Consider the following 115343-nt stretch of genomic DNA (forward strand, 5'->3'; position numbering starts at 1 on the left):
TAGTTTTCATAATCTATTTCTTCGTTTTCAATATCGCTCCATTCGATAGAATATTGCTCTGTATCGAAGATCTGGTCGGCGTTGTGATTTGGTGTTTCCATATCTTGTGTTTTAATTATTGGTTAAAATTTGAACATATTTCCAGCTGCTCAACATTTCTCAATGCTGAATTTCAAAAGTCTTTTTTAAAATTTTTAATTGATTTTTGTGTTTTTGTTATACTTCAAATGTAGAAGCGGAAGACGTCAAAACGTGACGTGTTTAAATCTTTTTTAAAATATAATTTAATTAGCTTATATTGGCTATTTATAAGCATAAAAGCTTATATTTTATTTTTAATTAATTTCTGAACAATCTGATTTAAAACTTCCTTATTGTCATCAATGTAACTCAGTCCGGCTTGTATCAGGTTTTCTATATTTGATCTTCTTACATTATCCATTCCTGGTGAGGCGTTCTTCAACGAAGGGTTTAGTCTGTAATAATTTTTCTGATTTCTCTGCCCTAAAGTCTGGAACATCTGACACAATTGGTAATCAACAGTTTCAGCATTTGCAGACATCAAAATGTCAATAATAGGATTTACCCAACCTATTTTCCCTGCCTTTTCAAGCTTTTTAAAAGAATAAGGTCTGGATTCAATTCCCGTTCCTATAGAAACGATGATCATGTCGTTTACATTCGGATAATTAGCTTTTTGATGATTTTTTAGGATTTCTGCAAAAGGTGTTTTTCTGGCTTCAGCGTAAGCGCAAAGTGCGGGATTATTGGCATACATACCGCCGTCAATCAAACTGAAAACTTGCCCGTACATCGATTTGATCTGAACCGGGCTAAAATAAGTAGGCGCGGCTGAGGTAGCTCTGCAAATGTCTTTTACATAAAAATTATCAATACTCAGACTCGCCTTATACGAGTTGAAAAGTTTGGCTCTTCGGTTTTCAATATCATAGCTGGTTATTAAACAAGGTTTTATTAATTCTTTAAGTTCAAGCTGCCCAAAAAAGTCGTTCAGGTTTTTTTCAAGTGCTTCCCGGGAAATTCTTTCATTAAGCAATCCAAACGGATTAATCAATTTCTCCCAAAAAGATACCTGGAATATGTCGCCACCTTTTTCAGCATATAATTCTAATCCTTTCTGAATAGAATATTTTGCTTTCCGGTGTTCATCGGGACATAGAATAATGGAAGCGATCAATGCGCCTGTGCTGCTTCCTGCTACAAGATCAAAATAATCCCCAAGCTTAGCTGTCGGTTTATCATAATATTGTAGTTGCTCTTCTATGTAGCGTAAAATAATGCAAGTAATAATACCTCTTATTCCGCCCCCGTCCAAAGAAAGAATGGTTGTCTTTTTCATTGCTTTTCGGTGTTATCTTGTAAAGCAAATGTAGGGCGGGGAAGCGACAGAAGTTGACGTGTTTGGATTTTAATAAGAAAGAAATTATACAATAATATACCCACTTTTATCCCTTTCCATCTTGGCAAGGGTTCTCCAGCTGGTTTTTACAATTTCTTTTTTTCCAGGAATACTTTTCTTTTCAAAATGCGGAAGATCTTTGAAAGTTTTCCAGTTTCCACCCCAGTTCCAGCCGTGTTTTGCAAAGATTTTTACGCATTCGTACCAGTCTGCAACTTGGTCATTATCCCAATCTTTTGCGGTGTCCCAACTCGCTATTTTCCCATCTATAATTAAACAAATATCTACCGCAAGGCCATAATTGTGAATGCTTTGTCCGGCTTTAGCGTTGGTTACTTTTTTCCCGGCTGTTATTCTTCCGATCGCATACAGTTTTTCCTGTTCTTCAAAACTTCTCAGCCCTTGCGTAATTCTTACTTTGGCTCTTCCGCTGAGAGCTTCATCACATTCTTTAATGATCTGCTTCACTTCGTCTCTTACCAAAGGATGCAGTTTTTCGATTCTTTGTAAAGTCACTTTATCCATAACCATAATTTTTGTTGTTAAAAAGCAAATGTAGACACAGGATACGACAAAACTTGGCGTGTTTTAATTTTAATATACACTTGATAATCAAATATTTAAATATTATGTTAAAGTTTAAATGAAACACAATATTTATATTTTAAAGTTATAATTTTGTATGTCAATATTCATTCCATGTATGCTTTAGTAGATTGCAATAATTTTTTTGTTTCTTGTGAAAGAACTTTGGATCCTTCACTTGAAAACAAACCCGTTGTGGTGCTTTCCAACAACGATGGCTGCGTTGTATCCCGAAGCAAAGAAGCCCAGGATTTAGGCATTCCGATGGCAGCGCCGGCATTCAAATACAAAGAGCTTTTTAAACAACATGATGTGAAGAGTTTTTCTGCAAAGTTTGAGCTTTATAATGCTAAAAGTCAGCAGGTTATTAATGTTGCTAAATCTTTTGTAACGAAATCTGATTATGAAGTTTACAGTATTGACGAGCTTTTTCTGGATTTAAAAGGTTTTAAATATGTCAACATTCACGATTACTGCTTAGAAATTCGAAATGAAATTCAGAAAGAAACGAAAATCCCTGTAAGCATAGGAATTGCAGCAACAAAAACTTTATGTAAAGTTGCCAACAGGATTGTAAAAAAATATCCCGAAAAGTTTAATGGAGTTTACATTTTAGATACTCCGGAAAAAATCGAAAAAGCATTAAAATGGCTTGAAATAGGCGACGTTTGGGGAATAGGCCGAAGATTACGTATGAAAATGAATGACGCCGGAGTTTATAAGGCTTGGGATTTGCTTCAAAAACCTGAAATGTGGGTTCGCAAAATCATGGGAATTCATGGCGTCAGAATGATTAATGAATTAAAAGGAATACGTCAGCTCGAGCTCGATTCACCGTCTCCGAAAAAATCTATCGCTGTGACCAGAAGTTTTATGGAAATGCTTGCTAAAAAAGAAGACGTGCGCGAGCGTGTTGAGACTTTCGGGATGTATTGTTCGGAAAGATTGCGAAAGCAGAATACCTGTTGCAAAATGGTAACAGTATTCGTTCAGACCAACCGTTTTCGAAAAGATTTACCGGAATATTGCAATGCCGCCACACGAGTTTTGCCAAATCCTACCAATTCTTCAATAATTATAGGAAGAGTGGTGCATGAGCTTTTCGAAACTATTTTTAAAGAAGGATTTCATTATAAAAAAGCGGGCGTTATCGTGAATGATTTTGTTCCTGAAAACGAAAGGTTAATTAATTTGTTTGAAGAAGATGCCCAAAATCAGCATTTGCCGGTCATGAAAGCGATGGATGCGATGAATAAAAAGTACGGGAAAGATAAAGTACGCCTCGGAAGCATGAGCGGAAAAAATACTTTCGGCCGCACGCAAATGTCTCCGGAATATGAAGCTTTTTTGAAAAATAATACGCTCACTGAAGCAAATTTTAGGTTCCACTAAATTTTTCGGTTAAAAGTTTAACTCAAAACTTATAACTCATAGCTCATAATTCATAACTTTAAATCACTTTTTCTCATATTTCCAGTTTCTTCCTTTTCCTTCGGAGATCCATTCCAGCGCTTGTTCTATTCTTTTATTTCTGGTGGTTTCTGTTTTGGCGTCGGTGATCCAATTGACATATTCTTTTCTGAATGAAGGAGACGCTTTTTCGAAAATTTCCAGTGTTTTTTTATTTTCGCTTAACGCTTTTTGGAAATAATCCGGAATTGCAGTTTCTGTTTTCGTTGGTGCAGCTCTTTTCATCGTAACACCCATGTCGGTAAGCTCAATCGCTTCCAGAATTATTTTTTTCAGTTGAGGTTTTGATGGCAGATCCTCCATTTTTGTGATCTTTCCCAGACTAAACATATTGGTTTTTTCTGCATCAGTTTCCAGGTTTTTGATCGTCTGCATATCATCGTGAAGCCAGAAACCCATGCTGCAATATTGCTTAAAGGCAACCATCGAACAGAGGATTTTACCTTTGTACATGAAAGTCGGAAATTTCCATTTATGGCTTCTTCCGCTTCGGAGCAACATTCGTGCACCGTTTCGCGGATGTGGTTTAGAATTGGTTTTGCAAAATCAGCCGATTTCTCAATATATTCATCAACTTTCGGATTGTACTTTTCCATATTTATTGAAAGAATTTTACGGTTTCGTTTACAATAAATTTTACCTGATCGGGTCTTCCGCGGTCGGTTTTTGGTAGGTTATTATAACTTCCGGTTCTCACGATTACCATTTCATATTCCGGAATCATAATTATATATTGCCCTTGAAGTCCTAAAAAATAATAATGTTTAATAGGATTGTCATTATTGATCCAAAAGCCCATGCCGTAGATTTCTTCAGATTTTTGGGTTGCGGTTTTCATTTGTTCAATAAAAGCTGAATTTAAAACCTGCTTTTCATTCACTTTTCCGCCGTCTAAAAACAATTGTCCCAATTTTGCAAAATCTCTTGAGTTGGAGTGGATGCAGCAATACGTTTTTTCCATTCCGTTTTCATCGACGCTCCATTCTGCATTTTGTTCCATTCCTAAAGGAATCCAAAATTTCTCTGATAAATAGCTTGATAAAGATTGATTTAATACTTTTCTTAACGCAAAACCTAATAATTGTGTTGATCCGCTTTGGTATTCGAATCTTTTTCCGGGCTGCTCTTTAAATCTCCTGGAAAAGGTAGCTTTCATCAGGCTTCGTCCGTAATATGCTTTAGCATTAGGCAAAAACGGATTTTTATAATTTTCGTCCCAATCCAGTCCGGATTCCATTTGAGCGAGCTGCTTCAGCGTAAGATCTTTCCCGAAAGGTTTGATTTTAAATTCTTCAAAAAGATCAGAAAATTTTGTGTCAATACTTTTTATTTTTTTTTCTTCCAAAGCTTTTCCTAAAAGCATTACCGTAACCGCCTTTGCCATTGAAAAAGAATTGGTTTTTGAAAGCGCAGTATAGCCGTTCCAATATTGCTCATGCAATAATTTTCCGTTTTTTATGACCAAAAAAGAGGCGGTATTTGAATTTTGAAGATCACCGGATATTTCTGTTGGCAATTCTTTTTTATTAAATTCAGGATCTTTTTCCCATGCTTTCGGTGAGGTTGTATGAATGATATTGCTTAGAAAAAACTTGCCATCGTCGATATTGGCGCTCATTTTTCCCCGCAAATAGGTTTTAGAAATTCCGCTGAATAAATACGCATATCCGAAAAGATAAAATAAAGCCGCCGCAGCAACAATAAAAGCAATGAAATATAATAGAATTGTCATACAAAAATGATCTTAAACAAATTTAGAATAATTTTGAAAAGAAAATTATAAATGTACTGTCAAATGAATTATTTTTGTTTTTATTGATGAAAATATGATTAGAATTTATATCATTTTATTATTGGCTTTGTTTTCTACAAATAATTTTGCGCAGGTTTACAAGTCTGTTGACACAGCAGATTATCTGAAAAGGAAAGAATTTTTAAAGAAATTTTCAGCGAGTAATGAGTTTTTAATTAAAGATCTTAAAGCTAAATATTCAGGTAAGACGGGCAACGAATTATCTAAAATTTATAAGGAATTCGGCAAAGATTTTGAAAAGCAGGTTGAGAACAAAGATTTTATTTTCACTTCAATATTTGACGAAAAGGCAAATAGCCTGATCGAAAGCTTACGGAAAAACAATTCGCAAATACCGAAAAACCTCAAAATACTGGTTGCGAGAGACAATACTCCCAATGCTTTTTGCCTTGCAGACGGAACTTTCGTAATCAATATGGGACTTTTTAACTGGCTGGATAATGATGATCAAATCGCGGCTATTATTTCGCATGAGTTGGGACACAATATAGAACAGCATTCTCTGAAAACTTTTCTTGATATCATTCAGCAAAATCAACTGGATAAAATTACGGTACAAAATATAAAATCTTCTGCGGAAAACAAAAATAAGAAAGCATTCGATATTCTTAAAAACAGAGTTTATAAAAAAGGCGCTGAAAGAAGGAATAATGAAATGCAGGCCGATTCTTTAGGATATATAATTTTTAAAAATTCTGATTTTAAAAAAGCTGAATATGTCAACGCATTGCAAAAGCTGAAAGATTTTGACACAATCTCGCCCAGAAAACTGAAGATGGAAACATATAAAAAATATTTTGATCTTCCGAAACAGGCTTTTAAGGAAAAATGGATGAAGAAGGAAGACTTTTCGCTGTACAATTACAATCATTATAAAGAAAAGCTGAACAAAGATTCTTTGTCTTCTCATCCGGAAATGGCTCTTCGGATAGAAAAGCTGAAGAACACGTTTCCTGAATTAAAAACAGATCTGCAGCCTCAAAAACCTACAGAAAATTTTCGTTTAATAGAAAAAACAGCAAGAATGGAAATTCTTCCCAATTTTTATCATTCTGAAGATTACGGATTGGGTATTTATGCTTCATTGCAGTTTTTGCAGGATAATGAAGAAGAGCAGTATTATAGAAAATGGCTCGGAAAATGTTTTGCCAAAATATATGAAGCAAGGAAAAACTATAATTTAAACCGATATCTGGATCGGGTAGAGCCCAAAGATCAAAGTGAAAGTTACCAGCAATTTCTCAGTTTTATGTGGAATTTGAGCTTAGAAGAAATTAAAAATATTGCAGAATATTATAATACCAAAGAATCCTGATGCGAATCAGGATTCTTTTTTTAGTAGTTAAGTCTTTCGAGACGTATTTTATTAAACTTTTCTTTTTTATTGTATTCCTGTAAAAGAATATATCCTTCTTTCCCGACGTACGGGATCACGGCGTAAGAATCTTTCTCCGAAATAGGAACGGTTTCCTGCTTGAAATTTCCGTTGATAAGCGTGTTTATAAATAGTTTCCAGCTTTTCTGTTTCGTTTCTTTATCTTTTTGATAATCTCTGAAAAAGAAGACAACATCATTGCCGTCATTGAGATATTGAGAAAACAAATAATCGCTTGTAGACAAAGATTTTTCCTTGTCAAAGATTTTTGCACCTTTTACTTTAAAATCTTTATCGGTAAATACATAAACTAAATCTGTCGTTTTGCCGGCGCCTGTGTTAAAATCTAACTTATATTTTTCCAGAAGAATTCCTACGCTGCCGTCTTTCAGGAAAAAAACGTCGCGCGGCTGAAGATGATAACTCTTTTCAACATATCCTAATTTGTCTATTTTTGGAATGTATGATGATAAGTCCGGTGCGTAATTTATCTTTTTTGTATCGATCTCAAATGTATTTTTATCAACAATTAGTCTCGCAAAACCTACGCCCAATTTGTTTTCGTAATTACGACCGAGAATTACTATTTTGTCGTCAAAAGTTTTATCATTATCCAAGTTTCTTGTGACAGAAGAAAAACTTGTAATATTATCCAAAGTATCGTCAGAAAGTCCAGTAATGGCTTTTGCAGCAATTTCTTTTCCTGTTTGCATATCTAAAACAAGAAGGCTGAATGATTTTGTGTCCGAATTTTTTTTCTCAAGAATAAAATAAATATATTTTTCATTTTTGTCTATAAGATTGATTTTTTCGCTGTTTTTCTTGTCGCCGCTTGTGTTGTATTTGTATCTCCAGATTTCGTTTTTATTGTCATCAAATTTAATCAGAGCGTTGTTGCTTACATATTTTCCATAATCGTTGAATTCAAGAGCGAGAAATCCGCCTTCTTTGATTTCAAAAACGGTAGAATAATAGTTGTAGCCTTTTTCTTTCTTTTCTTCTTTGTTTTCTTTTCTGGCTTCTTTCCAGTTTTTAGGCTGATTAATATCTTTAAAAACGCCGTTATCATAATCATAATAAGCTTTCCGCTGAATTGTATTTGTTGCCAGATCAATTTCCATGGAACGCGGTGTGAAAAGCTCTTTCATTTTCACCGTAGAATAATCTAAAGAACTTGGACGCAAAATGACTTTTTTTCGAAAATCTATATAACCCAGATATCCTCCGGCCGTGACATCGCCTTCAAACTCTTTGTTCGCGATAGGGTTGAGGTTTTTATCTAAAATCACATATTCGAATTTTTTTGAATGATCCCCAGATTTCCCATAAGAATATAAAGAAACATATCCGTAAAGATTATCATTGTCATCAAACAAAGCATTCATTCCCAAATGCTCGCCGGAAGCCAATGAAGCCAAATCCTGAGTTTGAGAATAATATAAAGCTTGTGCTAAACCAAAAGCTATTAATAAGATTTTTTTCATGATTAAATTTTCCCAAAAATAGAAAAAATTTTATCTGATTTTTATAAAAATAAAAAAAGCCCTGAAAATTTCTCAAGGCTTTGTGATTATATTTTAGAAAGTAAATTTCTGAAGTTTGTTTTCTCGTCGATGATTCGTCTCAATTCGGAAACGGGAACTCTTTCCTGCTGCATCGTGTCTCTGTCTCTTATCGTCACTGTATGGTCTGTAAGAGAATCGTGATCGATTGTGATACAATAAGGCGTTCCGATCGCGTCTTGTCTTCTGTAGCGTTTTCCGATCGCGTCTTTTTCTTCATAGAATAAGTTGAAATCATATTTCAGATCATTGAAGATATTTTCTGCATATTCCGCTAAGCCGTCTTTTTTCATTAAAGGAAGAATAGCCGCTTTAATTGGCGCTAAAGCTGGAGGCAACGACAAAACTGTTCTTTCCGAACCGTCTTCCAACGTTTCGTCTCTTAAACAATGAGCAAAAATTGAAAGGAATAATCTGTCTAAACCAACCGAAGTTTCCACCACATAAGGAACATAATTTTCATTTCTTTCCGGATCGAAAAACTGAAGTTTTCTTCCCGAGAATTCTTCATGCGCTTTCAAATCGAAATCTGTTCTTGAGTGAATACCTTCCAGTTCTTTAAATCCAAATGGGAAATTAAACTCAATATCCGCTGCAGCATTCGCATAATGCGCCAACTTCTCATGGTCATGAAATCTGTAATTTTCATTACCTAAACCAAGAGCCAAATGCCAGTTCAGACGTTTTTGTTTCCATTGTTCATAGAATTCCAGCTCAGTTCCCGGAGCAACAAAAAATTGCATTTCCATCTGTTCAAATTCGCGCATTCTGAAAATAAACTGTCTCGCAACGATTTCATTTCTAAAAGCTTTTCCGATTTGAGCAATACCAAAAGGAAGTCTGTGGCGTGAAGTTTTTTGTACGTTTAAGAAATTCACAAAAATTCCCTGCGCAGTTTCGGGTCTTAAATAAAGATCCATCGCAGAATCTGCAGAAGCACCCAATTTAGTTCCAAACATTAAGTTGAATTGTCTTACTTCAGTCCAGTTTCTGGAACCTGTGTCGGGATCGGCAATTTCCAATTCTTCAATTAAGGATTTTACATCAGCAAGGTCTTCATTTTCCAGAGATTTTGCTAATCTTGTCAGAATGGTTTCTCTTTTTGCGCGATATTCCAAGATTTTTGGATTTGTAGCTTCAAATTGAGCTTTATCAAAAGAATCACCGAATCTTTTTGCTGCTTTTTCGATTTCCTTATTTTCTTTATCTTCGATTTTGGCGCAGTAATCTTCAACTAAAACGTCTGCTCTGAAACGTTTTTTAGAATCTTTATTGTCAATCAAAGGATCGTTGAATGCGTCAACGTGGCCCGAAGCTTTCCAAGTAGTAGGATGCATAAGGATCGCCGAATCAATACCTACAATATTTTCGTTCAGCTGTACCATTGCTTTCCACCAATATTGTTTGATATTATTTTTCAGTTCTGCACCATTTTGTCCATAATCATAAACAGCGGATAAACCGTCGTAGATCTCACTTGAAGGGAAAATAAAACCATATTCCTTAGCGTGAGAAATCACTTTCTTGAAAACATCTTCTTGCTTTGCCATAATTCTTTTTACGTCTGAAGTGCAAAAATAATGTTTTTTATCTGAAAATATTAATATCGATACGAACCCACATTGGATATAGTCATTAAAAAGTATCCTCCCAAACCGACAATCAATAAAATGGAGGCAACAATCAATAATAATATTCTTACTGTCCGGTGTTTTTTAGGATCTGTAGCGGCCAAAGTAAGCGCGCCGGCAATGATGGAAATAATGATCAATGATTTGAAAAAGCTAAAATAGTCTGTCATAATTTTTAAACTTTCCTGTTTTACGAATGTAGAAAATTTTATTACTATTTAGGACTATTTTTTTTAGGAGCCGAGAACCTGCTTTCCGCTGTATCTTTTGCTCCACTTCGTTCCGCAAAAGGATGTCGCTGCAATCAGGGCTATAATATACTTTGAGTCTAAAATAATCCCAATAGTTTTTTCCAATAAAAAAAGTTCCAAAAATCCCTTATCTTTGTACACCAAAAACAAGGCATGTACAAATCGCTGATTCGCCCGATTCTTTTTAAATTTGATCCTGAAGATGTGCATCATTTTACTTTTTCGATGCTTAAAAATTTCGGATTTATTACCAGATTATTTTTCCCGAAACCTATTGAAGACAAACGTTTGGAAAGAGAAGTTTTCGGACTGAAATTTAAAAATCCGGTTGGTTTGGCGGCAGGTTTTGATAAAAATGCTGTTTTGTTCAACGAATTAGGTGATTTAGGATTCGGATTTGTAGAAATAGGAACTGTTACTCCAAAGGCACAAGCCGGGAATCCTAAAAAACGACTGTTTCGTCTTATAGAAGATGGTGGAATTATCAACCGAATGGGCTTCAATAATGAAGGTTTGGAAGCTGCCATCGAAAAGTTGAAAAGCAACAAAGGCAAAATCATCATCGGCGGAAACATCGGAAAAAACACCAATACAACGCCTGAAAATTACACGCAAGATTATTTAGACTGCTTTGAAGGTCTGCATCCGTATGTAGATTATTTTGTGCTGAATGTAAGCTGCCCGAATGTCGGAAGCCACGCCAAACTGGAAGATGTTGATTACCTGCGAGAATTGATTACCGAAGTAAAGAAAATCAATCAAACAAAATCAACTCAAAAACCAATTCTTTTAAAAATCGCTCCGGATTTAAATAATCAGCAACTTGATGAAATTATCGAACTGATTGCAGAAACAAAAATCGATGGAATTGTCGTTTCAAATACATCCGTAAACAGAGAAGGATTAAAAACATCTCCTGAAGGTTTAGCACAAATTGGAAACGGCGGATTAAGCGGAAAACCGATCCGAGAAAGAAGTACCGCAATGATAAAATATCTTTCCGAAAAAAGCAACAGAGCTTTCCCGATTATCGGTGTCGGAGGAATTCATTCTGCAAAAGATGCGATTGAAAAACTGGATGCCGGTGCAAGTTTGATTCAGCTGTACACTGGATTTATCTATGAAGGCCCACAATTGATTAATGATATCAATAAAGAAATTTTAACGAGAGCAAGCAGAATTGCAAAGTAATTATTTTGACTTCAAAACCGTAGCATTTTTGGTGTCAACTGTTAAAATATAAGCGGGAATTGTCTTTGTTTTTTCTATCTTAAATTTCAAAATATCAGGATTTTTTGTTGTTATTTTTTTTGTTTCATAAATGTTTTCAAGGCAACTTTCCGTGAGAAATTCTTCATATTTTTTATAGTTCCATGTGCTTGTGAAATATAAAACACGATACCCTTTTTCACCATCGCTTGCGCCACACATTCCGCAGGCGTTAAAGTTTGAAGTACGTTCAAAATATAATAAAATTCTGTTTCCCGATTGATCAGATTTGTAAGAAACCAATTCGTTTCCGCCATGTTTATCAATAAAATCAAAGGTGTTGATTTTTTTATTATTTGGAAGGATTAAGTAATTGTTGAAACGATAAATCATATTGTTTTTAGTGAACAATTTCGCATCATGAATTTTATTGCCTAAATAAAAGTTACCTGCGATTTCTTGGCCGGAATTACCGTTTTTAAATTCAATAATTTCTTTAGGTTTCAATGTTTTTGCAATGCTGTCTGTTTTTTCAATTTTTTGTGGTGAAGTGATTTTTGCCTGGAGAATTTTAAAGTTTTGTTTTTGCTTTTTCCCGAAATTATAGAGATACAGATTCCCGTGATCATAAATTCCCGACAAGGCGATTTTCTTTTGATATTTGTCGTAATAATACCAGCCTTCCACAAAATGCTGATATTGGCTGCAGTCTACAATTCCTTTGTAATTCAGCTGCATTGTAACCGGCATTCCTGCAATTTCTCCTTTGAAGATTTGTGAAGAATCAGTCACGCTTTTCAGATCAATTTTTTGACAGAAAGTAAGGATGAAATTAAATAAAATAAGGAAAGTTAAAAGTTTTTTCATGGTTTGGATTTAGTTTTATTTTTCTATCAAAGGAAAAAATGCGAAACCGTATAAATAATCAAACCGACCAATCCACCAACCAAAGTTCCGTTTACGCGAATAAACTGAAGATCTTTTCCTACTTCCAATTCAAGCTTTTCGCTCAATTCTTTTCCTTGCCAGTTTCCGACGGTTGAGCTGATGAGGTTTCCGAATTGATGCGTGTTTTTCAGAATATATTTGTAAGCCGTCACACGAACCCAATGATCGATTTTGTTCTGAAGACTTTCGTCGGTTTTCAGGTTTTGAGAGAATTCATTCAGATTTTTGGACAAATAATTCTTTAGCGAAGACTTTTCATCCTGCAATTCTTTCATCAATGTTTTTTTGATAGAAATCCAAATGTCATTAGAATATTCATTTAATTTGTCGTTTTTCAGGAGATTGTTTTTGATGTCTTTAAATTCATTTTCCCACTTCGGATCTTCTTTTAAATCAGAAGAAAATTCATAGATTTTTTTTGTGATCAAATCCCGGATTTCGTGTTCCGGATTTTCTTCCACTTCCTTAAAAAAATCTGAAAGTCCGCTGGAGATTTTCTCGGCGATTTTATTATCAACAAAAGAAGGAATAAAAGAATAGCTTCCTTTTTTCACGCGCTCCTGAATCATTTCATCGTTTTCAATGATATATTCTTTGATCTGTTTTGAAAGATTGGTGACAATTCTTTGATGGTCATTTTTATCTAAAAGGTAATTGATTCCGTTTCCTATAATCGCGTTGAGTTTTATATTATCGGTCATTTCCGACACTTTTTTGCTGATAAAATGACTTACTTCAGAATCATCAAGTTTATTAAGAATATCTAAAACAATATCCGAAAGATTTTTAATTAAAATTTCTTGATTTTTCTCTTTTGCGAGCCATTCTCCGACAAAGCTTGATACTTTTAATTTTTGAATATAAGGCCGGATATTTTGTGGCGAAAGAAAATTTGATACAACAAAACTTCCCAGATTGTCTCCCAATCTTTCTTTGCTGTTTTCGATAAGATTTGTGTGCGGAATTGGCAATCCCATCGGATGACGGAAAAGTGCCGTCACCGCAAACCAATCGGCCAAAGCGCCAACCATCGCCGCCTCGGAAAATGCCCGCACGTATCCGATCCAATGTGAGTCATTTGTCTTCTGGAAAATTGTCATTATAATAAAAACGATTGCCATCAAGACAAACAATCCTGTGGCAAAAGCTTTATATTTTCTTAGCTGTTTTCTTTTAGCTTCATCATTCATATCATCAAAAATTAACGGTGAAACTGATATTTTTAAAAAATATTACATCAAAAAACAATCCACACTTTCTCAAAAATAGCATATAAAAAATAAATGCTGAATATTTCAGCATTTATATAAAGTTACAGAATAAGTCTTACGCCTCCTAAATCTTCAACTCTGTGGCTGAATCGATCTCCAGGCGAAGAAATAAACATAAAATTCTTCGGGATATTCCAACGATTGCTAAGTTCATCTACTTTCTGTGGTGTGAATTGCCCTTGCTCGATAATATATTCCATGTCAACTTCAGGATATGCTCTGTCCAACGCATCAAAATCTGAAAGGAACTGGTCTGTAGGTTTTTGATATTCTTCCAAAACAGATACTATTTTTATTCTGTTGGTCACTTCGTTTTCATGAAGATACATCATCACTTTATTTAATGTAGAAATATCATCTCCTTTAGAGAAAAATACAAACTGCTGTTCGGTAAGTCTTTTGATAGAACTGCTGAGAGATCTTTCGCTTTTAATGATATGTTTTCTGTAGGTTCGATTGGTAGATTTAAGAGTTTTTACGATAAAAAACATAATATCTTTACGTGCAAGCATTGCAGAAACGATCAATACCGAAGGAAGGAAATAAGTAAGAAAAGTTAGCAAATACTCCGGTTTTGTTTTTATATTTCCGTAGATCGCGATTATAACAGCAATTAAGGCTATTAATACCGAAATTGGAGATGCATATTCCGGTCTCGGAAGCCTTGCCCGACGAATTTTCAGTAATATGTTTCCAATTGCAAAAAAAGCCATTACGGTAAGAAATGATAAGGCATAAACACCTGCCAAAGGACCAATTTCTCCTTTTGTAACGAAAAGTACCGATACACAAAGTAAAAAGAATAATATTAAAATCCTGTACGTGCTTCCTTTTTTGTTTTCTTTTAAAAAATAATTGGGAAGAATTCTATCAAGCGTCATTCTTTTAATTAAACCATTTACACCAACGAAAGAAGTAAGAACGGCTCCACTCAAAACCAGAACGGCATTTATCGAAATAATCGTGGCGAGTGTTTTTCCGCCTGTAAGTTCGGCCATGTGTGAAAGGAAAGAATTTTTATATTCATTCACTTCAGAAAGCGGCATGATTCCTATTGCTAAAATAGCCATCAAAGGATTGAGAACCGAAACGGCAATCCACATATTTTTTAAAGTTTTCGGGAAAACTCCTGCTTTTTGTTCTTCCACAAAGTTAGCAGAGCTTTCAAAACCTGAAATTCCGAGCATTGCAGCGCTAAATCCTAATATTAAAGCTTTAAAAATTCCTCCTGATTCTAAAGGTGAATGCCAGTTTTCAATAAAAAAACTTATGCCGTGCTGAAATATAAAAATGCTGCAGAATATAACCAGAACCAACATACAGGTTATGTGTAATATAAAGATAATTAAGGCCACAATTGCGCTTTCCGAAATCCCCTGAATAGTAAGAAATAAGAACAAAAGCAAGAGTCCAAATGTCGCAATTATCACATTAAAGCTCGGGAAAATATGATGTAAATAATGCATTCCTTCGGATGCTGAAATCACTGCGGTCGCCATATAAGATAATATGGTAAGCGTGGCGGCAATAGCGGCGTTATTTTTTGAAGATGAGTTGAGTAATACGTTGTAAGCTCCTCCATTTAAGGGAAGCGCGCCTACAACTTCACTGTAAATTTTCCGGAACAGAAAAAGAGTTCCTGCGACCATAAGCAGAGAAATCCAGGCATATTGCCCGGCAACACCAATCGTAAGAGCAGATACATATAAAACAGATGAAGTAATATCATTTCCGCAAATAGCCGTAGCGTACCATTCGCCAAGTTTTTTTTGAGACATCAGATGTGTTTTTAATTATTGTTTCAATTTCAGGTTACTAAAATATAGTATATTATACATAAAAATGGTATAAAACCGACTTGTTTTTCATATCGAATATTGATTTTTGATAGATTTTTTCTAAAATAGGTTGCCGAATTGATGTTAAAAAGTCCTAAATTGAGTTAAAGTTTCTAGATTTAACTGTTTGATAATTATGTTTTTATAATTTTGCACCACTAAAGTGAATAACAAAAATATTTAATGAAAGGATTATATAGCTTATTAGGTGTTGCATATATTATCACTACTTCATTTTACCTTTCTCCGGAAAAATTAAATGTAAAAAATGATAATATCAACACAAAAAAAATAGAAACTGTAGTTGAAACAAAATCTGTAAATAACGAAAAAAATGTAAGTTCTTCCGAAGAATTATATAACTCAATCTTATTTGAAGCAGATCATAAAATTAATTTTGATGCTTTTTCAGCAGCTTTATTAGGATTTGAAAATTTAAAAAAAGCAGGAATGCTTGACCAGGATGCGCATTTATTGACAATATGCGATTTTTCTATGTCTTCGAACAGCAAAAGACTTTGGGTAATTGATCTGAATGATAAAAAAGTATTATTCAATTCATTGGTTGCCCACGGAAAAAATACGGGAGAAGAATTTGCGACAAATTTTTCGAATACAGAAAGCTCACTTCAAAGCAGTATAGGATTTTATATTACAGACGCAACATACAATGGAGACAACGGATATTCGTTGAAACTGCTGGGAATGGATAAAGGATATAATGATGCAGCATACAAAAGAGCGGTGGTGATGCACGGAGCAGATTATGTAAGTGAAGAGTTTGCGGCAATGCACAAAAGAATTGGAAGAAGTTGGGGTTGCCCCGCTGTACCAAGAGATTTGACGCAGCCAATCATTAATACAATAAAAGGAAGAAATTGCCTTTTCATTTATTATCCTGATCAAAATTATCTTTCATCTTCGGAATGGTTGAAAGCATAAACAACATAACATTTTAATAAAAAAGCAGTCAAAATTTGACTGCTTTTTTATTAAAATTCTTGATTGAGCTTATGATATATTTTCCATTGAAAAAGTAAATATTACGATGTAAACTTTTTAAAGATCAAAGTAGCATTATGGCCTCCAAATCCAAAAGCGTTGCTTAATGCAAAGTTTATGTTCTTTTCTTTGGCTTCTCCAAAAACGATATTTACGTCTTTTGAAATATTTTCATCAATCTTATGAAGATTAATAGTTGGAGGAATGATTCCATTTTCAATAGCCTTTATCGAAAGAATGGCTTCCACGGCTCCGGCAGCACCTAATAAATGTCCGGTCATTGATTTTGTCGCGCTTATATCAAGATTTTTACTGCCTTTAAACAATTTATTAATTCCTTTTAATTCAACCAAATCACCTAATGGAGTAGAAGTAGCATGCGGATTTAAATAATCAATATCTTCAACATTCACTGCTGCTTCATCAAGCGCCAGCTGCATTGCTTTGATTGCACCGACGCCGTCAGGATGAGGTGCGGTCATGTGATAAGCATCGGCTGTCATTGCAGCCCCCACCAATTCTGCGTAGATTTTTGCGCCACGAGCTTTTGCGTGCTCATATTCTTCCAAAATCAATGCTCCAGCGCCTTCACCCATTACAAAACCATCACGTTCTGCATCATAAGGTCGACTGGCTGTTGAAAAGTCATCATTTCTGGTCGACATGGCTTTCATGATAGAAAAGCCGCCAACTGAGGCCGGAGTGATTGCCGCTTCAGAACCACCACTGACAATTATTTTAGCTTTCCCCAAACGAATATAATTAAAAGCATCCATGATTGCTGTATTTCCGGTGGCGCAGGCAGATACGGTTGTGTAATTGATTCCCTGCAGTCCAAATTTCATTGAAATCATTCCTGACGCCATATTTGCTATAAATTTAGGAACGAAAAAAGGATTAAAGCGCGGCGTTCCGTCTCCTTTTGTGAATTCCATGACTTCACTTTCGAAAGTCCACATTCCGCCTTGCCCGGTTCCCCAGATTACACCTACATCGAAAGGATCCATATTTTCAATTTCAAATCCTGAATCCAGAATGGCTTCCGCTGAAGAGTATAATGCGTATTGTGTAAAAAGATCGCTTCTTTTGATTTCGTTGTGCGTTAAATGAACTTTTGCATCAAAATCTTTCACTTCACATGCAAAATGAACTTTGTGTTTTTCTGTATTGAAATGCGTGATTAAACAAGATCCGCTTTTTCCGTTGATACTGTTTTGCCAAAAATCTCCGACATTATTTCCCAAAGGCGTTACGGCACCCAATCCTGTAATGACAACTCTTTTCATATGTAGATTCTATTGTTTTAAAGATCATATGTTATCGCCGGAATTTTAATTTTATTCTAAATCCAAAGCGATTTCATATTTAATTATTGATTTTAAATAAATTGGATGTGCCTCTTGCGATCAGGCGTGTTTTATCGGCATTCCAGATTTCGCATTGAGCATTTACAAATTGCTTTCCTCTTTTAATTATTTTGGTTTCGGCTACAATATCATCATTTTCTTTTGCTGTTGAAAAATAATCGATCACATTACTGATGGTTGTAATGAATGATTTTTCGTTCAAAGAAAACATAGTTGCGCCGATAATATCATCCATAATTGCTGCAGTTACGCCGCCATGAAGGTTTCCCATGGGATTCAGCCATTCTGGTCTTACCGTATATTTAAATTCTATCTTTCCTTCTTCTGCCGAAATTACAACAGGATTGAGCCAGCGCATAAAAGGTGATGGCGATTCTGAAAACTCTTTTCCGATAAAAGTTTTCAGCTTTTCTAATTTATCCATAATTTTTTATGATTGAATTATTTTTATTTCTTTATCAATAATATATAAAACTCTGTCCAATGCAAGGTTTAGAAAGTTTTCGTTGCCTGTTGTTTTAGAAAGCAGGATTCCGCCTTCGATCTGCATGATAAACAGCGATGCGTATTCTTCGGAATTTATTTCAAAATTAAATTCTCCATTTTTTTGTCCCAGCTTAATAGTATCTGAAATTTTCGAGATCCATTCTTCGAAAGATATTTTCACCTGATTTTTGAGATTTGGAAAGGTGTCGTCAGATTCCGTAGCTGCATTCATCAGCGGACAGCCACCGTTTGAGAACACGAAATTCCAGTTTTTACGGTAAAAAGCCACGAATGCATGCAATTTGTCAAGCGAAGAAGGAAACTCATCACCAAAAGATTTTGACAGATTTCTTTTCAACAACCCCGAATTGTATTTATAAACTTCCAAAGCCACTTCATCTTTATTTTCAAAGTTGCCATAAATGCTTCCTTTCGTGAGGCCTGTAGCTTTTGTGATGTCGGAAAGCGACGTAGTTGTGTAACCTTTGGTGTTAAACAAAGTTGCCGATTTCTCAATAATGTACTGTTTTGTCTTTTCTGCTTTAGACATCATCATGCAAATATACAAAAATATACCAATCGGTATATTTTAAGATAAAATAAATCTGAATCGCTTAGCAATTCAGATTAAGATTTAATTATATTTAAGCTAAAGTAGCATTCAAAGTAATTTCAAAGTTGAAAGCTGCACTTACGGGACAACCTTCTTCGGCGATTTTAGCATATTTCTGAAACTCTTCCTCGGAAATTCCGGGAATTTTTGCTGTTAAAGTCAATTCAGATTTTGTAATTTTTCCAACGCTAGGATCTAAAGTGATTACAGATTTTGTAGTCAATTCTTCCGGTGTAAAGCCGGCTTGAGAAAGCTCTGCGCTCAATTTCATGGTAAAACAGCCTGCATGAGCTGCTGCCAATAATTCTTCAGGGTTTGTTCCTACACCTTCTTCAAAACGGCTGCTGAAAGAATATTGAGTTTGGTTTAAGGTTGTGCTTTGTGTTGTTAAATGTCCTTTTCCTTCTTTTACGGTACCGTTCCAAACGGCTGTTGCGTTACGCTTCATAATTAATAATTTTGTTATGTTAAATTGAATATAAAAATACAAAAAAGCATGATCTCATTACTATTAAATAATTGGAATCATGCTTAATTTTAATTATAAATGTTTAATAAAATTTTTTAAAAGCTTACATCCAAACCTACATAAAAATTGGCTTTCATGATTGGTGCGTAAACCATGCCGCCATCAAAATAATTACCGAATGGATTTTTAAAATCGATGATTGCATTTTTCTGATAATAAGAAGTCAGATTTTCACCGCCAAAATAGGCTCTGATTTTTTGGTTAAAGTTTCTTGAAATCTGTGCATTCAAAACTGCATACGATTCCGAATAAGCAGGAATCTGAAATTCCGCAGGATTGCTTGTCGTATTCGGAAGCCTTTGTTTTCCGACAACATTCAACGTCGTATCAAAACTCCAGAATCCGCCTTTATTATTTTTGTTTGTTGCATAGGCTAAATTCACAAAACCTCTGTGTTTTGCCATAAATGGAATTTCTCTTCTTCCATCAATGTAATCGGCCTGAACATCGTAATATTTGTAAGCCAGCCTCACATCAAAATTCTTAAAAGGTGTAAAATCCCATTGGGTCTGAAAACTATTTGCAAAAGATTTTCCGTTCAGATTATAAAAAGTTAATTGTTGAGGCGACCGGTCTAGATCTACCAAAACCTGATCCTGGAAGTCTGTTCTGAAAAAATCTGCCACAATTGTAGATTTTTTTCCAAAGATTCTGAATTCCTGCTGTAAACTCGCGCCGTAATTCCATGCAATTTCAGGTTTTAAGCCATAAATATTTCCGCCATTCTGCAAAACTTGGATTTTACGATTTGAGGCAAAATACTGTTGGTTTTCTGCAAAAACATTAGCCGTTCTGAAACCTCTTCCAGCAGAAAGCCTTAAGATTGTTTGCGGCGTAAAATCATATTTAAAATTCAATCTGGGCGTGAATTGAGTTCCTGCCAAATTGTGAAAATCTGCTCTTGCTCCTGCAACTAAAGTATATTTTAAACCTGTTAAAGTATATTCAGCAAAAATACCGGGAACGATTTCATTTCTTTTGAAGTTATCAGTTAAATAATCTTCTTCATAACCGTCATACATGAAGCTTGCTCCGGTTTTATATTTATGATTGGTGTTTCCGATGATGCTTTCAAAAATTAAATTTGAATAATAAGTGTGCTGTTTTCCTGAATAATTCCGAAGGCCAAAAAAGCTGTCTTGCTGATGATAAACATACTGATTCATCCAGCCTAAACTTTGATAAGGTTTTCCTTTGAAAACATATCCTGTTTTGTTCCAAGCCTGAAATCTCGAAATATCAATTCCAACTCCATAAGCCGATTGCTCATCCTGGTCAATTCGTTTGTTAAAAGCAGTTTGTCCGGCAATTCTTTCATCTTTTACAAAATTAATTCCGAAATGCGAACCAAACCCAGTTTTTTCCAAATCATTGAAATTCAGCAAATAAGCAGCGTTAATTTGTGTTCCTTTTGGTCTGTCAAGAAAGCCGTCGTCATTCATGTCGGTATCCCCAAAAGTTCCGTTTCCATGAAGCAAAAATGTCTGAGTCCAGTGATCGTTGATAGGCTCGACGTGAGTGATGTTGGCTTCCGCACGCCCATTAAAATCTGAAAATAAATTCAAAGAAGTTTCCGATTTTTCAGATTGCTTAATCAATTCTGTATTGATTTGGCCTGTAATGCTTTCGTAGCCGTTTGTAACGGTGCTTCCGCCTTTTGTAAGCTGAATACTTTCGATCCATCTTCCCGGAATAAAATTTAGACCGTAAGCTGATGCCAAACCTCGAATTTCAGGCAAAAGCTCTTTCGTTAAGCTTGTATATTTTTGATCCAAACCCAACATTTTCAGTTGCTTGGTTCCCGTAACTGCGTTATTGAAAGACACATCTACCGTTGCGTTGGTCTCAAAACTTTCAGATAAATTACAGCATGCGGCCTTCAGCAATTCCTTCTTATCAATATTAAAAACCAGTCCGGCTTCTTTTTTATTAATGGAAGTTGCGGCTTTTGAAGCAGACAATTTTACTTCTGCTATTTCCGTTTCCTGATTACTTTTTGTTTGCTCAGAATCTGAATGATTATTGTGATCTTCTGATTTGTTGTGTGTTTCAACTTCCTCAAAATGTACTTTTGGATTTTTCGCGCCCATCGGAATATCTCTGTCGTAAAGGCAACATTCTGGAAGATTTTTATAAACCGAATCTGAAGATTTATACATTTCGTTGTCGTGACCAACTTCAGCAATTTTTTTAAGAATTTTATCTGCCGAAGTTTTAGAATGGTCAAAATCTAAAGAAACAGTTTGTTTTTCTGCTTCCCAGTTTGCCGAATTGGCTCCGGCATCTTTCGCTGCTTTTTCAATTCTTGCTTTACACGAACCGCAGTTTCCTTTGACGAAAAATTCGTTGTCGTTTTTGGATTGGTCATGATTTTCTGTCACAGAAGCGGTTTTCGGAGCATCTCTTTCATAATGACAGCATCCCGGAAGACTTTCGTAGGTATTATCAGAAGAACGGAATTTTTCGTTGTCATGTCCAGCTTCGGCAACTTTCTTTAAAATTTCTTCAGGAGAAATATTTTCTTTCGTTTCTAATGTAAGTGTTTGATTATCGATAGAATATCTTGCAGCGGACGCACCGGCATTTAATGCAGTTGTTTCGATTCTTTCCTTACACATTTCGCAGTTTCCCTTTACCTGGAACTGACTTTTATCGAGATTTTGAGCAAATATAAATGGTGTAAATAACAGGAATAAGCCAAGAAATATCTTGGTGATATATAATTTCATTTTGTTTAAAATTTAGATTAATTAAAAAAGATTCATTGTAATTAATGAATGATCAGAACATAATTAACCCAGTTTCGGCGGCTGCCAAATATCTTCTAAACTATCCGAAATATAAGGATCGGAATATTGAAAAAGTACGTTTTTATCAGTTTGAAATAACGATAACTCAACAAAAATTGCTTTACCGGAAAGATTTTCAACAAATGTATAGCAAGCCATGCAAGAAGAACAGCAATCATCATTGCAAGAAGATTTTTCATCTTTCTCATTGTGACTGTTATGATCTTTATCACAGCAACTGTCTGATTTAAAATCCATTTTACAGCAATTTTGCTGTGAAATTTGGGCATAGAAATTATCTTTAGGAACAAGAAAAATTCCTAGACAAAAGATAATTAATAAAACCTGCAGTTGCTTCACGCTGCAAATTTACAAAAATAAATTAAAGTGGGTCACCTACTTTTTTAGCGCAATCATGCCAAGGCTCACCATGTGCAGGGTTGTTTTTTGGTTTTGGACCTGTATTGTTGGCAACAACAGGTTGCGGAGCCGGAGTGGTCGGAACGGTTTGAGTTTGTATATTCTGCGTTGGAGCTGGTTGTGGCGCAGGCTTGCTGCTCAAAGGCTGCCCAACGGCAATGTCGCATCTATGTCCGGGCTCACCGTGTGGCGGATTCATGCCTGGTGCAGTTTTCACTTGTTTCCCTTTGTTGTCAACCATTACTTTTCCGGGGCTTACAGCATTCGGATCTATTTGGATGGTATTATTCCCATCAACCGTAATGTTTTGTGTATTGGGAGCCTGCGCAGGAGCAGTAGAGTTATTTAACGGTTGCCCGACAGGAATATCACATCGGTGACCCGGTTGTCCGTGTGCAGGATTCATTCCGTGTGCTGTTGCAGCAACTGGTGAATTATTGGGTGTGGCTGTCTGGATTCCAGCTTGATTCAATAATGACGGTTGCGGCGTATTGTTAATTGCGGCAGCTGGCTGTTGAGCGTCTGCTTCCTCTTTTATGTAAGTTGGCTTTTCGTCTTTTTTACAGGCAACAGTTAAAATTCCTGCTGTAATTATTCCTAAAAATATATTTTTCATATCAAAAACTAATCGTAAGAAACAAAATTAGCAAAACATTTTGAAATGCTTTGCTAATTTATATATTATGTTAAATATTTTATTGTTCTTTTAGTTTTTAACCAAAAGTCTGAAACCTTCACCATGAACGTTGATGATTTCTAAACCTTCGTCATCTTTCAAGAGTTTTCTCAGTTTAGCAATATACACATCCATACTTCTTGCGGTGAAATAGTTCTCCTTTTTCCAGATTTTTCTTAAGGCAAGGTCTCTTGGCATAAAGTCGTTTCTGTGAAGGCAAAGAAGCTTTAAAAGTTCGTTTTCTTTCGGTGAAAGCTTGTACTCGTTATCACCAACTCTTAATTGTCTCAGCATAGAATCAAAGAAAATATTGCTGATTTTGAACTGCTCCTGCTCCTCGTTTTCCAAAGTAGAACTTCTTTGAAGAATAGCTTTTATTTTATACAAAAGTAGTTCGGTGTCGAATGGCTTCGTGATATAATCGTCGGCTCCCAACTGGTATCCTTTCAAAATATCTTCTCTCATATTTCTTGCGGTAAGGAATATGATCGGCGTATTTTTATCAATTTTTTTCACGTCTTCGGCTAATGAAAAACCATCTTTTTTAGGCATCATTACGTCGAAAATACAGATGTCGAATTCGTTTTCTGTAAATTCTTTAAGACCCTGTTCGCCATCTGTAGCAAGCGTTACTTCGAAATTGTTTATGCTTAAATAATCCTTCAATACCGCTCCGAAACTCTGGTCGTCTTCTACTAATAATATTCTGTTACTCATAATTTTAATGATTAATAATTAAAAATAAATTTAATTGTACTTGTTTATAATATTTTGCTTTTAGTTTTAAATAATTATACCATCGGAAGTTTGATAATAAATGTGCTTCCTTTTTCTTTTTGTGAATCTACAATTACCTGGCCTTTATGGAGTTCGATAATTTTCTTCACATACGAAAGTCCTAATCCCTGACCTTTTACATTGTGAATATTTCCTGTTTCTTCTCTGAAGAATTTTTCAAAAATCTTGATTTTATTTTCGGTTTCCATTCCCATTCCTTTATCTGAAATTTCAATGACGTACCAATTGCCTTCGTTTTTGGTTTTTACTTTGATTTCAGGAGCTTCGGGAGAATATTTGTTGGCATTATCCAAAAGGTTCACAAGCATATTTGATATATGAAATTCATCAATTTTGAATGTGTATTTATCTGCGGTGAATTCTTGAGTAAGCGACCCGTTTCTCTGCGTAACTATAAGTCCAAATGATTCGGTTGTCCGTTTTATCAATTCTCTTACGTTGGTTTCTCTTAAGAATAATTTCACTTCATTTCTTTCGAGTTTTGACATATTTAGAACGTTTTCCACCTGTTTTTTCATTCTCAGATTTTCCTGTTTGATAAGACCCGAATAATATCTTACTTTTTCAGGATTTGTAGCAATTTTATCATTTGCCAAAGAATCTGTTGCAACGGAAATAGTTGCCAAAGGAGTTTTAAACTCGTGCGACATATTGTTGATAAAGTCTGTTTTTATTTCCGCAATTTTTTTCTGCCTCATCATATAATTAATGGAAATAATATAAATTCCCAAGATCGTAAGCAACGAAAGAAATGTTCCCAAAAGCATCGGCCAGTTATTCATCGCCAAAGAATATTCTTTTTTAGGAAAAACCAAGGCCAAAGTGTATAAAGTGCGATCTTTTGTGTCTGTAAACAGCGGATAAGTATACATATTGTTGTCTTTCTTATCCTGAAAAACTTTATTGACTATTTTGGTTAGCTTATTATTTTTATCAGTAACACCAAATCCGAAATTTGCGGTAATTCCCTTCATTTTCAGTTCTTTTGTAATGACGGAATCCAATATTTTTTGGTTTACTCTTTCGCCGATCGGAAGATTATTGCCATTTACTTTTACAAACTCTTTCATTCCCCAGTCACCGGTTTGAATGTCCTGATTGATTTCATTTGTAAGCTGCTCTCTTTGTGTTGTATCTCTTTTTAATTTATAAATAGCTTCATCAGTATATAAAGTGGTCAAGCTCAAAGAATCGCCTCTTTTTGTAGGAAGCTGCTTTTGGTCAATAAGGTTTTTAGCATAAATAATCTGTCTTTGAGTTCCGGAATCTTCTACCTGCTGAATGGTTGTCAAAGAAGGCTGCTTGCTGTTTGCAAGGATATTGTTCCTGAAATTTTCATAGTTTTCGTTCAGAAGTTTGTCAACTTCGATTTCAGAAACGGTTTTTGAGGTATTTTCGAGAGCGGTATATACTTTGCTGGAAAAATCCTGTTCCAAGGCGCCATAATATCCCTTGAGCCAGTAAAACTGCAACGTAACAAAGACAATCAATGAAATTGTCATAAAAACTGATATTATTGGGATGAATTTGTTATTCATTGCATATTATGATTTGTAATTACAAATGTTAAAATTAAATATTTCACGACGATATAAACAAAAAACGCGCCGAAAAATTGTGTTGGTTTTCTTAAAAACGTGTTTTTTAACATTTTTTTATAAATTCATCATTTCTTGTCTTATGAAAAGTATTGTTATCTAAGGATTTTCTAATTTTAAATAAAAATTTAATATGGAATCAAAAATTGTTTTTAATAAAGATTTTGACTCAAAAAGCATTTATGTTATGAAAATATATGATGTTGAAGTTTCAAAAGTATGGGATTATTTTACCAAATCTGAACTTATCGATCAATGGTGGGCACCAAAACCCTGGAAATGTGAAACTGTAAAAATGGATTTCGAAGAAAACGGAATCTGGCATTACGCAATGATTGGCCCGGAAGGAGAAAAAGTGTATTCTTTGGTTAAATATGGCGAAATTACCGAGCACAGAAGTTTCGACGGACTTGATGCTTTCTGCGACGAAAATCAAAAAATTGATGAAAATTTTCCGCAGACAAAATGGCTGATCGGCTTTACCGGCGTTGAAGAAGGAACGAAAGTTTCGTTTAATCTGCATTTTGAGTCGGAAGAAGACATGAAAAAACAGCTCGAAATGGGCTTTGAAGAAGGTTTTAAAACAGGCCTTAATCAATTGGAAGAGATTTTGAAAAATCAGTAATTCTTAAATTTTTTAAACCATTAAGATTATTATTAAGTTGTTGAGAATATTAAGTTTGCTTTGCGCATTAAGCTAAATCTGTGTGTTTTCATCTTAATTAAACTTAATTCCTAAATCAAATCTTAATGGTTTAAAAATAATTATATAAGGTTTTCCTCCTGAAAATAATGAACAATTGCTTTTTTCATCAGAAGCTGCTGCTCGTTTGGTTTCAGTTCGGGAAGCTTTTCTGTTTCCTCAAAATGCGGATATCCGTCTTTGTCGTAATGCGAAAATTTGAAATATCCGAAAGGTTCCAATAAACGGCAAACGGCAATATGCAAAATATTGAGCTTGTCGTCTTTGGTGTATTTCTGTTGGCCGCTTCCAAGTTCCTGAACGCCTATTAAAAATAAAATAGTATCTATTTGCGGATGTTTTTCTGTGTCAAAATTTATTACAAAAAATTCTTCAACCTTTGCCCATAATTCTGATTCTGTCATGTCAAAATGATTTTGTAGGATTATATTTTGTTTTCAAGCTTTAGTAAAAAAGCGTATTCCAATGCGTCTTCTTTCAAAGATTCAAACCTTCCGCTTGCTCCGCCGTGGCCTGCGCTCATGTCGGTTTTAAATAACAAAAGATTATTATCTGTTTTCAATTCTCTCAATTTTGCAGTCCATTTTGCAGGCTCCCAATACTGAACCTGAGAATCGTGAAAGCCGGTTGTAATCAACATATGCGGATATTCTTTTGCTTCTACATTATCGTAAGGCGAATATTCCTTCATATAATAATAATATTCTTCGTCACTTGGATTTCCCCATTCATCGTATTCCCCCGTCGTTAAAGGGATCGTGTCGTCCAACATTGTTGTCACAACATCTACAAAAGGCACCTGTGCTACAATTCCGTTGAAAAGATGCGGTTCGTAATTTACAACGGCTCCCACCAAAAGGCCGCCTGCGCTTCCGCCCATTGCGTACAAATGTTTTGAAGACGTGTAATTTTCTTTAATTAAATGTTTTCCGGCATCAATAAAGTCAAAAAAAGTATTTTTCTTAAATAGCATTTTTCCTTCTTCATACCATTCTCTGCCCAAATATTCTCCGCCCCGGATGTGAGCAATTGCATAAATAAAATTGCGGTCCAAAAGTGACAGCCTTACATTGGAAAAACTTGCATCAACGGTGTGCCCATAACTTCCGTAGCCATATAAAAGAAGAGGAGTATCTGCAGATTTTTTGGTGTCTTTATGATAAACCAGAGAAATAGGAATTTTTGCGACTCCGTCTCTTGATTCTGCCCAAATTCTTTCGGAAATATAATTTTCAGGTAAAAATTTCCCACCCAAAACTTCCTGCTGTTTCAGTAGTTTGGTGGTTTTATCTTTCATGTTATATTCGTAAGTTGAGCTTGGCTGCGTCAAAGAAGTATAACCAAAACGCAATATTTCGGTGTCAAATTCTAAATTGATGCTGATGTACGTCGTATATGTGGGATCTGAAAATATTAAATAATAAGAGTCCTGTGTTTTTTCTTCAATGATTTTGATCTGCAAAAGGCCCTTTTCTCTTTCTTCGAGAACAAGATAATCTTTAAATATTTCAAAACCTTCCAATAAAACCTCGTCACGATGCGGAATGACGTCTACCCAAAATTCCATACCGCAATTGTCGATTTTTGTTTTTACAATTTTGAAATTGGTAGCATCGTCGATATTGGTAATGATATAAAACTCGTCACCGTAATGTTCTACAGAATATTCCAGATCGTCAATTCTCGGTTGTATCACTTTTAGTTCTGCAAAAACATTATCCGAAGGCAAAAAATGGTGCTCGTCAGAGATTGTGCTTGAACTTGCAATGAAGATATATTCTAAAGATTTGGTCTTGAAAACATTCACATCAAAAGTTTCATCTTTCTCATGAAAAACCAAAACATCTTCTGAAGTATTTGTTCCCAAACGGTGCCTGAAAACTTTATAAGCACGAAGGCTTTCATCTTTTGTGACATAAAAAACATGTTCATTGTCATTTGCCCAAACGGCTTTTCCGGTTGTGTTTTCTATTGTATCGGGAAGAGTTTCGCCGGTTTTCAGGTTTTTAAAATTTAAAGTATAAATTCTTCTTCCTACATTATCAGATGAGAAAGAAGCCAATTCATTATTCGGGCTTACCGCAACATTGGCAACTTCAAAAAACTCTTCGCCTTCCGCAAGGATATTGACATCTAAAATGATCTCTTCAGGATTTTCTAAAGTTTGATATCTTCTGCAAAAAATAGGATATTCTTTTCCTTCTTCATAGCGCACGATATACCAATACTTATTGAAAAAATACGGCAGCGACTCGTCGTCTTTTTTGTATCTCGCTTTCATCTCTTCGTAAAGCTCTTCCTGAAAAGCTTCGGTATCTTTCATCATTTCATCAGCATACGCATTCTCTTCTTCAAGATATTGTAAAACTTCAGGATTTTCTCTTTCCTTCATCCAGAAATAAGGATCGGTCCTTTTATCCCCGTGAGTTTCTATTGTGTATTCTATTTTTTTTGCCTGTGGAGCTTTCATTTACTATAATTCTTATTCAAATCTAATTAAAAAAAAGCCATCTTTCCTTTTTGAAAAGACGGCTGTTATTTATTTATTGTTAAAACTATTTGTGAAGCGTTTTAACGTATTTTTCAAGTGCCATCGTCATCGACGGAGTTTCTTTTGTAGGAGCCATCAGATCTACTCTTAGACCCGCCTCTTCGGCTGCTGCTAAAGTGGTATTTCCAAAAACACCTATTTTTGTTTCATCCTGCGCAAAATCTGGGAAGTTTTGCTGCAAAGATTTGATTCCTTGTGGACTGAAAAAGATCAGCATATCGTAATCTTTAATTTTAATATCCGTTAAATCGCTGCAAACCGTTCTATACATTATTGCTCTGGTCCAGTCTATGTTGGCAGAATCCAAAGTTTTAGTAATATCCGGGCTTAATACATCGGATGAAGGCAATAGATATTTTTCAGAAGGAAATTTTTTGAATAACGGCAAAAGATCCGCAAATATTTTTTCTCCGAAGCTGATTTTTCTTTTTCTGTAAACAATATGCTTTTGAAGATAATTGGCAATCGCTTCAGACTGACAGATATATCTCATCGTATCCGGTACAGAAAATCTAAGCTCTTCTGCAAGCCTGAAATAGTGATCAATAGCATTTTTACTGGTAAAAACGATACCTGTATATTGTGTCAAATCTATTTTTTGTGTTCTTAGTTCTTTATTGTCTACCCCTTCAACGTGGATAAAAGGACGGAAATCAATCTTTATTTTTTCCTTCTTTGCAATGTCCAGGTATGGAGAAGACTCACTAGGCGCTGGTTGAGAAACCAATATAGACTTTATTCTCATCATGTACTTTTATTAAATAAATAATAACTTCCAAAGCATTAGTAAAGGTGCTATTTGGAGGGTGCAAATATACAAAAATTTATAATACCATTTTTGTGGTAATATATTGTTTCTGTGAAATAAATAGAAAAAAACCTTAAAAATAAATACGAATACAAAAAAATATAAATAGTATAAAAATGCATTATTTCTGTCAATAGGGAAATAATAGTGGGTAACACACAGGATTATTACTAAAACCGACAAAATAAAGTAGAATTTGGTGGAGGTAAAGTAGAAAATATTCCATTTTTTCCCGTCTCCGATGCTATTGTAAAATAAATAACCTAAAGCTGTCCGCAGAAAATAAAATAATGAAATTATGATTAGACAATATCCAAATTTGTTGAGCTGGTAACCAAAAAGCTGCAATTTGGCAACATATTCAGGAACGATAGGAATGTATTGTGAAACCAATACAGCCAGGCTCAATGTCGTTACACAAGACGTAATGATCCAGCTTGGAAGGTTGTTGCTCGAGTCAAAATATTTCTGTAGCAGAAAATCTCTCAGATTGGCCTCTCTTTCTATAATATTCATCATAAAAATATATAGGAAAAGACAGCCTATAAGCGTGAAGACTACCCAATCATTATTTTCAGGTATTCTTACTTGGTTGGTAAAGTTTTGTGATAACGGCAAAAGAATATTTTTTGCAAAATTATAGATTATTTTGTATAAAATAAAAAGCTTAATAAACTATCTTTGCAAATTGAAAATGAAAAAGCTCGTCATCATCCCAACATATAATGAAAAGGAAAATATTGAAAAGATAATTTCTGCAGTTTTTGCGTTAGAAAATGATTTTCATATTTTGGTGGTAGACGATTCTTCGCCCGATAAAACGGCAGATATCGTTAAAGATTTGCAGAAAAAATATCCCAATACGCTTCACTTGTCGATAAGGCAGATCAAAAACGGTTTGGGAAAGGCTTATATTCATGGTTTTAATTTGGCTTTGCAAAACAATTATGATTATATCTTTGAAATGGATGCCGATTTCTCACACAATCCCAACGATTTGCCTAAGCTTTTTGAGGCTTGTTTAAATGCAGATATGGCGGTTGGCTCGCGTTATTCAAAAGGAGTGAATGTTGTCAATTGGCCGATGGGAAGAGTTTTATTGTCATATTTTGCTTCCAGGTATGTGAGAATTATTTTAGGATTGCCTATTCATGATACGACGGCGGGTTTCGTCTGTTTTTCAAGAAAGGTTTTGGAAGAAATCGGTCTGGAAAATGTAAAACTGAAAGGCTACGGTTTTCAGATTGAAATGAAATTCAGGGCATTCAAGAAAGGCTTTAAAATTGTAGAAGTTCCTATTATTTTTACCAACAGAATTTTAGGTGAAAGTAAAATGAACGGCGGAATTATTCATGAAGCCGTGCTTGGTGTTTTAAATTTAAAATGGAAATCAATAATCAATAAATTATGAAATCGCCATTAATAATTATTTCTAAAAACAAAAAATCCGTAAAGAAGGTGATTCCATATAACCTTAAAAACATAAATATCTACATATGAAAAAGCTGATTTGCCTTTTTATGTTTTTATTTTTGGTTTCCTGCAGTGAATATATCAGCAAGCCAAAAAATATCGTAGATAAAAGTACAATGTCGGAGATTCTTGCAGATCTTGCGGTTAACGATCAGATTACTTTTACATTTCAAAATAAAAACCTAGAAAGCGGAACAAGATATATCCTTAAAAACCATAATGTGAAAGCTGATGATTTTGTAGAAAGCTATAAATATTATGTGGTAAAGGGAAAGATGAGCAAAATTGTAGAGGAAGCACAGGAAATCCTCCTGAAAAAAGATCCTAAAGCAGAAGGTTTTGTGAAAAGCAAAATGGAAAAGAATAAAAATCTTCCAACATTAGTCAGATAATATGCAGCAATTTTTTAATATAGAAAAAACTTCACAGGGAAAAGCAAGAGCAGGAGAGTTGACGACCGATCATGGCGTTGTAAAAACTCCGATCTTTATGCCTGTAGGAACTGTTGCGAGCGTAAAAACAGTTCACCAAAGAGAATTAAAAGATGATATCAAAGCCCAGATTATTTTGGGGAATACTTATCACTTGTATCTTCGCCCAGGAATGGAGGTGATGCAGGAAGCCGGAGGTTTGCACAAATTTATGAATTGGGATCTTCCGATTCTTACAGATTCAGGCGGATTTCAGGTTTTTTCACTTTCGGGAACCAGAAAAATGTCTGAAGAAGGCGTGAAATTCAAATCTCATATTGACGGAAGTGTTCATTTATTCACTCCGGAAAAATCTATGGAAATCCAAAGACAGATCGGGGCGGATATTTTTATGGCTTTTGACGAATGTGTCGCTTATCCTTGCGAATACAATCAGGTAAAAGCTTCCATGGAAATGACTCATCGCTGGTTGAAAAGATGTATTGACTGGAATGAAAAAAATCCTGAATTATACGGTCACAAGCAACGATTTTTCCCTATTGTTCAAGGTTCTACGTATTCAGATTTAAGAAAAATTTCTGCCGAAGTTATTGCAGAAGCTGGCGCTGAAGGAAATGCAATCGGCGGACTTTCTGTTGGCGAACCGGAAGAGGAAATGTACAGAATTACCGATGAGGTGACCGATATTTTACCAAAAGATAAGCCAAGATATTTGATGGGCGTTGGTACTCCGTGGAATATTCTGGAATCTATCGGATTGGGAATTGATATGATGGATTGTGTGATGCCTACAAGAAATGCCAGAAATGCAATGCTTTTCACATGGCAAGGCGTGATGAATCTTAAAAATGAAAAGTGGAAGAAAGATTTTTCGCCTTTGGATGAGTTTGGGACAAGTTTTGTAGATCAGGAATATTCAAAAGCTTATGTACGTCATTTGTTCGTATCAAAAGAATATTTGGCAAAACAGATTGCTTCTATTCATAATCTTGCTTTTTATCTGGATTTGGTAAAAGTCGCAAGAGAGCATATTTTAGCAGGAGATTTTTATGAATGGAAAAAATCTGTTGATCCTGTTTTAAGACAAAGACTTTAATAAATGTTTAAAATTGTAGATAAATATATCGTAAAAAAATACCTTGGAACTTTTGGTTTCATGTTGATATTGCTGTCTATAGTTGTTTTGGTGATTGATGTTCAGCAGAAAATTCCGCGTATAGAAAGAGCTACAGAAATTGATCCTAAACTTGATTTAAGCTACTTTTTAGTTCACTTTTATCCTTTTTGGATTATTAATCTGGTTGTTACCTTTTTAGCGATTTTGGTATTTATATCGGTAATTTATTTTACTTCAAGAATGGCAAATAATACTGAAATTGTGGCAATTATCAGTAGCGGAGCAAGCTTTCACAGGTTTGCAAAGCCTTATTTGCTAACTTCTTTGCTTATTGCGGTGATTTCTCTTGTGGTCAACCATTTCGTTTTGCCTTGGGCAAATATTAAAAAAAATGAGCTCGAAGCCTATACTTACAATGCGACCAATAAAGACAAGATATTAGGCACAGCTCCCGTTTCTGCGCAGTTGAGCAAAACGGAATATATATTTATCAATTCCTGGAACAAAAAGGAAAAAAGAGGCTACGGATTTGTTTATCAGAAGTTTGATAAAAACCGGAAAATGATTTATGAGCTTAAAGCCAATGATGCGTATTGGGATCCTGCAAAAAAGCAGTTTGTGCTTAATAGTTATCTTGAAAAGACGATTAATAAGGATGATTCCGAAAAGCTTGGGCAAAATTTTGAGCTTAGAAAAAGTTTTGGACAGGCTCCTGAAGAATTGTTTCCCAACGAACTTTTGGGACAGAATAAAACGACTCCCGAGCTTGTAAAATTTATCGACAGAGAAAAAGAAAAAGGAAACAGCAACTTGAATACGCATCTTAATGAGCTTTATCAGCGAACCTCGATGCCTGTTTCGATCATTCTGTTGACGTTTTTAGCGCTTTCATTATCTTCTCAAAAGAAACGTGGCGGACTTGGAATCAATCTGGCGATTGGGATTTCTTTGGCCTTTGTATTCGTTTTTTCCTTTGAAGCCTTAAAAGTGGTTTCAGAAAACAAAAGCATGTCTCCGGCATTGGCGATGTGGTTTCCCAACATTATATTTTTCCCGATTACCTTGATTTTGTATATTAAAAGAGCCAATCAATAAAGCAGTTTTACTTCTTTATGATAAAAAGAACGTGTTCCGTTTTCCAGTTCGATCACTAATTCTCCATTTTTATCGGCAGATTTTATGATGCCATTTTGTCGCTTATCGTCGATTTCAAAAACTGAAATTTCGTTTTTCCTAAATAAATTTAAATTAAATTGGTTTAAAATTTCCTTTTCAGACGGAAAGTTTTCGAGCTTTTCGATTATAAAATTGTGAAGTCCTTTTGTGAAATCTTTAAGTTCAAATTGTTTCCCTGTTTGCGTTAAAATGGATCCTGCATTAGAAATCTTATCAAATTTTTCCTGTAAAATATTGATTCCCGCTCCAATGATAAAGTAGTTTTCGCTATTGATTTTTTTCTTTTCGATCAGAATTCCGGCTATTTTTTTATTTTTAAGAATAATATCGTTTGGCCATTTTATCTTTACGAGGTTTTCAGTCATTTTGGCAATATATTGTTGTATGCATATTGCGGTATAATAATTGAACAGAAAGTCGGTGAGCGCAACGGATGATGTTTTTACAGCTAATGTGTAAGCCAAGTTCTGTTCAGGAACAAAACTCCACGAATTACCGTATTGTCCCCTTCCTTTTTTTTGATTAAAAGTGTAAAGGCCAGTAAAATTTGTATTTGGATAAAGTAAAACCTGAGATATTTCGTCATTAGTTGAAGAACACTCTTTTAGGTAAAATAGTTCGCTCATTTAAGAAAACTTTAAGACATTAAGGCTCTAAAAGTAAGGCTAAAGTAAAAGAAAAACAATAAATTTGCAGATTATAGTATATTTTAATGAATAAGACAGCAGAAAAGCAAGCGCTAATAGATAAAATTGTAGAAGCAATCCAAGATGTGAAAGGGGAAGATATCATGATTTTTGATCTTTCAAACATTGAAAACTCGGTAGCAGAAACATTTATAATATGTAGTGGAAACTCAAATACACAAGTTTCAGCATTAGCAGGAAGTGTAGAAAAAAAAGTAAGAAACGAGCTTCAGGACAGACCTTGGCATGTAGAAGGTACCGAAAACGCCATGTGGGTTTTGGTAGATTATGTGACAGTAGTGGTGCATATTTTCCAGAAGCAGGTAAGGGAATATTATGATATTGAAGAACTTTGGGGTGATGCAATAATCACCAAAATAGAAAATGAAATATAAAAACTTTAAAAGTAATAAATGAATAATAAAGGATTTAACTGGTTTTTTCCGATTGCGATAATAGCTCTTTTGTTATTTTTTGTCTCAAATTTTTTTGGAGATAACAACGCAAAATCTATCGATGAAGATGCTTTCTTCAGAGAAATGCAGACGGGGAAAGTTCAGAATGTATTGATTGATAAACAGGCCCAGAAAGCTGATGTTTTTTTAACACAAGCTGCAAAAGCGGCGACAGTAAAAAAAGAAGATAAAACAAACAATCCTTTTTCAAATCTGAGCATGGCTTCAAAGGCAGATTACAGCCTTAAATACGGAGATTTACAGCTCTTTTTAGAAAAATTTGAAACAATAAAAAAAGATAATCCGACTATAAAAACTTCTAAAGATTATGCAGAAGGAAAAAGTCCGTTCACGGAAATTTTATTCTCCGCATTGATCTGGATCGCTATTTTAGGATTATTCTACTTCATTCTTTTCAGAAAGATGGGAGGTGGTGGAGGTCCTGGAGGACAAATATTCTCTATAGGTAAATCTAAAGCCAAACTTTTTGACGAGAAAGAAAAAATTCAGACAACATTCAAGGACGTTGCAGGATTAGAAGGTGCTAAAGAAGAAGTTCAGGAAGTGGTAGATTTCTTGAAAAACTCAGAAAAATACACAAGATTAGGAGGGAAAATACCGAAAGGTGTTCTTTTGGTAGGGCCTCCGGGAACAGGTAAAACCTTGTTGGCAAAAGCTGTTGCAGGTGAAGCTAAAGTTCCGTTTTTCTCTTTATCCGGTTCAGATTTCGTGGAAATGTTTGTAGGAGTAGGAGCGTCAAGAGTAAGAGATTTATTTGCTCAGGCAAAAGCTAAATCTCCGGCAATTATTTTTATTGATGAAATTGATGCTATCGGCCGTGCAAGAGGAAAAAACAATTTTTCGGGTGGAAATGACGAAAGAGAAAATACATTGAATCAGTTGCTTACCGAAATGGATGGTTTTGGAACCGATGTGAATGTAATCGTAATGGCGGCAACCAACCGGGCAGATATATTAGATAAAGCATTAATGAGAGCGGGTCGTTTTGACCGTTCGGTTTATGTAGACCTTCCGGAATTACACGAAAGAAGAGAGATCTTCGATGTGCATTTGAAGAAGATCAAGCTTGATGATACGGTAGACAGAGATTTCTTGGCAAAACAGACACCTGGATTTAGTGGAGCTGATATTGCAAATGTCTGTAACGAAGCGGCTTTAATTGCAGCAAGAAACAGCCATGAATCGGTAAACAAACAGGATTTCCTAGATGCTGTTGATAGAATCATCGGTGGTCTTGAAAAGAAAAACATGGCGATAAAACCGTCAGAGAAGAAAAGAGTAGCTTTCCATGAAGCAGGCCACGCAACAATCAGCTGGTTGGTAGAGCATGCATCTCCGCTGTTGAAGGTTACAATCGTGCCAAGAGGCCGTTCTTTAGGTGCTGCTTGGTATCTTCCGGAAGAAAGACAATTGACAACTACCGAGCAGATGCTTGACGAAATGTGTGCTACTTTAGGAGGTAGAGCTGCAGAGCAGGTTATCTTTAATAATATTTCGACGGGTGCGCTTTCGGATCTGGAAACGGTTACGAAAAGAGCTCAGGCGATGGTTACGATCTACGGATTGAGTCCAAATATTGGTAACATTTCTTATTACGACAGTTCGGGGCAGTCAGAATATAACTTTGGAAAACCTTATTCTGAGGCAACTGCTTCAAAAATAGATTCAGAGATCAAAACAATTATCGAGCATCAGTATGAAAGAGCGGTAAAGATTCTTACCGAAAACAAAGATAAACTGAATGCTTTGGCGAAAAAACTTCTTGAAAAAGAGGTGATATTCCGCGAAGATCTTGAAGAGATATTTGGTAAAAGAGCATGGGATCCCGAATTAACGGAAAGACCAGTAACTAATACTATTGCGACGACTATTCCGATACACGAAAAAGAAGAAGAAAGTGAAACTCAGGCTCCTGAAAGCCCGACGCAGCTATAAAAATCTTCACAATAAATAAAACAAAACCCGGTAACTTTAAAATTGCCGGGTTTTTTCATAATTAACCGTACATTTTTAGAATCATTATGATTAATTTTCTATTTTTGTATTGAATTGACTAAAATACATTTAAGTTGAGTTTATTTAAAAGAATTGTAAGCAAACTAACCAATCAGCCGGAGGAAGACGACAAACAAAGTCTGGAGAAGCTAGGAGATTCGCTCAAGAATGCGGATCTCGATTATAAGTTTGCCCAATTATTTACACATTCCGGAGGCTTTTTTAATTATTGTGCTGATGAGGCGGAAGCCTTGCAGACATTGAATCAAATCCTGAAAATAGAAAATGTAAACTCTGTTTTTTGTTGTGATAAAGATCTTCAGAATTTTTTGAATGTTGTAAAGATTCCTTACACATCACAACTTGAATTGTCGAATGACGCAGCATTTATCACCTGCGAATACCTTATTGCATACGACGGAAGAATAATGCTTTCGCACAATAATATCCTGCATTATCATTCTTCGAGGCTGCCTTCGAAAATCATCATCATGGCCAATGTTTCCCAGATTGTCAATAATCTAAACGATGCAATGGGAAAAATAAAACGCAGCGGAAATATAAAAAACCTTACCTCTATCAGCGGAAATCATTCTAAGCTGGATACTGCGGCTAATAACAGCGCCAAACTGTTTTTACTGTTATTGGAAGATTAGCATCAAATTCTAAATTTTAAATTTTGGACAAAAACCTTATTCAGAGAACCATTTCGGGGATTGTTTATATCGCAGTCATTATTCTCTGTACCACACCTTTCGGCGCTCAGCTCATTGATCAGATTTCTCCGGGGCTCATCAAGCAGCAATATTTGTATTACGGTTTAATAAGCTTTCTTTTGCTCGTCGGAACCTGGGAATGCATTAAAATAATGAAATTCGGGAACGGCTATGAAAAGTGGATTGTTTTTCCGGTCGTACTGATCATCTTTTATATGTTTTCTAAAAGATATTTCTATCACGATTTTTTCTTTAATTTCCGGCTGACAGAAATATTGGGGCTTTCCCTGATCGTGATTGCGGTAGTTACTTTGTTTAAATTCACCAGCGAGCTCTATTTAGACAGCGGAAAACTTATTTTCACGGTTATTTATGTGGCTCTTCCGTTTTCTTTTGCTTTAGGGTTGCCTAAATATTCCACTTACGAAAATACGTTTTCTTATGAGGTGATCTTCCTTTTCATTTTAATATGGAGCAGCGATACCTTTGCGTATCTGGCAGGAAAATTATTCGGAAAACATAAAATGGCTCCCAAAATATCTCCAAAAAAAACATGGGAAGGATATGCGGGTGGAGTGATTTTAACTTTAATCTTATCTTATTTTGTTGAGCAATACCAGCCGCAGCTTCGCGGTAACTGGATGGTTGTAGGTTTTCTGATCGCAGCATTTGCGCCTTTGGGAGATTTGGTAGAAAGCCAGCTGAAAAGAACTTTCGGCGTCAAAGATAGCGGAAATATCATTCCCGGACATGGCGGAGTATTAGATCGTTTGGATAGTTTTTTAATCTGCGTTCCTGTCGTATATTTGTACTTTATTTTAGAAAGATTTATTTAAACTTATAAAGACGTCTTTAATCCGTGATTACATAAAGATTATGCGATTACAAAGACAAAAAAACAATTAATATCACCTATGAAATTACATAAAGAATCGAAAGGAACAATCGTGGTGGCAACGATACTTTTTGCAATCGTTGCAGCAGTATCGATCTATTTCCTTGAAATATGGTCATTGCTGATCATCATGCCGTTGCTGATTATCTACAGTTTGGTGTTTTGGTTTTTCAGAGTTCCCAATCGTGACATCCTTGATCATAAAGAAAATGTAATTGCTCCCGTAGACGGAAAAGTAGTGATGATAAAAGAGGTTGAAGAAACTGAGTTTTTGAAAGAAAAAGCAATTCAGGTTTCAATCTTTATGTCGCCGTTGAATGTACATATATGCAGGTTTCCGGTTTCGGGAAATGTAATTTATAAAAAATATCACCCCGGAAAATATCTGGTAGCATGGCACGAAAAATCTTCTACCGAAAACGAAAGAACAACGATTGCCGTTGAAAGCATGACGCATCATAAGGTTGTTTTCAGACAGATTGCAGGTTATGTGGCAAGAAGGATTGTTTTCTATTGTAAAGAAGGCGATATGGCGAAAGCAGGCCATGAGTTCGGATTCATCAAATTTGGGTCAAGAATGGATATTTTCTTACCGCTGGATACAGAAATCATCTGTAAAATAGGAGATAAAACTAAAGGCGGACTGGATGTGATCGCTAGAATGAAAGAATAATATGATTATTAAACATAATTACAAAAGAGAAGGCAGAAATGCTTTCTCTTTTTATATTAATCCTTGCTATGTCTATCGGAATACCGTCTGTATGACAAGGAATATGATCTGTCATTTCGGAATATCGTCCGGCTTTGGTCATGTATCAGAGTTAGTGATAATATCATTTTTATTTATAACTTACTGAAAACCAATAGAAATAAAAAAGAATATAACAATATAACAAAGGTATCTTAACCCTACTCTTGTTGTTTTCGTCTAAAAAAGGATATTTAAAAAGCTGAGAATCATTTCTCGTGTATCAAAGTTAGTGATGGAAGAAAATAGCGATTATTATTAGGAAATGCAAGGGTTTCTTACGGAAGAAACAGCGGTAATGTATCAGATTTAGTGATAAGCATTATTCGACAGCTTAACTTATTGAAAATCAAATAAAATTTGATAACAAAATAATTCAAAACAAGAGTAGGTATTCCCTATTCTTGTTATTTTTATTGAAAAAAGGATATCTAAATAACTGAGAGTCATTCCTAATGCATCAGATTTAGTGATGAAAAAAATTGAGATTTTTATTAAATGAAAAAAGAGTTTAGAGAAACAATACAGATGTTTTTGAAATTAAGCAGTCCGTATAAGGTCACCCGATCATAAAAAAGTAATTAAACTGATGCTTAAGCTTTAATATATTTTTTCACTTCATCAATCATCTTCAAAATAAAATCTACAGGCAAATCTTTTTCCATATCGATCAGAAGAATCTTAAACTTCTTTCTGCCTTCCTGAATCAGCTCTAGGTAATCTAAACGATCACCGTGATAAAAGCTCACATAATGCTTTTTGTATTTTTTGCTGTAATACAAATAACAAAGCATCTTCTTTTTATATTTAAAAAATGGAAGTCCGAAACTCAATGTTTCTGTAATGTTTTCAGGATCAGATTCTAATATTTTCTTTCTTAAAAACAAAAGAGTACTTCTTTCAGGCTCTTCGATTCTGTAGAAATACTCTTGTATAAGATTCATTTAAAACGAATTAAGGTTTAATCAAAATTCTGAAGCTCAACCAGTTTATGATAAACGCCACGGTTTGCAATAAGCTCGTGGTGAGTGCCTTGTTCTACAATATCACCTTTCTCCATTACCACGATCCAGTCGGCTTTCTGAATGGTTGAAAGTCGATGCGCAATGACTAATGAAGTTCTGTTTTCCATCATTTTTTCAAGAGCATCCTGCACAAATTTTTCAGATTCTGTATCTAAAGCTGAAGTTGCTTCGTCCAAAATCATAATCGGCGGATTTTTAAGAACCGCTCTCGCGATGGAAACCCTTTGCTTTTGTCCGCCCGAAAGCTTTCCTCCATCATCACCAATATTCGTATCATAACCATTTGGAAGTTGTGAGATAAAGGTGTCTGCATTGGCGATTTTTGCAGCTTCAATCACTTCTTCTCTTGAAGCTTCAGGTTTACCCATCATAATGTTGTTGTAAACCGTATCGTTGAATAAAACAGATTCCTGAGTTACCATTCCCAATAATTTTCTGTATTCTTCGAGTTTTAAATGTTTGATGTTGGTTTTGTCGATTAAAATTTCACCTTCCGAAACATCGTAAAATCTTGCTAAAAGATTGGCAATAGTCGTTTTTCCGCTTCCGCTTTGACCAACTAAAGCGACTGTTTTCCCTTTCGGAATTGTAAGGTTGAAATTTTTCAGGATCAAATTAGACTTATCATAATAAAAACCAATATCTTTAAATTCAATATGAGCATCAAGATTTGAGATTGAAACAGGCTCGGATATTTCTTCGATTTTCACATCTGCATCAAGAATTTCCAAAACTCTTTTTAAAGAAGCTTCCCCTTTCTGAACATTAGAAATTGAGGTGGATAAACTTTTCATAGGAGGCAGAATCTGGAAAAAAATCCCTAAAAAGACTAAGAAATCAGCAGGAGAAATGCTTTGTTCTACAATGATCTGTTTTCCGCCGTACCATGCAATGATTAAAAATGTTACCGAACCTAAAAATTCGCTCATCGGCGATGCCAGTTCTTTTTTTCTTCCTAATCTTATCGAGCTGTTAATCCATCTTTGCATAGACTGCATAAAACGGTTGTCCATTATCTTTTCTGCATTAAAAATCTTGATCACTTTTGACGATTTCAATGTTTCGTCTACAATGGAAAATATGGTTCCCATTTCATTCTGAGCTTCATGAGAATCTTTTTTCAAGCTTTTTCCGATGAGTGCGATCAATGTTCCCATTACAGGTAAAACCAAAAGTGAGAAAAGCGTCATTTCGGGGCTTAAGAAAAATAAAGTTACCAATGTGCTGATCAACATAAACGGAGCATTGATAAGGTCTACAAGACTTCCTAAAATACTGCCTTCTACATCGCCTACATCATTTGACATACGAGACATCATATCACCTTTTCTGCTTTCGGTAAAAAATGAAACAGGCAAAGAAAGGATCTTGCGGTACATTGCACCACGAAGGTCTTTAGTAACGCCAACACGATAATTGATTAATAAATATGAGCCTAAATATCTGAAAATATTTCTCAGCAAAAACATGAAGGCGGTAATGACACAAAGCCAGGCGAGTACATTCAGCGAGCCATATTCTGTTACTAAACTCTGAACGTAATAATTTGAATATTCTTTTAAATATGAAAAGAAATCTATAATTTCTCCCGAGTAAACAGGTGGCGATGTGTATTTTTCAGGTTTTATGGTTCCGAAAAGCATTCCCAATACAGGCAAGATTGTTCCTAAAGAAGCGATCTGAAACAGAGAATACATCAAGTTGAAGAATAAGCTTCCGTAGATGAATTTCTGATGCGGTTTTGCAAACTTCAGTATTTTTTTATATTCGTTCATTCATTAAAATTGGATAGCAAAATTAATTAAAATATAATGATAAGACGTTCTTTAATTGAAGTTTACTTTATCATTATACTTCGGATTGAAGTTTTTTGGACTTAATTTCTCTAAAGTTTTTCCAAAATTGTTGATAAGCTGGGTAAGATTGTCAAAATCAACAACGCTCACATCGTCATTTACCTGATGATAATGCTTTATTTTACTCATGTCGGCTGTAGAAATAGAATGTGCAATGATTTTCTTTTTAACAAAACTCACATTATCCGATCTGTAAAATAATTGCTCCTGCGCATAAGGATCGGGATGTATTCTTAATTCGTTTGCTGCATTTTGGTTAAACAATTCGTCAAGGTCAGAAAATTCATCTCCTGTAATGAAAACTGCATTTTTCCCAAATTCGGATTCTGTGGCCACCATTTCAAAATTGAAAAGTGCAGAAAGATTATTGTAAACTTTATCTAAATTTTTGTCTTCGGCAATAGCCATTGAGCCCAGCATTCCTTTTTCCTCACCATTAAATGCTATGAAAACCATAGAGAATTCAGGCTTTTTATTTTTAAAATAATCTGCAATTCCTACCAAAGTTGTGATTCCGCTTGCATCGTCGTCGGCACCGTTGTAGATATTGTCGCCACTTTTTTTATTGGTTCCGATATGATCAAAATGCCCTGAAAATCCTAAATATTTTTCGGATGCACCTTTTTTGATTCCACAGACATTGTAAGCTGTTTTTCCTTTATAATTGAATGGAACCAAATAAGAATTTCCGGTGCAATATTCTAGATTATTTTCTTTAAAAAGCTTAGCAATATAGTTTGCGGCATTATCGTTTTCCGGAGTTCCTATTTCACGGCCTTTCATTTCGTCTGATGCCAATGTTGAAAGAATATCGGTGATTTTTTCCTTCGAAACTTCCTGAGCTAAAGTGTACATCGAAAAAAGTGATAAAATAAAGAAGGTTATTTTTTTCATTTTAGATTAAATTTAAATAATCTGTCGCAGTTTAAACGGAAATGTTGCATCAAATCTTATAAATTTAATTTTTAGTTCCCACAGATTTCATGATTTGTTTATATTAATATGTATTTTTCATAAATAAATGCAAATGGCTGTATCAATCTGTAAGTTTAGAAAATAAAAAACAGCTTCTAAAAAGAAGCTGTTCTCTCTCAAAAAAATCATTGTAAGGTTATCGGAGTCTGTCTACAGATTTTACGAGCCTCTCATCTTTCTTGATGAAAACATTTGCCAGAAGCAAACATATCACCGCAACAGACGGGAAAACCGGCTCAATACCCTTCTCAGGAAAATCTATTCCTCCGGATAAGTTTTGCAGCCAATACGCCAATATACCAATCAACAAAGCGTTTATAAAAATGCTGATATTATTCAGCATGATCTGTCTTTTTCTGTTTTTAAAACTAAATAAACTGAAAGCTCCCAACAAAACTAAAACAGCTGATGAAATGTCAATAATCGGAAAGCTTCCGAAAACATCCACATCTTCTCCTGTAATAAATAAGAAAACTGCTGCTAAAACCGACAGCAAAATCCAGATTGTCTGTATTCTTTGTAACATAAAGTTTTAAATTCACAGCAAAAATAACATAAATTTTGCACAATTCAAAAATAAGTGTAGATTTGCAATATACAATGTACTTGAAAACAAAAGTCACCGGACTTACTTTTCTTACTCACAACTAATTACATTTTTACATAAAATATGTTTAACATAGAAACGTTAAGGTCAAAATCCATTTCGGAATTGACTAAAATCTTGAAAGATTTGGGCGTTAAAGTTGCAAGAAACAGCACAGATAATGATAAAATCTTTGCTATTCTTGATTTTCAGGCTTCCAATCCAAAAATTTCAAAAGATTATTTTAACACCACTGAAACAAGTGCCGAAGCTGAAGAGAAACCTTCCCCAACTGAAAAAGTGGTGAAAGCTACTCCTAAAAGAGCCACACCCAAAAAAGCAACAAAACCTAAAGTTGCCACCGAAACTTCCGCAGAAGTAGAACCCGCTAAACCCAATGAGAATTCTGAAGACAAAGAAGTTATTGCAGAAGCGATTGTAAAGGAACCTGCAAAAGGAGCTGTAGAAGAAAGATCTTCAAACAATGCTTCCAAACAAAAAAGAAGGAGAGTTTCCTCCGATACAAACAATCCTGAAATTCAGGAAAAGGAAAAGACAGAAGCTCCAGTAAATACAGATTCTCAGCCTGCTCAGGCAAAAGAAGAAAGGCCTAAAAGACCTCAACAAGGCCAGCCTCAAAATCAAAAAGGGCAAAATCATCCACAACAGAACAGTGGAAATCCTCAAAACAGAAATCAGAATCCCAACCAGAACCAAAACCCTAACCAGAATCAGAACAGAAATTCTGAAAGGCAGGAAGAAAACGAATCTCGAAAAGAGTTCAATTTCGACGGAATGGTAAGCATTGAAGGAGTTTTAGAGATTTTACCGGATAATTACGGATTTTTGCGTTCTTCGGACTTTAGCTATATTTCTTCACCGGATGATGTGTATGTTTCAACTGCGCAGATCAGAAATTTTGGTTTAAAAACCGGAGATACCGTAAAGGGTATTGTAAGATTGCCAAAAGAAGGAGAGAAATATTTTTCTTTATTAAAACCACTTGAAGTCAACGGACGTGATCTTGCATTTATCAAAGATCGTGTCGCTTTTGAATATTTAACACCACTTTTCCCTGAAGAGAAATTCAATCTTACCGGAGATAATTCTACAATGTCTACAAGAATTGTCGATTTATTTGCGCCGATCGGAAAAGGACAAAGAGCAATGATTGTTGCGCAGCCCAAAACGGGTAAAACAATGTTGCTGAAAGATATTGCTAATTCTATTGCAGCAAATCACCCGGAAGTTTATATGATGGTGCTTTTGATCGACGAACGTCCTGAAGAAGTTACCGATATGGAAAGAAGCGTAAATGCGGAAGTAATCGCTTCTACATTCGATGAGGCGGCAGATAAGCATGTGAAAGTTGCCAATTTAGTTTTAGCAAAAGCTCAACGAATGGTCGAATGCGGGCATGATGTTGTGATTTTATTAGATTCTATTACAAGATTGGCAAGAGCTTACAATACGGTAACGCCGGCATCAGGAAAAGTACTTTCCGGAGGTGTGGATGCCAACGCTTTGCACAAACCGAAAAGATTTTTTGGTGCTGCTAGAAAAATTGAAAACGGAGGTTCGTTGACAATTATTGCAACCGCATTGATTGATACAGGCTCTAAAATGGATGAAGTTATTTTTGAAGAATTCAAAGGTACCGGAAACATGGAACTTCAGCTAGACAGAAAAATTGCCAACAGAAGAATTTATCCTGCGATCGATCTTGTATCTTCAAGCACAAGAAGGGATGATTTACTTTTAGATGAAACAACTTCGCAGAGAATGTGGATTTTCAGAAAGTATCTTTCAGAAATGAACCCTATCGAAGCAATGGAATTTGTAAATAAAAATATCAGAGGAACTTTAAACAATGAGGAATTCCTGATGTCGATGAATAAATAAGATATTCGTTAATATTGTTGAAAGAGCACAGATGTTTTTAATCTGTGCTCTTTTATTTTATCTAATCAAACTATCAATGTTAAAGATTTATTAAAATAATCTGTAATTGTTGATATTGGCTTAAATATTGGCTAAATTTGGGTTATAACATTAAAAATTAAAATTATGTCATTTGAACTACCAAAACTAGGATATGCTTACGATGCATTAGAGCCGACTATTGATGCGAAAACAATGGAGATTCACCATACAAAGCATCACCAAGCTTATATCGATAATTTAAATAAAGCGATTGAAGGAACAGACCTTAGCGCACTTACAATTGAAGAAATCTGCAAAAACGGTGTTGAAAAAGCAGCAATAAGAAATAATGGTGGCGGACATTACAACCATTCTTTATTCTGGGAAATTTTAACTCCAGGCGGAAGCAAAGAGCCTGTAGGAAGTGTAAAAGCTGCAATTGAAAATTATGGAGGCTTCGAAAAATTCAAAAATGATTTTTCTGATGCTGCAAAAACAAGATTCGGGTCTGGATGGGCTTGGCTTGTTAAGAATGAAGACGGATCTGTATCTGTAACTTCCACGGCAAACCAAGATAATCCTTTAATGCCTGTTTCAGATGTAAAAGGAACACCTGTTTTAGGTTTGGATGTTTGGGAGCACGCTTATTATTTAAATTACCAAAACAGAAGGCCTGATTATGTTTCTGCTTTCTTTGAAGTGGTAAACTGGGATAAAGTTGAGGAATTATTCAACAAATAATTGTAAGCTATTATAAAATAAAAAAGGTTCAGAATTTTCTGAACCTTTTTTGTATCATCTAATCGCATCAGCTGCGCCAAGCCCATTCATGCGTAATCTGTATTTCCAATTGACATAAGCAAAAACCTGATATAATTTATACTCAAATTTAATTCCGTATTTTTCTTTGGGATCATAATCAATAGAGGATTCTATAACGTTACGATATCTTCCAGAATGATAATAAGAGTTCCATTCAGTTACCAGCATTGTATTTCTGCTTTTGAGATGAGATTCAGAATATTGACTTATTGGTCTTGCAACAGCATTCAAAAAGTAATCAAACTGTGTATCAATTACAGTAAGTTCCCATTCTCCGTCATCATTTTTAGAAGGATACATAACAGATTCTTCCTTATTCTTTGTTGACTGTGCAATACAACTTACAGTAGCAAAAGCAAGAATTATAATTAAAATTAACTTTTTCATGATAATAAAGTTATAAAAAAATATATCAAAATAGTGATCTTGAATTTACGGCTCTTTCTGTACAATCACAAAAGCCGGGAAGTGATCGCTGTAACCGCCTGTAAATTTGTCGCCGTCCCAAGATCGAAAAGGGTAACCTTTGTAATTTCCTTCTTTGTTGATCATATAAGCAGGAGCATAAATTTCAGTTTTAAATACAGAATATTGTTTAGGATCTTCATTTAAAACCAAGTTTTTAGATACAATGATCTGATCAAAAAGATTCCCTGAATCACGATATGCCAAAGAAGCAACCCCTTTTTTATATAATGGATACATCAAATTCAGATATGGATTTTTATCATTTAAATCTTTAGTTGAAGCAGCCGCTCTTAAATAATTTTTCAGACTTGCGTTTACAGGATCATCATTGAAATCTCCCATTGCAAAGAGCTTTGTAGAAGGATCTGCTGTTCTTATACTGTCCATTTGTTGTTTCAGCAAAACTGCGGCAGCATTTCTTTTGGGTAATGAAACTGCTTCGCCACCTCTTCTTGAAGGCCAGTGATTCATAAAAAATGCTACTTTTTCGTTATCCAAGAAACCTGTAACTACCAGAATGTCTCTTGTGTATTCTCTTTTTCCTTCCGAATTGTAAATTTTCAGCTCTTTTTTTAAAGAATTGGTTACCGTAAATCTCCTTTTCTGGTAAATAAGCGCAACATCAATTCCTCTATAATCGAAAGAATTGTAATGTATAATTCCGTAATCATATCTGGCTAAAGCCGGTTGCTTGATCAGATCTTGAATTACCTGTCTGTTTTCAACCTCGATAAGGCCTACAACAACAGGAGCTGATTTTGTGTATTGAGAGCCGATTTCTGCAATTACTTTTGCAGTATTTTCCAGCTTTTTCCGGTAGATTTTTGTATTGTAGTTTTTTGCGCTTTCTGGTGTGAATTCTTCTGAGCCGCTTTGATATCTTACTACTTTTTTACCTATCAAAAACTCATTACCCCATTGCCCTTCATATTTTTCTGCTTCAAGATATTTAATGGAATCAAAAGAAATACTTCTATGAAATGCAGGATTGGTCTTGTCTTTTGTCCCGTCTATATAATCAGCCGAACGAATGGTGTCCCAAAGGTTTTCAACATTTAGAAATCCTACAGCAGCAACTTTCTTCAATTTCCCGTGCTGTGCAAAAATTAATGTCGAAAATATAATAGTTAACAAACATGAAAATTTCTTCATCTTAAAAATTGTTTAATTGCAATTTACTTATTTTTAAATTGTTTATTTTAACTTTTTATTATTTTTAATTGAATATTTTACTCTTTTTGTTTAATATTACAATAATTTAATAACCTTAATTAAATTTAGGTTTAAAAAAACAAAATTAGCATTAGCCGAATTTGTGGTTTTAAGCATTTTCATTAAAAAACTAGATGAAGAAAATAAATAAACTATGATTAAAAAATTATCATTAGTCTTTTCATTTACTTTGCTTCCTGCATCATTTTATTTTGCGCAAACGACTGTATTTGCGTACCTTAAAGATGCTCACGGGAAACCTGTAGAGAATGCGGAAGTAGATGTAAAAGACAGCGAGAATGATGTGTCGGCGGATAAGATCGGATATTTCCAGCTTGTCGATTTGATGCCGGGACATTACCAGCTGGTGATTACAAAGCCCAATTACGAAACAAAAGTAATGGAATTTGATGTCTCCGCTGATAAAAAGAAAAAAGATTTAGGTATAATCACGCTGTATTCAAGTCTTACCGGCGCAGATCAGGGATTGGCAATCATTGAAACTGAAAATGATGAGGATAACAGCAACCAAGCTTCGACCGTTGGTTTACTACAGTCTTCGCAGGATGTATTCAGCAGGATTGCAGCGTTTGACCTAGGCTTTTATTGGTTCCGGCCGAGAGGAATCGATGGCAGAATGGGAGAGACGATGCTCAATGGAGTGTCGATGATAAAGTCGGATAACGGGAATGTAGATTTTGGGAACTGGGGCGGTCTTAATGAAATTACCAGATATCCCGAAATCTCACAAAACCATGCCCCGTCTGAATATGCTTTTGGCGGAAACAGTTCGGTTATTTATAAAAATACCAAAGCAAGCGAATACAGAAAAGGCTTTCAGTTTACACAATCTCTTACCAACAGAAATTACAGAAACAGAACGTCTTTAAGATACAGTTCCGAGATGAACAGTAAAGGTTGGGCGTTTACCGTGATGGGAGCCAGAAGATGGTCAGGGGAAGGCATTCAGGAAGGAACTTTTTATGATGCTTACGGAGCTTATTTAGGGGTTGAGAAAAAGTTTAATGACAAGCATACGACGACATTTAATTTTATTGCTGCTCCGTACAGAAGATCTACTTCGAGCCCAAGTACGCAGGAAGTTTACGATTATAGAGGCGTACATTACAATTCTTATTGGGGATATCAAAACGGAAAACAACGAAGTGAAAGGGTAAGAAGAGGGTTTCAGCCGATTTTTCAATTGCAGGATTTCTGGAAAATTAATGATAAATCAAGCCTTTGGACTTCAGTTTCTTATCAGTTTGGTAAAGATAAAGGTTCTCGCTTAGACTGGCAGGATGTACAAAATCCGTCGCCTACTTATTACAGGAATTTACCAAGTTATTATGATTCTTTAGATCCCGATGCTTCTGTTTTAGATCCTTCGGGAGCAATGACGACCGCACAAGATGCATTTCAGACCTCATTATCTGAATGGAGAAACGGAGACCCGAATGTCACTCAACTAAATTGGGACAGTTTTTACACAAGAAATAGACAAAAGCCCGCAGAAAATCATTACGGACAAAATGGGAAAAGGGCTTTATATTATCTGGTAAACGATGTAAATGATGACAAGATTCTAAATGTAGGGACACATTTTGTGCACAATTTTACTGAAAAGACAAGGTTTTTGCTAAATATTTCTTATCAAAATTATTATTCGGAACAATACCGTGAAGTTAAGGATTTGTTGGGTGCAGACTTTGCTTTAAACAAAGATCCTTTTGCCGATACCAATCAGCCTGGAGATTCGGGTTTGTTTAATGAAGGTGAAGAAAATGTAACGAAGAAAGTTGGGGATAAAATAACGTACGATTATATTTTTAGAAGACAGGAAGTAAAAGTAAATCCGGGAATAAAATTTTCTACAGGCAAATTTGATGTTTTTGTTTCTGCGATGGCAGGCTATTCTTCTTCCAGCAGAGAGGGTTTATTCAATCATTATTTATATGAAGATTCTTATGGAAAAGGCAAAAATTATAGCTTCTGGAATTACGGTTTGAAAGGTCAGGCAATTTATAAATTAAACGGAAGACACTTCTTTATCTACAACGGTGCTTATTATTCACAGGCTCCTTATCTGGAAGATCTTTTCATCAATCCAAGAGTAAACGGTTCTGTTGCACCGAATATCAAAAATATGATTGTTAGCGCCAATGATCTTAGCTACGTGATTTCGTCACCATTCGTGAAATTGAGATTAACCGGATATTTGGTAAATACAACGAATGAAACTACCGTACAAAGATTTTTTGCAGATGGAATTCAGTTAAATAATTCGGATGACCAAGGTAATCAGACTTTGGTTCAGAGTGCATTTGTAACTCAGGTGATGACCGATGTTAAAAGAAAAAATATAGGTGCAGAATTCGGCATTGATGTCAAAGTATTACCAACTTTGTCTTTGCAGGGATTGGCGAGTTTTGGGCAGTTTACTTATCAGAACGATCCTACAACTTATTTTGCTTCTGATGCTGCAGGTGCTTTTTCTAACGGACTATCATATGTAAATTTAGGGAAAGCATATATAAAAAATTACCGTCAGGGAGGAACTCCTCAACAAGCATTTTCTTTGGGTTTAAGATATAATTCTCCAAAATATTGGTGGATTGGAGGCAACTGGAATTATCTGGATGATAATTATTTAGATCCTTCTGCTTTAATCAGAACGGAAGCTTTCGTTCAGAACAATACTTCTTCTACGCCATTTTATGATCTTACAGAGTCTGAATTAAGAAGGGTTTTAGAACCAAACAAATTACCTTCTGCATTTTTCTTTAATCTGAATGCAGGAAAATCTTGGGTTATAGGCAAATATTATGTATTGATTTCAGCGACCGTAAACAACATATTTGATAATACAAGATACATAACAGGAGGTTTTGAGCAAACCAGAAATGCAAAGTTCCCAAATTTCAGGCAGGATAATGACAGAGAATTTACACTATTCGCTCCCAAATATTGGTATACACAAGGAAGATCTTACTTCATCAACTTACAACTCAGATTTTAAATTGATTACTTTAAAAAATAACTAAAATGAATATAAAAAAATACTTAAATATAATAACAGGAGCTGCATTCGTCATACTTTCTATTATGTCTTGTGTACAGAAAGATGAATGGGAAACTCCGCCGATCAACTGCAACAATAAATTTGCTGCGCCCAATATCTCAATGGCAGATTTTAAGGCAATGGCTCCGGCAACTGGATTTATTTTAATTACAACAGATCAGATTTTCGATGGCTATGTGGTTTCTTCAGATGAAAACGGAAACTTTTATAAAACTATTTCTTTTCAGGATAAAGCTGAAAATCCAACAACAGGAATACAGATTGAAGTTGATAAATCAAGCAACTATGCAGATTTTCCGATTGGCGCACATATCAGGATTAATGCTAAAGGTTTGAGATTGGGTTTAGACAAAGGAGTTGTGAAAATTGGCTCTGTTGACCCCAATTATCCGATCGGAAGAATTCCTGGCTCTTTGGTGGGAAGGTATATCTCCGGAGTGTGTAATGGTAACGGGCTTGATGTCGCAACTTTAAAGCCTCTTTCATTACCCACTTTAAAAGCTGCTAAAGATGTAAAGTATATTAATATGCTGGTAAGAGTGTCAAATGTACAGTTTATCAAAGATGAGATTCATCCTGTCAACAAAAAATTTATTAATTATGTAGCAAATACAGGGCAAGATACCGACAGAACTTTGGAAGATGCGCAAGGAAATACTGCTACACTGAGAAATTCAGGCTTTTTCTCAGAAGGTTCAAAACTATTGCCGGAAGGAAACGGAGACGCTGTATTTGTTGTAAGCCGTTACAATACAGATTGGCAAATGTTGATTAGAAAAACAAGTGATCTTGATTTTACAGGAAATAGGATAGATACTGCTCCGCCACAAGGAGGAACTGCAATTGCGTTTTCAGGAGCATTTCTAGAAAATTTTGAAGGCTATTCTCCGAATAATTTAGAAATATTTCCTAAATATGTCAACGATCCTGTAGAAGGAAACCGTTATTGGCAGTTGAAAACGTTCAGTAATAATAAATACATTCAGCTTTCTGCAAATTCGGGCACAGGAGCTTATGTTACTTATTTTGCAGTACCTGTAGATTTTACGGCAGCCAGCCAATTTAAGTTTGATGTAAATGTAGCATTCTATAAAGGAAATCCTCTGAAAGTCTACACAACTACAGATTATACAGCATTAGGAGATATTACTACAGCTACAAAAACAGATATTTCTTCTAATTTCACTATTCCTACGACGCCGGTTAACGGATTTGGAACATTTGGGCCGGCAGGAACTTACAATATTCCACCAACGTTGACGGGTAACGGATATGTTATTTTCGAATATTCAGGCAACGCATCAGGTATTACAACAACAATTCAACTTGATAATATTCAGGCTTTATAAACCAAAAAATTATCACTGAAAAAGGGGAATTGCATTTGTAGTTCCTCTTTTTAATTTATCGCAGAAATAGTATTTCATAGTTAAGTGTAATGCTTTGTTTAACTTAAAATAATAAATCATTATTAAAAATATCTTGTTTGGCTTTGCGATTAAAACTTTTATTCCGAACTTAGTTTAAAGAAATGTCAGGAAACCAATTTAAATCAAAAAAACCACTGCAAAAGCAATGGTTTTCATTATAATTTAAATTAAAAATTTCTTTTAAAAAGAAACTTCATTTACTTCTTTTCCGCGTTGGAAATTCATTGTTTTTTGGCTTCCTTTATACGCAATATTCACAAGGTTTATTTGCTTTGGGAATGCACTTAAAAGTATGGTGTTCTTTATCTTTAAGCTGTTGATATCCGAAACTCCGCTGGTTTCAAAATATACCCAAACTGCTTCTCCGCTTACCTGGCTTCCTGTGAAAGTAAGGGTTTTTGAGGAGTTGTTTACATAAACATCAAAATTGTTGTTCACATATTTCTTTACTTCGGCTTCAAATCCTGCGGTATTGCGATTGATTTTAATGGCATCCGAAATATGGCTTGTATTCATCTTTGTGGTAAATTTCAGAGTTTTGCTTCCGTCAATATAATCCACTTTCGTCATTGATGAGTAAAAATCAACACTAATGAAACTCATAAGCACAAATAATGTTAAAATACTCAATATATATAATTTTTTCTTCATCTTAATTAATAGATTTACAATCATTTTTGTTATTTATAAGTCTCAAATATAATGCCAATTAAAAATTCACGTTTACAGAATATTTTTCATAAAACGCCCGGATATGTTCTACGGCTTCATCCGCAGTGTCTACCACGCGATAAAGATCAAGATCATCTTCGGAAATCATTCCTTCGCTGAGCAAAGTTTCTTTAAACCAATCCAGTAAGCCTCCCCAAAATTCAGATCCCACCATTACAATAGGAAATCTTCCGATTTTGTTGGTTTGAATAAGCGTAATTGCCTCCGTAAGCTCATCTAAAGTCCCAAAACCTCCCGGCATTACGATGAAACCCTGAGAATATTTCACAAACATTACCTTTCTTACGAAAAAGTAATCAAAGTTCATCGAATAGAGTTTACTAATATAAGGATTAAAATGTTGTTCGAACGGCAGATCGATATTTAAGCCAATTGATTTTCCTTCTGCATTGAAAGCGCCTTTATTACCCGCTTCCATGATTCCCGGGCCACCGCCTGTAATGATCCCGAAGCCGATTTTTGTGATTTTCTCGGCTATCTCAACCGCCATATCATAATACTTACTTCCGGGTTTCAGTCTTGCTGAGCCAAAAATCGATACACAAGGTCCGATTTTAGCCATCTTTTCGTAGCCATTTACAAATTCTGCCATGACTTTAAAAACCATCCAGCTGTCTTTGGTGACGATTTCGTCCCAGGTTTTCTGTCTGAAACTATTATGCAGTATCGATTCGTTTATATCAAATTCAGGATTTTGTAAACTTTCATCTCTGTTTCCTTCAATTCCCATTGTCATTTTATTTAAAGTATTTTTCGGCTTCTGTTACAGATTCCGGTCTTCCTACATCTATCAAAACACTATTGTGCAGAAAACCGTGAATTTTTTCAGTCTTCATCAGATCAAGATATTCTTCCATAACAGAAAATTTGCCTTTTCTTTTTATTTTGTCGAAGATTCGTGGATTAATGCAATGCACGCCGCTGAAAGCATAAGGTTTAAATCCTTTATTAAACTCCGCCAGTCTTTGCTCTCCTGTTTTTATATTCAGCCAGCCTCTCAAAACCATGTCATCATTAAAAAGCAATTTCCTGGAGCTTTCTCTATCCGAAACCGCTAAAGTAGCAAAATCTTTAATGGTTTTATGATATTCTACAAAATCGTTGATATTGATATTAGTGAGTATATCAGCATTCATTATTAAAAAATCTTCTCCGTGATCGAGAAATTTTCTAGCAAAAATCAAACCACCGCCGGTTTCCAAAAGCTCGTCAGATTCATCCGAGATCTCAATATTGCAATTGAAATTGTTGTTCTTTTTCAGAAACTCATCAATCTGACTTCCAAAATGATGGATGTTGATGACAAAATCTTTAATTCCAAAACTTTTCAGATAATTGATATTCCTTTCCAAAAGAGGAATGCCATTCACTTTCGCCAAAGCTTTAGGATGATGATCTGTAAAAGGTTTCAATCGTGTTCCTTTTCCTGCTGCAAAAATTAGAGCCTTCATATTTTATAATTGATAAGAGATGAATGATATTTGATGAAATATAGATTTAAATAATCATTTCTAAATTATCAATAATCATTTATTGTTTAGTTGATGCTGCTCGTCATGATGAAGGCTGACTTCCACTTTGTCACCATATTTTTCTTCGATGAAATGAGCAATTTTTATAGCAGAATAGACTGATCTGTGCTGTCCGCCCGTACATCCGAAATTGATCTGAAGATTTTCAAAACCTCTGCCCAGATAATTGTCTATATTGATGGAAACCATGCTTTTCACCAATTCCAGAAACTTAGGCATGTCGGTTTTTGTCTCAAGATATTCCTGAACTCCGATGTCTTTTCCTGTCTGGATTTTGTATTCTTCAACTCTTCCGGGATTTAAAATTCCGCGGCAATCGAATGTAAAGCCGCCCCCGTTTCCTGAATCGTCTTTAGGAATTCCGCCTTTTTTATATGAAAAACTGTGGATGTCTATGTGTAGCATTTTCTTTTATATTAATTTTTTTTGAACCGTTAAGTCCATAATGTTGTATATTGATTTTCAGTCGCTTTGTCATTCCGTAGGAATCTAGCTTTTCTTTTTTAAGAGATCCTTCGAGAACTGCGTTCGTAATCCTTCAGATTATGCTCAGGATGACATTTCTAATACTAACTGTAAAATGTATTGTTAATTTAAATCTTTCTAAGACTTTAGTTATTTAAAATCTCTTCAATTTTCAATTTTGTTTTATCGGAACTCAGCTGTTTGATTACTTTTTTTAGTTCCGGATAGTCATTCATTTGTTCCCAGGTTTCTGCAAATCTGGTGATGTTTTCAATTCCTTTTTCCATGCTTGCAACAAAATGTTGTTTCTTTTGAATCAGTCCCCGGAAACCATACGCGCCCAAAACCTGTAAAAAACGCATCATCTGAATTGGTTTTACCGATCTTTTTAGTTGAGTTTTAATTTCTTCGCTTTCAAATTGCTGAATGTAAAAATCAAGCATCTCATTTTTAAATTTTTCAGGAAAATTTGCTTTTGCCTGAAATAAAAACGAAACCACATCATACATCAAAGGACCCTTCATTGCAGACTGATAATCGATAAATGAAACTTCACTATTATCATTCACCATAATATTTCTTGCCTGAAAATCGCGGATCATTAATCCTTTAGGCTCGGTATTTTCGATGAGGTCAACTATTTTTTTGAATTCTTTTAAAAGACCGGATTTATGATATTCCAACTCCAGAATATCGACAACGAAATTTTTAAAATAATACAAATCATGCATTACAGGAAGCTCGTCGTAACTTTCATATTCAAAAGTTTTGCCGAAATCTATTTTATCCTGTGTTCTGGTTTGTAGCATGAAAAGTTTTTCTAAGGTTTGTTTTACCAAAGATTTTACGTTTTCAGATAAGCCTTCTTTTGAGATAACTTCCGAAAGAGTAGGGTTTCCAAGATATTCCTGAATGTATAATTTCCTATCATCAGAAACCACGTGAATCTGAGGAGTATTGAGGCCAAGCCCTGAAAAAACCTCCGAAAAATAAATGAAGCTTTCGTTTTCACTAACGTTTTCGTTGTAGGTAATAACGTATTTTCCGCGTTTATTTTCCGCCCGGAAATTCACTCTTGCAGATCCGCTTTGAGCTAAAGTGACAAATTCAGTTGCTTTTTCGCCAAAATGGCTTTCAAAAAATATTTTTGCGTTTTCAGAAGTCATAATATGGTAACAAATATACTAATTTACGTCCTAATTTCTATCTTTGCATTATGCTAAAGGACTTTAAGCCTGTTTTAGGAATTCTGCTGCGTTTCATCATCATTTATCTGGTGCTGCTTTTTGCCTACCAGTTTTATCTCAACACTTTTAAAGCACAGGGCCTCGATCCTTATTCGAGGATGATTGCAAACCAGGTCATGTTTATTCAAAACAAACTCAATATTCCATCGGCTCTTTATGACGACGTCGCAAGGCAGCAGATGTATTTTCATGTACGCACCGGATTTGCAACCAGGATGGTGGAAGGCTGTAATGCGATCTCGGTAATGATTCTTTTTGTCTCATTTATTTTCGCATTTTATAAAGGAGCTAAAACTTTTACTTTTGTAGGAGTGAGCCTTTTGGCACTTTATGTAATGAATATTCTCAGAATTGTGGGATTGAATATCGTAGCCACAGACTACAAACAATATAGTAAAATGACACACGATTTTGTTTTTCCGGCTGTAATATACGGAAGCGTGGTTTTGCTTTGGCTTATCTGGATCAAATTTTTTGCTTTAAAAAATGAAAATTCTTAACTGGTTTTTTGTAATAGCCGGAGTTTTTGGACTTATCGGTGTAAGAATGCTGGAAGACCAAATCTTCTATGATCCTTTCCTGGCTTATTTTCACGAAGCCAATCAATATATTGCTATTCCTGAATTTGAATGGGGAAAATTGATTATTGGACATCTTTTCAGGTTTGCTTTGAATCTTATATTCTCGTGCGTGATTATTCATTTTCTGTTTAAAAATAAAAAATGGACCATTCAAGGCGCCATTTTAATCTTTATTGTTTTCCTTATTACATTCCCGATTTACCTGTATTGTATATACGACAGGTTTGAGACAGGCTATCTTTTTTCTTTTTACATGCGGAGATTTGTGATACAGCCTTTGATCTTACTTTTGATCGTTCCGTTGTTTTATTACAGGAAGCAGATGCTGTTAAAAAGCGCATAAATTACTTGTAAACTAACCTGTTGTGCATTTTGAATCTTTGTCTTTCGAAAATAAGTGAAACGACTTTGTTACCTTGATTTCAGGATTTTTTACAATTCTTTGTATATCCTTGCGTTTTTTAATCGCTAAGAAAGAAAAAGTTTTTACAACAAATGCTTTTGACGGCGTTTGCAAAATGCACAAAGGGTTTGTAAACCATATCCGTTTACGTCTTTCAATGATATTTTCACGTATTAGACGTAAAGAATTTAGTGCTGAACATATATTTTGACGTGTAACAATGAATTTTATATGTTTAAGATCTATAAATATCAATATAAAACATGATCGAATATGTATTATTCATATAAATTTATATTTAAGACGTATTTTTTGATGTTTTAAACTCAGATTTGTTATTTTTATAGATAAAATTTCACACAAATGACTTTAAAAAAATATCAAGAAAAAAGTGCATCACCACATCCGCATATCGGGGCTTTGGTGCGTAAGGTAATGTTGAGCAAAAGAATATCTCAGGCAGAGCTCGCAAGAAGAATGCAGGTGACTTCGTCATCGATGGCTCAGTATTTTCAGCAATCGTCGCTTCAGTTTGGGATTTTATGGAACTTGGGAATTGCTCTTGAACATGATTTTTTTACGGAATTAAGCAATTATTATCCTGCCAATATTCCTTTCAATGAAAAATCAAAGCTGGTTGTTGAGCTGAAACAGAAAACGGAAAGAATCATTGATCTCGAAAAAGAAATTAATATTTATAAATCTGCTTTAAGAATTAACCAATAGTTAGTTTACTTGTATGTAAGAACATTGGCTTATTAAAATGATCTTAAGGAGCACAGAAGAAATCAGTCAACCGTATGTTTTTCGACTCTGGTCACATTTTCGGCAGTCCATTCCACTCTTTTTACAAAATTCTGTTCACGCACCGGGCAATCCTTGATCTGGCAAACAGGGCAGGAAATAGGTTTGCAATCATCCATATGAAAATTGAACTCAACCGTTCTTTTGGTGTTTTTGGCTAAAAGAAGAATAACGTTTTCCATCTCATTGTGAGCTTCACGCAAGCTGTAATACCAAGGAAGCGTAATGTGTGCATCAATATGCAAGGAAGCACCAAACTGTTGTATTTTCATGTTGTGAATGTCGATCCATTCAGGTTGTCGGTTGTTTTCCAGGAGCTCAATAATATTGTTGAGAAGCTCAGGATCTTGCTCATCCATGATTCCACGCAGCGATTTGCGGATAATCTTGTAGCCGACAAAAATAATATAGAACCCGAACAGCAATGCTACAACAGAATCTATCCAAAATATCTTGGTAAAATAAACAATAATCAAACTTATAACAACACCCAAAGTGGTAAGCGTGTCGGACTGAAGATGTTTCCCCGAAGCAATTAAAACCAAAGAATTGTCTCTTTCTCCCTTTTTAATGGAAATATAACCTAAAAAATAATTGATAATCGCTGTAGCGGCAATGATGGCAATTCCCCAGTCGAGATCTTTTAAAACCCTTCCGGTAACCAGGCTGTTGATGCCTTCATAGATAATCATGATTCCGGCAATGGCAATCAATGCACCTTCAATTCCCGAGGTGACAAATTCTACCTTTCCGTGCCCGTAAGGATGATCTTCGTCTTTTGGTTTTGAGGCCAAATAAAGAGAATATAATCCCATAAAAGCACTGATCACATTGACGATGCTTTCCATGGCGTCAGAAAATACGGCATCGGAATCTGTAAGCTTCCAGGCGATAATCTTACCTACAAAAAGGATGACTCCAAAAACGGCAATCCACTTTTGAAAGCTTATTTTATCCTTAGTGCTGTCTTTTTTTAAAGTCATAGTTTGATAAAAAAAAGAATCTCTTTCGGAGACTCTTTTTTATTTTGTTAGTTTAAACTAAGTTATTTTCAACCAGGTATTCAGCAATCTGTACTGCGTTGGTTGCAGCTCCTTTTCGCAGATTGTCTGCCACGATCCAGAGATTCAGTGTTTTGGGCTGTGAAAGATCTCTTCTTATTCTTCCAACGAAAACTTCGTCTTTTCCTTCCGAATATAAAGGCATTGGATATTCGTTGTTTTTCACATTATCCATTACGATTACTCCCGGAGTTTCGGATAGTATTTTTCTTACTTCATCAAGCTCAAATTCGTTTTCAAACTCAATGTTTACACTTTCGGAATGACCTCCCTGAACAGGAACTCTTACCGCAGTTGCCGTCAAATTGAATGTATCGTCGCCTAAAATTTTCTTAGGCTCTTTCATTAATTTTATCTCTTCTTTGGTATAATCATCATCAGAAAATGAATCGCAATGCGGAAGTGCATTTTTGAAGATCTGATAAGGATATACTTTTGCAATCGTTTCATCGCCGCTTATTTCAGAATTTAACTGATCTACCGCTGCTTTCCCTGTTCCGGTGACAGACTGATAAGTAGAAACGATTACTCTTTTTAAATCATATTTTTTGTTCAAAGGTCCTAAAACCATTACCAATTGAATGGTTGAACAATTCGGATTTGCAATAATTTTGTCTTCCTTCGTCAAGACATTGGCATTGATTTCGGGAACGATTAATTTTTTATCAGGATCCATCCTCCAGGCTGAAGAATTGTCGATAACGGTTGTTCCGACTTCAGCAAAAAGTGGTGCGAATTCTAAAGAAGTTTCACCTCCGGCAGAGAAAATTGCAATATCCGGTTTGGCAGCTATAGCGTCTTTCATGCTTACAATCGTAAATTCTTCCTGTTTATATTTCACCTTTTTACCAATAGATTTTTCCGAAGCTACCGGAATTAATTCTGTGATAGGGAAGTTTCTCTCTTCGAGAACTTTAAGCATAACTTGGCCAACCATTCCTGTTGAACCGACTACAGCTACTTTCATTGATTTAATTAATAATTATTTAAGTTAATATATTATGCTCCAAAGACTCTGGTCCAAGGAAATGCAAATGCAAATAAACCGACTGCAATTAATCCCATGATTACAATTCCTAAAGAAATGGTATCATTGGATTTTACTTTTTTGTTGATTATTGTCATCAAAACAGCAGCAATCAGCATTGAAAAAGGATGTTCTACAAACTGAAATCTTAAATCAGCATTTTTCATTACTGCTCCCATATCTAATCCTTTTGTGAAATTCATAACCAACATTACAATGCCAATCAGGAATTGTACGTGGAAGAAGATCATTGTAAACAAAGTTGTTTTCTTCAGGAATTTATTTACTTTACCGCTGTAACCAAACATGGTCGTTAAAAGTGCGATAATAAATAAAGCAGCCAAAAGGAGTTCTAAATACGCGAATCCTTTGTGAGCGTTGAGTAAAATGTTGTAAAAATCCATACTTCTATTTTTTCTGTTTTAAAGTATACAAATATAGAAAAATCCCAGCTATAAAGCCGGGATTTGATGTTTAATAAATTTGAAATTAGAAAGTGAAAGTAACTGAAGCATTCCAAGTTCTTCCAAATCCGAAATATACCTGATTTCCATCTGCAAGACCATTATAAATTCTACCAGCTTCCTGATACGTCTGTGCATTTGGTGCTGAACTCACTCTGTCTGTTGGTGATATGCTTGTTCTAGATTCTGCAATATATGTTTCATCCAAGATATTATTTACATTTACTCTAAATTTGAAAGCTTGAGTTTGGTTAATCTTCCATCTGAATGATGCACCTGCATCAAATAAACCATAACTTGGTAATTTAAGGGCTTCTCTTCTATTATCTACACTTGCTGCTGGGTCATAGCTTGAATAAAGGTTGTCAGCATATCTATAATTAGCATCTACTGATAGCCAATTTGTTACATCAAAGTCAGCTCCAAGTGATGCAGTAATCTGTGCTGCATCTCCTACTTTTACGTCTTTTATGAGTAATTGACCTTCTCTTATAACTTCTCTTGTTTCATCATCTACAAAAGATGCTGTAACATCTTTGTTATAGAACCAGTCTCCTACAGAAAGCATTCCGTTAATTCTTAGTTTATTGATCGCTTTTACTACAAAATCCAATTCTACACCTTGGTGAATTTCATTTATTCCCAAAACGTTTGCAAAATAGGTTCTATTTGCTACAGCATCTCTGTAAGAAATTCTTCTGTAAATATCATCCCAAGAAGTTCTGTACAAGTTTAAATTTAAATCAAGAATGTTTGATCTAAATCCATATCCAATTTCTGCAGAGAAAATTTTCTCATTTGTTAGAGCGGTGTTGATGTCATTTCTGTTATTTAAGAATACTGCACCAAAGAAAGGTTGTCTTTCATAATAACCAATATTTCCAAAAACATTGTGATTTTCGTTGATGTTATAATTAGCACCTCCTTTTATGTTGTAGCCTGTCAGATTTACATTTTCAGTTTTCTGTTCTTCAGGCTTATACAAGAAGTAATCTACTCTTTGGAAGCTTTGATTGGATACTGACCCTTGTACGAAAGCAGACAAAACATCATTAGAATATTCTAATTGTCCAAAACCACCAATCCATTTCACGATACCATCATTGTAATAAACAATTTTTTCTTCGTTGGTTTTGCTTCCGAAAGGATTCCAATTAGGATTTGCTTCATAAGTATTAGTTAACCTTCTATTAGGATTATTAATATCAGTATTATCTAACATACTATTTGCTCCTAATAAATCTGAATTTACCCTATAGTGAATTCCTTTATAATATCTTCCGTCAACACCAACGGTGAAGTTTAGGTTTTCTGTAATTTTATGATTGAAACTTGAAATTACACCGAGCCAGTTGTGAGAATTGATAGATGCTCTTCTTGTAAAAACACTATTTGCTCCAGTTCCTGGAGTAGCTATTGCTGAGTTTTCTGCAACAATTTGATCGAAATCAATATATCCTTCTTCAGTACGGAATCCGTTTTCAGTTTTATTATTTACTCTCCCAAGAGTTCCAGTTCCACCACCTCTACCAAAAGAAGCATAAGCTACGGTTGATAATTTTGACATTGGAGACATTTTCCAGTCCCAGTTTAATGACATTACTGGCTTGTGATAATAGTTTCTAGCGAAAGAATATTCCTCACCATTTAATTTACCCCAATTCAAATTATATCTTCTGTTAGGCTCTCCATTTTCTCCATATTTAAGATACTCTGCTATAGTGGGAGAAAAAGATCTTTGATTATGCCATTGTGGGGCACCTGTCATTGTAAACTGTAAATCATGTTTGGCGTTAGGCTGATAACCTAAAGCAAAGTAGTAGTTATATCCTTCAAATTCAGTACCGTCTGCATACATTGACCCTGCTGTTCTGCTCACTAAAAATGAAGAAGACCATCCTTTTTCTGATTTTCCCGTATTGTAGGAGAATAAAGATTTATGATAACCATCATTACCAATACCTAATGTTACATTTCCTTGTTTCTTTTTATCAGCAGCTCTTGTAAGTACATTAATAGTACCTCCAACAGAAGCAATTGCCAATTTTGATGAACCAAGACCTCTCTGAACCTGCATAGCAGAAGTTACATCTGATAAACCAGCCCAATTACTCCAGTAAACAGCACCGTTTTCCATATCATTTATAGGAACTCCGTTTATAAGTACTGCAGTATTCACTTGGTCAAAACCTCTTACATTGATTCTTGAGTCTCCAAAACCACCACCACCTTTAGTAGCATAAACAGATGGTGTTGTGTTTAAAATTTCAGGAAATTCTTGATTCCCAAGTCTTTCTTGAATTTGTGCCTCTTTAATTGTAGAAACAGCAACCGGTGTTTTTCTATCTTTAGCGATATCGGCAACACCTGTAAGTACAACTTGCTCAATATCACGTGACCTTGTGTCAACAGTATCTTGAGTCTGTTGTGCATAATAAACGCTAGCTGTAGAAAGTGAGATCATCACAGTTAGCATCGATTTGTTGATTAATTTCATAATCGTAAGTAATAGTTAGAATTAAATTTTATGCAAAATTCGGGAATTATACTTTAACTATTATTAACTTAATGTTAATTTTTATTCAATCTTAATAATATTTAAAATATTGTATTTCAATGTGTTATGGTAAAATGTAATTTTTATGTGAAAAAAATCATATTATTTAATTTTTAACAAATGCATCTTGTTTTTGTTAAAAATACAATGTTTTACATAACAGCTTTTAAGCTCAAATCGATATTTTCAGCCGAATGAGTAAGTGCACCGGCAGATATATAAGTCACTCCTGTGGTAGCAATTTCTTTAAGCTGATCTCTTGTGATGCCGCCAGATGCTTCACTTTCACAAGACTTGTTGATCATTTTTACAGCTTTTTTCATGGTTTCGACATCCATATTATCAAGCATGATTCTGTCAACTTTTGCGTTGATGGCTTCCTGTACTTCATCAAGATTTCTGGTTTCCACCTCGATTTTCAATTTTTTCTTATGCTTTTTGATATAGTCTTTTGCCATTTTCACGGCATTGGTGATGCTCCCGTTGTAGTCGATGTGGTTGTCTTTTAGCATAATCATGTCATAAAGACCGTATCTGTGGTTGGTTCCTCCGCCGATTGCAACTGCCCATTTTTCACAAACTCTAAAGTTCGGAGTTGTTTTCCTTGTGTCTAAAAGCTTTGTTTTTGTTCCTATCAATCTCGAATCCCAATCGTGGGTAAGCGTTGCGATACCGCTCATTCTCTGCATACAATTTAATACCAATCTTTCGGTAGAAAGTATAGATCTTGCGCTTCCTGTAACAATAAAAGCGATGTCACCGATTTTGGCAGGTTCCCCATCTTTGATGAATCTTTCTATTTTTAAGTTTTTATCGAAAGTTTTAAAAATAATTTCAGCCAATTCTACTCCTGCAAGTATGCAGTTTTCTTTTACTAATAATTTTGCGCTCTGCTCGAGATCTTTAGGAATTGTAGAAAGCGTCGAATGATCTCCATCCTGAATGTCTTCTTCCAAAGCATTTTTGATGAATTGTTTTAATACTTTATCAGTTACGTAGCTTGGTCTTTTCATTTTTCTATATTATTTATGTTTTTAGGCTTGAGCTAAATCTTTATTATAAAAGGCACCTTTATTTTCCGTCATTTCCATAGATTGGGTAATGATGAGGTGTGCAACGGTTGTGAGATTTCTAAGTTCAGACAATTGTGGAGACAAGATAGAGTAGCGGTAGATTTCGTCTACAGCGGCGGCAATTTCCTGATGTTTTTGCAAAGCCATTTTGAGACGTCTGTTGCTTCTTACGATTCCTACAAGATCGCTCATCATTTCCTGAAGTTGTTTTCTGAGATAAGAAACAATCACCATTTCGTCGATGATTTTCATTCCTTCTTCGTTCCATTCCGGAACGGCTTTCAAGTCATCAAAATTAAAATTATTTTCTTTTAAAAGATTTACGGTTTTCATAGCGGCGTTGTGTCCGAAAACCAAACCTTCCAATAAAGAGTTTGAAGCCAATCTGTTGGCGCCGTGCAATCCGGAATTGGTGCATTCGCCAACTGCGAAAAGATTATTGATGGAAGATTGTCCGTCTTTATCTACTTCAATTCCGCCCATCAGATAATGGCAGGCCGGAACAACAGGAATGAGTTGTGTGAAAGGATCAATTCCTTCATCTTTACATTTTTTATAAATATTGGGGAAATGCTCCAAAAATTTTTCATGGTTCATATCACGGCAATCTAAACCTACATATTCGTCACCGGTGATCTTCATTTCATTGTCGATGGCTCTTGCCACAATATCCCTTGATGCCAGCTCTTCGCGTTTATCATATTTATGCATGAATTTTTCACCGGTTTTGGTTCTTAATTGTGCTCCGTCACCACGCACGGCTTCAGAAATCAAAAACAACATTCCATCTATTTTGCTGTATAAAGCAGTCGGATGAAACTGATAATACTGCATATTGGTCACTTTGCCTTTTGCGCGGGCAACGAAAGCAATGCCGTCACCTGTTGCAATTGTAGGATTCGTCGTGTTTTTATAGACGTGACCGGCGCCTCCTGTTGCGGCTAAAGTAATTTTTGAAGTGATTTTTTTGATGTTTTTAGATTTTTCATCTAAAATATATGCGCCATAACAATTGATCTCGCCTTCGTTCAGTTCCTTTCCTGGAACATGATGCTGGGTAATGATGTCGACAACATAATGATGATCCAGAATTTCTATATTCGGGCTGCTTTTTGCAGTTTCCAATAAAGCTCTTTCTATTTCAAAACCTGTAATATCTTTATGATGCACGATTCTGTTTTCGGTGTGGCCGCCTTCTCTTCCTAAAGTAAATTCGCCGTTTTTCTTGTCAAAATTGGCTCCCCATTCTACAATTTCATTGAATCTTGTCGGAGCTTCTCTTACAACCATTTCTACCACATCCCGTTTGTTGTCGCCGTCTCCGGCGCGCATTGTATCGTCGATATGCTTTTCAAAATTATCATTTTTAAAATCAGTCACCACGGCCAAGCCACCTTGTGCATATTTGGTATTGCTTTCATCTTCATCGGATTTGGTTACAATGATTATTTTGGCATCAGGAAGCTGTTCAGAAACTTTAATGGCATAAGATAATCCCGAAATTCCGGAACCAATTACTAATACATCCGCTTTTATCATATATTTACTTTAAGACAATCATCAAAATGATTACATAAATTTAAACAATTTATCATTTGGTTTTCTTACTTTTTTCATATGCTGAAAGTGATCTTCTTCAGATCGGTAGCCTAAGGCAAGTGTGACGGTTACTTTTTCTCTTTCAGGATCAATTTCCAAAATTTCTTCAATCAAATCCTGTCGAAAGCCTTCCATCGGACACGTATCTACATCTTCAATGGCGGCAGCATACATTAAATTTGCCAAAACGATATAGGATTGTTTCTCTGCCCAGTTGAAAGTTTCTTCCTGATTTTGTCGAGTAATATGCTGATTAATACTTTTTCTGAAAAGATCAAGATTTTCCAAAGGAACATCCCTGACTTCCGAAATATGATTAAAATATCCGTGAATATAGTTTTCTTCAATCGTTTTTTTTGAAACAATCACAATTAAATGCGAACAGGTTGAAATTTGTGAAGGATTATAAAAAGCAGGAATGAGTTTTTGCTTCATTTCGTTGCTTTCTATCACAAAAATCTTGTAAGGTTGGAGGCCAAGCGAACTTGCAGCCAGCTTACCCGACTCAAGTATATTAAAAAGCTTTTCCTGCGGAACAGTAAGCTCGGGATTAAATTTTTTTACAGAATATCTTCTACTTAAAGCTTCCAAATAATTCATAAGACAAATTTAAGAATTGAATGCGAATAAAAAGTCTTTTACGCTGAAATATCTGTTTTTAAATTTTCTAAATAAAAATCACCCCTAAAAAGGAGTGATCGCAATATAATTAAAATATGAAAAAAATTAGTCTCTGTTTTTTACCATGATCCAACCTGAGAACTTGACTGGGGTTTTGTTTTTGTTGTTTTCATTCCATGTTACAGAATACCAATAGCTTCCTGTAGGGACTTTTCTGCCGTTGGCGGTTCCGTCCCAAATGTATCGGTTGGTTTTGTCTCCTTGGTGAAGTTTCGAGCCGTATCTGTCGAAAACATTAAATGTCAAATCTATTTTTCCTGCTAAAGCTGAGTAATCGATATAATCATTTTGTCCGTCACCGTTTGGAGTGATTACATTGATTAAATTGGGTACCGTGATATTAACTTCAATTGGCTCGCAGTGGTAAACATCTCTTACATGAATTTTATGAATGCCTCTGGAAATTCCTGTAAAGACATTAGAATCTTGCCAATTTACATTGTCCAAAGAATATTGATAAGCAGGAGTTCCGCCATTCACATTGACAGTAATTGTGGTATTGGAAATATCAATAGAAGTTACAACCGGCTGTTCTGAAGCGTAAACTTTTACCGTTTGGGTAGCAATACAATCACCGCTTTTCAGTTTTACCCAATAAGTTCCTACCCCGACATTTGAGATTATTTGTGTCGTTGCGCCAGTGCTCCACTCATATCCGCTAAATCCTGGTCCTGCGTCTAAAGTAGTTTTATCTTCAATACAGATTACTTTATCAACCAAAACCGTAGAATATACTGGTGGAATTACAACTAAGGTTACTTTTGCCACCGAATAACATCCGGTTCCATTGATTACTTTTACATATACAACTCCATTTGGAGCCGTGTAAGTTGCAGGTGTGCCAATTTCATTCGTTCCATTTACAGCGTCCGTTAAAGATGGATAATATTTTTTTGTGGTACCGGGTTCTGTAGTTACGGGAGCATTTGGTAAATTAAATACTCCGAGTGATGGATTATTTGGTTCAAAGCAACTTCTCAGTGTAGCATCGTTTACAACAACTAATGGAGAAGTGTTTAGCGTTATAATTGCATTGTCTACACATCCTTGAGCAGTCGTTACTTTTACATGGACTGTTGTACCCTGAGCTGCTGGAAATGCGGGAAAGTTCATAATTTGATTTGTTCCGGCAATCAAATCTGCTAAAGTTGGATAATATTGTTTAGTAGCCCCGGCTAGTGTGGTTACTGCTGCATTATTTAAATTAAATATCCCAACGCCTGAGCCATTATTATTACATTCAGTCATAGATGCGTCAACGGCTTCAAACGGACTTGGATTTAAAATAATTCTTGCATCACCATTATCACATAGTGTGGAAGACGGATCTTTGATGACTACAGATATTGTGGTGTTTCCTGTGTATTGAAAGTTATTAGGCGTCGCAATAGGTGTAGAACTTCCTAAAACATAATAGGTAATAATATAGTTGCTGGGAACATTGACAAACTGTGATGCGTAAGAAGTTAAATCAACAAAACCATTTCCTGTAGAAGGATTTGTACAGACAAAAGGTGTGACTGTACTCTGCAAAATAGGTACTTTGTCGATGAAAATTTTAGCATTTTTAATGGAATGTCTTGCGCTCGCCGCTCCCGTTCCTGCTGAAAATCCGAAGAATCCGGTTGTCATCCCGATAGCTCCTCCGGAAGGTGCAAAAGATTGATTTGTAATTAAAACTCCATCTATTCTGATTTGAATAATCCAATTGTTGATATTAGCCGGATCAACCTGGCCATTTACTTCAACATGTTTGTAATTTGCTCCTACAAAAGGCTGTGTAGCCTGCAAATCCGGAGAGTGAAATGTACTTCCTGCGGCCACACTGTACTCAATATTTGGATTTCCGACAGGGGTATTGTTGGTTCCGTATAGAAGATGCACTTTGCTCATTTGCCCTTCGGTAGAATTGTTGAAGATGTCAAAAGCAACCATTAATCCGTTTGCATTTGCCGGGATCCCTAATCCTCCACCGGTTGTAAATGCTGTTGGCGGGTTAGAAAGATACCAAAACGTCAAACCATCACCTCTTCCATAAGCTGTTGTTCCGTTTCCGTCGATCCTGAAGTCAAATTCAACTTTCCATCTATCGCAATACTTTAAGTTGATGGCATTTGAAAGTTTTATGGCTCCAAACTGACCCGTCTGATCTGCAGTAAGTTGTACAAAGTCATTGGGAGCAGTTGCTGAAGGAACAATATCCCATCCTGTTGTAACGACGGGGTTTCCTATGAGCTGATACGTTTGGGCAGATGTGTTTTGAAAGAAGAATAAAAGAATTATTGAAAGATAAAATAGTAGTGTTTTCTTCATTTTATTAAATTGATTATGGTTATGTAATTGTTTTTATAAAATAATTGTGAAAATTTGTTTATAGGTGTGAAAAAATTTAAAACAAGAATAAAAGTTTATGTTATTTTGAATTATTGATCCGTGTTTGTATAAATTTCATTAAAAAGATCATTTGACTTATTTTTTTATGTAATTTTACTATTACAAAAAATCACTCCCATTAGGAGTGATTTTTATTCGAAAAGTTTATTCTCTGTTTTTTACAAGTACCCAGCCGGTGTATTTCGTATGGGTATTGTTTTTGTCATTTTCATTCCATGAAATGCTGTACCAGTAAGTTCCCGTTAAGATTTTTTTGCCACCGGAAGTTCCGTCCCATTTGAAATTTCTTAATTTATCGGCTTCATACTTTTTGTTTCCGTATCTGTCGTAAACAATGAAGGTCAAATTTTTCTTGTAAGCCAAAGCGGTGTAATCTATAAAATCATTTACATTATCACCATTCGGAGTAATAGCATTGATGAGATTTGGCACTGTAATCTGAACATCAACAGGCTCACAATTATAAAAATCTTTTACAAAAACTTTATTTTCACCTCTTGGAAGTCCTTTGAAAACATTAGAATCCTGCCAATTGATTCCATCTAAAGAATATCGATATGGTGCGGTTCCACCTGAAACGTTTACTGTAATTGTATTGTTGACAATGTCTATGCTTGAAACAACCGGATTTGTTGCCGCATTTACTCTTACTCTTTGTGTGTAGATGCAGTTTCCGGTTTTCAGTTGAACCCAATAGATTCCTACAGGCACGCCTTGTATTGATTGTGTAGTTGCGCCGGTGCTCCATTCATAAGCGTCAAAACCTGATCCTGCGTCTAATGTTGTCCTTTCATCTATGCAGATTGTTTTGTCTTTTAAAGTTGTTGATCTTACAGGTGGAAATACCTTTAAAGTAATTTTTTTGATGATAAAACAACTGCTGACATTAGAAGTGACCTTTACAAAAACTTCACCGTTTGTCGAAATGTAAGTTGTAGGATTTGTAATTTCGTTAGTTCCGCTTAAAGCGTTTGCTAATGTGGTATAAAACTTTTTAATGATATCCACTTCTGTTGTTACAGATGCATCCGTTAAATTAAATAATCCCTGCGTGGGACTGGTTTCAATAAAGCAAGCCTCCATTGCTGCGTCATTTACCACAGGTAACGGAAGGAAGCTTAAGGTAATTTCTGCGGTTCCTGTACATCCTTGAGGTGTTGTCACTTTTACATAAACAATTCCCGGAGCGGAAACATAAGCCGAAGGATTGGCAATTTCGTTGGTTCCTGCATTAAGGTCTGCTAAAGTTTTAAAATATTTTTTCTGAACACCTATAACGGGACTTACGTTCGCTGTCGTCAGGTTAAAAATTGCTGTCGCAGAATTGTTGTTATTACATTCTTGTATTGTTCTGTTGCTTGCGGTAAAGGGTTCTAAAGTCAGTTGAATTTTACCGTCCGGATTATCACAAAGCAATGCAGAATTGTCCTTCACTATTACATTAATCGTTGTATTTGCATTAAATTGATAATTGGTAGGATTGGCGATCGGTGTCGGGTTTCCAGAAACATAATAAGTGAATGTATAGTTTGCCGGATTATTCACAAACTGAGAATTGAAAGATGTTAAATTAACAGTTCCAAAACCTGTTGTAGGATTCGGGCATAATGATTGCGCAACAGTAGTTTGCAATAAAGTAACCTTATCCGTATATACTTTTACATTTTTGATCGAATGTCTTGCGCTTGCTGCTCCTGTAGATGCTGAAAAACCAAAATATCCCTGCGTCATTCCTACCGCAGCTCCTGAAGGTGCAAACGATTGATCAACTACCAAAACATTGTCTATTCTGATCTTAATAATCCAGTTGGCAAGATTGGCAGGATCTACTTCTCCGGTAACTTCAACGTGTTTGTAAGTGGCTCCCACAAAAGGTTGCGTAGAGATAAGATCCGGAGTGTGAAAAGTGCTGCCCGGTGTCATATTGTATTCAATATTGGAACCTGCCGTATTGTTGGTTCCGTAAAGCACATGTACTTTACTCATCTGGCCTTCTGTACTATTGTTGAAAATATCAAAACCAACCATAAGTCCTGTGGCGTTAGCTGGAATTCCCAGTCCTCCTCCCGTTACATAGGCTGCAGGCGGATTTGCAAGATACCAAAACGCAAAACCGTCACCATGTCCATAGCTTGTGGTTCCGTTTCCGTCGATTCTGAAATCAAATTCCACTCTCCACTTGTCGCAATACTTCAGATTTATAGGCGCGTTCAGTTTTATGCCTCCTACCTGACCTGTTTGGTCTGCGGTAAGCTGAATAAAATCTGTATTTACTGTTGCAGACGGAACAACATCCCAGCCAGTCGTGTTTACAGGGTTTCCTATAAGCTGATAAGTCTGAGAACGGAGTTTACCAGTAAAGCAAAGTAAGATAATCGAAAAATAAAACAGTAAATCTTTATTCATATACAATATACTTTTGTAATTTAAAGATGTAAATATATTAATTATCGAACAATAAATATTTATTCAGTGTTAAATAATTAAAAATAATTGATATTATTACAAATATATTGTTAAATGAAAATGAATAATTAAAATAATTAATCTGGATTTAGATTAAATTAAAATTAGAAGTGCTAAAATAAAGTGTTATTATCAAGATTTTCGAAATAAGAATCTATTTCGAGATTTGGAGAATTTGAGGCTTTTACAGCAAGCTGGTCACAAAGTTCGTTTTCAAAATGGCCGGCATGACCTTTTACCCAATGCATTTTGGGTTGATGCTGATTAAAAAGTATGATGAATCTTTTCCAGAGATCAGGGTTTTTTACATTTTTCCAGCCTCTTTTTATCCAGCCGGCGATCCAGTTTTGGTTGATCGCGTCCGAAACATATTTGCTGTCTGTATAAATATGAATATCATTTTCAGTAGATTTCAGCTTTTCTAAAGCGGTAATAACTGCCAAAAGTTCCATTCTGTTGTTGGTGGTTTTCCGAAAACCTTTAGAAAATGTTTTTTGATAATTTTTTTCGGAAACGCGCATGAGAATTCCGTAACCTCCTTTGCCGGGGTTTCCGCTGCAAGCACCGTCCGTGTATATTTCGATCTTCAAAATGTTTAGGTTTAGGCTAAATTTAAGGTTTAGATAAAAAATAATCTAAATCTCAACTTAAATTTTAAAAAGGAAAATCATCTTCATCATCAAGATCATTCATTGAAGATCCTGATAATTTTGGATTGTCCGGAAGGTCAAATGCGGCACCCGGCTGAATGGTTGTTTTTATTTTTTCAAAACCGCTTGGCTCGGCAGATTTTCCGCCTCCCGAAGGATATCCGTAACCGGAATTTCCATACAAATCCAGATCACTAAACTTCGCAATATTTTTCAAGAAAGAAAGCCTTACGTCGGCTGTTGCCCCATTTCTGTGCTTTGCGATAATAAGCTCGGCCTGATTCTCGGTTGAAGATTCCTGTCCTTCTTCATCATTATCCCAAACTGCAATTTTATAGTATTCGGGTCTGAAAATAAACGATACAATATCGGCATCCTGCTCAATCGCTCCGGATTCCCGAAGGTCGGAAAGCTGAGGCCTTTTCCCTGGACGGGTTTCCACACTTCTCGAAAGCTGGGAAAGTGCAATTACAGGAACATTTAATTCTTTTGCAATGGCTTTTAAAGAACGTGAAATCATCGCAATTTCCTGTTCACGGTTTCCTGCGCCTTTTCCGCCGCTGCTTGCGGTCATCAGCTGAAGATAATCGACCATGATGATCCTTACACCGTGTTGCATCACCAATCTTCGGCATTTTGCCCGAAAGTCGAAAATAGAAAGGGAAGGAGTTTCGTCAATATAAAGCGGAGCATTTTCTAATTCTGAAACGTTGGAAAACAGCCTTTGCCATTCTTCATCGCTCATTTGCCCTTTTCTTAATTTTTCTGAAGAAATGCCGGTTTCGGAAGCAATCATCCTTGTAATCAGCTGTACAGAAGCCATTTCCAGGGAGAATAAGGCCATCGGAATTTTGTGGCCAACGGCAATATTCCTGGCCATCGAAAGCAGAAAAGCAGTTTTCCCCATCGCCGGACGTGCAGCAATAATGATAAGGTCAGAATTTTGCCAGCCGCCGGTTTCTTTATCCAAATCAGTAAATCCTGAAGGAACTCCGGAAAGACCTTCTTTATCTTTTAGAGATTTTATCGTGTCAATAGCCTGTTTTACTAATGAGTTGGCCGTGTCAAAACCTTTTTTAATAGTTCCGTTGGTGATCTCAAAAAAAGACTGTTCGGCTTTATCTAAAAGCTCAAAAACGTCTGTTGATTCTTTATAAGAAGTATCGATCACGTTGGCTGAAACATTAATAAGGCTTCTCAAAATATATTTTTCAAGAATAACCCGAACGTGATATTCAATATGTGCGGAAGAGCTTACGCCCATCGTAAGTTCAATAATATAATGATCGCCGCCTGCAGAACTTAGTTTGTCGGTTTTTTTAAGCTCCTGAATAACCGTCATCAGATCGACAGGAAGATTTCCTTCATAAAGTTTTAGGATAACAGCAAAAATAACCGAATGTCGCGGGTCATAAAATACTTCAGGTGTCAGAAGATCAATAGAATGATCGAGCCCCTTTTTATCAATTAAAAAAGTACCAATCACCAATCTTTCAAAATCTATTGCATTGGGAGGCATTTTTCCATCTGCAATCGACAATTCTCTAGCAAAGTTGCCTTGTGTAAGAGATGATAATGTTTCTTTCTGCGCCATTGTGCAAAGATAGTTTATTTAAAAAATAATTTGAAAAGAGTAATTAATATTTATTGTTGATAACTATTAAAATTTCAGTATTGAAGGGCTTTTAAGTGATGTTAATAAAAAAATCGCTCCGTTGCTGAAGCGATTTTTTTTCATATGCTAAAAACTTATTCTCTGTTTTTTACCAATATCCATCCTGTGTATTTTGTCTGGGTATTGTTTTTGTCGTCTTCGTTCCAAGTGATGGAATACCAATAAGTTCCTGTTAAAATCTTTTTGCCTCCAGACGTACCGTTCCATTTGTAATTTCTTACTTTATCGGCTTCGTAAATTTTGTTTCCGTATCTGTCGTATACCGTGAATACAAGATTTTTCTTATAAGCTAATGCTGAGTAATCTACTTCATCATTTACATTGTCACCATTTGGAGTAATTGCGTTGACAAGATTCGGAACTGTTATCTGTACAGAAACAGGATCACAGTCAAAAGAATCTTTTAGATAAATTTTATTTTCTCCTCTTGGTAAATTTGTAAATACATTTGATTCCTGCCAAGTAATTCCGTCTAAAGAATACTGATACGGCGCCGTGCCTCCTGAAGCATTTACGGTAATTGTATTATTTGTAATATCCAGGCTTGCAATAACGGGCTGATTTGATGCCGTAACTTTTACTTCCTGTAAAGTAAAGCATTTCCCAGTTTGTAGTTTTACCCAATAACTTCCAACGGAAACTCCTTGTATCGACTGTGTCGTTGCGCCGGTACTCCATTCATAACCGTCGAATCCAGGGCCTGCATCTAAAGTTGTTCTGTCTTCGATACAAATAACTTTATCTTTCAGAACTGTAGATTTTACAGGAGGTAAAACTTTAAGTGTAATTTTTGTAATTGCAAAACAGCCGTTTGTATTGGTAACTCTTACATAAACATCAGTATCTGCTGTGATGTATATTGTAGGATTCGGGATTTGATTGGTTCCGGCTAAGGCGTTTGCCATCGTTGGATAGAATTTTTTTGTAATATCGCTTTGAGATGTAACATTAGCTGTTGTTAAATCAAAAGAGGCTTTAGTTATAACATTTTCAATAAAACATGATTCTAAAGTTGCAGGATTTAATACAACAACAGGATGGAATTTCAACGTTATTTCAGAATCGTCTGTACATCCTTCTACAGAAGTTACCTTTACATATATTGTTGTCGGTGCAGAAACATAAGCCGTAGGATTGGTGATTTCATTGGTTCCTGCATTGAGGTCATTAAGAGTTGGATAATATTTTTTAGTTGCGGTAGGATCTGCAAACACGTTGGCGGTGGTAAGATTAAAAGTTGCTGTGCCTGCACCATTATTATTACATTCTGTAAGTGTAGCATTATTAGCAACAATATTACCTTGTCTGAATTTGAACTCACCAGTTTGGAAACATCCGTTGATTGGATTATTTGGGTTAGTTGGATCCTGATATTTTAATCTGTAATAATAAACTGTAGTTCCGTTTATTGTAGTAACGGTAAGCGGATTATTTCCGGTAATGGCATCATTTGTTGTATCATGGTAAGTTACGGTAAATCCTGTATTTCCATTCAGAATATCAGCTGAAAGTGTAGTGAAATCGAACTGCATCGGAAGGGCGCATTTCAAAATTTCGTTTGGGTTACCGGGTGTAGCACTAGGTGTACCGGGTGTAATGAACGGATTTGGTGTAAGTGCCGGATCTGAAAAAGGTGACGTCAATGTAGCAGTTCCTTCCCATAATAAAGAAAATCCACTGTTTGGAGCACTGTCCCAGTTATCAATGACCAAGTAATAAGTTTCTCCTGCTATAACGTCCAAAAAGGCTTCAAAATACGGTGATCCACTTGGCACAAGTTCAAGACCTGTATTTCCGGTAGGAGATTCACCTGCGTAATTACATCTTAAAGGGACTCCAAAAACTTGGGAGCAAGGCAAGTTTGGACCATATACTGCAAAATCGTAATCAGTTGTATTGTCATCTGCATCAATTGTAAAAGCTAAGGTTCCCGAAGTTGCTACAGTAAAAGTATACCAAACGGAGAAGTTTTCATCGCTATTCAGACATCCGTTTGTATTTAAATCTTCCAATATATTTCCAGGACCAGATGGTGTATAGGATATATTAGAATTACCACAAACAGGAATTGCGCTAGGGCAATCCGATTGCGAATAATGTAATTGAAATATAATGAACGTGAAAAATAATAACAATTTTTTCATATACATAACTTTAAAGCAAATTTAAAATTTATAAATATCTATAAAAATAAAAAACCGCTTGTAAAACCGGCTTTTTATTTAACATATAAGAGTTTTTTATTCTCTGTTTTTCACCATTACCCAACCTGAAAATTTGATAGGTGTGCTGGTCTTATTGTTTTCATTCCAGGTAACAGAATACCAGTAAGTTCCTGTAGGTATTTTTTTGCCTGCTATGGTTCCGTCCCAAGTATAGTTGTTGGATTGGTCTGCCTGAAATATTTTTGTTCCATATCTGTCAAACACACTTAAAATCAAGTTTTTCTTATTTGACAACGCAGAATAGTTGATTGCATCATTGATGCCGTCTCCGTTTGGTGTGATCACATTCACAAGGTTTGGAACTACAATCTCAACTTCAATTGGCGTACAGTCATAAGCATCTTTTACATAAACCGTATAATCTCCTCTCGAAAGATTAGTAAATACATTGGAATCTTGCCAACTTGTCTCATCTAATGAATATTGATATGCTGGTGTGCCACCAACTACATTCACGGTAATCGTATTGTTGGAAATGTCAATATTTGAAACTACAGGCTGTTCCGTTGCATATACTTTTACATGCTGTGTAGAAGTACATTCTCCTGTTCTTAGTTTTACCCAGTAAGTACCAACGCCTATATCTGTAGCAACTTGTGTAGTTGCTCCGGTGCTCCATTCATATTCGTCAAAGCCGGGTCCTGCATCTAAAGTAGTTTTATCTTCAATACAGATAACTTTATCAACTAATACCGTAGAATAAACAGGCGCAATAACCACCAACGTTACCTTAGCTACCGTATAACATCCGTTTCCATTGGATACCCGTATAAAAACAACTCCACTTGGTGCAATGTAAGCATCGGGATTCTGAATTTCGTTGGTTTCATTAACTGCATCAGCTAATGAAGGATAATATTTTTTAGTAGTACCGGCTTGTGTCGTTACATTTGCAATCGTAAGATTAAATAATCCTGTTGAAGGGTTGGCTTCAATAAAGCAAGATCTTAATGTAGCTTCGGTTACTTCCACAACCGGGAAAAAGGCTAGTGTAATTTCAGCAATATCCGTACAGCCGAATGGCGTGGTTACCAATACAAAAACAGAACCTCCACCGGATACATATTGATAAGGGTTTGTAATTTCGTTGGTGCCAGCATTAAGATCATACATTGTCGGAAAATACTTTTTGGTAAAAGTAGGATCTAAAATGACATTGGCCGTGGTAAGATCAAAAACTGCCGTTCCAGTATTATTGTTGTTACATTCCGTGAGTGTATCGTCAGTTGCTACAATACTTCCGTCTTTAAATTTGAATTCGCCCGTTTGCTTACATTTGTTGATCGGATTATTCGGATTTGTAGGGTCGGTATATGAAATGCTGTAATAGTAAGTATCAGTTGTATTTACTGTAATAGGAGTTATAATAGGATTGTCTCCTGTTAAAAGATCATTGGTGTTTAAATGATAAGATACAGTAAAATTTGTATTACCATTAATAATTCCTGTTGTTAATGTGCTGAAATCAAATATAGCAGGATTTGCGCAAACTATAACTTCGTTTGGTTCGTTTGGATTTGCATTCGGTAAACCTGGTGCAATAAAGGGGTTCGTAATTAAAGAAGGGTCATTAAATGGTGACGCTAAAGTCGCAGTTCCTCCCCAGTTTAAAGAAAATCCGTCCGGACTGTTTGAAAAGTTATCAATAATTAAATAATAAGTTTCACCAGGAAGCACATTCATTGCGCTGCTAAACTGAGCCGGAGATCCTCCGCCTCCTCCATTAGGATCGGTAGCGATTAAATTCAATCCTGTAGGTCCGTCTGCTCCTGAATAATTACATCTTAAAGGGGGTCCGAAAACCAAAGCACAAGGTTGATTGGGGCCATACACTGCAAAATCATAATCATCGGCGAAAACGTTAGGATCGATTGTAAAGGTCAAAGTCCCGGCGGTAGCTATAGTAAATGTATACCAAACTGAGAAGTTTTCATCATCATTCAGGCATCCGTTTGGATCCAACTCTTCCAGAATATTTCCTGGTCCTGAAGGCGTATATGATATCCCAGAATTACCACAAACTGTAATAGCAGTCGGACAATCTGATTGTGCAAATGAAAATTGAGAAAATAATAATATAAAAATTAGGAGAGCTTTTTTCATTTCCGAAAAATTTTTGTTACAAATGTAATAAAATAATAGTGGATTGTATATTTTGTCGCTTCTTTTTTAATAAATGTTTATTTTTCTAATATTGCATTTTTCTCAACTTAGGATTTGTGCTTCCCACAATCAATGCGATGAGCAGTGTCATGCTTCCTCCAAATACCACCGAACGCACCACGCCCAGCAGTTTTGCAGCCAATCCGCTTTCAAACTGGCCCATTTCATTGCTCGACATGATGAAGATTGAATTTACGCTCAACACACGACCTCTGATATTGTCTGGAGTTTTGAGCTGAACAATCGTTCCGCGGATAACAACAGAAATTCCGTCTAGCATACCGCTCAATACCAAAAACATAAATGACAGCCAATAATAATGAGATAATCCAAATCCAATGATGCAAAGACCGAATCCTGCAACGACAAACAACAGTATTTTACCCTGATTTTTTCTTAAAGGAATAATAGATAATGTTGTAATAATGATCATCGAGCCGATATCTGATGCGGCATTCAGCAAACCGAAACCTTCAGCTCCCGACTTTAAAATGTCAGTCGCAAATACGGGAATCATCGCTACCGCTCCCCCAAAAAGTACCGCAAACATATCTAAGCATAAGGCTCCCAAAATCTCTTTTGTTTTAAAAATATAAGAAATCCCTTCGCGCATGCTTTCGAATACTTTTACATCTTCTTTTTTATATTCAGAATACTGTTTATTAATCTGCCAAAAAAACAATGAAGCTATTAAAATTAATGAAAGAATGACCACCAATGTCCATTTTACACCAAAGAAACCAATTAGAAATCCTCCGGCTGCATGGCCACAAACCGAAGAAATCAGGAAAGTTGCCTGGTTTAAAGTAATGGCATTAGGAAGATTTATTTGTTTAACGATTTTTGGAATCATCGAAGGAACAATAGGACCGATAAATGCTCTTGCAATTCCTGTAAAGAAAATGACGCCATATATATAATAGGTGATTTCGTGTCCTGAAAAATGAAGTTCGGTATTCATAAAAGCCGGAATCAACAGAAGGGCGATCAGAAAAACATAAGCATAATTGCATATAAGAAGGAGCCTTTTTTTTTCGTTCATATCAATCACGTGGCCTGCATATAAAGCGCAGCTCACGGCCGGAATTACCTCCGAAAGCCCGATCAAACCAATAGAAAAAGGATCCTTTGTAAGCTGATAAACCCACCAGCCGAGTAAAGTAGCCAGCATTCTGAAGGCCAAAACAATAAAAAATCTTCCGGTAAGAAGATTTCTGAACTCAACATTTTTTAATGTCTGAAGCGGGCTTAGAGAAATCATTTCACAAAAATAGCCCTAAAAATTAATTTAAGGCTATAGGTATTTCGTTATTTCAAAAGATAATTAAAATATCCCCTGAAAGATAAAATCTATTTTAGTCCGCTCTCAAAGAACTGATAACAATGGCAGCAACACCAGCTGCTCCAATCACGACTGCGCCTCCCGCAACTCTCGCTTTTGACCTGTCTTTTACAGATGCGATATTGGATTTTGGGATAATAACTTCTGTGCTGTCTTTTTTTCCGGCTGTGCCGATAATGTTGTCTCCATCCACATTACGGAATAATATTTTCTGTTTTTTTGAGCCATCTCTTGGCGTTACTACATAGATTTTACCGGCCTGAAGATTAGAATAATTATTTGTTGAAATATTTTCACTGTACTTTGTGGTAGCACAAGATGAAATGATAAATAAAGTCGTAAATAAGGCTGATTTTAAAAGTACAGGTGCTTTCATTATTATTTTTTAGTTTTCCAAATTTATAATTTTTTTTGAATATATGTTTTCAGAACGGAGAAAATGTATTTAAATTTTATAAATCTTTAATAAATCTGCCACTTTTCTGTCATTTGCCAATCTTGGAATTTTGTTTTGGCCGCCCAGTTTGCCTTGAGATTTTGCATATTCCTGAAATGCATTTTTAGATAGCTTGCTGATTTTTAATTTTTGCAAAATATTTCCGGAAATCAAGTCATCATAATAAGTATTGCGTTTTCTGAGCTGATCGTCGAGTTCACTTTTAAATAAATCCATGTTTTCGGGCTCTTTTTCAAACTCGATAAACCATTCGTGATAAGGCAAACCTTCTTCAGGATTTACCTCAGGAGCCAAATGAAATTCTGTAATCTGCGCAGAATATTTCTCCAAAGTAGCTTTCAGAGCTTCTTCCACTTCAAATGCAATCACATGTTCTCCAAATGCTGAAGTGAAATGTTTCGTTCTTCCGCTTACCAGAATGCGATGCGGATTTTTATCAATAAATCTTACAACATCACCAATAGAATATGCCCATAATCCTGAATTTGTCGTTAAAACTAAAGCATAATCTTTATTTAGTTCAGTATCTTTTAAGGTTAATCTTTTCTGATTAGGTTTTCCAAATTCTTCCAAAGGGATAAATTCATAAAAAATTCCGTGATTGGTCAAAAGCAAAAGACCTTCTTTGGTATAATCATCTTGAAAAGCAAAAAATCCTTCCGATGCGGGAAATGTCTGCACAATATCTACTTTTCCGCCCAAAAGATCTTCCATTTTTTCGCGGTAAGGTTCATAATTGACTCCGCCCGTTACGATCAATTGAAGATTTGGGAAAAGCTGTTTAATTCTTTTCCCGTTTTTCTCGATCAGTTTTTCAAAATACATGATCAGCCAAGGCGGAATTCCCGAAATCAAAGTCATATTTTCTTTTTCGGTTTCCTCAACGATTTTATCGACTTTTGCTTCCCAATCTTCCATCATATTGGTTTCCCAGCTTGGCAAACGGTTTTTTTGAAGATAATTTGGAATATGATGCGCTACAATTCCTGAAAGCCTTCCGGTTTTTATCCCGAAAACTTCTTCCAATTCGGGGCTTCCTTGCAGGAAAATCATTTTTCCGTTGACAAAATTGGCATTTCCTTTTTTTGAAATATAATGAAACAAAGCACTTTGCGCGCCTGCAACCTGATACGGCATCCCTTCCTTAGAAATAGGAATATATTTGGAACCGGAAGTTGTGCCCGATGTTTTTGCAAAATACTCCGGAGTTTCTGTCCAAAGAATATTGCGTTGTCCTCGTTTTACTTTTTCAATATATGGTTTAAGGTCTTCATAATCTGCAATCGGAACGTTTCTCTGAAAATCTTCCAAAGAATGAATGTTCTCAAACTGATGTTCTCTTCCGAAAAGTGTTTTTTCAGCAGTTTTCACTAATGACAAAAGGAGTTTTTCCTGATTTTTTTCTGCATTTTGCTTAAAATCATCAGCTTTTTGTACATGTTTTTTTGCCCAGATTAATGCGGCTTTTTTCTTGAAGAAGTTTAACATGCTTCAAATTTATAAATAAGTAAAGAATTGTATCAAATATTTTAAAATTTAAACTAAAAAAAGCGATGAATATTAGTGAGAAATTATTTGTTTTCTTTATACCTTTTATCGGGAGTTCCGTCTTTTTTTAGCGTTTTATTTCCTTTGTATCGCTTGTCGGGAGTTCCATCTTTCTTCATTTTAGCTACAGGTTTTGCAGTTTCAGCTTTGGTTGCTTTCACTGTTTTTGTAGTTCTTTGAACAGTGCTTTTTGTTGTCGGAAGAGTTTGTTGAGCGGTTGCAAAGCCTAATCCTAAAACAATTGACATTGCTGTAATAATTTTTTTCATAAGAAATTGTTTGTTTAAGTAAAGTTATAGAAAAAGGCAAAACAAAATATCTTTTCCAAAATAATTAATTAAGAATAAAAAAAACCTGCTTCCAAAAGGAAACAGGTTCAAGTTAATTATGAATAGTTGGTTGGTTATCTTGTACAATTGGCGGTCCAAGTTTTACCGTCTTTTGTGTAAAAAATTTCTAAATCATTATTATCAATTCTGATAAGTGTAGTTGCGGTAGAACCCACGTTTATTAAGGTATTGTCACCTTGCTTTTGGAATTCTATACCGTTCAGATCCGGAATACTGTTTGAAAATCTAAAATTGTATTTTGTATTGCTTGCAATTTTGGTTACAAAAACTTCACCGTTATTTTCAGAAATGTTGGTAGAACCGTCGGTATAAGAGATATTACCTTTATACGTTCCTGCAAAAAAATCATTGTCTGCAGGATCGTCGTCGTCGCTGCATGATGTGAATGAAACTGCTGTGAAAATGACCAGCATAAAAATTCCTAAAATCTTGATTACATTTTTCATAATATTATTTGTTTAAGGTTTATGAAAATTATTTCTCAAACTCTGTGCCGTATATGAATTACTACTTTATTTTAACTCTTTTTTAGAAGTATTTTAACAAATTGTAATTATGTGCTTCTTTGCGTTTTTAAACTCTTTAAAGAAATAACACTTACCTTTGTCACAAATTAAAAACGGTTTCGGAGATCTCCCGAAATCGCTTTTGTCGTTTACAACAATATTTTTATGCAGTTAAAAACCATCAAAGAAAGCTTTCTTCCTAATCTTCTGAAAAAAGAATTTGGCAAAGAGATTTTTGCACAGCTAGAAAACGAGCAGCATTTGGCTGTGAAAGGCAGCGCAGGTTCTTCAGTATCTATATTTGCAGCAGAGCTTTTTCTTACTCAGAAAAAAACAATTCTGTATCTTGTTGATGATAAGGAAGATGCATTGTATATAAATACAGAAATGGAAGATCTTTTGGGCAAAGAAAAAGTCTTGTATTTTCCGGCCACGCATTTGGAACCGTATCAGGTTGAGAAAACTCAAAATGCCAATCTGGTTTTACGAACAGAAGTTCTGAATAAAATAAACTCCGAAAAATCACCAAAGATCATTGTTGCATATATTGGTGCCTTATCTGAAAAAGTTCTGAAAAAGGAAGATTTTAAGGCAATTTCGCATCACATAAAAGTAGGCGATCAGCTCGATTTTGATTTTGTAGACGAGCTGCTTTCACATTATCAGTTTCAGCAGACAGATTTTGTTTCCGAGCCGGGCGAGTTTTCTGTGCGCGGCGGAATTGTAGACGTTTTTTCGTATTCTAATGAAAAGCCTTACCGGATCACATTTTTTGGAAATGAAGTTGAAAACATTAAAACTTTCGACATAGAAACTCAGCTTTCTGTGGATAAAATAAAAGAGTTTCAGCTGGTTTCCAATATGAATTTTTCTGTTTCCGGAAGCCGTGTTTCTTTGCTGGAACTTTTACCGAAAAACAGTTTTGTTGTTTCAAAAAACTCTCTTGTCGGACTTCATAAAATTAAAAGTTTTTATGAAAAAGCTTTAGAGAATTATGATAAGCTCAGTAAAGATATTTCACACAGAACGCCGCAGGAATTATTCATTTCCGATGAAGAATTTTTATTTGATTATAAAAAATTTAAAACTATAGATTTTGCGGCTCAAACTCTTGAACTTTCAAACCTTCAAACTCTCGAACTCAAGCAAACACAACAACCGAGCTTTCATAAAAACTTTGAATTATTATTTGAAGATTTAGAAGAAAAGCAGCAGCAGGGTTTTGAAACGTGGATTTCATTTTCCACGGATAAACAAAAAGAAAGGCTCGAATCTATTTTTGAGGAATTGGAACGCGAGCTTCATTTTAATAGTTTTAGATCTGAACTTCATGAAGGTTTTGTAGATTCTGACCATAAAATTTTGGTTTATACAGATCATCAGATTTTTGATCGTTACCAAAGATATAAAGCCAAAAATACGTTTGCAAAGTCTGAACAGCTGACGCTGAAAGATTTAATGTCTTTAAAAGTTGGTGATTATATCGCACATATCGATCACGGAATCGGAAAATTCATGGGATTGGTAAAAGTAAATAATGACGGAAAAATTCAGGAATGTTTTAAACTGACGTATAAAAATGGTGACTTATTGTATGTAAGCATTCATTCTTTGCATAAAATCTCAAAATATAACGGCCCGGACGGAAAAGAAATTGTGTTGAGCAAGCTTGGTTCACCGGCCTGGAAATCTTTAAAGCAAAAAACAAAAGCGAGAGTCAAACAAATTGCTTTTGACTTGATAAAATTATATGCTGAAAGAAAAACAGCAAAAGGCTTTGCTTACACGCCGGATTCTTATCTTCAGAATGAACTGGAAGCCAGCTTTATTTACGAAGATACGCCGGATCAGGAAAAAGCAACCATTGATGTAAAAAAAGATATGGAAGCTGAAACGGTAATGGACAGATTGGTTTGCGGAGATGTTGGTTTCGGTAAAACGGAAGTCGCGATTCGTGCCGCTTTCAAAGCTGCAACAGACGGAAAACAGGTTGCTATTTTGGTTCCGACCACGATTTTGGCATTTCAGCATTACCGAAGTTTCAGAGAAAGGTTGAAAGATTTCCCGGTCAATGTTTCTTATTTAAACAGATTCAGAAGCGCAAAGCAAAAATCTGAAACCATCGAAGGTTTGAAAAACGGAAAAATAGATATCGTAATCGGTACGCATCAATTGGCTTCCGAAAAAGTGAAGTTTAAAGATTTAGGTTTACTGATTATTGATGAAGAGCATAAATTCGGAGTTGCTGTAAAAGACAAACTGAAAACTTTAAAATCAAATATTGATACACTTACTTTAACAGCAACACCGATTCCGAGAACATTGCAGTTTTCTTTGATGGCTGCAAGAGATTTGTCGGTTATAAAAACGCCGCCGCCAAACAGGCAACCTGTAGAAACTCAGATTGTAGGTTTTAGTGAAGAAATAATACGCGATGCGGTTTCTTACGAATTGCAGCGTGACGGCCAGGTTTATTTTATCAACAACAGAGTTGAAAACCTGAAAGATATTGCTGGCCTTATTCAAAGATTAGTGCCGGACGCAAAAGTAATTACCGGTCACGGACAAATGGAAGGAAAGCAACTTGAGCAGAATGTTCTTGATTTTATGGAAGGAAAATATGATGTTTTGGTTTCCACAACGATTGTTGAAAGTGGAGTAGACGTTCCGAATGCCAACACAATTTTCATCAATGATGCACAACGATTCGGAATGGCAGATCTTCACCAAATGAGAGGAAGAGTCGGACGAAGCAACAGAAAAGCTTTTTGTTATCTCATCACGCCGCCTTTTGATATGATGACTTCCGATGCGAGAAAAAGACTTGAGGCGATTGAGCAGTTTTCAGATTTGGGAAGCGGTTTTCAGATTGCAATGAAAGATTTGGAAATACGTGGTGCAGGAGATTTGCTGGGAGGCGAACAAAGCGGATTTATCAACGAAATGGGCTTTGAAACTTATCAGAAAATGATGCAGGAAGCTTTGGAAGAACTAAAAGATGATAAGGATTTTGAAAATATGTTTGAAAACGAAGAAGATCGTCAAAAGCTATTCAAGTCGGTAAAAGATGTGAATATTGACACAGATTTGGAATTAATGCTTCCCGATTTTTATATTTCAAGTACCGAAGAAAGGCTTTTGCTTTATCAGAAATTATCGGAAATTGATAATGAAGTCGATCTTCAGAAGTTTGAGTCTGAATTGACAGACCGATTTGGTGCGTTGCCTGATGAAGCGATCAATCTTTTGAAAAGTGTTTCTTTAAAATGGCTCGCTGCAGATATTGGTTTCGAAAAAATTGTAATGAAAAATGGTGTCTTTCTTGGATATTTTCCAAATAATCCGCAGGATAAATTTTATCAGACGGATAAATTCAGACATATTATAAACTATTTAACGCAAAATCCGTCGCAGGCACAATTAAAAGAAAAAATCGGAAAAGAAGGAACCCAGCTTATGATGAGAAAAGATGGCGTACAAAATGTAGATGAAGTGAATGTTTTGCTGAAGTCGATACTGAATTTGTAATAGGCGTAAATCGTGACAGATTCTAAAATATCATTATGTTGTGAATACTTCTATTTGATTATCAGATGATTTTATTCAGGTTTTAAAATAATTTATAAGTTTGTTGCAGATTTTTATTTAATTTCGCACACTGTTATGAAAAAATACTTTATTTATTGCCTTACAAGTCTTTTCCCAACTTTTACCGTTGCACAAGTGGGGATTGGAACCACTTCTCCACAATCAATGTTGGATGTGAATGGTAAAACAACCATCAGAAAAGAATTAAGAGTGGGAGGAACTACTTCCCAAATTGGAAATGCAGGCCTCAATGGCCAGGTATTAGTCTCCCAAGGTAGCGGTTTGCCGCCAACCTGGAAGTCATTGAACGTCTCTTTCATGGAAGAGGGACAGTACAAATTGATCAATTCATATTTAGCATCTGACCAGGTAGGGATTACTTCGCTTTCAAATGGAACTGCCGGAGATAATTTTCACACAAACAACATTGGTGATGATATCTCAAGCACAAGCAAAGGAATTTGGTTGAAAATACCGGGTCTTGAGCAGAATTTTAACATTAAAAACGGTAAAAACAGGGTTACTTTCCAGTTTCAGACCGGTGTTGAAATGAAAGCCCCTGTAGCTACGATATCACAAAATGTAAGTTTTACGTGTGGTATTTTCAGAAACAGTAAGTTGGTGGCTATCCGCCCAGATAAGATCTCATCCAATAATAACAGTGAAAAAGCAGGATTTCAGAATTACATTTTTACCCTAAATTATACTGAGCAAAATGTACCCGCCGGAATGCAGAAAATAGAAGTTGCATGTAGAAAAATAGAAACTTCGAATCTTAATAATGCATTTACAATCGGAAGGAATATTTCAAATTCTAATTCTGTTTCTAATGCATTCACTCTTGAATCTGCCTTAAAAATTGATGTAATTGAATACGTAACCTATACTTCAAACTAAATTATGAAAAATATATTATTATTACTTTTTGCTTTATTAATCTTACCATTGCATGCACAGCTAGGAATTAATACTTCTGAACCAAAATCACGGTTAGATGTCAATGGAGATTTTAATTTCCGTGGCAAATTGGTTTTGCAGAACAGCGTAAATGGAAATCTTTCCCAAGGAACGAATGATCAGGTTTTGGTTTCTCAGGGTGAAGGATATCCTCCAATCTGGAAAACGCTGCGTATTCCGGAATATGAGCCCAACAGGTTTTATTTGATTTTTAATAATTCTTTTTCTGACCGCAACGGCGTCAAATTTACAAACGCTGAGCAATCCACAGTTACAAACAGATCTGCCGCTCTTACAAAAAATGCAAATTTCAGCAGTCTTAATGGCTTTAAAAGAATACCGGGTTTATCACATCCAATAAGTGTTTACAGCACTCAAAGTAAAGTTTATTTCCAATTTGAAACAGTGGCTCAGGCAACTTTTCCTGCAAATGGCAACACCGATATTTCTATTGATTATGCTTGCGGGATTTTTGTAGATAATAAATTGGTTAATTTGAGACAACGTAATTTAAAAGCAAGCAGCGCTTCAAATACATTCATTACCCACAATCAGATTGGTATTATTGAAGGACTTTCTGTCGGAACACATAATGTAAGTGTGGGTTGTGCAAGACTGCAATCCTATACAACTTCGGCAAGTAACAGTACGTTGGGGATAGGCATTAATGTTTCCACGAATATCGATGATTTTATTACTCAATCATCTCTTAAAGTAGATGTTTATGAAATTCCTCAGGTATTTAATACAATTATAAATTAATCATGAAAAATATATATCAGCTGATATTTCTGTTTATTACAATCAGATCATTAGCACAGGTTGGGGTTGGAACTACAACTCCCGTAAATACATTAGATATCAACGGTGATCTTACCGTGCGCAAAGAAGTAAGAGTTGGCGGAAACAATACTGTAAAAGGAAATGCAGGAAATGCAGGTTACATTTTCCATAACAGCAGCGAGTCGGTTGCCAACGATTGGAAGTCTATAAAAATTGCCGACGGACAGGGAAGTATGTCATTATATTCTATGAATACAAACAGCGATACTGTCGGGATAACATTCTCAGGAAGCAATGGCTCCACGTCGCCTTATTTAGAAAATCAGGTATTGGACAATTCATGGGTTGTTTTAACAGGCACTGTAGACAACTTTTCTATTACAAATGCAGTAAATAAAGTGGTTTTTTCGTTTCAGACGACAGCTCAAAAAGCGAATAACAGCAATTCATCAGCAGGTTTTGCCTGCGGAATTTTTGTAGACAACAGGCTGAAAGCCGTAAGAACCGATGTTCTAATAGGTAATGAAGGGACTTATAAGATCTTTAATCTTAATGCAACTTTGGAAAACATGCCTCAAAAGAATAATTACAATGTAAAGGCGGCTTGTACAAAAAGAAACTTAAATAGTGGAACACTTGGACTGGGAACTGTTGTAAATCCATCATTTTTAAATACAGATATGTCACAATCTGTACTCACAACGTCTGTTTTACAGCCTTACTAAAAATTATTTTATTATTTACAGATTGAATTTTTAGGAATAATAAAGAGGGTTTTAGCTGTTAATTTTATGATAATATAAATAAAAATATGATTTTTATGCAAAAAAAAATTATATTTGTGGAAAAATAAGTAATACCGTTAGAAATGAAACAGCTTTTCTATTTTATTTTATTAGTTGCAGGTTTATCTTCTTTACATTCTTGTAAAGATTTAATAGACGAAGAAGGAAATCCTCTTTTGGATTTGAATGATACAAACGGGTTCAACGGCCCAAGAGCATTATTCAGAGAAATAACGGATTCTGATACAATTGCGGAGTATCATTATAATGGTTTGCAGTTATCAAGAGTAATTACAGAAAACGCGTCAATCACAAATGTAATGTGGAGCGGCGATAAGATAAGCCAAATCAACTTCAATGGATTTCTGGATTTAGACGGAGACGGGACAATTGACGATGACAGTATTGTGTATACTCAATTGTTTACTTACGGAAACATGGGAAGATTAACGAAGATTTCAGAGAATCGTTCTATTTATAAAAGAACACCGCCTGTACCGCCTACTGCTCCTGCAGGACCTTATCTTTTGGATTCTAAAGTGAAGTCGCTTTATGTTTTGACATACAGCGCTGCAACAGCAAAGCTGGATAAAATTGTAATGGAAAAAGGTGTTGACACTCCGGGAGTTCCATTTGTTAATCAGGAATATTCTGAAACTACATATACTTATTTAGGTGATAATGTCTCGGAAGTTGTAAGAGAATATGGCCCGATCAACGGGACTGTATTTGGTCCGCCAACTGAAAGATATGGTTATGAGTTTTTAAATCATGATGATCGCATCAGTCCTTACACTTTACTTCCTTTTGCTTACAAAGTTTCTGAACTTCTGTCAACAAAAGCAAATGATAACAGAAGCTATATATTGTCACCAAACAGCCCGAAAAGAATGACAATTACAGATCTTACACAGCCAGTTCCGACGCCAGTGATTTTCTCTACCAATTACAGATATGATCCGCAGACGTATATGACTCAGGGATATGGAGTAAATTACATTTACAAGCCTTTATAATTATAAAATTTAAAAATATTTAAACTCAATTCTTCACCGGATTGAGTTTTTTATTTTTTAAGACTTAATTTTGCAAAAAATTTCTCATGAAGTATTTAATTGTAGGTTTGGGTAATAAAGGCCCGGAATATGAAAACACACGACACAATATTGGTTTTAAAATTGCGGAGAAAATTGCTGAAACTCTTGACGTTCCGTTTAATACAACAAATTTCGGGTGGATGGCTGAAGGGAAGTATAAAGGTAGAAAAGTTTTAGTTTTAAAGCCGGATACTTACATGAATCTTTCCGGAAATGCCGTAAAATACTGGATGCAGAAAGAAAATATTCCTTTGGAAAATGTAATGATCGTTACCGATGATTTAGCATTACCATTCGGGACTTTAAGAATGAAAATGAAAGGCTCTGATGCGGGGCATAACGGCCTTAAAAGTATTCAGGAAGTGTTGCAGACGCAGAATTATGCAAGACTTCGGTTTGGTATTTCGGCTGAGTTTTCAGAAGGAAGACAGGTTGATTATGTTTTAGGAACCTGGAACCAAGAGGAAAATGAAAAACTTCCTGAAAGAATTGAAAAGTTCTCTAAAGCTTGTCTGTCATTTGTTTTTGCCGGAATTAACAATACAATGTCTGCTTTTAACGGAAAATAATATAAATATTTGTATAAAAAAACGCCGGAGCAAAGCTCCGGCGTTTTTATCTTAAAGTGAAATTTGTTATAACCAAGTTACAATACCCGTTTCCACATCATAATTTGCACCAACTATTTTTATTTTTCCTTCATCTTCGAGTCTACTAAGCGTAGAGCTTTGTTTACGTATATCGTCGATAGCATTCTTTACATTATGTTGATTTAGTCTTTCTAAAAGGTCGGCATTTGCAGAAGAACGTTCTTCACCATCCACCATGATTTGTTTGATGATTGGATCAAAATGATCGATAAGATGGTTGAGGTTATCCATACCTAATCCTTCGATTTTAGCGGCATCAAGACCACCTTTTAAAGCGCCGCATTTGGTGTGTCCCAAAACTACGACAAGTTTGGAGCCTGCAACATTACAGCCAAATTCCATTGAACCAAGGATATCCTGATTTACAAAATTACCCGCAATTCTGATGCTGAATACATCACCCAGACCTTGGTCGAAGATAAGCTCGGCAGAAGTACGGCTGTCGATACAGCTTAATACAACTGCAAATGGCCATTGTCCTTCACGTGTAGCATTTACCTGCTCCAAAAGATCTCTGTTTGCTTTTAAGTTGTTTACAAATCTCTGGTTCCCTTCTTTCAGAAACTCCAAAGCTTTTTCGGGAGAGATTGTAGCTTGTGTTTCGGAAGTGTGTGCTTTCATATAACTTTATTTTTTATGAATTATATTTAAAATTTTTAAAATGCTATTTTTCAATTACATTGCTCTTGTATGAGTAATAACTACATGAGAATCTTCATCTCTTTCGTAATCTCTGTATGATGTTTTAAAGCCGATCAATTCTACATTTATATCTTCTTCTTTGGCTCGTATATTGGCAAAATCCTGAATCATTTCCAACACATCGGTCGCAATATATGAAGTTCCTCTTGCATCAATAATAACTGTGGAATTCGACTTAATGTTTTTAAGCGTTTTTTTAATAGCAGCCTTATTCAGGAAGGAAACTTCTTCTGCCAGTTTGATATTAATTCCGTCAGCATCATTCAGCTTTTCTCGGCTAAGATAATATGCACGCTTCATATTTCCTTGAAGAATATAAAAAACGGAGATTGCTAAACCAATACCAACACCTTTCAAAAGGTCAGTTGCAACGATTGCTACAACTGTCGCCACAAAAGGAATAAACTGGAATTTTCCAAGCTTCCAGAAATGCTTAAATGTTGCCGGTTTTGCTAATTTATAACCTACCAAAATCAGTACTGCAGCCAATGTTGCTAATGGAATTAAGTTTAAAATAAACGGAATAGAAAGTACACAAACCAATAATAAACTACCATGAATCATAGTCGAAAGTTTGGAAGTAGCTCCTGAATTGGCGTTTGTTGAACTTCGTACAACCACGGATGTAATTGGAAGCCCACCAATGAATGAACTTACTAAGTTTCCGATTCCCTGTGCTTTAAGTTCCAGGTTGGTATCGGTAATTCGTCTTTGCTTATCAAGCCTGTCTGATGCTTCAATACATAAAAGGGTTTCGATTGAGGCAACAATAGCAATCGTAGCACCTGCAATCCAAACTTTCATATTGGTAAATCCGTTAAAATCGGGAGTTGTAACCAAATTTTTAAAATCATCAATACTTTGAGGTATCGGCAAAGCAACCAAATGTTCGGAAGAGATCGCCAATGAACTTCCGCTCATTTTGAATAGTTCGTTTAATAAAATACCCGCAATTACGGCAACAAGAGCTCCGGGAAGCATTTTGATTTTTTTTAGAACCGGAATATGATCCCAAGCTAAAAGAATTCCTATAGAAACTAAAGTTACAATGATTGTTCCGGGATGTATAGCTGCAAATAATTCATTAAAATAATTAAAATTAATGCCGTTTGTAAAAAGCGTTTCGTTTCCTTCATAATCTTTATCAAACCCCAAAGCATGCGGAATCTGGGTTAAAATAATAATGATACCGATACCGGCAAGCATTCCTTCAATCACATTATTTGGAAAATAATTTGAAATACTTCCCGCTCGTATGAAGCCTAAAATTAACTGAATAATCCCGGCAACCATTCCGGCGCAAAGGAAAAGTTCGAAAGCTCCAAGATCTGTAATTGCAGTTAAAACAATAGCCGTCAAACCCGCAGCAGGACCGGAAACCGAAATGTTTGAATTACTTATTGCTCCAACAACCAAACCGCCGATAATACCCGCGATTACTCCTGACAACGGTGGCGCACCGGATGCTAATGCAATTCCCAAACAAAGAGGAAGCGCAACTAAAAACACCACAAGACCTGAAGGGAAATTCTCTTGAATCCCTCCCAAAATAGATTTTGATTTTTTCATGACAATTGAAAAATACGTTTATGTAATGACCGATCTGTTAAGATCAACCAAAATGATAGAAATTAATTAAAGTAGAATCTATTCAAAATCAAAAATGATATGAATAAAAAGAAATTTGGCGAAAAGTTAAGCCTCCGGAGGCGGTGAAAATATAGTAAGATGAGGCGAAAGATGAAAGGAATCATCAATCAGCGTAAAAGATCTGCCTTTGAGATCTGGGTCAAAAAACTTCAGATAATCGTAAACATCCAAAGTTTTTGGAAGTGTTTTTTCGTATACAGTAAAGGATGAATAATTGGAATGAGGCTCTTCTTCATTGATCACGACATTGGTTCTGGCAATATCCCAGCCCATAACTTCAGCAATGCCGGGCAATGCAGTAAAGTTGAGGAAGAACATAAATGTAATAATACTCCAGAATTTCATTCAATTTTTTTTAAAAGATTATTTAATCTTTCGGCTCATCACCCAGTCGGAACTTGTAAGATTATATATTTTTTGGATGTCTTTTAAGATTTTTTCAAAATCAATCTCCAAATCAATAATTTTTCCTGTCCTAAGGTCAAAAACCCAGCCATGTACTACAGGATATTCATCTAAAATGTATCTTTCCTGTACACAAGCCATTTTGACAACGTTAATACATTGTTCCTGAACATTAAGCTCAACAAGTCTGTCATAACGCTTGTTATTATCTTCGATAGAATCTAATTCGGACTGATGTAATCTATAGACATCACGAATGTTTCGCAACCACGGATTTAATAATCCTAAATCCTCAGGCGTCATCGCTGCTTTTACACCGCCGCAATTATAATGTCCGCAAACAATAATGTGTTTCACTTTCAAATGTTCAACAGCGTATTGAATAACGGCTGTGGAACTCATATCTAAAGTGTTGACCACATTGGCAATATTTCTGTGAACAAAAACATCACCCGGCTTTGCGCCCATCAATTCTTCCGCAGTAACTCTGCTGTCTGAGCATCCAATGTATAAATAATCCGGATGCTGAGTTTTAGCAAGCTCTTCAAAGAAAGCCGGGTTTTGCGAAATTTTAGATTCTACCCATATTCTGTTGTTTTCAAAAATAACTTCGTACGATTGTGACATAATATGATTTACAATTATTTATTTCGTTTAAATTATTTTCAAATTCAATAGACTAAATCAATAACTATGCAAAAATATAATTTTTGTAGCATTTATAATCATTTTTAACAGAATTTAATATTCCTGAAAATATGATAAAACTCACGTCAGACCCTATTGTTGATGTATCCTTCTGTTGCGTTGGCGTTAGGAAAAACTTTCGCGGGATTTCCTGTAACTACAGAATCATTGGGAATATCAAAGTTTACATAAGCGTTCGGTGCTATCAAAACATTATCTCCAATATTCACATTACCAACGATCACGGCATTTGCGCCAATCCAGACCTGGTTGCCGATTACAGGGTAACCTTCATTTTTCCCACGGTTTTGCTGTCCGATGGTAACTCCCTGTGCAATATTGCAGTTTTTTCCGATGGTAACTTTAGGATTGATGACCAAGCTTCCCCAATGCCCAAGATAAAGACCTTCTCCAATTTGCGTTTCCGGATAGATCTGAAAACCATATTTAATTTGAAAATGCCTTAAAACCATTCTCCAGTAAAATCCTAAAACAGGAATTTTATTGTATTTCTGCGTTTTTCTGAATATATAAACAAAATGCAGATTCGGATTGATGCATTTTATCCAAATCTGAAATATTGAAAGCCATTTTCCGCTTTCACGGTAAAAATCTTTTTGTACAGTAGAATAATTTTCAGCCATATCACAAATTTAGAAAATCTCTTTTAGAGTTTTATAGTTTATCCAAAATCTGTCTGATTTCAGAAACAGAATTTTCAAGATTGAAAGACATTTTATAATCTTTCAGCTTTTGAGAATATTCCGAGAAAAATTCGGGTTCGGATAAAGCTTTTTTCATTCCAAAATAAATTCCTTCTTCGGAGTTTTCTGTAATTAATCCCAATTCGCCGTTATTCAGCATTTCGGCAACACCGGAAACATTTGTAGCAATGATTTTCTTTTTTAAAGTAATTGCTTCAAACAAAACCGTTGGAAATCCTTCATATCTTGAGCTTAAAATAAAGAAATCCGAACTTTTAAAATAAGGATAAGGATTGTCTGTAAAGCCAAGCATGGTTGCCGTTTCATCAAGTCCAAGTTCGGTTTTTAATTTTTTTATATTTTCAAAATCATAGCCGTCACCCACAATTAAAACTTTATGCTTTAATCCTTCTTCAAGCAATTTTTTATGAATTTTCAAAAGCCTGTCAAAGCCTTTCTGCGGAAAAACAGTGCCTACGGAAATAAAAGTTGGGATTTTTTCTTCAAAATTGTAATTAATAACGGGTTTTTCGGATTTCGTTAAAATTTCATCGGTATCCAAAGGATTATAAATTCTTACAACTTTTTGCTTTTCAGTCTCGTTTTTAGCTAAATTTAAAAATAATTGTTCGATTTTTTCAGAAATCACCATGATTTTATCAAAGCCAAAAAAATTCCGTATTTCTTCATCGGTATAGTCTTTTACTTGCGAAAGATCGTTGTGAATCCAGACGATTTTTTTTGAAGATTTTAAAGGCGAATTAAGTATTTCGTCTCTCATTCCGTGGATTGCCGCAAACTCAATATCGTATTTTTTGTTTTTTAGTTTTCCTTTATAAAGAAGATTGGGAAAGACTTTCAAGATTTTCTGGTAAATGACTCTCGCCGCTTTTTGAGGAATATCCTGAAGGCGATTGGTGGTGATCATTTCGCCTTTGTTGAGATAAATAATATTGATCCATTCAGGAACTTCATTCAAATATTTTCCGGAATATAAATTCAAAAGTAGATCGATTTCATATTGCTCCGGCGGAAGATTTTTGAGAAAAGTTACGAGTACTTTTTCTGCTCCTCCGTGGCGAAGAGAGCCTATTCTGATCAGTATTTTCTTTTTGTAAGGCATTTATTTCTTTACAGGTTTGTAAGCATGCGGAAGGTTTTCTTTGATATAAGCATCCAGTTTTGAGCGCACTTGTTCCAATTCTCGAGGATATATCACATTATTTGACAATAATTTGTCTCCGTATTCTTCTATTGTACAGATAAATTTTGCCGGCACGCCCGCGAAAACGGTTCCTTTCGGCATTGATGTTGTCAAAATTGATCCTGCACCCAAAACACAATTGTCTTCCATTTTTACGCCGGGCATGATGATCGTATCTGCTCCGATTAAACATTGGCTTCCGATCTTTATTCTTCCGAAAGTTCTTACATCTTTATATTTTTCAAAAAAATGCAATGCATTTTGTCCGCCGTCGTGATTTACAAATCTTACGTTATTCGAAAAAGTTGTTTCGTTGCCAATTTCAATTAAGAAAGGTTCTGTTCCAAATTCCGGAACTTCTACAAAACGTACGTTTTCACCTACTTTTAAGCCTTTAGCAATACAGACTTTCAGATAAATTTTCTGAATCATGCTTTGATAAGTGGTGTGAAGTTTGAGAATTATGCGATATATCAAAAGCATTTTATTTTTTTACTAAGTTAATGATGATATTTTCAACAGCATCAAATATTTTTTGATTATCAAACTGTTTTTCAACGTCTTTCAGGTTGTTTTGAATGGCTGAAACCAATTCAGGTTGTGTAAGAAACTTTTTCATTGCTTCATACATTTCTTCAGTTTCATAATTGATAAGATAACCATTTTTTTTATGGGTAATCATTTCCGGAATCCCACCAACATTGGTCGAAATTATTGGTTTTTGAAGAATCAAAGCATCTGCAATAATCAACGGCCAACCTTCGGATTCTGAAGGCAGAATAAAATAGTCTGCATTTTTCACATAAGGATACGGATTGAGCAAAGAGCCCAAAAACTCAAAACTTTTTGTAACGCCTAAAGTTTCAGCTTGTTTTTTTAGATTTTCTCTTTCCTCGCCGTCACCGATTACTATTATTTGATGATCAAAACCGTCTTTTAATAATCTTGCGTGAGCCTCCATCAATTTGTGAAAACCTTTTCTGCTGTGCAGTCTTGCGACAGAAACAAATGTCGCCTTGCTTGGTAATTCAGGTTTGAAAGCATCAGACTTTTGCTTAAGTTCTTCAATCGGAATGGCATTTAAAATAACCTGATTTTCAGGAATTTTTAAATCAGGATACGTTTCAATTAAAATATCTTTGGTCTGTTGCGAGCCGAAAATAAAATAATCAAACTGAGGAATCTGTTTCAAAATACCAGGAACCAAAGGCTGAAGTTTTGGAAGTGTAATATCCGAATGAAACCAGCCGATCTTTTTTGAATTTTTGTTTGTTGAATTTAAAACCGATGAAAAAGCTGCATAAGTTGGCGCAATTTCAACATCATAATTTTCATTCAGAAGACGGTCTGCAATTTTCGGGTCTTTTTCGGCTTTATTTAATTTTAATTTTCTCTTTGCAAGCTGAACTTTTTGAATGACAGGATTTTTTGAAAAACTTTCTTTTCCTTCGGCAAGATATACTTTTCTTACATGTTTCGGAAATTCATTTCGCAATTCGCCCTGATTGATATTTAAACAAATTGTCATTTCAAATTTGTCCTCATCAAGATTATTAAGCATGCTCAAAATCACTTTTTCGACGCCGCCCATTTCCATAAAACGGTGTCTGAAAAGCACTTTTATTTTATTGTTTTTCATCATTAGCTAAATAATTGCTGCTTAAGTATTCTTATTTTTTTCATTATTCTGTAGGGAATAGAATTTTGATATTCCAGAAGATCATAAATTTCCTTTTGATTGGTATATTCTGCCGGCACGGGTTTTCTATTAATATTTTTTAAGTTTCTGCGTTTCATGGCTTCAAAAATGACCTTTGCAAAATATTCTTTTGATTTTGGCTTGTTGTCGTTTTGAGAAATTCCTCCGGAATGTGTTCTGTAAAGATAATTCTCTTCATTAATAAATTTTACTTTACCTTTCTCATACATTTTTAAATATAGATCCTGATCTTCTGCAATTTTCATTGCCGAATTCATTTTCTCGGTTTCTTCGTAAATATCTTTTCGAAAACATACAAAATGTACCATTTGAACCGGGCAGTTAAAAAAAAACGTATCATTATTTGGCACCTGCATCGAAACTCTTGAAACCTCTAAACGGGAAAGGTTTTCATCACATTTTACAAATTTTGAATAAGTAAGCACAACATCTTGGTATTTTTTAAAAATATTTATGCTTGAACTTATAGCATTGGGTGTAATTGCATCGTCAGGATCTACAAAACCGCAAATTTCTCCATTTGCAAGCTCAATCAATTTACTTTTTGTAATTCCGACACCGCTGTTTTGCTGGTTTTTAAAAACTTTAAAACGGTGATCTTCTTTTATTAAATCATTTATTATTTCTAAAGAATTATCTGTAGAAGCGTCATCCAAGATTATTGCTTCCCAATTGTCATAATTTTGAGAAGTAATAGAATCGTAACAGTCTTTAAAAAACTTTCCATTATTATAATTAGCAATAAGTATTGAAAACTTCATTAGAGGGATTTATTAATAAGTTTCACAAAGATAATATTCTTAAAAATTATAAATCAGATAAAAATCTTATTTTTGCAGCATTAAAATAAACACTGTGGGTGAAATAGCTAGAGTTTTTAAGACTTTTATCGGTTATCTGAAAAGGCCGGATCTTTATCCTGAACTGGGAAGGAAAATCTTTAAAAATACTATTAATAGAAATAATGCTTTTAAAGGCAAAGAAAAAACTCATTCTTGGGCATCGTCTAAAGCTATTTCTGAGCAAGAAGCAGTTTCGAAACTTTTTAAGATTGACAGTCTTTCGTTTAGAAAGGATTTTGAAGATGTCTTAAAGGAATCATCACAAAAAGAACAAAATTGTCCTATAAAAATGGGCGGTCCGGGAGCGTTGGAACTGATTTATTATGCCTGCGAATTTACAAAAGCTCAAAAAGTTGTGGAAACGGGAGTCGCTTATGGTTGGTCTTCTTTAGCTTCTTTGCTTTCACTTGAGAAAAGAAATGGAACTTTATATAGTTCGGATATGCCGTATTTAGGGCAAAATGGAGATCAATTCGTTGGCTTTATAGTTCCTGAAAACCTTAAAACACATTGGAAGCTATTCCGTTTTGCAGATAAAGAGTCTTTACCTAGAATCTTCGGTGAAGATCAAATTTTTGATGTTGTACATTACGATTCAGATAAAAGCTATAACGGAAGAATCTGGGCTTACAACGAACTGTATAATCATCTGAGAAAAGGAGGCGTCTTCATCAGTGATGATATTGGAGATAATTCTGCTTATCAGGATTTTTGTGAGAAAAATAATATTCACACCGATATCATCGAGTTTGAAGGTAAATATGTCGGTGTTTTTATAAAATAAGCCGTTGGCAATACTATTTTGTGAAAATAAACCAGATTACTTTTACCCGTTTTGTCGCAGCGATTGCGATTGTAATATCTCATTTTAACAAAGATTTATTTTTATATCAAATTGATTATATTTTTGATGTTTTCTTAAGAGCCAATGTTGGCGTAAGCTATTTTTTTATTCTTTCGGGTTTATCATGATTGTGGCTTATCACAAAAAAGATAAGATTGACTATTTTGATTATTATCGGAACAGGTTCGCAAGGATTTATCCACTTTATATTGTTGGTCTTTTGCTTTATTGGTTACACGATTTGATGCTTTCAGCTTTTATAAGGTGATTTTATATTGTCTCGGTCTGCAAAGTTGGGTTCCCGGTGACGCAATGGTTTTAAACTTTCCGGGGTGTCTATTTCCGTTGAATTTCTTTTTTATCTGCTTTTCCCCTTTCTTTATAATCATTTTTATTCTAAAAAAAATAAAAGTATCTGGATTATAGGAATTCTGATTTGGATTGTTACTCAGGTTTTTTCAAATTTATATATAAATTCTACTTCGTATGAAGGTCCGCATACAAAAGTCATGATTTTGTAGCCTATTTTCCTGTTTTGCATAGTAATGAATTTTTGATAGGAAATTTAGCCGGGCTTTATTTTGTTAAAAATTTCAGAGAAAGAAATTATGATTTTCATGTTATCACAATTTTTGTGTTGATTTTATTATCATTAATCTTTGTTCCGTTATATTTCCACAATGGTTTGATGGCGATATTTTTTGTACCGCTCATCATATTGATTTCGTGCAATAATGACTGGCTTACAAAGATTTTTTCAATTAAACCTTAATATTTAGGGGAAATAAGCTATGCAATCTATATTACCCATATTCCGGTTTTATATATTTTGAGAGAATTGCTTAAAAAATATAATCTGGATATCAATTGGATGTTCGGGATTTACATGATTATACTTTTAATGAGCTCCATGCTGTTTTATCAGTTCATTGAAAAGCCGCTGAGAAATTTTCTTAGGAAACTATATTTTTAGAAATTACTTTATAATCTCAGAAGTTGTAATGCTGATATAAGGTGTTTTTCCATCCACATCTCCGCCTTCAATAATTTTAAAGTTATTGTCTATTAATAATGCCTTGAATAATAAGACAGATGAGTTGTTTTTTTCATGAATGTTATTAGGGTTTTCTTTTATTAGTATTCTTTTTTCTTTATATGTACTAATCTTTTTATCAAACTTCTCAATTTTGTACAGGATATTTTCTGAATGTTTAATAAGTGTATAAATATTAAAAGCTGTAACAAAAATTATAAAGCCTCTAAAATAATATATCAATTTTTCAGAAGCATTAATACATAAAAAGAAAGCAAGGTATAAGTAACAATTGCTTTTTATTCTGATTGTATTATCTACTTTCGTTGTGTAATATGTGTAACAAAAACCTATCAAAATTGTCGCAAAAGAAAAAATAAGGTATAAATTGAAAAATGACATTTTTGCTCTCTTTTTTATAATTACAAAAATGAAATAAAGAAAAAGGGCTGCTCCTAAAAAAGGGTTCAGGAATGAAATTTTATTAGAAAGTCCTTTATGGATAATTGCATTTAAAAAACTAAAATCTCTTGCTGTAAAGTTTGAAATTTTAAAAATAAAATCGAAAATATTCTGTGGCTCAAGACTAAGATGACTTCTTTGTCCTAAAAAAAAACCACAATAATAATAATTGATAAGCAGATAAGCAAAAACACCAAGCGAGGTCAGTAAAACCAATAATAGATAACTTTTTAGTAAAATTATTTTTTTAATACTTAAATAGCCAAAAAACAAAATGGAAACCCCAAAAACAAATACTCCTGAGAATCTTACAGATACCAAAAAGAAAAATAAAAAGCTAAGATATATACCTTTTTTGAGCGTGAAACCTTCTGTAATTATATTATAAACATAATAGATAATAAAATAATTGAATAAATAATATAGCGGCTCAGAAAGGCTTGCAGGATATAAATTGACAAAAGGATAAAAGGAAAATATAATTAATGTCTGGTGAAAAAAGAATCTTTTTTGGTAAGAGAATAACAGAATACCTATGTATGAGAGAATATTTATAATCTTTGAAGACAGCAAAAAGCTACCCGTCAAATAACTAAAAAGCTTTATAAAAACGGCATAACCTAAAGGGAAATTTACCTTATATCCCCATAAATCCTGAGCTTGAAGAAAATATTGTATACTGTCCGGACTCAGTTCTCCACTGGATAAGGTAACTTGAAGAACAATAAAAACTATAGCTCCAAAAAGAATTAAAGTGTCGTAAATATAATTTTTATTATATAAAGGGAAATTCATTAAAACAAGTTTTTCCTGAAATTAATATTATACAATCCGGAACGTATGCTCGGATAATCCGTAATCAAATATTTCAAAATCATGCTCCATTTTTTAAAAAAGGATGCGTTTGCAATTTCCCAGCTTCGAAGCATTCTTTTGATGTGGATTTTTATGTTTTCAGGAATCGTATTTTCATTTTCTGCCCAATGGTTGACTTCTTTCCAAAGTAAAACTCTTGTCGTTGCTGGTTTTATTTTTTTTGTATCAATCTGTGTGATCCTGTTATTTTCATGAACGCCTCTAATCGCGATGGCGGCGTCTAAAATTCCGGAATAAAAATTAAGATAATACGAACTGCGGAATAAAAATTCGGTGTCTTGATGAAGCCTTAAATGTGTTTTGAAAAAAGGTTTTACTTTCTGAATCAAAGAATCTCGTCTCACCGTTAAAGCATCGATGCTGAAAAGCCCGAAACTTCCATTCATATTAAGTTGTCCGGGAAAAACATTTTTAGGATCATGATTTTTATAAACAGTTGTCAATCGGTCGCCAAAAACCCTGTAATATTGTTCTTTTGCTTTTTCTGAGTAATAATGAACTCCAATTGCTCCGTAAACTCCTTCTACATCAGGATTTCTGAAAAGTTCTCTTTCTGCATCGAAACGGTTGGGAAGAAAATAATCGTCTGCGTCTAAAAATGCTATAAAGTCTCCGCTGGATTTTTCAATTCCTAAATTTCTGCTCGCTCCGGCTCCGTGATTTCCTTTGTCTGGATGCTGATAAAGCTTTACACGATTGTGTTTTTCAGTTAATTTTTGACAAACTTCCAAGGCGTTATCCGGAGATTTGTCTTCTATCAAAATGACTTCATATACTTCTTCAAACTGAAGTGCAGATTCTACAGCCTGCGAAACATATTTTTCGGCGTTGTAAACAGGAATGATAACGGATATTTTCATTTTGATAAAGTTAGACCTTTAGCTTTAATTTTAAATATTGTGTCATCTTTTTTTCTATTATGTAATATAAAAAAGCGGACAAAATAATGATAACAATGATTTTAAATATAAAATAAGGGATGTTAAGATAATTTTCGGGACTAAATTTTTTAAAGTAGACTTCTACGAAAGAATGTGATAAGTATAGTGAATAAGATATGTCTCCCAAAAAAATAAGAAAACGGTTGCCTTTAATATTAAATGTATAATCTAAGCATAAAAATGATAACACAAACAATGAAACAATAAGTAATGAAATTAGCTCATTTGTGACTTGAATAATGTTGAAGATGAGCAATGAAAACAAAGATATTCCAACGATACAGATCAGTATTCCTGCTTTTTTTGAAATAGAAAATTTCTCCAGATAAAGACCAAATACAATTCCCACTATGAAATAAAGGTTGAGATGGCTTGTCATCATTTTAAGATAAGCACTCTCAAAATTGAAACTTAGTCCCAAAATATAACTCAAAACAAAAAAGCTGATAATAAATAAATATCGATTTGATTTAAATAGAAAAGAAAGACCAAATATCAAGTAAAAAAACATTTCAAAATTAAGCGACCATCCCAGATAAAGTACAGGAAAACTGTCTTTTTGTGGTAAAAAAAGTAGAGAATGAATAAGTCTTTTCAAAGCAATCCCTTCAGTGTAAAAAAGAATACTGCCTCCCAAAATGATCCAAGCGAAAGTTAAAAGATAATAAAGCGGAACAATTCGTATAATTCTTTTTTTGAAAAAAGAAACAATCTCTTTTTTGGTGCTTTTATTAAAATTTATTCTTTTTGTGGTAAAAACCATTATAAAGCCGCTTATCACAAAAAAAATCGGAACGCCAATACTCCCTTCTCCAAATAAAAGTTCTCCTATCGGGATATCATCAATAATTAGATTTTCCCGCAAATGAAAACAGCAAACCAAAAGGGCTGAAATTCCTCTTAAAATTTGCAGATTATTAAGCTTCATTGCTGTTGAAAATAGTGAAACGATATTGTGTTTTTAATATTTCAGGATTTTTTAAAACTTCTAAAATGATGTCAGAATATTTTTTAAATCCATTTTTTAATGATAAATCAAAAGATTTATACTGTAAATAAATTCTTTTTTTTACTTCCGGAGACGTATTTTGGATTTTTGACCAACTATATAAAGATTCCCACAACAAAAGCTGTCTCCGATTATATTGCGTAGAATATCTTACAATTTTTGTGATTCTGTTGTCATTATGAACTCCTCTTATGGCGACGGCTTTATCAATAATTCCGGATTTTAAATAGCAATGAAAAGCTAATTTTATGATAAAATCTGAATCCTGATGTACGCGAAGATTTTCATTAAACTTTAGATTATTTTTCACAATTGCCGATTTTCTTACGGTAAGAGCATTCAAATGAAAAAAAGTGCCGAAAACTTTAGTAGAAAGTCCTAAAAGTCCTTTAAAAACATCTTCTCCTTCAGCCGGAAAATTCACCGTTGTAAGTGAAGTATTTTTAAACTTCTTCTGAAATTCTTCTTTCCCTTTTTCGGTTAAATATTCTACACCAATTGCTCCGAAAACACCTTCTATTTTAGAGTTTTTAAAAATTTCTTTTTCTGCATCAAAACGGTTGGAAAGATAATAATCATCAGCGTCTAAAAAAGAAATAAATTCATGTTGAGATTTTTCAATTCCTAAATTTCTTGTAGCTCCTGCGCCATGATTGCCTTTGTCAGAATGCTGATATAATTTGATTTTAGAGTTTTCAAAAGCCAGTTTTTCACAAATTTCCAATGAATCGTCGGTTGATTGATCTTCCACCAAAACAATTTCTTTCACCTCATCAAACTGTAAAGCAGAGTTGACCGCTTTCCTGAGAAATAAAGCCGCATTGTAAACAGGAATAATAACTGAAATTTCTAAATTCATATTATCGATTCATTATTATGCGCCCAAAGTGCCAATTGCAGGAGATTCCAATGTTTTTGGCCTTTATCTAAAAATTTTTGGGCAGCGTTAAAATCTATATATTCAAAAACTTTTTGGCTTCGGTTCTTTAAAAGTTCATTGGAGAGGTTGATTAAACTTTCTTCTTCAAACCAATTTTCTACGTGCATACCAAAGCCTTGCTTTTTTCTGTTTCTGATACTTTCAGTCCAGTAAGAATTCATAGATTCCCGAAGAATAATTTTATCGTTTTCATTATTCAATTTTAATTGTTCAGGAACCTGAATGCAAAATTCAGCAAAATCTATATCTAAAAACGGAGTTCTTACTTCAAGAGAATTCGCCATTGCCATTCTGTCGGATTTCACCATCATATTTCCAGGAACATATTTTTCCAAATCAATTCTCATTATATCGTTTATAGAACTTGAATCGGCCTGAAAACTGTATGGTTGCACGAAATCGGTTTTAATTCCCAACGCATTTCTTTCTTCTTTTGTAAAAGAATTTCGAACAAAATTTTGATGAAAGTCTAAAATATTTTGATACTCAATATTTTTTTGAGAAATAAAAGAAGTTTGTCTTAAATTCTGATAAAGTTTTAAACCAAATTTTGCAATAATATTTTGATAACTAAAGTGGTTTTTTAGCTCATTTTCTACCTTGTAAAAATTATATCCTCCAAACAATTCGTCTCCGGCGTCGCCTGATAAAACAACAGTGAGATTTTGTTTTGCTGCCTTACAAATTTCGTAATGTGGAAGGAATGATCGGTCAGCAAATGGTTCGTCAAAGAAAGGAGTTACTTTTAAAAGTGATTCTGCAATATCCTTCTTTTTTTCATGAATTTCGATATGTTTGGTTTCATATTTCTGAGCAATTTCTTTTGCGTATTTTAGTTCGCTGTCTTCGTGGTCATAGCCAAAGCTTATCGTGGTCTGATGAGGTAAAAACTCATGAACTAAAGCAACAATAGAAGAAGAATCTAGACCGCCGCTTAAGAAGCTTCCAACTTCTACATCAGCAATAAGCTGTTTTTTAACAGCGTTTTTTAAAAGATAAACAAACTCTTCTTTTGCTTCAGATAAACTGATCGATTTGTCTTTTGTGGGTAAATTGTAATAACGTGAAACAGATGCTTTTCCATTTTTCCAGATCAATTGGTGAGCCGGTGGCAAAGTAAAAATGTTGGAATAGATACTTTGGTACGTGCTCACATATCCGTATTGTAAATAGTGCGAAAGCGCTTCCTGATTTACTTTAGGCTCGATTAATCCGCTTGCTAAAATGGCTTTGATTTCTGAAGCAAAAATAAACTCATTATTTTTCCCGATTGCATAAAAAAATGGCTTTTCTCCGAACCTATCTCTTGCGCAAAACAATTGCTGTTTCTCATCATCCCAAACGGCAAAAGCAAACATTCCGGGAAGATCATCAATCAGTTTTTCCTGCTTTTTTTGGTACATTGCAAGAATAACTTCAGTATCCGAACTTCCGTGATACGGATAATCTGAATATTGGTTTCTGATTGTTTGGTAGCCATAAATTTCACCATTCAAAACGATGCATTCTTTTTTTGTAGCGGAAAACATGGGCTGTTTGCCATTTTCAGACAAATCTATAATAGAAAGCCTGCGATGGCCAAGAGCTGCATTTTCGTAAAATTCAAAATGTGCAGAATCTGGACCACGATGCGCAATGGCATTGGTCATTTTTGCTATTTCCTGCTGATAATTTCGGGCATTTGGAGTGATTATTCCTGCAATTCCACACATTCTGTTTTTATTTATTATGAAAGTGTTTTCATAAAAGAAATATTTTATGAGAATTTACTAACATGTTTTATGCTTTAACAAATTTACACATTAAGAAATGTTGGGCCAACTTGTTTTACCTTATTTGCAATTTCTGTCAGTTTTTTTTCTTCTTTTGAAATTTTCCGATATTTCTCAAGCAGTTTTTTGTATTTGGTTATATTTCCTGTAAGCATGTTTTTAATAATGCTTTGCCTTAAAGACTTTTTTTCGAGCTGTAAAGCATTCGGAAGGTTGGGATTGATAATATTGGTTTCTACAGCGAGATCTTCGTATAGGTTATAATCTACTTTGCTTAAGTTTTGTTTTCCGTCGTGCACAACTTTACTGTGTGGAGCCAACAATATTTTTTTGTGATGAAATTTTATGCGGTTTGCATATTCAACATCTTCGCCATAATGAAAGAAATAAGGATTGAAACCACCAATTTTTTCAATGGTATTTTTAGGAATAAACCAATGTGCGGCGTTTATAAAACTGATTTCATAATAAGATTTCAGGCTTTGAAAATAAAGATCGGAAATTAATCTTGTCTTTTCAAAGTTGGTTGCAATATACTTATCAAGGAAAATATCCAGGTGTTTTTCTGAGCCGTCCAAATGCATCGGACTTATAATTCCAATTTCACTTTTATTAGGATGTTGATTGTAAACTTCGAGTAATTTTTCAATACTGTTTTCGTAAAGCCACGCATCCTGATTCATCAGATAAAAGAAATCAGCACCTGCTTTATACGCTTTTTCAATGCCAATATTGTTTGCTTTACCAAATCCTAAATTTTTTTCTGACTGAATAAATTCTATTTCCGGAAAATTTTTCTTTATATATTCCTGAGTTCCGTCTTCGGAGCCATTATCAATCACAATAACCTGCAAAGGAACCGAAGAATTTCTGATACTTTTAAAACATTTTTCTGCCCATTTCATGGCATTATAAGTGATGATAATGGTGTAAATGTTTGGCATTTTGAGTGTTATTTTAATCCAATGAGTTTTTTTGTCTTATTTTTAATTCCTACAGTACGCCTTAACAAATTAAAATAATCATTTATGGCAAAGTATTCTACTTTTTGACGATGTGTAGCAGTATATTTCTTAATGAAATCATCAATGTCATTTGCCTCAATACATTCAAGTTTTTCCCACTGATGTGGGTGTATAGGATGAAAATTTTTGTATTCTTTATAGTTTTCTGCAGTTAGATTATTCCAATATATAAAATATTTATTAGTGTCAAAATCATCTTTATGCCCCCAATTATGGAGTTTCTTTTGTATCTCTTCGGGTTCTCTCGCCCAAGACTGATGGATAAGTTTGTATTTACAGAAAAAATTGGGGATAAGATTGTTCATTCTAACCTTTACACAATGTCTTTGATTTGAGATAAACGAAAAAGGCTCTTCATTATCAATGTAAAAATAATGGTTGCCGTCTATTTTATAAAGAGTTGTTAAAACACCTCGAATAGCAATAGGAGTAAGTTTAGGGAAAGCTGTTAGAAAATTATATTTTTTCAGATAATCTTTCAGAACTTGAAAATCGTATGCATATTCATCTACATCCAATTGAATTTTCCAGCCTGATTTTAGTCTTTTCAAAGTAAGATTCCGTTGTCTTGTATCACAATCTATATTAGACAGATCTTTAATGTAGAAACTGTCTTCATAAATTTCAATAATATTACGGGAATCTATTTTTTTTATCTCTTCAAAAAAGCTGTCGGGAATTTCAAAGCTGTTTCCGCTCCATGTTTTTCTTTCTTTATCTATTGATAAAACAATCTGATCGGCATGATTATATACAGTCTTCAGTGAAGTGAAAATGTACGAATAATCATAAGATACCAGATAAGCAATATTAATTTTCATAGATCTGTATATTAGATGATTGTCGTTTTAGGTTGAATTGTTTTCTGTATATTATGTATTGAAGTATTTTTTTCAAAACAATGACATGATCCTTAAGCCTGAATCTGAATAATGGATAAAAATATAATATATTTTTAATTCCTTTCAAATTAACAGGATAATATTTAAAATAGTTGTTCACAAAGCTGATATAAACCTCTTTCTCAATGGCTGAATTATTCTTTTGGGGAAAATTATTTTTGATACTTTTCCGTACTTTTATATTATTATCAAGCCATTTAATATCTGGTTTACCGAAAGAAAAGTGTTCGATTAGTATGTCATTAATGACATAATTAATATATTTTCTCGCGATTCTAAGGCTAAAGTCTGTATCATAGCTATGAAAGCCTTTAAGGTCTTCATTAAACTGAAACTCAAGGAATGTCTTTTTGTTAACAGCCAAGAAAACACCATCAACACCATAGACGGGATTTCTATTGTCTGGACAGGAGTTTTTCAAACGTATCTCTTTACTTTCAGCTTTAGGTGTACCCATAATATAAATAAATGCACTTTTATTATCCCCCAAAAACCAGCCGCTGGGTGCTTTGGGAACGTAATTAGAGCCTGCAATTCCTATTACTCCCGTATTTAGTATAGATAAGTGTTTAATGAGCTTTTCGCCCCAATTTCTTGTATAAAATATAACATCCTCGTGTAAAAATAAAAAAAAATCATATCGGGCTTTTTGTGCGCTCATATTGTAAGCCTGTGTAATGCTCATCAAGTTAGGATTCCAAATCTGTAAAATTTCATATATAAAACCATCACCTATAGTCTTACCAATGTTTTCGACAAGTTGGTTATAGTATTTTTTCTGATATGATGAAATAATGATAGAAAGCATTCCTAAAGATATTTATTGACCAGAGTTTGTAAGTATTCTTTTGGATTCATATTACTGAAATAATTTTCTATGTCTTTTTCAAAAATTATTTTATAATAATCCCCTTCATCAACTTCTTCATATACAGCGTTTTTTCCAATTTTTTCCTGAATAACATCTATTACCTCTTTGATGCCATAATGATAAGGATAAGCAAAATTTTTAATTTTATTTTTTACATTTTCAGAATTGTTTTTCAAATATCCTGAAATATCATTAATGTCTGTAAATAGACGTCTTGCATTTACATGAAGTACAAATGGATCATTATGGATAATTTTAACTTTAAGAAAATTAAAAAGAGTATTTGGGTTGCCCCCTTGGCCGACAATATTTCCAACTCTTAAGATGAGGTAATCAGTACAATTGTTTTGTATATAATTTTCTATCTTTAATTTATGTAAAATATAATGACTATTTAATTTGGAACGGTCATTTATACTTAGCGTAGAAAAATATATCAATTTTCCCGCCTGATTATTCGCCAATACATTTTGCAGAAGAACAAATTCTCTTTCAAATTCAGAGCTTCTTGTTTCAAGAGAGTTTGAAACACCAGATGCAAAGAATAACATATTCTCCGAATCGATTTTTTGTAATGACTTGGCAACAAGCCCACTTCCTATAATCATTTGTATTTACTTTTTAGCATATTTTATAAATATGATTTGTAAAATTAAGATTTTATAAAGGAACATACAAAGATGATAATAGATTTATAATTTCTGTTGTGAATCATGATTGTTTATGTCCTAAAGCAAATCTTCGATGGTTTGAAAAATATCTGAAGTAAGTCTGTTTTCAGAATATTCTTTTTCCAATTTATTCTGAATTTTATTTCCGTAATCTTCTCTTAGCTTTTGATCTTGTAAAAGTTTTATCACTTCATTTGCCATTTGATCCAAATCAAGATAAGGAACAAGCACACCGTCACCATTTTGCAAAAACTCAACGGCTCCACCGCTTTGCTCAAAAGCGACAATAGGTTTTTTAAGCTTTGCTGCAGTAAGCATGACCAACGGAAAAGGATCTTCTCTTGATAATAAAAGGAAAATATCAAAAATATTTATATAATCGTTGGGTGTTTTATTGTGATCTACATATACTATTTTATCAAGTACATCAAGTTTTTCTGCATCAAGCTTTGAGCATTTTACCGGCCCGCTATCGGAAGATCCGCCAAGATTGATAAACTTGAATTTGATGTCTGTTTTATCTGTAATTTTTTTCACTAAAATAGGAACCAAGTCTGTTCCTTTGCGTAGTTCCTGCGAACTTGCAATACCGATTATCATTTCTTGATCAAAAATATTCAGCTCCTTTTTTAGTGTTGTTTTATCTTTCTTAAGATCAATTTTTTCATCAACAAATGAATGGATTACTTTTATCTTTTTAGGATCTACATTATATTTGGTAATCAGATTTTCAGCTACAGCATTGGAGCCGGCCATGATTGTTGAAACTTTTGAGAAGTTTTTTAAAATAAAATCTTTAGGGTAACTACTTTCCAAGCCATATGTAAGTTCGTGAATAGCCACAATGGTTGGAATGTTTTTTTTATAAAAAGGGATTGTCCATCTTAAAGTCTCAGCAGAATTTCCATACACCAATTCGTAATTGTTGGCGAAAAGTCTTGTTGTTATTTTTTTTACCTGCTCTTCTTTGTTTTCAGGTTTTGGAAAAAATGCAGATTGCAGCTTTTTAAAATTTCTGACTACAAAGGGAAAAGACTGATTGTAATAGCTTACTACAATAATTTTATTGTTTGATATTTTGGCAAAATCTTCATAAAGTTGCCCGCCTCTAAGCAAAAGAATGTCAATAGTATAGTTTTTTTCCTTTTTAAGTTTTTTTAGCACACTTAATAGCAACACGGGAGCCCCGGACAGAGATGCTTCGTGAGAAATTACTAATATTTTATTTTGTTCATTCATTTATTTAGAATCTTATTTATTATTTTTATTTTAAGAACTTTTAATACACTTTTAAGATTGGTAATTTTCTCAATATATTTATAATCCTTTAATTTTGATGCTAAAACTTCATTTTCATTGATTGGAGAAGATAAAATATTGAAATAATTATTATATTGATTTGTTAGTAAATCAAAAACTTTGGTATTATCTTTAAAATAAATAATTAAAAACTTTAAGCAAAACATAGTGTTTAAAATTTGAAATATATTACTTTTTGCACTCCAGACCCCGTTTCCTATTCTGTAATGTGCCATTTTCTCAGGGAAGTATTTAATTTTTCCGTATTGGGCAAGTATCATATATAAAGGATAATCTCCAATAGGACTATATTCGAACCATTGAGGCAATGTGATATTTAAATTCCTAAATAATACTGACGGGGTGTGTATAAAATTCCCTTTTGCCAAATCAATAATGGTATATTCTCTTTCCTCGTCTGGATTTATAAAAGCAGATGTTTCTGTGATATTAACACCAATTGGTTTAATTTTATGAAAGGATAAAGTAAATTCTGTGTTTTTCTCCAAAAAGCCTACCTGTTTTTGAAGTTTCTGAGGATCAGTCCAGTAATCGTCACCTTCGCACATTGCAATATATTTTCCTTTACAATTTTCAAATGTTATTTTTTGATTATTGACAGCACCAATATTTTTTTTGTGTAAAAGCAATTTAAATTTTCCCGGAAACTTTTTCTGATAATCAAGTAAAATTTCTCTTGAATCATCTGTAGAATAATCCTCACCTATAATAATGTCATAATTGAAATCTGTTTTTTGCATTAATAAGCCATCAATACACTCTTTTAAAAAAGGGGCATGATTGTACACCATGACAAATATACTGACGGTTGTATTCTCAAGGCAAGAGAGCTTTAAAGACATTTTTATATTCTCTTGGCTTTCATCAATAATTTTAAAGTTATTATTTTCATAAGATTTTATAGCACTTATGTTTTCAGGTTTTACGTATAAATAGACTTCTGATAGCTTTAGAACTTCTTTTGCGTAATACAAAATTTGATAAGTGGCCAACTGAGAAATTCTTTTCCCCCAAAATGCTTTATTGCCAATAAAAATATGAAATTCTGCCATATCATCAGCAATATTGGTAAGTTGTATATTGCCAATATATTCATCATCACACAAAATGGCAAACCGTTTACTCGTCTCGTTTTTAAGAGCCTTCTCAATCCATTCAGATTCAATTTCTTTAGTGATTTTGACATTGGGTTTTGAACCTGTATATTTCCAAACTTCCGGGTCATTTCTCCATTGATATGACGTGAAGGCATCTTCTATTGCCAAAGGCCTTATTAAAATGTTATACATATTCTAGAATTTTTTTCATATCCTCAATAGAATATCGCTGATCTATTGGTAATGCAATAATTTCTTTTGCTAAAGTATAAGAATTTTTCTCTTCACTACACCATGTAAAAACATTTGGCCAGTATGATGCACAATAAATTTTCTCATTAATAAGCTTGTCTTTAAGATGTGGATCACGAGTTCTAAAAGGATATATCATGGGAACACTTTCTTCGTGTACAGAAATATTCAGGAGGTTTTTTTCTGCTAAATTTTTATGTAAAAAAGCAAAGTTTTCTTTTCTTCTGGTTGCAACAAATTTAAAATCAATGCTAGAAATGATTCTGCTTGTAAGATTTGATATTTCCTTAATGGCTTGATTTTCTAGAGATTTATCATTGATGCAAAAATCAGCATATCCTAATTCAGCAGATAAGTCAATCCTTTTTAATAAATGACTCATTCTATCGAAACTTTGATCTTTTTCAAGAGTCATATCAAGTTGCTTATTAGTTTTAACAAATCCTCCATCCGGTACACCTACAAACTTTCGGGGAGAATAAAATGTTGGGATTCCATCCAAAGGTTTAGCAAATAGAGCTTGCGCATTATCAATTATTAAATTTTCAGGGATTTTTAATAAAAGATTTTTAATGAAAACTTCTTTCACACCAAAATAGTTTGTATATAAAAAAGCATCTGATTCTTTTATATCCGAATAATCAAACAAAGGTTCTAAATTAAAATCTAAATCATAAAATTCATACGGGATATTTAATTTTTTTAAAGGTTCCAAAAGAACATCGCATGAATAATAGGATATATAAATCTTCGTACATTTTTTTGCCCGAAGAATATATTCTAAACAATTTCTTCCAGAATTCAATCCAATGTAATTCTCAAACATATCATGTTTATTATTTGGAAGTTCCAATTCAAAATATCCTCCTATCGGGTTTTTCTTCATTATATTAACTTATATTGGTTCAATATTCCGTGAATTTTTTCAGGAGAACAGAACATCAGAACGTCAACAATTGATAACCAAGGTACAAAGTTGTCTTTAAACTGTTGATATTCTATATTATTTGATTGTATGAAAAATAATGAAATATTATTTTTTTCAAAATATTCTTTTTTATATAATTCCTGGCCGCCAAGTGGGTTGATATATACATCTGCATTTTCTTTTTTACAAATATCAATTAACCTTTCTTCTTTTGATAGCTCTTCATTTTGATATATAATAGATGTTCTTTCTATCTGTGTAGTGATTCCAATGTAATTGCACACTTCAAATAGACTTTGATAAATTAAATCTATGATTTTAACAGATTTATTATCAAGCAAATTTGAAATCATAGAACTGATTTCGATATAATAAGGTGCTTTTTTATAAGCAACTTCGAGCGTTTTAAAAAACTTTTCTTTCCATTTTGGGAAAAGCTTTTCATTAATTTCAATTTCATTAATTTTTTTAAAAGAGCCTGCGTCACTTAAAGGAATTGAAAACAAATGGTTTTTCCCGTTAAGCAATATATTATTCCGATTAATCCAACCTTGTTTTATAAAATTTACATCGTCGTATATAATAAATTTATCAACCGCATGAATAAGTTGAAAATATCCAATGTACGGCATGAAATAAGGCTGCATGATAGCTATTTTCATACTAATTATTTTGAATTCTCAACATTACCCGTGCAATCAAATCCACTTCTTCACAAGTTAAATCATAATATAATGGAAGGCACAAAACTCTTTTAGCAATATTATCAGTAACCTCTAAAGATTGTTTTTCTACATAAGGGAGCGAATTTGCAAGGCTTGGATAAAAATATCTTCTGGTAAATATCTCCTGTTTGTCTAATTCGGTTTTTAATTTAATAAGAAAATCTTCACTTTCACAGATGATAGGATAATAGGCAAAGTTATTTTCAGAATTTTTGTTCCAGACAGGACGTATTGCTTTTAGGGTTTTAATCTTTTCATCATATCGAATTGTAAGTGATTTTCTTTTCTGATGAATGACATCAATGTACTTTAAATTGGTAAGCCCCATTGCTGCATGGAATTCTGAATTTTTTCCATTAAGACCCAATTCCGCAAAATTTTCCGGACCATCAAAACCAAAGTTCCGGATGTAGGCCAACTTTTTCAGGAGATTTGCATCTTTAGTAACCACAAAACCTCCTTCGCCAGAATGATAAAGCTTGGTGGCGTGAAGGGAGCATGTTGAAATATCTCCATATTCAAATATTGATTTTCCGTTTATTTGTACACCGAAAGCATGAGCGCCATCATAAATAACTTTTAGGTTGTGCTTTTCGGCAATTTCTTCAATTTTTTGTACATCACATGGGTTTCCGTAAACATGGGTGGCTAAAATCGCTGAAGTTTTATCGGTGATAGAAGCTTCAATTTTATTTGCATCAATGTTTAATGAATTTTTATCAATATCTACGAAAACAGGAGTGCAGTTTTCCCACACGATACAGCTTGTAGTCGCTACAAAAGAAAAAGGAGTTGTGATGATTTCACCTTTCAGATCCAATGCCTTAATTGCCATTTGAATGGCAACGGTACCATTGGTGACAAAGAGAAGATGGTCAACCTTAAGATGTCCTTTAAGCTCCATCTCCAACTGGCTGGCCAAAGGACCCATATTGGTAAGCCAACAGCGTTTCCAGATGCCGTCTAAATATTTTTGATATTCTTCCTGTGGAGGAAGGAATGGTTTTGTAACAGGAATCATCAGACTGAAATGTTTAGGTTATTCAATAAAAAGCCGTTTTTTCTTACAAAAGCAATCTCAATCAACCACA

General features: G+C 34.6%; 108 protein-coding genes (2 of these 108 only partly in view). 28 read left to right on the forward strand and 80 right to left on the reverse strand.

Annotation, left to right across the window (positions count from 1 at the left end; all coding sequences use genetic code 11):
* From AC6CHK_RS02445 to AC6CHK_RS02455, 3 genes are all read right to left on the reverse strand, one after another.
* A protein-coding gene (locus AC6CHK_RS02445; RefSeq protein ID WP_498093219.1) for a hypothetical protein crosses the window boundary here: on the reverse strand, nucleotides 1–101 show its 5' portion. It extends 73 nt beyond the left edge of the window; 101 of the gene's 174 nt are visible here — the first part of the coding sequence; the start codon lies at nucleotides 99–101; its stop codon lies off the left edge, out of view.
* Nucleotides 102–322: 221 nt separating this feature from the next.
* On the reverse strand, nucleotides 323–1360 hold the full coding sequence (locus AC6CHK_RS02450) for a patatin-like phospholipase family protein (RefSeq protein ID WP_498093221.1): 1038 nt from the start codon (nucleotides 1358–1360) through the stop codon (nucleotides 323–325).
* A gap of 84 nt (nucleotides 1361–1444) precedes the next feature.
* Nucleotides 1445–1945 carry a M15 family metallopeptidase gene (locus AC6CHK_RS02455; RefSeq protein ID WP_498093223.1) on the reverse strand — a complete coding sequence of 167 codons (501 nt, stop codon included), beginning with the start codon at nucleotides 1943–1945 and terminating at the stop codon, nucleotides 1445–1447.
* Between the two features lie 174 nt (nucleotides 1946–2119).
* On the opposite strand from AC6CHK_RS02455, the gene AC6CHK_RS02460 reads away from it, so the two are divergent.
* Nucleotides 2120–3397, forward strand: a complete 1278-nt coding sequence (locus AC6CHK_RS02460; RefSeq protein ID WP_498093225.1) for a Y-family DNA polymerase — start codon at nucleotides 2120–2122, stop codon at nucleotides 3395–3397.
* A 63-nt stretch (nucleotides 3398–3460) separates the two neighbouring features.
* On the opposite strand, the gene AC6CHK_RS02465 is transcribed toward AC6CHK_RS02460, so the two are convergent.
* A complete protein-coding gene (locus tag AC6CHK_RS02465) occupies nucleotides 3461–3976 on the reverse strand; it encodes a YdeI/OmpD-associated family protein (protein ID WP_498093227.1) in 516 nt (171 codons plus the stop codon).
* A 97-nt stretch (nucleotides 3977–4073) separates the two neighbouring features.
* A complete protein-coding gene (locus tag AC6CHK_RS02470; protein WP_498093228.1) occupies nucleotides 4074–5207 on the reverse strand; it encodes a serine hydrolase domain-containing protein in 1134 nt (377 codons plus the stop codon).
* 94 nt (nucleotides 5208–5301) lie between these two features.
* Here AC6CHK_RS02470 and AC6CHK_RS02475 point away from each other — a divergent pair, with 94 nt between their 5' ends.
* Nucleotides 5302–6603: a M48 family metallopeptidase gene (locus tag AC6CHK_RS02475; protein WP_498093230.1), complete on the forward strand. Its 1302-nt coding sequence runs from the start codon at nucleotides 5302–5304 to the stop codon at nucleotides 6601–6603.
* A gap of 20 nt (nucleotides 6604–6623) precedes the next feature.
* Here AC6CHK_RS02475 and AC6CHK_RS02480 read toward each other — a convergent pair whose 3' ends face one another.
* The 4 genes from AC6CHK_RS02480 to AC6CHK_RS02495 all read right to left on the reverse strand — a co-directional run bounded on the left by AC6CHK_RS02480 (nucleotide 6624) and on the right by AC6CHK_RS02495 (nucleotide 10212).
* On the reverse strand, nucleotides 6624–8147 hold the full coding sequence (locus tag AC6CHK_RS02480) for a hypothetical protein (protein WP_498093232.1): 1524 nt from the start codon (nucleotides 8145–8147) through the stop codon (nucleotides 6624–6626).
* A gap of 86 nt (nucleotides 8148–8233) precedes the next feature.
* Complete coding sequence (locus AC6CHK_RS02485; RefSeq protein WP_498093233.1) at nucleotides 8234–9775, reverse strand: glycine--tRNA ligase; 1542 nt, start codon at nucleotides 9773–9775, stop codon at nucleotides 8234–8236.
* A gap of 50 nt (nucleotides 9776–9825) precedes the next feature.
* Nucleotides 9826–10026 (reverse strand): hypothetical protein, encoded by a 201-nt coding sequence (locus tag AC6CHK_RS02490; RefSeq protein ID WP_498093235.1) that lies wholly within the window; start codon nucleotides 10024–10026, stop codon nucleotides 9826–9828.
* 63 nt (nucleotides 10027–10089) lie between these two features.
* The gene (locus AC6CHK_RS02495; protein ID WP_498093237.1) at nucleotides 10090–10212 is read right to left on the reverse strand and encodes a hypothetical protein; all 123 of its coding nucleotides are present in this window, start codon (nucleotides 10210–10212) and stop codon (nucleotides 10090–10092) included.
* Between the two features lie 48 nt (nucleotides 10213–10260).
* Here AC6CHK_RS02495 and AC6CHK_RS02500 point away from each other — a divergent pair, with 48 nt between their 5' ends.
* Nucleotides 10261–11298 carry a quinone-dependent dihydroorotate dehydrogenase gene (locus tag AC6CHK_RS02500; RefSeq protein ID WP_498093238.1) on the forward strand — a complete coding sequence of 346 codons (1038 nt, stop codon included), beginning with the start codon at nucleotides 10261–10263 and terminating at the stop codon, nucleotides 11296–11298.
* Here the strand turns inward: AC6CHK_RS02500 and AC6CHK_RS02505 are convergent, their stop codons facing one another.
* The 3 genes from AC6CHK_RS02505 to AC6CHK_RS02515 form a co-directional block, all read right to left on the reverse strand.
* A complete protein-coding gene (locus AC6CHK_RS02505; RefSeq protein WP_498093239.1) occupies nucleotides 11299–12183 on the reverse strand; it encodes a hypothetical protein in 885 nt (294 codons plus the stop codon).
* A 26-nt stretch (nucleotides 12184–12209) separates the two neighbouring features.
* Nucleotides 12210–13454 carry a DUF445 domain-containing protein gene (locus tag AC6CHK_RS02510; RefSeq protein ID WP_498093241.1) on the reverse strand — a complete coding sequence of 415 codons (1245 nt, stop codon included), beginning with the start codon at nucleotides 13452–13454 and terminating at the stop codon, nucleotides 12210–12212.
* Nucleotides 13455–13576: 122 nt separating this feature from the next.
* Entirely contained in the window at nucleotides 13577–15313 is a 1737-nt protein-coding gene (locus tag AC6CHK_RS02515) for an APC family permease (RefSeq protein ID WP_498093243.1), read from the reverse strand.
* A 243-nt stretch (nucleotides 15314–15556) separates the two neighbouring features.
* Between AC6CHK_RS02515 and AC6CHK_RS02520 the strand changes: the two genes are divergently transcribed.
* The gene (locus tag AC6CHK_RS02520) at nucleotides 15557–16315 is read left to right on the forward strand and encodes a murein L,D-transpeptidase catalytic domain family protein (RefSeq protein ID WP_498093245.1); all 759 of its coding nucleotides are present in this window, start codon (nucleotides 15557–15559) and stop codon (nucleotides 16313–16315) included.
* A gap of 101 nt (nucleotides 16316–16416) precedes the next feature.
* Here AC6CHK_RS02520 and fabF read toward each other — a convergent pair whose 3' ends face one another.
* The 9 genes from fabF to AC6CHK_RS02565 all read right to left on the reverse strand — a co-directional run bounded on the left by fabF (nucleotide 16417) and on the right by AC6CHK_RS02565 (nucleotide 25591).
* Entirely contained in the window at nucleotides 16417–17661 is a 1245-nt protein-coding gene (gene fabF, locus AC6CHK_RS02525; protein ID WP_498093247.1) for a beta-ketoacyl-ACP synthase II, read from the reverse strand.
* A gap of 79 nt (nucleotides 17662–17740) precedes the next feature.
* Nucleotides 17741–18166 carry a PaaI family thioesterase gene (locus AC6CHK_RS02530; protein WP_498093249.1) on the reverse strand — a complete coding sequence of 142 codons (426 nt, stop codon included), beginning with the start codon at nucleotides 18164–18166 and terminating at the stop codon, nucleotides 17741–17743.
* Between the two features lie 6 nt (nucleotides 18167–18172).
* Entirely contained in the window at nucleotides 18173–18781 is a 609-nt protein-coding gene (locus AC6CHK_RS02535; RefSeq protein WP_498093251.1) for a TetR/AcrR family transcriptional regulator, read from the reverse strand.
* A gap of 91 nt (nucleotides 18782–18872) precedes the next feature.
* On the reverse strand, nucleotides 18873–19289 hold the full coding sequence (locus AC6CHK_RS02540) for an OsmC family protein (protein ID WP_498093253.1): 417 nt from the start codon (nucleotides 19287–19289) through the stop codon (nucleotides 18873–18875).
* Nucleotides 19290–19405: 116 nt separating this feature from the next.
* The gene (locus tag AC6CHK_RS02545; protein ID WP_498093255.1) at nucleotides 19406–22099 is read right to left on the reverse strand and encodes a TonB-dependent receptor domain-containing protein; all 2694 of its coding nucleotides are present in this window, start codon (nucleotides 22097–22099) and stop codon (nucleotides 19406–19408) included.
* 63 nt (nucleotides 22100–22162) lie between these two features.
* The gene (locus tag AC6CHK_RS02550) at nucleotides 22163–22417 is read right to left on the reverse strand and encodes a hypothetical protein (RefSeq protein WP_498093257.1); all 255 of its coding nucleotides are present in this window, start codon (nucleotides 22415–22417) and stop codon (nucleotides 22163–22165) included.
* A gap of 124 nt (nucleotides 22418–22541) precedes the next feature.
* Nucleotides 22542–23195: a hypothetical protein gene (locus tag AC6CHK_RS02555; RefSeq protein ID WP_498093258.1), complete on the reverse strand. Its 654-nt coding sequence runs from the start codon at nucleotides 23193–23195 to the stop codon at nucleotides 22542–22544.
* 90 nt (nucleotides 23196–23285) lie between these two features.
* Nucleotides 23286–23972: a response regulator transcription factor gene (locus tag AC6CHK_RS02560; RefSeq protein ID WP_498093260.1), complete on the reverse strand. Its 687-nt coding sequence runs from the start codon at nucleotides 23970–23972 to the stop codon at nucleotides 23286–23288.
* A gap of 74 nt (nucleotides 23973–24046) precedes the next feature.
* The gene (locus tag AC6CHK_RS02565) at nucleotides 24047–25591 is read right to left on the reverse strand and encodes a sensor histidine kinase (protein ID WP_498093261.1); all 1545 of its coding nucleotides are present in this window, start codon (nucleotides 25589–25591) and stop codon (nucleotides 24047–24049) included.
* 193 nt (nucleotides 25592–25784) lie between these two features.
* On the opposite strand from AC6CHK_RS02565, the gene AC6CHK_RS02570 reads away from it, so the two are divergent.
* Nucleotides 25785–26276 carry an SRPBCC domain-containing protein gene (locus AC6CHK_RS02570; RefSeq protein ID WP_498093263.1) on the forward strand — a complete coding sequence of 164 codons (492 nt, stop codon included), beginning with the start codon at nucleotides 25785–25787 and terminating at the stop codon, nucleotides 26274–26276.
* Between the two features lie 140 nt (nucleotides 26277–26416).
* Here AC6CHK_RS02570 and AC6CHK_RS02575 read toward each other — a convergent pair whose 3' ends face one another.
* The 4 genes from AC6CHK_RS02575 to AC6CHK_RS02590 form a co-directional block, all read right to left on the reverse strand.
* Nucleotides 26417–26758, reverse strand: coding sequence for a hypothetical protein (locus tag AC6CHK_RS02575; RefSeq protein WP_498093264.1), 342 nt, complete (start codon nucleotides 26756–26758; stop codon nucleotides 26417–26419).
* A 20-nt stretch (nucleotides 26759–26778) separates the two neighbouring features.
* The gene (locus AC6CHK_RS02580) at nucleotides 26779–28824 is read right to left on the reverse strand and encodes a S9 family peptidase (protein WP_498093265.1); all 2046 of its coding nucleotides are present in this window, start codon (nucleotides 28822–28824) and stop codon (nucleotides 26779–26781) included.
* A gap of 85 nt (nucleotides 28825–28909) precedes the next feature.
* Nucleotides 28910–29650 carry a uroporphyrinogen-III synthase gene (locus tag AC6CHK_RS02585; RefSeq protein WP_498093873.1) on the reverse strand — a complete coding sequence of 247 codons (741 nt, stop codon included), beginning with the start codon at nucleotides 29648–29650 and terminating at the stop codon, nucleotides 28910–28912.
* A 12-nt stretch (nucleotides 29651–29662) separates the two neighbouring features.
* On the reverse strand, nucleotides 29663–30331 hold the full coding sequence (locus AC6CHK_RS02590) for a DUF4271 domain-containing protein (protein ID WP_498093267.1): 669 nt from the start codon (nucleotides 30329–30331) through the stop codon (nucleotides 29663–29665).
* A 76-nt stretch (nucleotides 30332–30407) separates the two neighbouring features.
* Between AC6CHK_RS02590 and AC6CHK_RS02595 the strand changes: the two genes are divergently transcribed.
* From AC6CHK_RS02595 to AC6CHK_RS02610, 4 genes are all read left to right on the forward strand, one after another.
* Nucleotides 30408–31124, forward strand: coding sequence for a polyprenol monophosphomannose synthase (locus AC6CHK_RS02595; protein WP_498093269.1), 717 nt, complete (start codon nucleotides 30408–30410; stop codon nucleotides 31122–31124).
* 85 nt (nucleotides 31125–31209) lie between these two features.
* Nucleotides 31210–31578, forward strand: a complete 369-nt coding sequence (locus tag AC6CHK_RS02600) for a DUF4296 domain-containing protein (RefSeq protein WP_498093270.1) — start codon at nucleotides 31210–31212, stop codon at nucleotides 31576–31578.
* Between the two features lies 1 nt (nucleotide 31579).
* Entirely contained in the window at nucleotides 31580–32713 is a 1134-nt protein-coding gene (gene tgt, locus AC6CHK_RS02605) for a tRNA guanosine(34) transglycosylase Tgt (RefSeq protein ID WP_498093272.1), read from the forward strand.
* Between the two features lie 3 nt (nucleotides 32714–32716).
* Entirely contained in the window at nucleotides 32717–33829 is a 1113-nt protein-coding gene (locus AC6CHK_RS02610; protein ID WP_498093274.1) for an LptF/LptG family permease, read from the forward strand.
* Here the strand turns inward: AC6CHK_RS02610 and AC6CHK_RS02615 are convergent.
* Nucleotides 33823–34536, reverse strand: a complete 714-nt coding sequence (locus AC6CHK_RS02615; protein WP_498093276.1) for a biotin--[acetyl-CoA-carboxylase] ligase — start codon at nucleotides 34534–34536, stop codon at nucleotides 33823–33825. The two genes, AC6CHK_RS02610 and AC6CHK_RS02615, sit on opposite strands and share 7 nt — an antisense overlap.
* A gap of 86 nt (nucleotides 34537–34622) precedes the next feature.
* On the opposite strand from AC6CHK_RS02615, the gene rsfS reads away from it, so the two are divergent.
* The 5 genes from rsfS to AC6CHK_RS02640 all read left to right on the forward strand — a co-directional run bounded on the left by rsfS (nucleotide 34623) and on the right by AC6CHK_RS02640 (nucleotide 39351).
* The gene (gene rsfS, locus AC6CHK_RS02620) at nucleotides 34623–34991 is read left to right on the forward strand and encodes a ribosome silencing factor (protein ID WP_498093278.1); all 369 of its coding nucleotides are present in this window, start codon (nucleotides 34623–34625) and stop codon (nucleotides 34989–34991) included.
* A gap of 18 nt (nucleotides 34992–35009) precedes the next feature.
* Entirely contained in the window at nucleotides 35010–37007 is a 1998-nt protein-coding gene (ftsH, locus tag AC6CHK_RS02625; protein ID WP_498093280.1) for an ATP-dependent zinc metalloprotease FtsH, read from the forward strand.
* Nucleotides 37008–37141: 134 nt separating this feature from the next.
* Nucleotides 37142–37723, forward strand: coding sequence for an LUD domain-containing protein (locus tag AC6CHK_RS02630; protein WP_498093281.1), 582 nt, complete (start codon nucleotides 37142–37144; stop codon nucleotides 37721–37723).
* Between the two features lie 23 nt (nucleotides 37724–37746).
* Nucleotides 37747–38619, forward strand: coding sequence for a phosphatidate cytidylyltransferase (locus AC6CHK_RS02635; protein ID WP_498093283.1), 873 nt, complete (start codon nucleotides 37747–37749; stop codon nucleotides 38617–38619).
* Nucleotides 38620–38697: 78 nt separating this feature from the next.
* Complete coding sequence (locus tag AC6CHK_RS02640; RefSeq protein ID WP_498093285.1) at nucleotides 38698–39351, forward strand: phosphatidylserine decarboxylase family protein; 654 nt, start codon at nucleotides 38698–38700, stop codon at nucleotides 39349–39351.
* A 671-nt stretch (nucleotides 39352–40022) separates the two neighbouring features.
* On the opposite strand, the gene AC6CHK_RS02645 is transcribed toward AC6CHK_RS02640, so the two are convergent.
* The 4 genes from AC6CHK_RS02645 to AC6CHK_RS02660 all read right to left on the reverse strand — a co-directional run bounded on the left by AC6CHK_RS02645 (nucleotide 40023) and on the right by AC6CHK_RS02660 (nucleotide 43811).
* Nucleotides 40023–40373 carry a DUF1801 domain-containing protein gene (locus AC6CHK_RS02645; protein ID WP_498093286.1) on the reverse strand — a complete coding sequence of 117 codons (351 nt, stop codon included), beginning with the start codon at nucleotides 40371–40373 and terminating at the stop codon, nucleotides 40023–40025.
* A 17-nt stretch (nucleotides 40374–40390) separates the two neighbouring features.
* The gene (locus AC6CHK_RS02650; RefSeq protein ID WP_498093288.1) at nucleotides 40391–42229 is read right to left on the reverse strand and encodes an ABC transporter ATP-binding protein; all 1839 of its coding nucleotides are present in this window, start codon (nucleotides 42227–42229) and stop codon (nucleotides 40391–40393) included.
* Between the two features lie 51 nt (nucleotides 42230–42280).
* Nucleotides 42281–43204 (reverse strand): M28 family peptidase, encoded by a 924-nt coding sequence (locus tag AC6CHK_RS02655; protein ID WP_498093290.1) that lies wholly within the window; start codon nucleotides 43202–43204, stop codon nucleotides 42281–42283.
* Nucleotides 43205–43421: 217 nt separating this feature from the next.
* Nucleotides 43422–43811 (reverse strand): DUF4293 domain-containing protein, encoded by a 390-nt coding sequence (locus tag AC6CHK_RS02660; protein ID WP_498093292.1) that lies wholly within the window; start codon nucleotides 43809–43811, stop codon nucleotides 43422–43424.
* 144 nt (nucleotides 43812–43955) lie between these two features.
* Between AC6CHK_RS02660 and rho the strand changes: the two genes are divergently transcribed.
* Entirely contained in the window at nucleotides 43956–45773 is a 1818-nt protein-coding gene (gene rho / locus AC6CHK_RS02665) for a transcription termination factor Rho (protein ID WP_498093294.1), read from the forward strand.
* A gap of 165 nt (nucleotides 45774–45938) precedes the next feature.
* The gene (locus AC6CHK_RS02670; RefSeq protein ID WP_498093296.1) at nucleotides 45939–46535 is read left to right on the forward strand and encodes a superoxide dismutase; all 597 of its coding nucleotides are present in this window, start codon (nucleotides 45939–45941) and stop codon (nucleotides 46533–46535) included.
* Between the two features lie 54 nt (nucleotides 46536–46589).
* Here the strand turns inward: AC6CHK_RS02670 and AC6CHK_RS02675 are convergent, their stop codons facing one another.
* Entirely contained in the window at nucleotides 46590–47003 is a 414-nt protein-coding gene (locus tag AC6CHK_RS02675; protein ID WP_498093298.1) for a DUF6146 family protein, read from the reverse strand.
* A 45-nt stretch (nucleotides 47004–47048) separates the two neighbouring features.
* Entirely contained in the window at nucleotides 47049–48236 is a 1188-nt protein-coding gene (locus tag AC6CHK_RS02680; protein ID WP_498093300.1) for an endonuclease/exonuclease/phosphatase family protein, read from the reverse strand.
* A 214-nt stretch (nucleotides 48237–48450) separates the two neighbouring features.
* Here AC6CHK_RS02680 and AC6CHK_RS02685 point away from each other — a divergent pair, with 214 nt between their 5' ends.
* Both AC6CHK_RS02685 and AC6CHK_RS02690 read left to right on the forward strand, forming a co-directional pair.
* Complete coding sequence (locus AC6CHK_RS02685; RefSeq protein ID WP_498093302.1) at nucleotides 48451–51315, forward strand: carboxypeptidase regulatory-like domain-containing protein; 2865 nt, start codon at nucleotides 48451–48453, stop codon at nucleotides 51313–51315.
* Between the two features lie 26 nt (nucleotides 51316–51341).
* Nucleotides 51342–52727, forward strand: a complete 1386-nt coding sequence (locus AC6CHK_RS02690) for a M949_1556 family lipoprotein (protein ID WP_498093304.1) — start codon at nucleotides 51342–51344, stop codon at nucleotides 52725–52727.
* 261 nt (nucleotides 52728–52988) lie between these two features.
* On the opposite strand, the gene AC6CHK_RS02695 is transcribed toward AC6CHK_RS02690, so the two are convergent.
* From AC6CHK_RS02695 to AC6CHK_RS02715, 5 genes are all read right to left on the reverse strand, one after another.
* Nucleotides 52989–53411, reverse strand: a complete 423-nt coding sequence (locus AC6CHK_RS02695; protein WP_498093306.1) for a DUF6702 family protein — start codon at nucleotides 53409–53411, stop codon at nucleotides 52989–52991.
* Nucleotides 53412–53517: 106 nt separating this feature from the next.
* Complete coding sequence (locus tag AC6CHK_RS02700; protein ID WP_498093307.1) at nucleotides 53518–54270, reverse strand: LOG family protein; 753 nt, start codon at nucleotides 54268–54270, stop codon at nucleotides 53518–53520.
* Between the two features lie 7 nt (nucleotides 54271–54277).
* Nucleotides 54278–54991, reverse strand: a complete 714-nt coding sequence (locus AC6CHK_RS02705) for a nucleotidyltransferase family protein (protein ID WP_498093309.1) — start codon at nucleotides 54989–54991, stop codon at nucleotides 54278–54280.
* A 75-nt stretch (nucleotides 54992–55066) separates the two neighbouring features.
* The gene (locus AC6CHK_RS02710) at nucleotides 55067–55477 is read right to left on the reverse strand and encodes a RapZ C-terminal domain-containing protein (protein WP_498093311.1); all 411 of its coding nucleotides are present in this window, start codon (nucleotides 55475–55477) and stop codon (nucleotides 55067–55069) included.
* A gap of 206 nt (nucleotides 55478–55683) precedes the next feature.
* Nucleotides 55684–56703 carry an aminoglycoside phosphotransferase family protein gene (locus AC6CHK_RS02715; RefSeq protein WP_498093313.1) on the reverse strand — a complete coding sequence of 340 codons (1020 nt, stop codon included), beginning with the start codon at nucleotides 56701–56703 and terminating at the stop codon, nucleotides 55684–55686.
* A 50-nt stretch (nucleotides 56704–56753) separates the two neighbouring features.
* Here AC6CHK_RS02715 and xrtF point away from each other — a divergent pair, with 50 nt between their 5' ends.
* From xrtF to AC6CHK_RS02730, 3 genes are all read left to right on the forward strand, one after another.
* Nucleotides 56754–57284: an exosortase family protein XrtF gene (gene xrtF / locus AC6CHK_RS02720; RefSeq protein ID WP_498093315.1), complete on the forward strand. Its 531-nt coding sequence runs from the start codon at nucleotides 56754–56756 to the stop codon at nucleotides 57282–57284.
* On the forward strand, nucleotides 57271–57708 hold the full coding sequence (locus AC6CHK_RS02725) for an exosortase F system-associated membrane protein (protein WP_498093317.1): 438 nt from the start codon (nucleotides 57271–57273) through the stop codon (nucleotides 57706–57708). The genes xrtF and AC6CHK_RS02725 overlap by 14 nt, the downstream gene beginning before the upstream one ends.
* Before the next feature lie 423 nt (nucleotides 57709–58131).
* Nucleotides 58132–58494 carry a hypothetical protein gene (locus tag AC6CHK_RS02730; protein ID WP_498093319.1) on the forward strand — a complete coding sequence of 121 codons (363 nt, stop codon included), beginning with the start codon at nucleotides 58132–58134 and terminating at the stop codon, nucleotides 58492–58494.
* A gap of 62 nt (nucleotides 58495–58556) precedes the next feature.
* Here the strand turns inward: AC6CHK_RS02730 and AC6CHK_RS02735 are convergent, their stop codons facing one another.
* The 18 genes from AC6CHK_RS02735 to AC6CHK_RS02820 form a co-directional block, all read right to left on the reverse strand.
* Nucleotides 58557–59555 (reverse strand): cation diffusion facilitator family transporter, encoded by a 999-nt coding sequence (locus tag AC6CHK_RS02735; protein ID WP_498093320.1) that lies wholly within the window; start codon nucleotides 59553–59555, stop codon nucleotides 58557–58559.
* Nucleotides 59556–59607: 52 nt separating this feature from the next.
* Nucleotides 59608–60600 (reverse strand): aspartate-semialdehyde dehydrogenase, encoded by a 993-nt coding sequence (locus AC6CHK_RS02740; protein ID WP_498093322.1) that lies wholly within the window; start codon nucleotides 60598–60600, stop codon nucleotides 59608–59610.
* Between the two features lie 32 nt (nucleotides 60601–60632).
* Nucleotides 60633–61064: a hypothetical protein gene (locus tag AC6CHK_RS02745; RefSeq protein ID WP_498093324.1), complete on the reverse strand. Its 432-nt coding sequence runs from the start codon at nucleotides 61062–61064 to the stop codon at nucleotides 60633–60635.
* Nucleotides 61065–61149: 85 nt separating this feature from the next.
* On the reverse strand, nucleotides 61150–63621 hold the full coding sequence (locus AC6CHK_RS02750) for a TonB-dependent receptor (protein WP_498093326.1): 2472 nt from the start codon (nucleotides 63619–63621) through the stop codon (nucleotides 61150–61152).
* Nucleotides 63622–63833: 212 nt separating this feature from the next.
* Complete coding sequence (nadC, locus tag AC6CHK_RS02755) at nucleotides 63834–64694, reverse strand: carboxylating nicotinate-nucleotide diphosphorylase (protein ID WP_498093328.1); 861 nt, start codon at nucleotides 64692–64694, stop codon at nucleotides 63834–63836.
* A 21-nt stretch (nucleotides 64695–64715) separates the two neighbouring features.
* Entirely contained in the window at nucleotides 64716–66293 is a 1578-nt protein-coding gene (nadB, locus tag AC6CHK_RS02760) for an L-aspartate oxidase (RefSeq protein ID WP_498093329.1), read from the reverse strand.
* Between the two features lie 30 nt (nucleotides 66294–66323).
* Nucleotides 66324–66953, reverse strand: a complete 630-nt coding sequence (locus AC6CHK_RS02765; RefSeq protein WP_498093331.1) for an NAD(P)H-dependent oxidoreductase — start codon at nucleotides 66951–66953, stop codon at nucleotides 66324–66326.
* Between the two features lie 126 nt (nucleotides 66954–67079).
* Complete coding sequence (locus AC6CHK_RS02770; protein WP_498093333.1) at nucleotides 67080–69347, reverse strand: FIDD domain-containing protein; 2268 nt, start codon at nucleotides 69345–69347, stop codon at nucleotides 67080–67082.
* A gap of 225 nt (nucleotides 69348–69572) precedes the next feature.
* Entirely contained in the window at nucleotides 69573–71834 is a 2262-nt protein-coding gene (locus AC6CHK_RS02775) for an FIDD domain-containing protein (RefSeq protein WP_498093335.1), read from the reverse strand.
* A 173-nt stretch (nucleotides 71835–72007) separates the two neighbouring features.
* Complete coding sequence (gene rnhA / locus AC6CHK_RS02780) at nucleotides 72008–72484, reverse strand: ribonuclease HI (RefSeq protein ID WP_498093337.1); 477 nt, start codon at nucleotides 72482–72484, stop codon at nucleotides 72008–72010.
* A 64-nt stretch (nucleotides 72485–72548) separates the two neighbouring features.
* Nucleotides 72549–74138: a replicative DNA helicase gene (gene dnaB / locus AC6CHK_RS02785; RefSeq protein WP_498093339.1), complete on the reverse strand. Its 1590-nt coding sequence runs from the start codon at nucleotides 74136–74138 to the stop codon at nucleotides 72549–72551.
* A gap of 155 nt (nucleotides 74139–74293) precedes the next feature.
* Nucleotides 74294–76363 (reverse strand): FIDD domain-containing protein, encoded by a 2070-nt coding sequence (locus AC6CHK_RS02790; RefSeq protein ID WP_498093341.1) that lies wholly within the window; start codon nucleotides 76361–76363, stop codon nucleotides 74294–74296.
* Nucleotides 76364–76459: 96 nt separating this feature from the next.
* On the reverse strand, nucleotides 76460–78547 hold the full coding sequence (locus AC6CHK_RS02795; RefSeq protein WP_498093343.1) for an FIDD domain-containing protein: 2088 nt from the start codon (nucleotides 78545–78547) through the stop codon (nucleotides 76460–76462).
* Nucleotides 78548–78632: 85 nt separating this feature from the next.
* Nucleotides 78633–79868 (reverse strand): MFS transporter, encoded by a 1236-nt coding sequence (locus tag AC6CHK_RS02800; protein WP_498093345.1) that lies wholly within the window; start codon nucleotides 79866–79868, stop codon nucleotides 78633–78635.
* Nucleotides 79869–79962: 94 nt separating this feature from the next.
* Nucleotides 79963–80325 carry a hypothetical protein gene (locus AC6CHK_RS02805; RefSeq protein ID WP_498093346.1) on the reverse strand — a complete coding sequence of 121 codons (363 nt, stop codon included), beginning with the start codon at nucleotides 80323–80325 and terminating at the stop codon, nucleotides 79963–79965.
* 69 nt (nucleotides 80326–80394) lie between these two features.
* Nucleotides 80395–81894 carry a GH3 auxin-responsive promoter family protein gene (locus AC6CHK_RS02810; protein ID WP_498093348.1) on the reverse strand — a complete coding sequence of 500 codons (1500 nt, stop codon included), beginning with the start codon at nucleotides 81892–81894 and terminating at the stop codon, nucleotides 80395–80397.
* A gap of 83 nt (nucleotides 81895–81977) precedes the next feature.
* Nucleotides 81978–82223, reverse strand: a complete 246-nt coding sequence (locus tag AC6CHK_RS02815) for a hypothetical protein (RefSeq protein WP_498093350.1) — start codon at nucleotides 82221–82223, stop codon at nucleotides 81978–81980.
* A 134-nt stretch (nucleotides 82224–82357) separates the two neighbouring features.
* Nucleotides 82358–82750, reverse strand: coding sequence for a hypothetical protein (locus AC6CHK_RS02820; protein ID WP_498093352.1), 393 nt, complete (start codon nucleotides 82748–82750; stop codon nucleotides 82358–82360).
* 225 nt (nucleotides 82751–82975) lie between these two features.
* Between AC6CHK_RS02820 and mfd the strand changes: the two genes are divergently transcribed.
* The 6 genes from mfd (at nucleotide 82976) to pth (ending at nucleotide 90589) form a co-directional block, all read left to right on the forward strand.
* Entirely contained in the window at nucleotides 82976–86338 is a 3363-nt protein-coding gene (gene mfd, locus AC6CHK_RS02825; RefSeq protein ID WP_498093354.1) for a transcription-repair coupling factor, read from the forward strand.
* 135 nt (nucleotides 86339–86473) lie between these two features.
* Nucleotides 86474–87295, forward strand: coding sequence for a hypothetical protein (locus tag AC6CHK_RS02830; RefSeq protein ID WP_498093355.1), 822 nt, complete (start codon nucleotides 86474–86476; stop codon nucleotides 87293–87295).
* Between the two features lie 3 nt (nucleotides 87296–87298).
* Nucleotides 87299–88117 carry a hypothetical protein gene (locus tag AC6CHK_RS02835; protein WP_498093357.1) on the forward strand — a complete coding sequence of 273 codons (819 nt, stop codon included), beginning with the start codon at nucleotides 87299–87301 and terminating at the stop codon, nucleotides 88115–88117.
* A gap of 2 nt (nucleotides 88118–88119) precedes the next feature.
* Complete coding sequence (locus tag AC6CHK_RS02840) at nucleotides 88120–88863, forward strand: hypothetical protein (RefSeq protein WP_498093359.1); 744 nt, start codon at nucleotides 88120–88122, stop codon at nucleotides 88861–88863.
* A 143-nt stretch (nucleotides 88864–89006) separates the two neighbouring features.
* Nucleotides 89007–89939, forward strand: coding sequence for a hypothetical protein (locus AC6CHK_RS02845; protein WP_498093361.1), 933 nt, complete (start codon nucleotides 89007–89009; stop codon nucleotides 89937–89939).
* Nucleotides 89940–90025: 86 nt separating this feature from the next.
* Nucleotides 90026–90589 carry an aminoacyl-tRNA hydrolase gene (gene pth, locus AC6CHK_RS02850; RefSeq protein ID WP_498093363.1) on the forward strand — a complete coding sequence of 188 codons (564 nt, stop codon included), beginning with the start codon at nucleotides 90026–90028 and terminating at the stop codon, nucleotides 90587–90589.
* 66 nt (nucleotides 90590–90655) lie between these two features.
* Here pth and AC6CHK_RS02855 read toward each other — a convergent pair whose 3' ends face one another.
* The 9 genes from AC6CHK_RS02855 to AC6CHK_RS02895 form a co-directional block, all read right to left on the reverse strand.
* Entirely contained in the window at nucleotides 90656–91291 is a 636-nt protein-coding gene (locus tag AC6CHK_RS02855; RefSeq protein WP_498093365.1) for a carbonic anhydrase family protein, read from the reverse strand.
* Between the two features lie 54 nt (nucleotides 91292–91345).
* Entirely contained in the window at nucleotides 91346–92941 is a 1596-nt protein-coding gene (locus AC6CHK_RS02860) for a SulP family inorganic anion transporter (protein ID WP_498093367.1), read from the reverse strand.
* A gap of 126 nt (nucleotides 92942–93067) precedes the next feature.
* Nucleotides 93068–93367, reverse strand: coding sequence for a hypothetical protein (locus AC6CHK_RS02865; protein ID WP_498093369.1), 300 nt, complete (start codon nucleotides 93365–93367; stop codon nucleotides 93068–93070).
* Nucleotides 93368–93385: 18 nt separating this feature from the next.
* Nucleotides 93386–94054: a carbonic anhydrase gene (locus AC6CHK_RS02870; protein ID WP_498093371.1), complete on the reverse strand. Its 669-nt coding sequence runs from the start codon at nucleotides 94052–94054 to the stop codon at nucleotides 93386–93388.
* A gap of 146 nt (nucleotides 94055–94200) precedes the next feature.
* Nucleotides 94201–94758 (reverse strand): serine acetyltransferase, encoded by a 558-nt coding sequence (locus AC6CHK_RS02875; protein WP_498093372.1) that lies wholly within the window; start codon nucleotides 94756–94758, stop codon nucleotides 94201–94203.
* Nucleotides 94759–94789: 31 nt separating this feature from the next.
* Nucleotides 94790–95941: a glycosyltransferase gene (locus AC6CHK_RS02880; protein WP_498093374.1), complete on the reverse strand. Its 1152-nt coding sequence runs from the start codon at nucleotides 95939–95941 to the stop codon at nucleotides 94790–94792.
* Entirely contained in the window at nucleotides 95942–96454 is a 513-nt protein-coding gene (locus AC6CHK_RS02885; protein ID WP_498093376.1) for an acyltransferase, read from the reverse strand.
* Nucleotides 96455–96506: 52 nt separating this feature from the next.
* Complete coding sequence (locus tag AC6CHK_RS02890) at nucleotides 96507–97664, reverse strand: glycosyltransferase (protein ID WP_498093378.1); 1158 nt, start codon at nucleotides 97662–97664, stop codon at nucleotides 96507–96509.
* A complete protein-coding gene (locus tag AC6CHK_RS02895) occupies nucleotides 97664–98503 on the reverse strand; it encodes a glycosyltransferase family 2 protein (protein ID WP_498093380.1) in 840 nt (279 codons plus the stop codon). Before AC6CHK_RS02895 ends, AC6CHK_RS02890 begins: the two co-directional genes overlap by 1 nt.
* 94 nt (nucleotides 98504–98597) lie before the next feature.
* Here AC6CHK_RS02895 and AC6CHK_RS02900 point away from each other — a divergent pair, with 94 nt between their 5' ends.
* A complete protein-coding gene (locus AC6CHK_RS02900) occupies nucleotides 98598–99368 on the forward strand; it encodes a class I SAM-dependent methyltransferase (RefSeq protein WP_498093382.1) in 771 nt (256 codons plus the stop codon).
* 317 nt (nucleotides 99369–99685) lie between these two features.
* Here the strand turns inward: AC6CHK_RS02900 and AC6CHK_RS02905 are convergent, their stop codons facing one another.
* From AC6CHK_RS02905 to AC6CHK_RS02980, 16 genes are all read right to left on the reverse strand, one after another.
* Nucleotides 99686–99817, reverse strand: a complete 132-nt coding sequence (locus AC6CHK_RS02905; protein WP_498093384.1) for a hypothetical protein — start codon at nucleotides 99815–99817, stop codon at nucleotides 99686–99688.
* A gap of 587 nt (nucleotides 99818–100404) precedes the next feature.
* On the reverse strand, nucleotides 100405–101718 hold the full coding sequence (locus tag AC6CHK_RS02910) for a hypothetical protein (protein WP_498093386.1): 1314 nt from the start codon (nucleotides 101716–101718) through the stop codon (nucleotides 100405–100407).
* The gene (locus AC6CHK_RS02915; RefSeq protein ID WP_498093388.1) at nucleotides 101718–102659 is read right to left on the reverse strand and encodes a glycosyltransferase family 2 protein; all 942 of its coding nucleotides are present in this window, start codon (nucleotides 102657–102659) and stop codon (nucleotides 101718–101720) included. Before AC6CHK_RS02915 ends, AC6CHK_RS02910 begins: the two co-directional genes overlap by 1 nt.
* Before the next feature lie 10 nt (nucleotides 102660–102669).
* Nucleotides 102670–103668, reverse strand: coding sequence for an acyltransferase family protein (locus tag AC6CHK_RS02920; protein WP_498093390.1), 999 nt, complete (start codon nucleotides 103666–103668; stop codon nucleotides 102670–102672).
* Nucleotides 103658–104608, reverse strand: coding sequence for a glycosyltransferase family 2 protein (locus AC6CHK_RS02925; RefSeq protein WP_498093392.1), 951 nt, complete (start codon nucleotides 104606–104608; stop codon nucleotides 103658–103660). Before AC6CHK_RS02925 ends, AC6CHK_RS02920 begins: the two co-directional genes overlap by 11 nt.
* Nucleotides 104605–106401, reverse strand: coding sequence for an asparagine synthase (glutamine-hydrolyzing) (gene asnB / locus AC6CHK_RS02930; RefSeq protein ID WP_498093393.1), 1797 nt, complete (start codon nucleotides 106399–106401; stop codon nucleotides 104605–104607). Before asnB ends, AC6CHK_RS02925 begins: the two co-directional genes overlap by 4 nt.
* A gap of 83 nt (nucleotides 106402–106484) precedes the next feature.
* A complete protein-coding gene (locus AC6CHK_RS02935; protein WP_498093395.1) occupies nucleotides 106485–107405 on the reverse strand; it encodes a glycosyltransferase family 2 protein in 921 nt (306 codons plus the stop codon).
* Nucleotides 107406–107413: 8 nt separating this feature from the next.
* The gene (locus AC6CHK_RS02940; protein ID WP_498093397.1) at nucleotides 107414–108307 is read right to left on the reverse strand and encodes a hypothetical protein; all 894 of its coding nucleotides are present in this window, start codon (nucleotides 108305–108307) and stop codon (nucleotides 107414–107416) included.
* Nucleotides 108297–109196: a glycosyltransferase gene (locus AC6CHK_RS02945; RefSeq protein ID WP_498093399.1), complete on the reverse strand. Its 900-nt coding sequence runs from the start codon at nucleotides 109194–109196 to the stop codon at nucleotides 108297–108299. The genes AC6CHK_RS02940 and AC6CHK_RS02945 overlap by 11 nt, the downstream gene beginning before the upstream one ends.
* A gap of 2 nt (nucleotides 109197–109198) precedes the next feature.
* Nucleotides 109199–109867, reverse strand: a complete 669-nt coding sequence (locus tag AC6CHK_RS02950; protein WP_498093401.1) for a Rossmann-fold NAD(P)-binding domain-containing protein — start codon at nucleotides 109865–109867, stop codon at nucleotides 109199–109201.
* Between the two features lie 120 nt (nucleotides 109868–109987).
* Entirely contained in the window at nucleotides 109988–111169 is a 1182-nt protein-coding gene (locus AC6CHK_RS02955) for a glycosyltransferase family 4 protein (protein ID WP_498093403.1), read from the reverse strand.
* On the reverse strand, nucleotides 111166–112539 hold the full coding sequence (locus AC6CHK_RS02960) for a GNAT family N-acetyltransferase (protein WP_498093404.1): 1374 nt from the start codon (nucleotides 112537–112539) through the stop codon (nucleotides 111166–111168). The genes AC6CHK_RS02955 and AC6CHK_RS02960 overlap by 4 nt, the downstream gene beginning before the upstream one ends.
* Complete coding sequence (locus tag AC6CHK_RS02965; RefSeq protein ID WP_498093405.1) at nucleotides 112532–113485, reverse strand: hypothetical protein; 954 nt, start codon at nucleotides 113483–113485, stop codon at nucleotides 112532–112534. Before AC6CHK_RS02965 ends, AC6CHK_RS02960 begins: the two co-directional genes overlap by 8 nt.
* Nucleotides 113485–114189, reverse strand: coding sequence for a WbqC family protein (locus AC6CHK_RS02970; RefSeq protein ID WP_498093407.1), 705 nt, complete (start codon nucleotides 114187–114189; stop codon nucleotides 113485–113487). Before AC6CHK_RS02970 ends, AC6CHK_RS02965 begins: the two co-directional genes overlap by 1 nt.
* Nucleotide 114190: 1 nt before the next feature.
* Nucleotides 114191–115273, reverse strand: coding sequence for a DegT/DnrJ/EryC1/StrS family aminotransferase (locus tag AC6CHK_RS02975; protein ID WP_498093409.1), 1083 nt, complete (start codon nucleotides 115271–115273; stop codon nucleotides 114191–114193).
* On the reverse strand, nucleotides 115273–115343 hold the 3' portion of the coding sequence (locus tag AC6CHK_RS02980) for an FkbM family methyltransferase (RefSeq protein ID WP_498093411.1). Its footprint extends 706 nt past the window's final position; the window shows 71 of its 777 coding nt (coding positions 707–777); its start codon lies off the right edge, out of view; it ends in the stop codon at nucleotides 115273–115275. Before AC6CHK_RS02980 ends, AC6CHK_RS02975 begins: the two co-directional genes overlap by 1 nt.

It is taken from the genome of Chryseobacterium sp. GQ58 (assembly GCF_059758895.1).

Excerpts from the sequence above, each read along its gene's own strand:
- AC6CHK_RS02515 (WP_498093243.1), bottom strand. The coding sequence starts at position 15,313 with ATGTCTCAAAAAAAACTTGGCGAATGGTACGCTACGGCTATTTGCGGA.
- AC6CHK_RS02680 (WP_498093300.1), bottom strand. The coding sequence starts at position 48,236 with ATGAAGAAATTTTCATGTTTGTTAACTATTATATTTTCGACATTAATT.
- AC6CHK_RS02500 (WP_498093238.1), top strand. The coding sequence starts at position 10,261 with ATGTACAAATCGCTGATTCGCCCGATTCTTTTTAAATTTGATCCTGAA.
- AC6CHK_RS02535 (WP_498093251.1), bottom strand. The coding sequence starts at position 18,781 with ATGATGTCTAAAGCAGAAAAGACAAAACAGTACATTATTGAGAAATCG.
- AC6CHK_RS02650 (WP_498093288.1), bottom strand. The coding sequence starts at position 42,229 with ATGAACGAATATAAAAAAATACTGAAGTTTGCAAAACCGCATCAGAAA.
- AC6CHK_RS02710 (WP_498093311.1), bottom strand. The coding sequence starts at position 55,477 with ATGCTACACATAGACATCCACAGTTTTTCATATAAAAAAGGCGGAATT.
- AC6CHK_RS02960 (WP_498093404.1), bottom strand. The coding sequence starts at position 112,539 with ATGTATAACATTTTAATAAGGCCTTTGGCAATAGAAGATGCCTTCACG.
- AC6CHK_RS02600 (WP_498093270.1), top strand. The coding sequence starts at position 31,210 with ATGAAAAAGCTGATTTGCCTTTTTATGTTTTTATTTTTGGTTTCCTGC.
- AC6CHK_RS02910 (WP_498093386.1), bottom strand. The coding sequence starts at position 101,718 with ATGAATTTCCCTTTATATAATAAAAATTATATTTACGACACTTTAATT.
- AC6CHK_RS02805 (WP_498093346.1), bottom strand. The coding sequence starts at position 80,325 with ATGAAAGCACCTGTACTTTTAAAATCAGCCTTATTTACGACTTTATTT.
- AC6CHK_RS02580 (WP_498093265.1), bottom strand. The coding sequence starts at position 28,824 with ATGAAAGCTCCACAGGCAAAAAAAATAGAATACACAATAGAAACTCAC.
- AC6CHK_RS02715 (WP_498093313.1), bottom strand. The coding sequence starts at position 56,703 with ATGACTTCTGAAAACGCAAAAATATTTTTTGAAAGCCATTTTGGCGAA.
- AC6CHK_RS02610 (WP_498093274.1), top strand. The coding sequence starts at position 32,717 with ATGTTTAAAATTGTAGATAAATATATCGTAAAAAAATACCTTGGAACT.
- AC6CHK_RS02950 (WP_498093401.1), bottom strand. The coding sequence starts at position 109,867 with ATGATTATAGGAAGTGGGCTTGTTGCCAAGTCATTACAAAAAATCGAT.
- AC6CHK_RS02585 (WP_498093873.1), bottom strand. The coding sequence starts at position 29,650 with ATGAGAATAAAGTCTATATTGGTTTCTCAACCAGCGCCTAGTGAGTCT.
- AC6CHK_RS02855 (WP_498093365.1), bottom strand. The coding sequence starts at position 91,291 with ATGAAAGCACACACTTCCGAAACACAAGCTACAATCTCTCCCGAAAAA.
- AC6CHK_RS02675 (WP_498093298.1), bottom strand. The coding sequence starts at position 47,003 with ATGAAAAAGTTAATTTTAATTATAATTCTTGCTTTTGCTACTGTAAGT.
- AC6CHK_RS02895 (WP_498093380.1), bottom strand. The coding sequence starts at position 98,503 with ATGAAGTTTTCAATACTTATTGCTAATTATAATAATGGAAAGTTTTTT.
- fabF (WP_498093247.1), bottom strand. The coding sequence starts at position 17,661 with ATGAAAAGAGTTGTCATTACAGGATTGGGTGCCGTAACGCCTTTGGGA.
- AC6CHK_RS02860 (WP_498093367.1), bottom strand. The coding sequence starts at position 92,941 with ATGAAAAAATCAAAATCTATTTTGGGAGGGATTCAAGAGAATTTCCCT.
- AC6CHK_RS02565 (WP_498093261.1), bottom strand. The coding sequence starts at position 25,591 with ATGAATAACAAATTCATCCCAATAATATCAGTTTTTATGACAATTTCA.
- AC6CHK_RS02945 (WP_498093399.1), bottom strand. The coding sequence starts at position 109,196 with ATGCTTTCTATCATTATTTCATCATATCAGAAAAAATACTATAACCAA.
- AC6CHK_RS02740 (WP_498093322.1), bottom strand. The coding sequence starts at position 60,600 with ATGAAAGTAGCTGTAGTCGGTTCAACAGGAATGGTTGGCCAAGTTATG.
- AC6CHK_RS02750 (WP_498093326.1), bottom strand. The coding sequence starts at position 63,621 with ATGAAATTAATCAACAAATCGATGCTAACTGTGATGATCTCACTTTCT.
- nadC (WP_498093328.1), bottom strand. The coding sequence starts at position 64,694 with ATGAAAAGACCAAGCTACGTAACTGATAAAGTATTAAAACAATTCATC.
- AC6CHK_RS02820 (WP_498093352.1), bottom strand. The coding sequence starts at position 82,750 with ATGAAAAATGTAATCAAGATTTTAGGAATTTTTATGCTGGTCATTTTC.
- AC6CHK_RS02670 (WP_498093296.1), top strand. The coding sequence starts at position 45,939 with ATGTCATTTGAACTACCAAAACTAGGATATGCTTACGATGCATTAGAG.
- AC6CHK_RS02890 (WP_498093378.1), bottom strand. The coding sequence starts at position 97,664 with ATGATGAAAAACAATAAAATAAAAGTGCTTTTCAGACACCGTTTTATG.
- AC6CHK_RS02810 (WP_498093348.1), bottom strand. The coding sequence starts at position 81,894 with ATGTTAAACTTCTTCAAGAAAAAAGCCGCATTAATCTGGGCAAAAAAA.
- AC6CHK_RS02570 (WP_498093263.1), top strand. The coding sequence starts at position 25,785 with ATGGAATCAAAAATTGTTTTTAATAAAGATTTTGACTCAAAAAGCATT.
- AC6CHK_RS02545 (WP_498093255.1), bottom strand. The coding sequence starts at position 22,099 with ATGAAATTATATATCACCAAGATATTTCTTGGCTTATTCCTGTTATTT.
- AC6CHK_RS02795 (WP_498093343.1), bottom strand. The coding sequence starts at position 78,547 with ATGAAAAAAGCTCTCCTAATTTTTATATTATTATTTTCTCAATTTTCA.
- AC6CHK_RS02865 (WP_498093369.1), bottom strand. The coding sequence starts at position 93,367 with ATGAAATTCTGGAGTATTATTACATTTATGTTCTTCCTCAACTTTACT.
- AC6CHK_RS02475 (WP_498093230.1), top strand. The coding sequence starts at position 5,302 with ATGATTAGAATTTATATCATTTTATTATTGGCTTTGTTTTCTACAAAT.
- xrtF (WP_498093315.1), top strand. The coding sequence starts at position 56,754 with ATGCTAAAGGACTTTAAGCCTGTTTTAGGAATTCTGCTGCGTTTCATC.
- AC6CHK_RS02470 (WP_498093228.1), bottom strand. The coding sequence starts at position 5,207 with ATGACAATTCTATTATATTTCATTGCTTTTATTGTTGCTGCGGCGGCT.
- AC6CHK_RS02465 (WP_498093227.1), bottom strand. The coding sequence starts at position 3,976 with ATGTTGCTCCGAAGCGGAAGAAGCCATAAATGGAAATTTCCGACTTTC.
- AC6CHK_RS02615 (WP_498093276.1), bottom strand. The coding sequence starts at position 34,536 with ATGAGCGAACTATTTTACCTAAAAGAGTGTTCTTCAACTAATGACGAA.
- AC6CHK_RS02520 (WP_498093245.1), top strand. The coding sequence starts at position 15,557 with ATGAAAGGATTATATAGCTTATTAGGTGTTGCATATATTATCACTACT.
- tgt (WP_498093272.1), top strand. The coding sequence starts at position 31,580 with ATGCAGCAATTTTTTAATATAGAAAAAACTTCACAGGGAAAAGCAAGA.
- AC6CHK_RS02840 (WP_498093359.1), top strand. The coding sequence starts at position 88,120 with ATGAAAAATATATATCAGCTGATATTTCTGTTTATTACAATCAGATCA.
- AC6CHK_RS02550 (WP_498093257.1), bottom strand. The coding sequence starts at position 22,417 with ATGGATTTTAAATCAGACAGTTGCTGTGATAAAGATCATAACAGTCAC.
- AC6CHK_RS02705 (WP_498093309.1), bottom strand. The coding sequence starts at position 54,991 with ATGAAGGCTCTAATTTTTGCAGCAGGAAAAGGAACACGATTGAAACCT.
- AC6CHK_RS02510 (WP_498093241.1), bottom strand. The coding sequence starts at position 13,454 with ATGAATGATGAAGCTAAAAGAAAACAGCTAAGAAAATATAAAGCTTTT.
- AC6CHK_RS02905 (WP_498093384.1), bottom strand. The coding sequence starts at position 99,817 with ATGATTATAAAGAAAGGGGAAAAGCAGATAAAAAAGAAATTCAACGGA.
- AC6CHK_RS02485 (WP_498093233.1), bottom strand. The coding sequence starts at position 9,775 with ATGGCAAAGCAAGAAGATGTTTTCAAGAAAGTGATTTCTCACGCTAAG.
- rho (WP_498093294.1), top strand. The coding sequence starts at position 43,956 with ATGTTTAACATAGAAACGTTAAGGTCAAAATCCATTTCGGAATTGACT.
- AC6CHK_RS02745 (WP_498093324.1), bottom strand. The coding sequence starts at position 61,064 with ATGGATTTTTACAACATTTTACTCAACGCTCACAAAGGATTCGCGTAT.
- AC6CHK_RS02725 (WP_498093317.1), top strand. The coding sequence starts at position 57,271 with ATGAAAATTCTTAACTGGTTTTTTGTAATAGCCGGAGTTTTTGGACTT.
- AC6CHK_RS02815 (WP_498093350.1), bottom strand. The coding sequence starts at position 82,223 with ATGAAAAAAATTATTACAGCAATGTCAATTGTTTTAGGATTAGGCTTT.
- AC6CHK_RS02845 (WP_498093361.1), top strand. The coding sequence starts at position 89,007 with ATGAAACAGCTTTTCTATTTTATTTTATTAGTTGCAGGTTTATCTTCT.
- AC6CHK_RS02920 (WP_498093390.1), bottom strand. The coding sequence starts at position 103,668 with ATGAAGCTTAATAATCTGCAAATTTTAAGAGGAATTTCAGCCCTTTTG.
- nadB (WP_498093329.1), bottom strand. The coding sequence starts at position 66,293 with ATGATAAAAGCGGATGTATTAGTAATTGGTTCCGGAATTTCGGGATTA.
- AC6CHK_RS02880 (WP_498093374.1), bottom strand. The coding sequence starts at position 95,941 with ATGCCTTACAAAAAGAAAATACTGATCAGAATAGGCTCTCTTCGCCAC.
- AC6CHK_RS02540 (WP_498093253.1), bottom strand. The coding sequence starts at position 19,289 with ATGAAGCGTAACGCAACAGCCGTTTGGAACGGTACCGTAAAAGAAGGA.
- AC6CHK_RS02830 (WP_498093355.1), top strand. The coding sequence starts at position 86,474 with ATGAAAAAATACTTTATTTATTGCCTTACAAGTCTTTTCCCAACTTTT.
- AC6CHK_RS02480 (WP_498093232.1), bottom strand. The coding sequence starts at position 8,147 with ATGAAAAAAATCTTATTAATAGCTTTTGGTTTAGCACAAGCTTTATAT.
- AC6CHK_RS02460 (WP_498093225.1), top strand. The coding sequence starts at position 2,120 with ATGTATGCTTTAGTAGATTGCAATAATTTTTTTGTTTCTTGTGAAAGA.
- mfd (WP_498093354.1), top strand. The coding sequence starts at position 82,976 with ATGCAGTTAAAAACCATCAAAGAAAGCTTTCTTCCTAATCTTCTGAAA.
- AC6CHK_RS02530 (WP_498093249.1), bottom strand. The coding sequence starts at position 18,166 with ATGGATAAATTAGAAAAGCTGAAAACTTTTATCGGAAAAGAGTTTTCA.
- AC6CHK_RS02685 (WP_498093302.1), top strand. The coding sequence starts at position 48,451 with ATGATTAAAAAATTATCATTAGTCTTTTCATTTACTTTGCTTCCTGCA.
- asnB (WP_498093393.1), bottom strand. The coding sequence starts at position 106,401 with ATGTGTGGAATTGCAGGAATAATCACTCCAAATGCCCGAAATTATCAG.
- dnaB (WP_498093339.1), bottom strand. The coding sequence starts at position 74,138 with ATGGCGCAGAAAGAAACATTATCATCTCTTACACAAGGCAACTTTGCT.
- AC6CHK_RS02555 (WP_498093258.1), bottom strand. The coding sequence starts at position 23,195 with ATGAAAAATATATTTTTAGGAATAATTACAGCAGGAATTTTAACTGTT.
- AC6CHK_RS02875 (WP_498093372.1), bottom strand. The coding sequence starts at position 94,758 with ATGGCTGAAAATTATTCTACTGTACAAAAAGATTTTTACCGTGAAAGC.
- AC6CHK_RS02655 (WP_498093290.1), bottom strand. The coding sequence starts at position 43,204 with ATGAAAAAAATAACCTTCTTTATTTTATCACTTTTTTCGATGTACACT.
- AC6CHK_RS02575 (WP_498093264.1), bottom strand. The coding sequence starts at position 26,758 with ATGACAGAATCAGAATTATGGGCAAAGGTTGAAGAATTTTTTGTAATA.
- AC6CHK_RS02490 (WP_498093235.1), bottom strand. The coding sequence starts at position 10,026 with ATGACAGACTATTTTAGCTTTTTCAAATCATTGATCATTATTTCCATC.
- AC6CHK_RS02790 (WP_498093341.1), bottom strand. The coding sequence starts at position 76,363 with ATGAAAAAATTGTTATTATTTTTCACGTTCATTATATTTCAATTACAT.
- AC6CHK_RS02975 (WP_498093409.1), bottom strand. The coding sequence starts at position 115,273 with ATGATTCCTGTTACAAAACCATTCCTTCCTCCACAGGAAGAATATCAA.
- AC6CHK_RS02700 (WP_498093307.1), bottom strand. The coding sequence starts at position 54,270 with ATGGGAATTGAAGGAAACAGAGATGAAAGTTTACAAAATCCTGAATTT.
- ftsH (WP_498093280.1), top strand. The coding sequence starts at position 35,010 with ATGAATAATAAAGGATTTAACTGGTTTTTTCCGATTGCGATAATAGCT.
- AC6CHK_RS02870 (WP_498093371.1), bottom strand. The coding sequence starts at position 94,054 with ATGTCACAATCGTACGAAGTTATTTTTGAAAACAACAGAATATGGGTA.
- AC6CHK_RS02835 (WP_498093357.1), top strand. The coding sequence starts at position 87,299 with ATGAAAAATATATTATTATTACTTTTTGCTTTATTAATCTTACCATTG.
- AC6CHK_RS02660 (WP_498093292.1), bottom strand. The coding sequence starts at position 43,811 with ATGTTACAAAGAATACAGACAATCTGGATTTTGCTGTCGGTTTTAGCA.
- AC6CHK_RS02505 (WP_498093239.1), bottom strand. The coding sequence starts at position 12,183 with ATGAAAAAACTTTTAACTTTCCTTATTTTATTTAATTTCATCCTTACT.
- AC6CHK_RS02940 (WP_498093397.1), bottom strand. The coding sequence starts at position 108,307 with ATGAAAATTAATATTGCTTATCTGGTATCTTATGATTATTCGTACATT.
- AC6CHK_RS02595 (WP_498093269.1), top strand. The coding sequence starts at position 30,408 with ATGAAAAAGCTCGTCATCATCCCAACATATAATGAAAAGGAAAATATT.
- AC6CHK_RS02690 (WP_498093304.1), top strand. The coding sequence starts at position 51,342 with ATGAATATAAAAAAATACTTAAATATAATAACAGGAGCTGCATTCGTC.
- AC6CHK_RS02925 (WP_498093392.1), bottom strand. The coding sequence starts at position 104,608 with ATGAATTTAGAAATTTCAGTTATTATTCCTGTTTACAATGCGGCTTTA.
- pth (WP_498093363.1), top strand. The coding sequence starts at position 90,026 with ATGAAGTATTTAATTGTAGGTTTGGGTAATAAAGGCCCGGAATATGAA.
- AC6CHK_RS02970 (WP_498093407.1), bottom strand. The coding sequence starts at position 114,189 with ATGAAAATAGCTATCATGCAGCCTTATTTCATGCCGTACATTGGATAT.
- AC6CHK_RS02640 (WP_498093285.1), top strand. The coding sequence starts at position 38,698 with ATGAAATTACATAAAGAATCGAAAGGAACAATCGTGGTGGCAACGATA.
- AC6CHK_RS02455 (WP_498093223.1), bottom strand. The coding sequence starts at position 1,945 with ATGGATAAAGTGACTTTACAAAGAATCGAAAAACTGCATCCTTTGGTA.
- AC6CHK_RS02560 (WP_498093260.1), bottom strand. The coding sequence starts at position 23,972 with ATGAGTAACAGAATATTATTAGTAGAAGACGACCAGAGTTTCGGAGCG.
- AC6CHK_RS02735 (WP_498093320.1), bottom strand. The coding sequence starts at position 59,555 with ATGACTTTAAAAAAAGACAGCACTAAGGATAAAATAAGCTTTCAAAAG.
- AC6CHK_RS02695 (WP_498093306.1), bottom strand. The coding sequence starts at position 53,411 with ATGAGTTTCATTAGTGTTGATTTTTACTCATCAATGACGAAAGTGGAT.
- AC6CHK_RS02775 (WP_498093335.1), bottom strand. The coding sequence starts at position 71,834 with ATGAATAAAGATTTACTGTTTTATTTTTCGATTATCTTACTTTGCTTT.
- AC6CHK_RS02645 (WP_498093286.1), bottom strand. The coding sequence starts at position 40,373 with ATGAATCTTATACAAGAGTATTTCTACAGAATCGAAGAGCCTGAAAGA.
- rsfS (WP_498093278.1), top strand. The coding sequence starts at position 34,623 with ATGAATAAGACAGCAGAAAAGCAAGCGCTAATAGATAAAATTGTAGAA.
- AC6CHK_RS02915 (WP_498093388.1), bottom strand. The coding sequence starts at position 102,659 with ATGAAAATATCCGTTATCATTCCTGTTTACAACGCCGAAAAATATGTT.
- AC6CHK_RS02770 (WP_498093333.1), bottom strand. The coding sequence starts at position 69,347 with ATGAAGAAAACACTACTATTTTATCTTTCAATAATTCTTTTATTCTTC.
- AC6CHK_RS02885 (WP_498093376.1), bottom strand. The coding sequence starts at position 96,454 with ATGATTCAGAAAATTTATCTGAAAGTCTGTATTGCTAAAGGCTTAAAA.
- AC6CHK_RS02955 (WP_498093403.1), bottom strand. The coding sequence starts at position 111,169 with ATGAATGAACAAAATAAAATATTAGTAATTTCTCACGAAGCATCTCTG.
- AC6CHK_RS02765 (WP_498093331.1), bottom strand. The coding sequence starts at position 66,953 with ATGAATTATTTGGAAGCTTTAAGTAGAAGATATTCTGTAAAAAAATTT.
- AC6CHK_RS02935 (WP_498093395.1), bottom strand. The coding sequence starts at position 107,405 with ATGCCAAACATTTACACCATTATCATCACTTATAATGCCATGAAATGG.
- AC6CHK_RS02800 (WP_498093345.1), bottom strand. The coding sequence starts at position 79,868 with ATGATTTCTCTAAGCCCGCTTCAGACATTAAAAAATGTTGAGTTCAGA.
- AC6CHK_RS02730 (WP_498093319.1), top strand. The coding sequence starts at position 58,132 with ATGACTTTAAAAAAATATCAAGAAAAAAGTGCATCACCACATCCGCAT.
- AC6CHK_RS02965 (WP_498093405.1), bottom strand. The coding sequence starts at position 113,485 with ATGAAGAAAAACCCGATAGGAGGATATTTTGAATTGGAACTTCCAAAT.
- AC6CHK_RS02450 (WP_498093221.1), bottom strand. The coding sequence starts at position 1,360 with ATGAAAAAGACAACCATTCTTTCTTTGGACGGGGGCGGAATAAGAGGT.